Source organism: Nonomuraea sp. SBT364 (assembly GCF_001083785.1).
Classification (GTDB): domain Bacteria; phylum Actinomycetota; class Actinomycetes; order Streptosporangiales; family Streptosporangiaceae; genus Nonomuraea.
Map to the genome: position 1 here is coordinate 1 of NZ_LAVL01000024.1, position 85,092 is coordinate 85,092.

Genomic DNA, 85,092 nt, shown 5'->3' on the forward strand with positions numbered 1-85,092 from the left:
GCCCGATGGTGGCGGAGCCGAGCGATTGCCAGGCCCGCTCGCTCTCCCCCCGCAGCGCCGCCCCCGTGCCCTCCGGCAGCGTGTACGAGTCGAGGACCATCACGTCGATCCCCAGCTCCCGCGCCTGCGCCGCCAGCCGGGACGGCTCCCGGAGCGCCGGCACCATCGGCAGCCTCCGCTCGCTCAGCTGCGCGGCCGCCCACTCCGACCCGGTCACCTCCCCCAGGAACGTCACCGGGACGCCGCGCGAGCGCAGCTCCTCGGCCAGCGCCACGCATCGGACCAGGTGGCCGACGCCGATCGCGGCCCCGGCATCACAGCGAACGCCGACTCCCGTCATGCGTCCTGCAACTCCTTCTGCTCCACGTGGGCGTTGAGCCGGCACACCTCGGGCCGGTCGCGCAGCCAGCCGACCAGCTCCCGGAACGGCACGCACCGGTCGCCCAGCGCGGCCACGACGTGCGCGATGAGCCGCCAGTCGGCGTCGGTGTCGAGCGTGACCCGCAGGTCGCCCGCCCCCGGCGGGTAGGCCAGGCCGAGCAGCCGGAAGTCCCCCGGCCCGGCGTAGACGTAGGACGTCACGTGGGTGCGGTGGTAGGCCGTCGCCTCCCGGTCGGCGCGACGCAGCGCCGCCAGCCCGGCGATCTCCACGTCGAGGCCGCGCGGCAGCGTGCCGGACAGCCCGGTGCTGAGGTAGTCGAGCGTGCCGCCGAGCGCGCGGTAGACCAGCGCCGCCTCCCGGATCACCGCCGGGTCGAGCAGCGGGCAGTCGGCGGTGAACCGCATGACCGCCTCACCCGCCCGCCCCTCCAGCGCCTGCGCGAACCGGGTGAGCACGTCGTCCACCGGCCCCCGGTGGCAGGCCACGCCGAGGGCCGCGCACTCGGCCGCGACGGCGTCGTCCGCGGCCTCTGTCGTGGTCGCCACCACGAGCTCGTCGACCGCGCCCGACTCCCGTACGGCACGGACCACCCAGCCCAGCACCGTGCGGCCGCCGAGGTCGCGCAGGACCTTGCCGGGGAGCCGGGTGGACCCCATCCGCGCCTGAATGATTCCGACAATCCTCAACGATTCCCCCTGTTACCGTCGGTGAATTGATGGTCGCGCTATGCTACCGGCCGACGTAAGGGGGACCGCTTGAGCATTCTCGGTGGATCGTCAATGTTGATCACCGGAGGCACGGGTTCGTTCGGCAAGGCCTTCATCCGTCACGCGCTCGACGCCGTCGGCGTGCGCAGGCTGGTGGTGTTCTCGCGCGACGAGCTCAAACAGTACGAGCTGCGCCAGACGCTCGGCGAGGACGAGCGGCTGCGCTACTTCATCGGCGACGTGCGCGACCGCGAGCGGCTGGCCCGCGCCATGCACGGGGTCGACTACGTGGTGCACGCGGCGGCGCTCAAGCAGGTCGACACGGCCGAGTACAACCCGTTCGAGTATGTCCGCACCAATGTCGCCGGCTCGCAGAACGTCGTGGAGGCGGCCATCGACTGCGGCGTGCGCAAGGTCGTGGCGCTGTCCACCGACAAGGCATCCAGCCCGATCAACCTCTACGGCGCCACGAAGCTGGTCGCCGACAAGCTGTTCGTGTCGGCCAACCACTACGCGGCCGGGCACGAGACCCGCTTCGCCGTGGTGCGCTACGGCAACGTGGTCGGCAGCCGGGGGTCGGTGGTGCCGTTCTTCCTGAAGCTGGCCCGCGAGGGCGCCAGCCTGCCCATCACCGACAAGCGGATGACCCGCTTCTGGATCACGCTCGACCAGGCCGTCGAGTTCGTGGTCGACTCCTTCGACCTGATGCAGGGCGGCGAGCTCTACGTGCCGCGCATCCCCAGCATGCGCATCGTCGACCTGGCCGACGCGCTCGCGCCCGGCAGCCCCGTCTACGAGATCGGCATCAGGCCCGGCGAGAAGCTGCACGAGGAGATGATCGGCCCCGACGACGGCCGCCGCACGCTGCGCCTGGCCGACCGCTACGTGGTCCAGCCGACGATCGCGACCTGGGGTTACGTGCCGCCGCTGAGCGGCGAGGTGCTGCCGGAGGGGTTCGCCTACCGCTCCGACGCCAACGACCGCTGGCTGTCGGTCGACGACCTGCGCTCGATGGTGTCGGCCTGATGCTCCCCTACGGGAGGCAGTCGGTCGACGAGTCCGACATCCGGGCCGTGGCCGAGGTGCTGCGCGGCGACTGGCTGACCACCGGCCCCGCCGTGACCCGGTTCGAGTCGGAGCTGGCCAGGTGGACGGGCGGGGTGCCGTGCCTGGCCGTCACGTCCGGCACGGCGGCGCTGCACGTGGCCTACGCCGCCGCCGGGGTCGGGGCGGGCGACGAGGTGATCACCTCACCGCTGACGTTCGTGGCCACGGCCGCGACCGCCGCGCTGCGCGGCGCCCGGGTGCGCTTCGCCGACGTGCAGCCCGACACCGGCAACCTCGACCCGGACGCCGCCTCGGCCCTGGTGACGGGCCGGACGCGGGCGATCACCGCGGTCGACTACGCGGGCCATCCGGCCGACTACGACGAGCTGCGCGAGGTGGCGTCGGCGGCCGGGGCGGTGCTCATCGGCGACGCGGCGCACTCCATCGGCTCGGCCTACAAGGACCGGCCGGTGGGCTCGCTCGCCGACCTGACGACGTTCTCGTTCTTCCCGACGAAGACCGTGACCACGGCCGAGGGCGGGGCCGTCGTGGCGGCCGCCCCCGGGCTGCTCGCAGCCGCGTCCCGGTTCCGCAACCACGGCCTGGTCAGGGACCCGGCCGAGCAGCGCGACCCCGGCGAGGGCGGCTGGCACCAGGAGGTGCACGCGTTCGGGCTCAACTACCGGCTGCCCGACGTGCTGTGCGCTCTCGGCACCAGCCAGCTCGGGCGGCTGGCCGCGTTCCGGGCCAGGCGGGCCGAGCTGTTCGACCGCTACGACCGGCTGCTCGCCGGCCTGCCGGGGCTCACCCTGCCCGCGCGGCGCCCGTACGTGTCGCCGAGCTGGCACCTCTATCCGGTGCGGATCGGCGGCGGGCGCAGGCGGGAGACCTACGAGCGGATGCGCGCGGCCGGGATCGGCGTGCAGGTCAACTACCTGCCGGCCTACTGGCACCCGGTGTTCGCCGACCTCGGCTACCGGCGCGGCCTGTGCCCGGCCGCCGAGGCCTACTACGCCGAGGAGCTGTCGCTGCCGCTCTTCCCCGCCCTGACCGACGCCGACCAGGACCGGGTCGTGGAGGCCCTGGCGGACATCCTGTCCTAGTGCTCCAGCAGCAGCAGGCAGCCGTCGTCGCCCCGGTCCACCAGGAAGCTGCGGCCGGGCACGTCCGCCGGCGGGCGGCTGCGGGTGCGCACCAGGGTGCGCAGCGCCCGGCCCTGGTCGATGACGACCTCCCACCACGTCACGTCGCCGACGACCTCGTCGATGCCCGAGAGCGGCACCCGGGCGCGGAAGCCGCGCCCGGCCAGCGTCACCGGGAAGTACATCTCCTCGCCGTCGCTCCTGCGCACCAGCCTGATCACCGGCTCACCGTCGCCGACGTCGGCCAGCTCGCCGGAGAACACCAGGTCGCCGCCGTCCACGCGGCACTCCCCGATCAGCGCCTCGGCCTCGCGCAGCCGCAGCCCCCACGCCCCGCGGAAGCTGAGCACCGGCACCACCCACACGCCCGACCTGCGCCGGGGCGGCGGTGTCAGCGGCGCGAGCCTGCGATCGCCGCGCACCTTGCCCTCCAGGCGCAACCCCGCTCCCCTGAGCTGGACGTACAGATCCCAGTGCCCGTGCCTGCGCAGTTGCCGGGCGCTGAGCGCCGCCGGGTCGAAGGCGAACCGGAACGGGAACCCGTGCTCGGGCACCGGCCCGCCGTCCGGCTGGGGCGCGTCCTCCCAGACCGGTGAGGCGCTCTCCTCGCCGAGCGGCACCCGGTCGCCGGTGCGGCGTTCCTCCAGCCACGCCGACACCCGCACCCGGCCCAGCTCGCCGACGTCGAACCTGCCGACGCCCGCCCGGCCGGAGCCGTGCAGCACGCCGTCGCGCCACTCCAGCTCCACCAGCCTGGCGGTCGCCTCCAGCTCGCCGGAGACCTCCGACAGGCGGCTCGGCAGCGCCGGATGCCGGCCGTACCAGCGCTTGCGCAGCAGGCCGGCGGAGCTGACCCGCGGCTGCAGGCGGCCGTCACGTGCCTGCGCGAACACGCTCGCCAGCTCGTCCAGGCGGCGCTGGTGCAGCAGATGCACCTGGAGGCGGTGCGCGAACGGCAGCCCGAGCAGCGCGGCTCGCGACACCCCGTCGAGATACCGTACGGCCAGATCCACCAGGGCCGGGTCGGCGGCGGAACCCAGCCGGGCGAGGGCCTCGACCGCGACGGTCATGTCGATGTCCAGCGTGTCGCGGTCGAACTCGGGCCGCAGCCGGGGCGCGCCCGCGTCCAGCAGCGCGGCGGTCTCCAGCACCGACAGCAGGCGGTCGCGCAGGTTGTCCGGCTCCAGGCGGCGCTGGGTGATGGAGGAGCCCGGCTCGTCCCGCTGCCGCCAGTGGTAGACGACCTTGTGCAGCACGTCCACCGACCGCGCGCCGACGTGGGCGGCCATGGCGACCGGCTGGTCCTCGTACATCCGCTCGGGGAAGCGCAGGCCGAGACGGTCCCAGGTGGCGCGGCGGTAGACCTTGTTCCACAGCATGCGGTCGCGGACCAGCAGCGGGCGGCGGGTGATGTGGGTGCGCTCGGCCGGCTCGGCGAACGGCTCCCTGTGCGCCCACGACGGGACGAGCAGGTTGCGGTGCAGCCGCATGACGTTGCCGCAGGCCAGGTCGGAGCCGGTGGACTCCAGGGAGGACACCAGGCGCTGGAACGCCGGGCGCGGCACCATGTCGTCGCCGTCGACGAAGGCCAGGTAGCGGCCGCTCGCCTCGCGCACCCCTGTGTTGCGGGCCCGGCCGACGCCCAGGTTGTCCTGCCGGATGAGCCGGATCCGGCCGTCCTGTTCCGCCCGGGCGGCCACGACGGCCGCGCCGCCGTCGCGGCTGCCGTCGTCCACGCAGATCACCTCGATGTCCCGCAGCGTCTGCGCGGCCAGCGAGTCGAGGCACGGCGTGAGGTACTTCTCGACGTCGTAGAACGGCACGATCACGGAAAGGACCGGCACGAATGCTCCTTCCTCAGCCGGACAGCAGCCGCATGACCCGGCGGGCCATCCGGCGGGGGCGGGACAGACGGCGCGACAGCCGGTAGCCCAGCGTCCTGCGGTAGGCGGTCGCCTTCCGCTGAGTCCTGCGCAGCTTGGAACGCGCCCTGACCAGCTCACGCTCGCGGTAGCTGAGCTTGGTCTCCAGCCTGGCGATCCTGGCCATGGCCGCCGTGATCTGCCCGGCCAGCCGGTCGCGGGAGCGCAGCAGGTCGCGGTAGGCGGGCGCGGCGCCGGTCCGCTCGGCGGGCTGCCCCAGTTCGGCGTCGAGCTTGCGGGCCAGGTCCAGCTCGCGCTGGTCGCAGGGCCTGCCGGCCATGCCGCAGAGCGTCAGCGTGAGCTGGTCGGCCTCCAGCGGCCACGGCCACGGGTGGTGATGCCCGGCGGCCAGCAGGCGGACCGCGAACCGCCACAGGATCCGGCAGAGCACGATCACGGGCGCGGGCTCCGGCTCCGGCGCGGGCCCGGGGCTGATGGCGGAGAACCGCTCCCCGTCCCACACCAGGCTGTCGGTCGCCGCCGTCGCGTCGCCGCTCGTCTCCACCCAGCGGGCCAGCGCGCCCAGCAGCTCGCGCACGGTGCGCACGTCCTCGCGGGCGCACGCCTCGACGAGGATCTCCTCGACGACCCGGCCCGCCGGGATCTCGCGCGACTCCCCGCCGGGCAGCCGCCGCAGCGCGACCTCGCCGCCCTCCTCACGCAGCTCGTCCACGGCGTGGCCGTCCTCCACCAGCCCCAGCGGCAGGTCCACCTCCTCGGGCCTGTCGCGGGAGGCCACGGTGAGCCAGAGCGGCGCCAGATGCTCGCCGAGGCCGTGCCGGAAGGCCAGCCGGGTCAGCCGCAGCGGATCGGCCACCAGCATGCGGTCGTCGGCGCGCGCGCTCAGCGGGAACGTGAGCGCCTCGGGCAGGTCACGCGCCAGCGCCTCCCGGGACAGGATCGCGCGCGGCGCCCGGCTGTCGGGGTAGGCCGCGTAGCAGCGCTCCACGGCCAGCCCGGTGGCCTCCAGGTCGAAGTCGAGCGCGGCGGGACCGCTCGGGTAGGTGGGGTCGAAGCCGTGCGGCTCCCACTGCCCGTCTCCCCCGTCCCGGTCGGCCGGGCGCGCTTCGAGGAACCGGTCCACGCCGAGGTCGTTGCGCACCCCGAGGACGAGCCGCCCGCCGGGCGCCACGAGCGCGGCCAGCGCCGCCATCGACTCGCGCCAGGCCGCCGCCGGCGCCTCGGCCGAGTGCGTGCGCTGCAGCCCGTCCAGCGCCAGGACCAGGTCGTACGGCCTGTCACAGCAGAACGCGGCAAGCCGCCCGCAGTGCACGTCGAGGCCGGGATGGCGGTCGCCGAGCGCGCACGCGTCCGGGTAGGACCGCACCAGCAGCGCGACCGCCGAGGCGCGCCCGGCCACCTCGTCGATCAGTTCCCGTGGGTGCGGCCCGACCAGCAGGACGGAGCCGGAGGCCGGAAGCAGCCGGCCGATCAGCTCCCCTGCCACGCCGCGCCAGTCCGTGATGCTCGACCCGTCGGACATGTCTGACCACAGCAGCATCTCGCCGCCGATCAACCGGACGTTCTCGGGCGCCTCGGTCATGCGCATCGCACCCGCTTCCAGCCGAACATTCGCCGTAGCTCCTCAGGTGTCGCCTGATACTCGAATCCCAGCTCGCACCGCGCGGCCTCGCCGGCCGCCTCCGGGTCGACGCGCACGTCGTGCAGCTCCGGCCACAGCCGCATGCGGCGCGCGGTGCCGCCGTACTCGGGCCGCTCGTCGTCCAGTTGCATCGGATCGCCGTACACGCCGACCTCGCAGCCGACGGACGCGCCGTAGAACAGGGCGCTGCCGAGCCGGTTGGAGGCCACCCGGCGGTGCCGTCTGAGTTCGGTGAGCTGTTTGCGCAGGAAGTCGCGGCCGCTCCCGTCCCAGCGCGACCCGCGCTCGCCGTGACAGATGACCCGGAACCCGCGCGACTCGTACGCCTGGCGGATGCCCGGGTTCGCGAATTCCAGCCAATAGAGACATATGGTCACCGGGCCGGTTTCCGTCTCCCGGATCTGGTCGGCCAGCCGCGCGTGGTCGCCCGTGACGGAGTGCTTCTCCCAGCCGTGAAAGGGATACCAGATCGTGCCCGCCCGTTTGGCCTTGACGCCGAGATCCGGTTCGAGGTCAAGCAGGTAGATCCAGGGTGCGCCGATGAGGTAATGCCCGCGCCGCCCCATCGACCAGCCTCTGCGACGTAGCACGTCAGACCATACAAAACGGGGATATCCGGGAGTGCACCAGTGATCGTTAGGCGGAAATCCATGCAAATAGTTCCATCCGTGCTGGAGGAATCCCTGGATACGCCTGGGCGCTTCGTCGCCCATTCCGCAATATCGTCCAAGTATGCGGGAGTGACCGTACCAGTGATTGGATTCGTCCATTGTTTCCCCTCGCGCAGTCGGCAGGCCCCATCCGACATTCCCAGCCCCAGGCGCAGGCCACTCGGAGTTATACGCTTCCATTACCCGCGACGGGTGCTTGGTTTCTGTTGAACGGGGATCACCGCTACACTCAGTTCTGGCTTGAAGACAGAGAGTGAGTGAAGCATGAGTCATCTCGACCGGCTGCGTGAGGTTTTCCGCAGCTCGCTTAACCTCCCGGCCGCCGCCGACGTCGACGGCCTCGAATACCGCGCCATCCCCCAGTGGGACTCCCTGGCCCACATGTCGCTGATCGCGGCGATGGAGGACGAGTTCGCCGTCATGATCGACACCGACGAGATGATCGACATGAGCTCGTTCGCCAAGGCGGCGGCGCTCCTGGAGAAGCATGGCATCGGCGCAGCGGCCCGCTGACCCCCGCGTCGTCCTGGTCACCGGCTCCACCTCGGGCATCGGCCGGGCCATCGCCATGCGGCTGGCCACCACCCACCGCGAGGTCGTCATCCACGGCCGCGACCAGGTCCGCACCGCGAAGGCGGCCGGCGAGCTGGCCGCGCAGACCGGCGGCCGGGTCGGCGGCGTCCACGGTGACGTGTCCGACCCCGCCGCGATCTCCGCGATGATGCGCGAGATCCACCAGCGGCACGGCCGCCTCGACGGCCTGGTGATCAACGCCGGCGTCCACGCGGCCGCCCTGCTCGGCATGCTGCCCAGCGCCGGGGTCCGCGACCTGTTCGAGGTCAACGCGATGGGCGCGGTCCACACCCTGCAGGGCGCCGTCCGGCTGCTGCGCCGGGGCATCAGCCCGTCGGTCGTGCTGGTCTCCTCGGTCATGGGCCGCGACGGCGGCGCCGGTCAGGCCGTCTACTCCGCCACCAAGGCGTCCCTGCTGGGGCTGGCCAAGGCCGCGGCCAAAGAGCTGGGCCCGGCGGGCATCCGGGTCAACGCGGTCACGCCCGGCTACATCCAGACCTCGATGCTGTCCACGCTCGACGCCGAGGCGGGCGCCGCCACCGTGGCCGCCACCCCGCTCGGCCGCCTGGGCACCGCCGACGACGTCGCCGCCCTGGCCGCCTTCCTGCTCTCCAGCGACGCCTGCTTCATCACCGGGCAGGTCATCGGGGTCGACGGCGGGCTGGTGCCGTGACCCATGGCTGATCTCCCGCACCCGGGCGCGCGGCTCGTCTCCGACGACGAGCCGGGCGGCCTCGGCGGCGACGCTCTCGCCGCCCGCACCGCGCGCGCCGCCGCCGCCCTGGCCGAGCTGCCGCCCGGCCCGGTCTTCTGCGGCATGCGCAACGACCTGCCCTCGGTAGTGCGCTACCTGGCCGCCTGGCAGGCCCGCAGGGCGGTGGCGCTGCTCGATCCCGACCTGCCCGCCGCCTCGCTGGCCGACCTCGCGAGCCGGTTCAGGCCCGCAGCCCTGCTCGGCTTCGCGCACGCGCCGCACGGCGCCACGGCGCGCACCGCCGGCAGCGCGACGCACCCCGACCTGGCCGTGCTGCTGGCGACCTCCGGCTCCACCGGCAGCCCCAAACTGGTCCGGCTGTCGCGCGCCGCCGTGCTGGCCAACGCGCGGGCCATCGCCGAGGCGCTGGCCATCGGGCCCGCCGAGATCGCGCCCACCAGCCTGCCGCTGCACTACAGCTACGGCCTGTCGGTGCTCAACAGCCACCTGGTGGCGGGCGCGAGCGTCCTGCTGACCGACGCCGGCCTGCTCGAACGCTCCTTCTGGACCTCGCTCGACGAGCACCGCTGCACCTCGCTCGCCGCGGTCCCCTACCAGTACGAGATGCTGCGCAGGCTCCGCTTCGACCCCGCCGACCACCCCGCCCTCACCACGCTCACCCAGGCCGGCGGGCGGCTCAGGGCCGAGCTGATCACCGAGTTCGCCGCCCTGTCCACCACCTTCTACGTCATGTACGGCCAGACCGAGGCGACCGCCCGCATCGCGGTGCTGCCCCCCGACCGGCTGGCCGGCAAGCCCGGCTCGGCGGGGCTCGCGGTGCCCGGCGGCCGGTTGGAGATCGTCGACGGCGAGGTCGTCTACCACGGCCCCAACGTGATGATGGGCTACGCGGAGGAGGCCGCCGACCTGGCCAAGGGCGACGAGCTGGGCGGCGTGCTGCGCACCGGCGACCTGGGCCACCTCGACGACGAGGGATTCCTGCACCTCACCGGCCGGGTCAAGCGGATCGCCAAGATCTTCGGCGTGCGGGTCAACCTCGACGACGTGGAGCGGCTGCTGCGCGACTGCGGGCCGATCGCGGCCACCGGGGGCGACGACCGGGTCACGGTGTGGGCCGAGGGCGTCGACGCCAAGGGCTGCTCGACGCTGGCCCGGCGGCTCGGCACCGAGCTTCGGCTGCACTGGAGCGGCTTCGACGTGCGTGGCGTCGACCGGCTGCCGCTGCTCACCACCGGCAAGATCGACTACCGCGCCCTGGAGGCCCGGACGTGACCGTTTTCACCCTGTCGGCCGCCGAGCGGGAAGCCGCGCTGCTGCCCGCGCTGACCGCGCTCACCGAGCGGCACCGCCTGGCCTGCGAGCCCTACCGGCGCATCCTCGACGCGATCGGCGCGGCCGGGCCCTACGACCGGGTGGCCGCGCTGCCGTGGCTGCCGGTGCGGCTGTTCAAGACGCACGAGCTGCGCAGCGTGCCGGAGGAGCAGGTGTTCCGGGTGCTCACCTCCAGCGGCACGACGGGGCAGCGGCCCAGCCGGATCTACCTCGACCGGGAGGCCGCGGCCGCCCAGCCGCGCATGCTCGCGGCGACGCTGCGGGCGGTGCTGGGCGAGCGGCGGATGCCCATGCTGATCGTCGACAGCCGCTCGGTGGTGCGCGACCCAGCGCTGAGCGCCCGCGGCGCGGGCGTGCTCGGCATGATGAACTTCGGCAGGGACCACACCTTCGCCCTCGACGAGCAGGGCGAGCTCGACGCCGAGGCGGTCAAGGGCTTCCTGGCCCGGCACGGCGCCGAGCCCTACCTGATCTTCGGCTTCACCTACATGGCCTGGCTCCATCTGCGTGAGCTGGGCATGGACCTGTCGCAGGGCGTGCTCGTGCACTCCGGCGGCTGGAAGAAGCTGGCCGAGCAGTCGGTCGACAACCCCGAATACCGCAGGCGGCTGGGCGAGGAGTGCGGGCTGCGCCGCATCCACAACTTCTACGGCATGGTCGAGCAGATCGGCACCGTCTTCCTCGAAGGCCCCGACGGCGGCGGCCTCTACTGCCCCGACTTCGCCGATGTGGTGATCCGCGACCCCGACACCTGGCAGGAGGCCCCGCCGGGCGTGCCGGGGCTGATCGAGGTGGTGAGCACGCTGCCGACGTCCTATCCCGGGCACGTGCTGCTCACCGAGGATCTCGGCGTGGTGCACGGCGTCGACGACGGCGTCTGGCCCGGCAAGCGCTTCTCGGTGCTGGGCCGGCTGCCCCGGGCCGAGGCGCGCGGCTGCAGCGACACCTACCGGCAGGCGGCCGCGTAATGCTCGACGTCAGGTTCCCCGACGGCCCGCCCGTCCCGGTCGACACGCTGCTCGACCAGGTCACCGCCGGTGGTGACCTGGCCGTCGGCGACGAACGGGTGCGCGACTTCCTCACCGGCTTCGGCCGCCGCCTGCTGCGGCCCACGCTGTCGCGCCGCCATCCCGAGCTCGGCTCGCTGGGGTTCTTCCTGCGCCGCAGCGAGCTGCAGCGCACCGTCCAGAGCCTGCGCGGTGATCACGTACGGGTGCCGCGCGGCCTGGTGTTCCACATCCCGCCGGCCAACGTCGACACCGTGTTCGTCTACTCGTGGGCGCTGGCGGCGCTGATGGGCAACCGCAACGTGGTGCGCCTGTCGCCCAGGGCCGGCGCGGTGGCCTCGACCATCGTCGACACACTGCTGGAGTCGCTCGACGGGGCCGACCCGGTGGTGGCCGCGACCCAGCGGATCGTCTGCTACGACCGCTCCGACTCCATCACCGCCGCGCTCTCCTCGGCCTGCGACCTGCGCGTCATCTGGGGCGGCGACCGGACCGTCGACGAGATCCGCAAGCATCCGCTGACGCCGCACGCGCGTGACCTGACCTTCCCCGACCGATCGTCGTTCGCGGTCGTGCGGTCCTCGGCCTGGCTGGCCGCGCCGCCGGCCACCCGGGTGGCGATGGCCGAGGGGTTCGTCAACGACTCCTACTGGTTCGACCAGGCCGCCTGCTCCTCGCCGCGCACCGTCTTCTGGGTGGGTCCGCGCGGCGAGTGCGACGCGGCCCGCGCCGACTTCACCGCCCACCTGTCGCAGGCCGTCACCCAGCGCGGCTGGGCGGTCGACGCGGCGATGGCCGTGGAGAAGCGGGTGGCCACCTACGGGATGGCCGCCGACGGGTCCGCCGGGGCGATCGACTTCCACGGCAACGCGCTGGCCAACGTCACGCTGTCGACCGCCGTGGCCGCTCCCCGCCGCTGGCTCGGCACCGGCACGTTCGCCCACGCCCGGCTCGGCTCGCTGGCCGAGCTGGTGCCGCTGGTGGGGCGGCGTGACCAGACGATGACGCACTTCGGGTTCTCCCGGGCCGAGCTGCTGGAGCTGGCCCAGGTGCTGGCCGGGCGTGGCGTCGACCGCATGGTCCCGTTCGGTGACGCGCTGAGCTTTCACCGGGTGTGGGACGGGGTCGACCTGGCCGCCGAGTTCACCCGGCTGGTCATGGTCTCGGCTGATCGGTGAAGGTTTCGCGCTGAGGGGGCGCCATGACGGTCGCACTGTCCAGGATGCCGGTGCTACCCGCCGCGAAGGCCCGGCGGGGGTTCGGCTGGGTGCCGGCGGGGCTGGTGACCGTGGCCGCGGTGGTGGTGCTGTGGCGGTTCGGAGTGCCGCTGCGGGACCTCGGCGCATTCGGCGGATACATCAGCCTCGGGGTGATGTTGCCCGGGGTGCTGCTCTGGCGGGCGCTGGGGCCGGGGGGCGGATCGCTCCCCGCCGACCTGGCGGCCGGGCTGGCGCTGGGCTACGCGATCGAGGTGCTGGTCTACCTGCCGGCGCGGGCGCTCGGGGCGCCGATGGCGGTGGTCGCCTGGCCGGTGGTGACCGTGGTGGCGTTCCTGGCCGTGCCCCGGCTGCGACGGCACTGGCGCGGCTCGGGCGTACGGGTGCCGCTGTGGTGGGCGTGGGCCATGTCGGGCATCGTCGGCTACCTGCTCGCCTGGAGCGCCCGGCAGTTCTACCCGACGCACGGGCTGACCTGGCCGGGCAACGCCGGACCCTACGTCGACATGCCCTACCACCTGGCCCTCGTGGGCGAGCTCCGGCACCACATGCCGCCGCAGTTCCCCGCGGTGCTGGGTGAGCCGCTGTCCTACCACTGGTTCGTCTATGCGGAGATGGCCGCGACGAGCTGGGTGACCGGGATCGAGCCGCAGACGCTGCTCTACCGGCTGGCGGTGCTGCCCATGCTGGCGGCCACCATGGTGCTGCTCGCGGTGACCGGGTGGCGGCTGGCGGGGCGGCCCTGGGTGGGCATCGAGTCCGTGGTGGCCACCTGCCTGGCCTGTTCGCCGGCCCTGCACGCGGGCGGGGAGCTGTTCCCGGCGGCGTCGCCGTTCGGCGCCTGGCTGAGCCCCACGCAGACGCTGGGCGCGCTGCTGTTCGCGCCGGTGGCCCTGGCGCTGGTCGGGCTCCTGCGGGGCGGGCGTGGGCGGTGGGTCGTGGTGGGGGTGCTGCTGCTCGCGCTCACCGGGGCCAAGGCGACGTACCTGCCGCTGCTCGTGGCCGGGCTGGGGCTGGTGCTGGTGGTGCGGCTGCTGACGGACCGGCGGGTGCACCGGCCCGCGCTGGCCGCCGGCGGGTTCGCCGTGGCGGGGCTGCTGATCGCGCAGTTCGTGCTGTTCGCGCACGGGTCCCAGGGCATGACGGTGACGCCGCTCGACACGATGCGGCGGCTGTGGCGGGCGGCGGCCGAGCTGAGCGACCCGGAGATGGCGGCGCTGCCGCTCGGGCTCGCCCTCGCGCTCGCCGCGCTGTACGTGGCCGTCCTGGCGGGCGTGTGGGCGGGCATCGCGGGGTTCTTCGTACGCCCGGTCCCGGGGGACGATCCGCCGCCCGGTGGCGCGGGTGCCGGTGGGCGGTGGGCGGCTCTGTGCGATCCGGGGGTTCTGCTGCTGGGCGGGATCGGGGTGGCCGGGGTCGGGGCGGTGCTGGTGCTCGGGCATCCGGCCGCTTCGCAGCTCTACTTCCTGACCAGCGCGAAGCCGTACCTGGCGATCGTGGCGGTGGCGGGGGCCGGGGTGCTGCTGCGGGCCTTTCCTGGGGCGTGGCGGGTGGCCGCGGGCGCGCTGGCCGCGGGGGCGGGGCTGGCGGTTCTGGTGGCGGCGGAGTTCGGCGTCGAGATGCCGGTGCGGGGACTGCGGCCGGCCGACGTCGCGCTGCCGTACCTGGTGCTGGGGGGTGTGCTGGTCGTCGTGGCGGCGGCGCTGGCGGTGTGGCGCAAGCCGGTCGCGGTGGTGCTGGTGGCGCTGGCGTGCGGCTTCACGGTGCCGGCGGCGGCGGACAGGGCGGTGCGGCAGGTGGGCCCGAGCGGTGGGTCCCAGCCGATGATCCCGGAAGGGGGCGTGGAGGCGGCGCGGTGGCTGCGGGAGCATTCCGGGCCCGGCGACGTGGTGGCCACCAACCTGCACTGCCGGCCGACGGTGCGGCGGCACTGCGACAGCAGGCACTACTGGGTGTCGGCCTACAGCGAGCGGCGGGTGCTGGTCGAGGGGTGGGCCTACGCGGGGAGCACGCTGGCGCGCACGCCGGAGACCACGGAGTCGTACCTGCGGATCGGGTTCGCCGACCCGTTGCGGCTGGCGGTGAACGACGCGGCCTTCCAGACGCCGTCGGAACAGACCATCGGGCGACTGGCCCAGAAATATGGGGTCAAGTGGTTGTTCGTGGAGGGAGTGCGGGAGACGCCGGACGTCGGGCGGTTCGCGCGGTTGAGGTTCCGGATGGGCGAGTGCGCCGTCTACGAGGTGATCGCCAGGTAAAGACCTGGCCTGGTCCGTGCCCGGTGCGCGGAAATCAACCGGCCATATCCGTCCCGCGCGAACACCATTTTCCCCAGGACCAGCGACGAGGGGAACCCATGGACACGCGCTTGCGCGCAGGCACCGTCGTCGACGCGCCGGCCAGGCTCGCGACCGTCGACATCGTCATTCCCGTCTACAACGAGGAACGCGCGCTGCCCGGCTGCGTGCGCACGCTCGCCGAGTTCCTGGACGGCTCCTTCCCGATGCCGTGGCGCATCACGATCGTGGACAACGGCAGCACCGATTCCACCTGGCAGATCGCCCAGGCGCTGGCCTCGCAGCACGGCCGGGTGCACGCCAGGCGGCTGGAGATCGCCGGTCGCGGCGCGGCGTTGAAGGCGGCCTGGCGTGACAGCCCGGCCGACATCGTCGCGTACATGGACGTGGACCTGTCCACCGGGCTCGGCGCGCTGTTCCCCATGGTGGCCTCGCTGGCCAGCGGCCACTCCGAGATCGCCATCGGCACCCGGCTCGCGCACACCGCCCGCACCCGCCGCTCGGTCAAGCGGGAGGTCATCTCGCGCGGCTACAACGCGCTGCTGAGGCTCGGCTTCGGGGCCCGGTTCAGCGACGCGCAGTGCGGGTTCAAGGCGGCGCGGGCGGACGTGGTCAGGCCGTTGATGGACCGGATCGAGGACGACGCCTGGTTCTTCGACACCGAGCTGCTGCTGCTGGCCGAGCACAACGGGCTGCGCGTGCACGAGGTGCCGGTCGACTGGGTGGAGGACCTGGACTCGCGGGTCCGGGTGGTCCGCACGGCCGTGGCCGACCTGAAGGGGCTGGCCCGGCTGACCTGGTCGATGTCCACCGGGCGGGCGGCGGTCGACGTGGCCCGGCCGGCCGAGCTCGCGCCCGTCCACCCGGACGCCGTGGTGGCCGAGCCGAAGGTGGCCAAACTGGTGAAGTTCGCCGCCGTCGGGGCGTTCACCACGGTCCTGTACGCGCTGCTCTACCTGCCGCTCAGGGAGGTGCTGGAGCCGGCGCTGTGCAACCTGGCCGCGCTCGTGCTCACCGGGGTGGTCAACACCGAGGCCAATCGCCGCTGGACGTTCGGGCGGCGGGGCGGCAAGCGTACCGGGATGCATCTGCGGGCGGCGGCGGTGTTCCTGTCGAACTACGCCGTCACCACCGCGGTGGTGGTGGGACTGGCGCCGGCGGCGGGGCGGCTGTTCGAGGTCGCCGCCGTCGTCGCCACCTACGGCGTGCTCACCCTGCTGCGCTTCATCGCCCTCGACCGCTGGGTTTTCGCCCGCACACGGAGTTGATGCATTGTGGACGTCACGGAGATCAGGCAGCTCGTCGCGCTGGAGCAGACCCACTGGTGGTATCGGGAGCGGCGCGCGATCCTGCGCGGCGAGCTGCGCAGGCTGGCCCGGTCCGGCCGTCCCGGCCGGGCGCTCGACCTGGGCGCGGCGGGCGGCGGCAACACGCGGGTGCTGGTGGAGGAGGGCTGGGACGCGACCGCGACCGACTGCTCGGAGGAGGCCGTGGAGGTCGCCAGGCAGCGCGGGCTGCGCGCCATGGTCGCCGACGCCCGCTGGCCGCCGGTGGAGTCGGCCAGCGTCGACCTGGTGACCGCGTTCGACGTGCTGGAGCACGTCGAGGAGGACTACCTGGTCACCGAGCAGATGGCGCGGGTGCTGCGGCCCGGCGGGCACGCGCTGATCGCGGTGCCGTGCGACATGTCGCTGTGGTCCGAGCACGACGACGCGGTCGGCCACCTGCGCCGCTACGACCGCGCCTCGCTGGTCACCGTGGTGGAGAAGGCGGGGCTGCGGGTGGAGCGACTGTGGAGCTGGAACGTTCTGCTGCGCCCGCTGGTCGCCCGGCATCGGCGCGGCTCGACGGGCAGTGACCTGCGCAAACTGCCGTTCGCCGTGAACGCGGGGCTGTCGGCCGTGGTGATGGCCGAACGGTACCTGCCGGTCAAATCATGCAAAGGCGTAACACTGTTCTTGCGGGCCCGGCTGGGCGGGTGATCGCGGCGATACAGTTGGGCATGTGCTGATTCAGGGCTTGCTCGCCGTCTCGCTGTCGGTCACCGGCGCCCCCGCTGCCGCCGCTCAGGCGAAGACCGACTGTGCCAAGGTCAAGTGCCTGGCGCTCACGTTCGACGACGGGCCGGGCAAGACCACCCCGGCCCTGCTCGACCTGCTGAAGAAGGAGCGGGTCAAGGCCACCTTCTTCCTGGTCGGCAAGGCTGTGGAGGAGCGTCCGGCGATCGCCAGGCGGGCCGCCCGCGAGGGGCACGCGATCGGCAACCACACCTATTCGCACCCGTCGCTGCCGACGCTGTTCGACGACGACATCCTCGACGAGCTCGCCGCCGCCCAGGAGGCCATCGAGAAGGCCGTCGGCCGGGCTCCGGCGATGTTCCGGCCGCCGTACGGGCACACCGACGACCGGGTGCGCTACCTGGCCGCCCAGGAGGACCTGGCGGAGGTGCTGTGGACGGGCACCACCCTCGACTGGGACCTGCGCGACGCCAAGAAGATCAAGGCCGCGGTGCTGCGGCTGGCCGAGCGCGACGGCGTCATCCTCATGCACGACACGGTCCCGGCGACGGTCAAGGCCATGCCCGGGATCGTCAAGGAGCTGAAGAAGCGCGGCTACCACCTGGTCACGGTGCCGACGCTGCTGCGGGGCAAGAAGCTGGAGGCCGGGGTCAGCTACCCGGAGTGATCTCACCGGCCGGCCGGAAGGCTCTGAGCGTGGCGTCGACGAGCGCGTCGGCGTAGCCGGCGGTCAGCGGCCCCGAGCGGTGCAGCCACCGATGGTGGAGGGGCGCGTAGAGCACTTCGAGCACCAGGTCGAGGTCGGCGTCGGCGTCGAGCTGGCCGGCCCGCTGGGCGCTGCGCAGCCGCTCCTTCTTGACCTCGTCCACGGGGTCCGCGAGCTTCTCGCGATACTGGGCGGCGAGGTCGGGGTCGTTGATGATCTCCAGGTTGAGCGCCCGGATCGGCGCCTCGAAGGCCGGGTCGGCCAGCTCGGCCACCGTCGCCCGCATGACCAGCTTGAGGTCGGCCTCCAGGTCTCCCGTGTCGGGCAGCGCCATGCCCTCGCCCTCGGGGTCCTGGCTGAGGGCCAGGAAGGAGTCGAAGACCACGGCGCCCTTCGACGGCCACCAGCGGTAGATCGTCTGCTTCCCGACCCCGGCCCGTGCCGCGATGGCCTCGATGGAGACCTTCGCGTACCCCATCTCGGAGATCAGCTCGCGGGCGGCGTCGAGGATCGCCTGCCGTGACCGCTCGCTGCGGCGGGCGGGGTTCGGCTTCCTGGTCTCGGGCATGGGGCTCAGGCTACCACCGCTCCGAGACGGCACGTCTCGTCTTGACAGGATGAGTCCCCGCCCCCACACTGAAGCTCGTAGCGAGACGAGACGTCTCGTCCTAGATTGAGGAGTTGACGCGTCATGACGACCGCCAAAGTGTGGTTCATCACCGGTGGTTCCCGTGGGCTGGGCAGGGCGTTCACCGAGGCCGCGCTGGCCGCCGGCGACAAGGTCGTGGCCACCGCCCGCGATGTCGAGCCGCTCGCGGACCTCGCCGCCGCGTATCCGGACGACCTGCTGCCCATGTCGCTCGACGTCTCCGACCGCCAGGCCGTGCACGAGGGCGTGGACCGCGCCGTGGCGGCCTTCGGCGGGCTCGACATCGTGGTCAACAACGCGGGCGGGCTGCTGTACGGCATGGTGGAGGAGGCCACCGAGGAGCAGGTCCGGGCCCATCTCGACGTCAATTTCTTCGGCGCGGTGTGGGTGGCCCAGGCGGTGGTCCCGCACCTGCGGGCCCGCGGGTCCGGGCGCATCCTGCAGGTGACGTCGATGGGCACCGGCGGAGGCATGGCCTCGGTCGGCTACTACGGCGCGGGCAAGGCGGCGCTCGACTCGGTCAGCGAGGCGCTGGCGATGGAGGTCGAGCAGTTCGGCATCAAGGTCACCATCGTGCAGATGGGCGGCTACTCCACCGGGCTGTTCACGACGGGCACGACCGCGACCACTCCCCAGCCGGACTACGACGCCCTGCGGGCCCAGTTGGAGGAGATGTGGGGCGATGACGCCGGGCCCGAGCCGGACACGGCCGCCGCCGTCGTCATGGAGCTGGCCGCGCTGCACGACCCGCCCCAGCGGCTGATCGTCGGCAGCCGCTCCTACGACATCGTCCAGGAAATGGATCAGGCCCGCGCCGAGCTGTACCGGGCGTGGGAGCACCTCAGCCGGAAGGCTCTGGGGTGAGACAGCGGGCCGATGCGCCCGCCGCTGGCCGTCCGCTCAGGTGAGCGGATGGACCTCCGGGTGGGTGCGCCACCAGCGGGTGAAGGCCGGGTTGTCCCCGACGTGGTCCGCGAACGCGCGGGCGAGGCCGCGATAGACGGCGGCGGCCGCGGTGGTGCTGAGGCGGTCGCGGCGCCAGGCCAGGAGGAGGCGGGCGACCTGCGGTTCGCCGGCCAGGGGGCGGACGACGGTGCCTTCGGCGGCGGGCCAGGTGGGGTCGACGAGGCGGACGCCGTGCCCGGCGGCGACGAGAGGCCGGCCGGCGCCGCTGGGGGCGTCGTAGCGGACGTCGGGTTCGAACCCGGCGGCGCGGCAGGAGGCCCGCAGCGCGGCCAGGGAGCCGTCGTCGGCGCCTGGCGGGCTGATCCAGCGTTCGTCCCGCAGATCGGCGAGGTCGATCTCCGGGAGTGCGGCGAGCGGGTGACCGGCCGACAGGGCCACGAAGATGGGGTAACGCGGGACCAGCGTGCGCGTGACCACGGGAGCCGTCAGGGGCACGTCGAAGCCCTCGATCATGCCCATGAGCGCGGCGTCGAGCCGGCCGTGGGCCAGGGCGTCGGCGAGCAGGACGGCGGAGGGCTCGATCCGCAGCGAGATGGGCCGGCCGGGCAGGGCCTCGGCGACGCGGTCGACGACGCTGCCCACGCAGGCCAGGTGGACGCAGCCGAGCTGGAGCCCGGCGGTGGAGGCGCCGGTGTCGCGCAGGTCGCCGAAGAGCGCGTCGATTTCGGACAGCACGATCCTGGCCCGGGCGATGACCTGGCGGCCCAGCGGCGTTGGCTCGACGCCCGCGTGGCTGCGCACGAAGAGCTCTCCCCCGACGATCTCCTCGACCTTCCTGAGCTGGTTCGTCATGGCGGGCTGCGACAGACCGAGGCGCGCGGCGGCTCTGGTCACGCTGCCCGTCTCGGCTATCGCACAGACCATCCGGAGGTGCCTGAGGTCGAGGTCCATGACCAGAAATTAGGGCATACGCAACACTTATGCCCGGCTGTATGACCCACGCTCACGGATGACTTTCACACTCGGACCGACCTCGCATCCAAGTGGATACCCCCCTCCGGAGGTTCGTGTGCGAAAGCTTCTCCTGTTAGCCGCCCTGCTCCTGCCCTTCGCGGTCGCGGCTCCGGCCATGGCCATGGCCTCGGCCGAGCCGCCGCCCGTCGCGGCGGCGACGGCCGACGATCACGTACGGAAGGAGCCCCTGGCCGTAGAGGACCGGGCGCCGCTGCCCGCCTCCAAGGACGCGCTCCGGCGCGACTACGACGAACCCGGCGAACCCACCGCGATGGCCGCCCAGGCCGCCTGCAGCGTGAGCGACTTCACCAGCCGCACGGGCAGCGCACTCGTCCAGCAGATCAAGGCGTCCACCGTCGAGTGCGTCGGCACGCTGTTCAGCCTGACGGGCCAGGACGCGTACGGCGCCTTCCGCGAGGCGCAGATGGCCGCTGTCGCGTACGCGCTCCGCGACAACGGCGCGAGCTACCCGGGCGACAACAGCACCCATACCGCCCAGCTCGTTCTCTACCTGCGGGCCGGCTACTACGTCCAGTGGTACAACCCCGCCGACGTCGGGGCGTACGGCCAGGCGCTGAAGAGCGCCATCAGGGCCGGCCTGGACGCCTTCTTCGCCCACCCGCGATCTTCGACGGTCAGCGACGCCAACGGCGAGGTGCTGGCCGAGGCGGTCACGCTGATCGACAGCGCCGGCGAGAACGACCGCTACCTGTATGTCGTCGAGCGCCTGCTCAACGACTACGACAGCATGTACGACGCGTCCTGGTCGATGCTGAACGCGGTGAACAGCGTGTACACGGTGCTGTTCAGGGGGCATCAGCTGCCGGCGTTCGTCGCGGCCGTGCGGGCCGATCACGGGGTGCTCGACACACTGGGCTCGTTCGCGGCACGCCACCTGTCGCTGCTCGGCACCGAGCGGGCGTACCTGACCTCGAACGCGGGCCGCGAGCTGGCCCGCTTCCTGCAGTACGCGGACCTGCGGGCGGCGGTCCGGCCGCTGGCGCGCGACCTGCTCGGGCGCAGCTCCATCACCGGCGCCACGTCGGCCCTGTGGGTCGGGGTCGCGGAGATGGCCGACTACTACGACGGGGCGAACTGCTCGTACTACGACATCTGCGATCTGCAGGAGCGGCTGGCGGCCGAGGTGCTGCCGGTCACCCACACCTGTAGTCCCAGCATCAGGATCCGCGCCCAGCAGATGACGTCCGCGCAGCTGAGCGGCAGTTGCTCCAGCCTGGCGGGGCAGGACGCGTTCTTCCACGGCCTGGCGCGTGACAGCGGCCCGGTGTCCGGCGACGGGAACACCACGCTGGAGGTGGTGGTGTTCGACTCCAGCACCGACTACCAGACCTACGCCGGCGCGATGTTCGGCATCGATACGAACAACGGCGGCATGTACCTGGAGGGCGACCCGGCGGCGGCGGGCAACCAGCCGAGGTTCATCGCGTACGAGGCCGAGTGGCTGCGCCCCGGCTTCCAGATCTGGAACCTCAACCACGAGTACACCCACTACCTGGACGGCCGTTTCAACATGCACGGCGACTTCACGGCCGGGGTCAGCACGCCGACGATCTGGTGGATCGAGGGCTTCGCCGAGTACGTGTCGTACTCGTACCGGAATCTGACGTACGACGCGGCGATCGCCGAGGCGGCCAAGCGGACGTACGGGCTGTCGACGCTGTGGGACACCACGTATGCGCACGATTCCACCCGGATCTACCGGTGGGGGTACCTGGCCGTCCGGTACATGTTCGAGCGGCATCCGGCTGACGTGGCGACCGTGCTCGGCTCGTACCGGACCGGGCGGTGGAGTGCCGCGCGCACGTTCCTGACCAGCACGATCGGCAGCCGGTACGACTCGGACTGGTCCACCTGGCTGGCCTCCTGCTGCTCGGGCGGCGGCAACCAGTCCCCGTCGGCGGCCTTCTCCTTCACCGTGGACGGCCTGGCCGCCGCCTTCACCGACACCTCGTCCGACGCCGACGGCACGATCGCCTCCCGCCGGTGGGACTTCGGCGACGGCGCCTCCTCCACGGCGGCGAACCCGGCTCACACCTTCCCGTCGCCCGGCACGTACACGGTCAGTCTGACCGTCACCGACGACGAGGGCGCGACCGCGACCACCAGCAAGCAGGTCACGGTCTCGACCGGCTCCGCCCCTGAGTGCACCGGCTCCGACACGCGACAGCTCGGGCAGGACTGCCGGCGGAGCGGTTTGTCGGCGTCCACCGGGAACTACGCCTACCTGTACCTGTACGTGCCGGCGGGGACGGCGAAGCTGACCATCACCTCGTCGGGCGGCACCGGTGACGCCGACCTGTACTACAGCGGAAGCTCCTGGGCCACCACGTCGTCCTACGCGCAGCGGGCGACGGGGACGGGCAACGCGCACACGCTGACGGTCGTCAACCCGGCGACCGGCTACCACTACGTCAGCCTGCACGGGGCGCGGGCCTTCACGGGGGCGGCGGTCACGACGGACTTCTGACAGCCCTGCCACTCCCGGGGCCGCGCGGCCCCGGGAGTCAGGCCGGGCGCGATGCCGTCCGCTCGATGATCACGACCGGGATCCGCCTTGACGTCTTCCGCTGATAGCCGAGGTAGTGCGGCCAGATACCGGTCATCGTCTCCCACAGGCGGGGCCGCTCGTCCTCGGCCGCCGGGCGGGCCTCGGCGTCGAACACCTCGGCCTCGACCTGCACCTTGACCTGCGGCTGAGCGAGCAGGTTGTGGAACCAGAGCGGATGGTCGGCGGCGCCGCCGTTGGAGGCGACCACGAGGTAGCGGTCGCCGTCGCGGCCGTAGATGAGTGCGGTGCGCCGGGGAAGCCCCGAGCGTCGGCCGATCGTCGTGATCAGCAGCGTGGGGGCGCCGTGGAAGAGGTGACCGCGAGCGCCGCCGGACTCGGCGTAACCCTTGACGTGCTTGGCCACCCAGCCGGTCGGGCTGTCGATCGGCTCCTGGCTCATCGCGCCGCTCCGCCCATCTGGCGGGTGCCGGCGCCCGGCACGCGCCGGCCGGTGGGGCCGCCCGAGGTCGTCGCCACAAGGACCGTTGTCGTGGTGCGCATAGGACTCCTTGGAGATACCCAAACTTGGGTAACCAAATTTGGGTATCGAACTATGGCTCATCCACCTCCCTGCCGTCAAACCGGTGCGCGGCCGATCAGGCCGGCTCCTCGCCGCGTTCCAGCCGCCCGATCAGGTCGCGGATCCACGCCGCCTCGGCCGCCGCCTGCGCCGCGCGCAGGGCGAACAACTCCGTCACGCTCCTGGGGCGCTTTCCCTCCCGGGCCGTGGCCACGATCCGCGCCCGCTCACCCTCCAGAGCGCGCACCCGCTCGTCGAGCAGCGCGATCACCTCCTCCTCGGGCAGCGCGGGCAGCAGCACCAGGGCGGCGTCGAGCAGTTCCGGACGCCGATCGGGAACCCTCAGGGCGCTTCTGAGCAGCCCGCGGAACTCCGCCTCGCCCTTCTCGTTGATGGCGTAGTCGACGCGACCCGGCCATTCGTGGACCTCGCTGGTGTCCAGGAGACCTTCCTTGGCCAGTTGCCGCAGCGCGTGGTAGATCGAGCCCGACCTGAGCCCCGCCCATTGCCCGGCCTCCCACGACTCCAGCTCGGAGCCCACCAGGTAGCCGTGCGCCTGACCGTGCAGCCGCACCACGCCGAGGACCAGCAGTCGCGTCGCCGACATCGTCTCCCCCACTCACCGGGGCCCGGTAACCGCCGCTGCCCTGCCGAACAGGCTAGCCGTCGTGCCCGTGGCGGCGAGCGCGGTGGAGGGCCCAGATCAGCTCGTGGTTGAGCGGGCCCGGCCGCGCCAGGATGTCGCCGAACTCGCTGGCCAGCGGGGCGAGCTGGGAGGCGTAGCAGAGGATGGCCCGCCGCTTGGCGCCCCAGGCTTCCGCGTCGAGCCGCTCCTCCCGGTGCGGGCTGATGGACTCCAGCGTCCGCAACGGCGCCCCCGCCCTCGGGTGCTCGGTGAGCGCCCGGGAGGCCGCCCCCGTCCCCCACTCGCGGACGACCGACGCGTACGGCAGGTCGGCGTAGAGCCACGGAGCCGGGCCGCCGGCGCGCTCCAGGGTCTCCAGCGCCTGGTCGCGGACCCGGAGGTGGGCGCGGTTGCCGATGCCCATGGGCAGCAGGACCTGGGTGTCCGGCCCGGCGTGGGTGGCCAGGCAGTCGTCCAGGCCGCTCAGCCGCGTCCCGCCGGCGGGCGCGTCGGGATGGTCGAGCACGATCTGCGCCACGCCGAGCGCCGTGCAGGCCCGGGCGTCCTCCGCGCGCCGCTCGCGTACGGCCTCGTCGGTGGAGGTGAACCCGCACAGCCGGTCCCACGCCGACGGGCCCGAGTCCGTGGCGGGCGGCCCGCCGTGGACGGTGACGATCGCGGCGGGACGCGGCAGCGCGGCCAGAACGCCCGCCGTCGACAGGACCGCGTCGTCGAAGTGCGGCGAGACCACCAGCGTGCGAAAGCTCACGCCCGGCCCCCGGTCCGCGTCAGAGCCAGTCCGCGGCTGCCGCGTTTGCGCAGGTAGGCACGCCCGTCGCAGACGAACTCCAGCGCGGGCGCGGCCAGCTCGCAGCGTTCGGCGACGGTCCAGGCCGACTGCTCGCGCACCCACGGCCACACCGTGTCGTTGAGCCGCTCGGCGGCCAGCGAGATCAGCAGGAGATTCGCCGGCAGCCGGTGCAGGAGGTCGAGGTCCTGGCCGTAGTAGAGCATCTCGCTCAGCAGGTACGCGCCGGCGGGTCCGCCCGCGGCCAGCTCCTCCAGCCCGTCGGCCGTGGCCTCGACTCCCGGCACGGTTCGCAGGCGGGCGTGGAAGGCGGGGTTGGGCTCGGCGGCGTACACGGTGTAGCCCTTGTCCACGAGCCGCCGGGCGAGCGCGCCCTCACAGGCTCCGACCTCGACGACCGGGCCGTCGTCGGGGACCCACCAGCGGGCCACCCAGGCGGCGGTCGCGTCCAGCCGGGCGCCCTCGTAGGCGGAGGACTCGAACTCCCACGGGTCGGCCACCTGGGCGGCGTCGTCGGTCAGGCTGGCGGTCAGCGCGTACAGCCGGTCGGCCGGCCCCGGCTCCAGGCGGACGAAGCGCTCGACGGCCGGCACCCGGTCCGTGGTGACGAGGCGGTCGGCCACCCGGCTGTTCAGCAGCGGCGCGGCGTGGATCGCGGCGAAGCCGAGCTTGGCCGCCGCCTGGGCGCCGTCCAGGGACACGGCGAGATCGGCGATGAGCTGCAGGTGAGGGTTGTCGCCCACCGCGCAGGCGGCGACGCCTGCGGCGTGGACGACGCTCCTGCCGAACCTGGCCCGGCGGGAGCGGTGGTCGGCGGGCGAGTGCGTCCACACCTCGGGCTCCGGCACGTCGCGCAGCCGGGCGGCGAGCGTTTCCGTCGCAGGGAGCGGGGCGGTGTTCCCGCCCGGGTCGACGTGCGGCGCGAGCAGATCCAGCCGCTCGGCGAGCGGCCTGCCGCCCGGCAGGACGACGGGCTCGGCCCGCGCCCCGGCCAGCACGTGAACGTCGTCGCCGGCATGGCGGGCCAGGACGGACAGGAATTCCAGGGCGATGTCTTCGGCATGCAGCACTGCGACGACCGGTGTCATGGTGTCCCCCGTGAGCCGGTGAGTTGACGCTACAGTAAAGAATCTTTCCAGTCGAGGATAAGGGGGCGCCAGGCCGTAGGGAAGATCCACTTCGGGATTTCCGGGTCAGCCTCCTCAAGCAGGCCGAGCCCCCGTGCCACGCGCCTCAATGGCGGTGGGACGGGGGCTCGCTCACGCTGACCCGGGGCCGCGATCGCCAATCTTCCGGGTTCCTTGATTTCTGCGATCGGTCAGCAGCCGCTGGTGATTCTGGTGAGTGTCGAAGCGGCCCCGATGTTGAACTTCTTCTTCCCCTTCGTGCCACCGTTGGTCACGAAGCACTCCCTGTAGTTGGCGACCGGATTGTTGATGTGCAACGTCGCATACACGCGGTGCGAACAATGGTTGTTGAAGTAGACCGTGACGCTGATGTCGCCGTCCGCCCACGAATAATTGGACCTTGCGCCCTTCGGGGCCTTGCATGCGATGCTCGTCCGGGAAGCCGATTGAGCTGAGAGTTCGCCGGAGCTCGCCGCCTGGGCACCGCCCCCGGACAGCGCCGTGAGCGCACCTGCGGCGGCCACCGTCGCCACCAGAATCCCGAGAGTCTTCTTCACCGAGTTTTCCTCCCTATCAAGCAGATCATCGAGCAGTCTGCCAAGGGAACCATCGCGAAGTCGTTGGCCAGGAATCCACAATTTCTTGACGCTCGGTCCACAGTTCAAGCCGGGGTGCTCTCACGAAAACGCCGGAGGGAGGCGGTGCTCCAGCCAAGGCCCGCCGAAATCAACGAGTTGACCGCCAAAGGGCTCCTCCGACACCGGGAGGAGATAGCCGATGAGACGGTGGAGGAGAATGGCGGGTGAGCGCTTTCGCATTACCGCGCGCACCCGGTTGACGGCCCGCCGTCCCAGGGAGCGTGGCTATGCCCAGCGGGAGATCGGTGCGTTGTTCGGTGTGAGCCACGCACCGGCGAAAGGCCGGGGTCGAAGGGGCCGGGAGGTCCCTGGGGAGACAGCCCCGAGCCGTAGGCGAGGGACCACGCCCTTCAGGCGACGGCGCCTACTCCCACTCGATGGTGCCCGGGGGCTTGCTGGTCACGTCGACCACGACGCGGTTGACCTCGCGCACCTCGTTGGTGATCCGCGTGGAGATGCGCGACAGCACGTCGTAGGGCACCCGCGCCCAGTCGGCCGTCATCGCGTCCTCGGACGTGACCGGCCGCAGCACGACCGGATGCCCGTACGTACGGCCGTCGCCCTGGACGCCGACCGAGCGGACGTCGGCGAGCAGGACGACCGGGCACTGCCAGATCTCCCGGTCGAGGCCGGCCCGGGACAGTTCCTCGCGGGCGATGGCATCGGCGTCGCGCAGCAGGTCGAGGCGGTCGCGGGTGACCTCGCCGACGATGCGGATGGCGAGGCCGGGGCCGGGGAACGGCTGGCGCCAGACCATCGCGGCCGGCAGGCCGAGCTCCTCGCCGGCGCGGCGGACCTCGTCCTTGAACAGCGTGCGCAGCGGCTCGACCAGCTTGAACTGCAGGTCTTCCGGCAGGCCGCCGACGTTGTGGTGGGACTTGATGTTGGCGGTGCCGGTGCCGCCGCCGGACTCGACCACGTCGGGGTAGAGGGTGCCCTGGACGAGGAAGTCGACGGGGCCGTCGGCCATGATGGCGCGCTGCTCGTCCTCGAAGACGCGGATGAACTCGCGACCGATGATCTTGCGCTTCTCCTCCGGGTCGCTGACGCCCTCCAGCGCCTTCAGGAAGCGGTCGGCGGCGTCGACGACGCGCAGGTTGACGCCGGTGGCGGCGACGAAGTCACGTTCGACCTGCTCGGCCTCGCCCTTGCGCAGCAGGCCGTGGTCGACGAACACGCAGGTCAGGCGGCTGCCGATGGCGCGCTGGACGATGGCGGCGGCCACCGCGGAGTCGACGCCGCCCGACAGGGCGCAGATGGCGCGGCCGTCGCCGACCTGCTGCCGCACGGCCTCGACGGAGTCTTCGACGATGTTGAGCATCGTCCAGGTGGGGCGGCAGCCGGCCGCGTCGAGGAAGTGCTTGAGCACGGCCTGGCCGTGCTCGGAGTGCAGCACCTCGGGGTGGAACTGGACGCCGTAGAGGCCGCGCTCCGGGTGCTCGAACGCGGCGACCGGGGTCTCGCTGGTCGACGCGGTCACCGCGAAACCGGCGGGGGCCGCCGCGACGCTGTCGCCGTGGGACATCCAGACCTGCTGGCTGCCCGGCAGCCCGGCGAAGATCACGCCCTCGCGCAGGACCTCCAGCGAGGTGCCGCCGTATTCGGCCACGCCGGTGCGGGCCACCTCGCCGCCGAGCGCCTGGGCCATGGCCTGAAACCCGTAGCAGATGCCGAACGTGGGCACCCCGGTGTCGAACAGGCCGTGCGGCACGGCGGGGGCGTTGTCCGCGTAGACGGACGACGGGCCGCCCGAGAGGATGATCGCCTTGGGCTTTTTGGCCAGCATCTCCTCGACCGGCATCGTCGACGGGACGATCTCGGAGTAGACGTGGCACTCGCGCACCCGCCTCGCGATGAGCTGCGCGTACTGCGCGCCGAAGTCGACGACCAGTACCGTGTCGAATTCAGACACCGAAGAGAACCCCCCAAAGGCGAATGCGGTAATCCCAGTGTATCGGCCCCCGCCTCAGAGGATGGCGTCGAGGAGGCCCAGCGGCGGCGAGCCCAGATCGAACATCGCCTTGTGGAAACGCCGCAGCGTGAACGCCGCGCCCCACTCGCGCCGCGCCCGCTCCCGAAGGTCCAGGATGACCAGCTTGCCCCAGGTGTAGCGGCCGTACGTCGGGTCGAACGAGGCCCGCCTGGCCTCCGCCAGCGCGGCCGGCCCCGCCAGGTGCGTGTCCGACTCGAACCGCGCCGCCGCGTCCTCCACCGTCATGACGCCGGTGTGCACGCCGATCGCGCAGGCCAGCCGGGTGACGCGGATCAGCGCCTCCACCCAGACGCCGATCTCGAACCGCGGGTCGTCGGCCTCGAAGCCCTCCTCGACGCACAGTTCCTCGGCGTAGTGGGCCCAGCCTTCGATGAACGACATCGACTGCAGCAGCCGCCGGACGTCGGACCCGGCGGCGCGCAGGGCCAGGCCGTGGGAGAAGTGGCCGGGCGCCACCTCGTGCACGTTGATGGCGGGCAGCGTGGTGTCGCTGAAGACCTCCAGCCACTCCTCCGCGTCCTGGGCCGGCCACGACGGGTCGGGCGGGGTGATGTGGTACCAGGAGGGGCCGGCCGGCTCGCCGGGGGCGTTCCACGACATCATCGCCATCGCCCACCGGCGCGACTCGGGCGCGAGGCCGACCAGGCACTCGCCGTCGTGGTAGGGCACCAGGTCCTTCTCGCGGGTGAACGCGATCGCCTTCTCGGTGCCGGCCCTGGCCGCCTCGATCACGCCGTCGGCGTCCGGGTGCTGCTTGACGAGCTCGCGTACGACGTCCAGCGGCGGACGGCCGGGTTCGCCGAGACGCGCGCACGCGTCGGTGAGCCGGGCGAGCAGCCTGTCGCGTTCGGCGTCGGCGCGCTCGGCGAGCTTGCCCAGATCCACGTCCAGGCCCTCGGCGGCGCCCATCAGGCGGGCCAGGGCGGGGCCGCCGAGCGCGGCGTCCGGGTCGCCCGTCTCGGCGGCGCGCTCGACGTGCGCGACCAGCGCCGCGTGCGCCTTCAGGGCCGCCTCGTCGGTGACGCCGGCGGCCAGGCCCTTCACGGCGCCGAGCAGGGAGCGCGCCACCGGGGCGCTGAGCTGGTCGAGGGAGGCGATCGCGTGGGCCACGGCGTCGGGCCAGAGCGCCAGGTGGGCGGCCTTGGCCGCGGCGCGCGCGGCCCCGGGGCCGTAGTCGCGGTCGTAGCAGGCCAGGTCGAGGTTGGACAGGTGGATCAGCGGGTTCTTGCGGTGCAGCTCCAGCTCGCCGAGCTGGAAGCGCAGGCTTTCCTCGAACACGCCCAGGTGCCGCGCATCGTACGGGTCGGCGGGGACGTCGCCCTCACCCAGGCGGGCCAGCCCGGCTCTGACGCCCTCGGGCGACAGGTCCTGGATGGCGCCGTCGTACTCGTGCCTGCCGCCGCCCTCGCGAGCTTCGGCCATGGTCAGGTCGGTGATGGCGCGGAGTCTGGGCTGGAGTTCGGTCATGCCTCGGGAGGATAAGGGAGGATGCCTGGCATGAACATCCGCTTCACCCGGCGCGGGGACACGCCGGTGCGGGAGTTCGAGGGGCTCGCCGCGGCTCCGAGCGGTTTCCTCTCGGCGGACAGGGCAGGTGGAAGACGTGAGCTGGGATGTCCGGGCGCTCGACCTGTTGCAGGCGGGGCCGCCCACACCGCTGATCGAGTTCCCCGTCGGGGCGCCGGGGATCCGGCTGCTGCTCAAGGACGAGTCCGCGCATCCGACCGGGAGCCTGCGGCACCGGCATGCCAGGGCGCTGTTCCGGCAGGCGGTGCTCGACGGGGTGATCTCCAGCGGGACGACCGTGGTCGAGGCCACGGGGGGCAACGCCGCCGTGGCTCAGGCGTGGTTCGCCCGGCGGCTCGCCCTGCCGTACGTGGCGATCATGCCTGGGAAGCGGTCGGCGGAGCGGGCGCGCGCGGTGGAGGAGCTCGGCGGTGAGTGCCGGTTCGTGACGCCGCCGCTGGCGATCTACGACGCGGCGCGGGAGGTGCCGGGGCACTTCCTCGACCAGTTCGGGCGGGCCGTCGAGCACGACCTCGCCACCGAGCTGTTCGCCCAGGTACGTCCCGACTGGGTGGTGGTGGGAGCCGGGACCGGCGCCACGTCGGCGACCCTGGGCCGCTGGCGTCGTGACCACGCCGAGGAGGGGCCCGGGGTGGCCGTGGCGGATCCGGAGAACTCCGCCTATTTCCCCGGCTGGACGCTGGACGTGCCCGACTACGCCACCGGGATGCCGTCGCGGATCGAGGGGATCGGGCGGCCTCGGATCGAGCCCGGGTTCCGGCCCGACCTCGTCGACCTGGTCATCCCGGTGCCCGACGCGGCGAGCGTGGCCGCGGCGCGGCTCATCCGGGAGGTGACCGGGCTGCCGGTCGGCGGCTCGTCGGGGACCGCGCTCTGGGCGGCCCTTGAGCTGGTGGAGCGGATGCGCGGCCGGGGCGAGAGCGGGACGGTGGTGTCGGTGCTCGGCGACGCCCAGGATCGGCATCTGGCGACCTTCCATGACGACGGATGGGCCGCCGCCAAGGGCCTGGACGTCCACGGGTTCCAGGAACGGCTGCGGGACCGTACGGGATTCAGCTCAACGGGTGGCTGACCCAGACGTTGGGCTCGACGTAGACGGCGTAGTCCTGCTCCACCACGCAGTGGACCGGGCTGAGCGCGCCGGGGACCTCGATCGTGCCCGTGCGGTCGAACGGCTCGCCGGTCCAGCCGCGCCACTCGGCGAGCGTGCCCGAGACGACCATCGAGCGCGGCGCCACCTTGACGATCTTCCCGCCCGCGCGTACGTGGACGCGTAGCCAGGCGTCGTGCGGGAGGCCGTCGGGGCGGGTGCGGAAGGCGTACTCGGCCATGGGGGTGTGCGGTTCGAGGTGCTTCTGGTTGGGCCGCACCGGGGCGACGAGCTCGTCGAAGCCCTGCTTGGCGGCATGTTCGCGCATGGCGGCGACCATGAGCGGGGAGAGGCCGGTGCCCAGCAGGTCGCGCCGGACGGTGATCTCCAGGGCCGAGATCCTGTCGGGCGTGGTGCCGCCCTCGCGGCCCAGCCAGGCGCGCCGGATCGCGCCGTCCCAGCCGTCGTCGGGCAGCCCGTCGGCGGCGAACGGCACCATGCAGGCCCTCGCCGCCAGCCGGCCCGGCTCGTCCTCGCTGTCGGCCACCAGCACGTAGTCCGCGTAGGTGCGGGCGCAGATCCCGTAGTAGAAGTCCGCGATGGGGTCGTTCAGCATGAACTCCTGCCAGGAGCTCTCCATGTTCCACAGGGTCGCGGCGAACTCGGGGCGCTCGGCAAGCGTCGTGATCCGGAGGGTCATGGGGATAAGTGTTACATTTCGGACGGCCGCTGGATGGGCTGGTGCTCGGTCTTGAAGATCAGCGTCGTGTGCAGGTGCACGATCTCCGGCCGGATCAGGAACTTCTCCAGGCAGAGCCGGTGCAGGTGGTCGGCGTCGGCCACGGCGACGTGCACCAGGAAGTCCTCCGCGCCGGCCACGTGGAAGAGCGTGATCGTCTCCGGCAGGCCCAGCACGAACGAGCGCAGCGGGTCCACGAGCTGACTGGTGTGCGGCCGCACCCGCAGCGCGAACAGCGCCTGAAGAGGGCGGCCCAGCCGGGCGGGGTCGACGGAGGCGCGGAACCCGGTGATGATCCCCCGGCGGCGCAGTGACCGGACCCGTTCGAGCGCGGTGGAAGGCGCCACGCCGAGCCGCCCGGCGAGGTCCTTGTTGGGCAGCCGCGCGTCCTTCTGCAACTCGGCGAGGATCGCGAGGTCGATCGCATCCAGTTCGGCGTTATACATGTTTATCGCCCTTCGATTCGGCCAGGCTAGCCTTTCGCCGACGAAGTCATCAATATCCCGAGATATGTGGAACATTGAGGAGTTCACCGAAGCCGCCGGGATCACCGTCGGCGAGCTGGCCGCGTACGTGGCCGGCAGCCAGCGAGGTGAGGCCCCCGTGCTGCGCCGCACGCCGCCGCGGGAGCTGGCCGAGCGGCTCGGCCTGCGGGACCTGATCGCGAAGGGCGGCCTGACGCCGGGCACCTACCGCGACTTCCTGCGGACGTTCCTGGAGGAGGGCACCAGGCTGCACCATCCCGGCTTTCTCGCCCACCAGACCGCCTCGCCGGACTTCCCGGCCGCGCTCGCCGATTTCGTGCACGGCGCCACGAACAACCCGATGGCCGTCTACGAGATGGGGGCGGCGGCTGCCACGGTCGAGTTCGAGGTCTTGCGGTGGATGCTGGGCAAGGTGGGCTTCGCGGCGGGCGGCGGGGTGCTGACGCACGGCGGTTCGCTGGCGAACCTGACCGCCCTGCTGGCGGCCCGGGCGCGGGCGGTGCCGGACGCCTGGGACGACGGCGTGCCGGGCGACCTGGTGATCCTGGCCCCGCCGGCGGCGCACTACTCGATCGCGCGGGCGGTCTCCATCCTCGGGCTCGGGCAGCGGTCGCTGATCCCGCTGGAGACGGACGGACTCGGCCGGATCGATCCCGCCAGACTGCCCGACATTTCAGGGAAAAGGGTGATGGCGCTGGTCGCGTCCGCCTGTGCCACCGGCACCGGGCTCCACGACGACCTGCGGGCCATCGGCGCGTGGTGCAGCGAACGCGGCGTCTGGTTCCACGTGGACGCCGCGCACGGCGCCTCGGCCCTGCTGTCGGACCGGCACGCGCACCTGCTCGACGGCGTCGAGCTGGCCGACTCGGTCATCTGGGACGCGCACAAGATGCTGCGCACCTCGTCACTGGCCGCCGCCGTGCTGGTGCGGCGCGAGGCCGACCTGGACGCCGCCTTCAAGCAGGAGGCCAGCTACCTCTTCTACGGCGACCAGGGCTTCGACCTCATCAACCGCACGGTCGAGTGCACCAAGGCGGAGCTCGGGCTGAAGATCTTCCTGAACCTCGCCTGGCGCGGCGAGCGCGGCCTCGGCGAGTACGTGGCCGGGCGGTACGACACGGCGCGCCGGTTCTGGGAACTGGCCCGCGACCGGCCCGGCTTCACGGTGCCGTACGAGCCGGAGAGCAACATCGTCTGCTTCCGTCACGGCGACGGCGACCAGGCGGCCATCCGGGAACGGCTCATGCGCGACGGCTCCTTCCACCTCAGCTCCACCGAGCTGGGCGGCGTACGCCACCTGAGGATCACCGTGATGTCCCCGGCGACGGACGACCGCACGCTGACCTCGCTCCTGGACGAGATCGAGGCCCTGTGAGCTAGCGGCAGGCGACGCCGGTCAGGTCGAGCCTGCCGTTGTAGTCGTCGCCCGGACCGGTGTGGTCGCCGTGCCGGGCGCGGATGCTCACGCAGATGTCCTTGCCGTAGACCTTGACGGGGCCCGCGTAATACTTGAAACGGCCCTGGTCCTCGTCGTAGTTGTTCTTCCAGTTGTCCTCGGCCCAGCGAGAGTTGTACATCTCCAGCCACATGGGCGTCTTCTCGCCGTAGCGGGCGCCCTTGCGCTTGACCAGGGCGGCACAGTTCCACCCGGTGCGGGCGTTGTAGTAGAGCTTGACGTCACTGCGGTAGTAGGTGGAGCCGTCGAGCGCGTCCTTCATCGGCACCTTCCAGCTCCCGACCAGCGTGCCGCTGCAACCGTACGCCGCCGCGCCGGCCGCCGTGGGCGTGGCCAGGTGCAGCGCCAGGACGGCCGCCCCCGCGAGCGAAGCGGTCATCGTTCTTTTGAACACCATGAAACCCCCAAGAAGAGTCAAAAGACCCTTCCAGGGTTAACAAAGCCCGGCGTCCGCAGTCAAACTCACTTCAGCCGCAGCCGCTTCATCGTCTTGAGCGTCGTCGCCAGCACGTCGGCCCACTTCTCGTACGTCAGGTCGAACGGCGGCTCGAACCCCAGCCAGCTCGCCTGCGAGGCCACGGTCTGCGCCTCGGTGTAGCGCAGCAGCCCCTCGGCCCCGTGCCTGCGCCCCAGGCCGGACGCCTTCATCCCGCCCATCGGCGCGTCGTAGGAGGCGTACGCGGAACCGTACCCCTCGTTGATGTTGACCGTGCCCGCGTCGAGCCGGGCGGCGAACGCGCGGCCGCGCGCCGGGTCGGTGGTCCAGACGGCGGCGTTCAGCCCGTAGATGGTGTCGTTGGCCAGCTCGGCCGCCTCGTCGTCGGTGCCGTACGGGTAGAGCGCGACCACCGGGCCGAACGTCTCGTTGCGGCACAGCTCCATGTCCTCGGTGACGCCGGTGAGCACGGTGGGCTCGTAGAACAGCGGCCCGAGGTCGGGCCTGGCCCGGCCGCCGGCCAGCACGGTCGCGCCGCGCGCCACGGCGTCGTCCACGTGCGCGGTGACCGCGTCGAGCTGCCGCCGGAAGGTGAGCGATCCCATCTGGACCGACCAGTCGCGCCCCGGCCCCACCTTGAGGTTGCCGACCTGCCTGGCGAACCGGGAGGCGAACGCCTCGAACATGGACGCGGGCACGTAGATCCGCTCGATCGACATGCAGAACTGCCCCGCGTTGGCGAAGGACGCCCGCACCGCGCCGAGCACGGCCTGGTCCAGGTCGGCGTCGTCGAGCACCACCATCGGGTTCTTGCCGCCGAGCTCCAGCGAGCAGCCGATGAGCCGCTTGGCCGCCTCCTCGGCGACCTTCCTGCCGCCGCGCGTGGAGCCGGTGAAGGCGACGTAGTCGGCGCCGTCGAACAGCGCGTCGCCGACGTCGGCGGGCTCGCCGAGCACGATCTGCCAGATCTCGCGCGGCATGCCCAGCTCCACCAGCAGGTCCACGGCCCACCGGGTGGACAGCGCGGTCTGTGTGTCGGGCTTGTGCACCAGCGCGTTGCCGGCCAGCAGCGCGGGCACCGCGTCGGTGACGCCGAGGGCGAGCGGATAGTTCCACGGGGTGATCAGGGCGACCACGCCCTTGGGCCGGCGCAGCTCGGTGACCCGGGTGGCGATGGGGAAGATGCCCTTGCGGCGGCTCGGCGCGAGCAGCCCGGCGGCGCGGCGCGCGTAGTAGAGCGTGCAGCCGGCGACGTCGAGCACCTCCTCGAAGGCGTGCTTGCGGGCCTTGCCGGTCTCGTCCTGGAGCAGGTCGAGGATCTCGTCGCGCCGGTCCAGCAGGGCGTCGTGCAGCAGCAGGAACGGCCGCGCCCGCTCCGCGACCGGCCGCGCGGCCCACTCGGCCTGCGCCTCCCTGGCACGCCGGTACGCCTCCCGCACGTCGTCGGCGCCGGACAGGGACAGCTCGGCGAGTGGCTCACCGGTGAAGGGGGCAGTGATCCGCTGGGTGCCGCCGCTGGTCGTCAGGTGCATGGCAGAAGGATATTCCGGGACCCTACCGACGGGTAGTTTTTGCCCGTTCCTTACGTGGGACAGAATTTGGTCATGCCAGACATCGCGCCGCTCAGACCGGGAGACCCGCGCAGGCTCGGCGGGCTGGAGCTGCTAGGCCGTCTGGGCGAAGGTGGGCAGGGCGAGGTCTTCCTGGCCAGAGAGCCTTCCGGCACCCAGGTCGCGGTCAAGTGGCTGCGCCCCGAGTCGGCCGGCGACGAGGTGAGCGTCGGGCGGTTCCTGCGCGAGGTCCAGGTGGCGCAGCAGGTCGCGCCGTTCTGCACGGCGGCCGTGCTGGGCACCGGTGTCGAGCACGACCGGCCCTACATCGTCAGCGAGTTCATCGAGGGCCCGTCGCTGCAGCGGATCGTCCAGCAGGAGGGGCCGCGCGCCGGGTCGACGCTGCACCGGCTGGCCATCGGCACCGCCACCGCGCTGGCCGCGATCCACCAGGCCGGGATCGTGCACCGCGACTTCAAGCCGGCCAACGTCATCCTCGGCGCCGACGGGCCTCGGGTGATCGACTTCGGCATCGCGCGGGCGCTCGACGCGACCTCCACGATCAGCAGCATGCCGGTCGGCACGCCGGCGTACATGCCGCCCGAGCAGATCCTGGGGCACCAGGTGGGGCCGGCGGCCGACATGTTCTCGTGGGCCGGCACGATGGTCTACGCGGCCTCCGGGCGGGCCCCGTTCGGCAGCGACACCATGCCGGCGGTGATCAACCGGGTGCTCAACCAGCCGCCCGACGTCATCGAGCTCGACGGGTCGCTGCGCGAGGTCGTGATGGCCTGCCTGAGCAAGGACCCGGCGCAGCGGCCCAGCGCCGAGCAGGTGATCATGCGGCTGCTGCAGCGGCCGATGGCGCCGGGCTCCGGCATCCTCGCGCAGGGCTCGGCGGCCGCTGTACCTGCCGCTGCGCCTTCCTCTGCGCCTGCCGCTGTACCGGCTCCGCCGTGGGCCTCGCCGGCCCAGTATCAGCCGCCGACCGCTCCCAGCGGGTATCCGCAGCAGCCCTACGTGCCGGCGCGGCCGCCCAAGCGCTCGCCCAGGACGTCGCTGATCATGGGCGTGACGGTGGGCTGCGCGTTGCTGCTGCTGGCCGGGGTGGTGACGATCATCCGGCTCGACAAGACCCCGGCCGTCGCGACGCAGTCGCACTCGCCATCGCCCACCCGGTCCAGCTCCACACCGACCGCGAGGCCGACGCCCACCACCACCGAGGTCCCGCCCAAGGGCACGGCCAGGGCGCTCCCCGGCGCCTCGGCGACACTCTACGAGCACCCGTCCGACGCGATCACGCTCACCTCGTACGAGGTCTACAACGAGTCGGGCAAGGAGTGGACGGACTACGCCAGGAAGTCGCTGCGCGGGAAGTTCACCAAGTATCCGCGCAACAAGGAGTCGATGGTCTCGCCCGACGGCCGTTTCCTGGCCGCCCGCGGCAAGGAGTTCGACTCCGACGACTACGACTTCATCGACATCATCGACCAGCGGACGGGCGAGAAGAACACGGTCACGACGGTGAAGGCGCCGCTGGAGAGCACGATCCGGTCGTGGTCGCAGGACGGCACCAAGCTCCTGCTCAACATCGAGGAGGAGAAGGACGACGAGTGGTACTACATCGGATTCGCCGTCATCGACGTTAAATACCGCGTTCCCAAGATCTCGCTGGTGCGTGACAAGCAGGTACAGGAGACCGGCTTCGGCTGGGACGCCGAGGAGCAGGGCGCGGTCAACGTCTACGGCGGCAAGAACAAGGGCCTGCGCTTCTACGACGCCGCCGGTGAGAAGGTCCGCGACGCGCCCGGCATCGGTGCGCCGGCGTCGGGCACGTCGGCGATGTTCTCCCCGTCGGGCGCGGCGTTCGTCACCAACTGTCCCAACGGCGGCGACGGCGACCACTGCGTCTGGGACTCCCGGACCGGCAAGCGCCTGCGCACCTTCACCTCCGACTGCGACAAGGTGCTCGGCTGGTACGACGAGACCCACCTCTACTGCTGGGAGCAGGACAACGAGACCAAGGACACGGTCCAGGTGGTCGACTTCCGCGGCAAGCTGGTGCGCAAACTGCTCGACATCACCGACGACGTGGACTTCAGCCCGATCTACACCTTCAATCCGCGTTGACCCGTGAACCGGCCGGGCGCGCGATCCGTGAAGTAGGACATGAAGACGCCGATCCGCCCGGCCGTCGCCGTCGCGGCCCTCGCGACGGCCCTGGCCGCCTGCACGACCCCCGCCCCGGCCGACCCGCCCGCCGTCCAGAAGACGCAGCTGGGCGCCGTCCGCCTGGTCGCCTACAGCGACTGCGACGACCTGCTCGCCGGCCTGCGCGAGAAGGCGGCCGCCAACGTCGGCCCGTGGGGCTTCGGCGGGGGCTACGCGCTGTTCAAGGCGGACGACCAGGCGGCGACCGCCCGGGAGAGCAAGGTCGCCCAGACCCCCGACCACTCCACCACGAACGTGCACGAAGCCGGTGTGGACGAGCCGGACCTGGTCAAGACCGACGGAAACCGTGTCTTCACCGTCAACGGCGGCACCCTGCGCGTCATCGACACCGCCACCAAGAAGGTCACCGGCTCGGTCGACCTGACCGCCGACGGCGAACGCGGCTACGCGCCCAGCAGCCTGCTCGTCTCCGGTGACCGGGCGCTGGTGATGTTCCAGGGCGGCAGCCCGGTCATGGACCGCGGCTTCGCCCCCGTCGGCGACACCCGCTACGTGCTCGTGGACGTGTCCGGACAGCCGAAGGTCCTCGGCTCGGTCACGCCGGAGGGCTCCCACGTCGACGCCCGCATGGTCGGCTCGACCGTCCGGCTGATCACCCGCAACCAGCCCCGCATCACCTTCCCACAGCCCAAGGACACCACCCCGGAGGCCGAACGGACCAGGGTCAACCAGCAGGCGATCCGTCAGGCCCCCGCCGACGCCTGGCTGCCCGAGATCGAGATCACCGACGCCTCGGGCGCCACGACCAAGAAGCAGGTCCCCTGCGAGCGGGTCAGCCACCCCGCCGACTACACCGGCACCTCGCTGCTGACCGTGCACACGCTCGACCTCGCACGGGGGCTCACCGCCGAGGGCACCGACCCGATCAGCCTGGCCGCCGACGGCGACATCGTGTACGGCACCGGCCAGAGCCTGTACGTGGCCAGCAACCCGCGCTGGTGGATGCCCGTCGGGATCGCCATCAGCGACACCCCGGTGCCGCCGGCCAAGGAGCCGACGCCCCGGGAGCCGAAGCTCCCGCCGGAGGAGACGGAGGTGCACCGGTTCGACATCGGCGGCTCCGGCGCCCCCGCGTACGTGGCCTCGGGCAAGGTGCCCGGCCGGCTGCTCAACCAGTATTCGCTCTCCGAGCACGAGGGCCACCTGCGCGTGGCCACCACGCTCAACTCCGTCGACGCCAAGACCAGCTCCAGCAGCGTGCACGTGCTCGACGCCGCCACCTTGGCCGAGGTCGGCAAGGTCGGCGGGCTGGGCGAGGGCGAGCGCATCTACTCGGTCAGGTTCATCGGCCCGGTCGGCTACGTCGTCACCTTCCGCCAGGTGGACCCGCTCTACACGCTGGACCTGCGCGACCCGGCCGCCCCCAGGGTCACCGGCGAACTGAAGATCACCGGCTACTCGGCGTACCTGCACCCGGCGGGCGACGGGCGGCTGATCGGCATCGGCCAGGAGGCCAGCGAGGAGGGCCGCACCCGGGGCACCCAGGTCTCCCTCTTCGACGTCAGCGACCCGGCGAAGCCCGGCAGGCTGTCGCAGTTCTTCCAGGAGAACTCCGGCTCCGAGGCCGAGTGGGACCCGCACGCGTTCCTCTACTGGCCCAAGACCGGCACCGCGGTCATCCCGCTCAACAGCTACACCGAGCGCAGCCAGCGGACGGGCGCGATGGTTCTGCGGATCACCGATGCCGAGATCGCCAAGGTCGGCTTGATCGAGCACCCGGCGCCGCGCGGCGAGTCCTACCAGCCGGGCATCCAGCGCTCGATGATCATCGGTGACGCCGTCTGGACGTTCTCCTACACGGGAGTCCAGGTCAACGACGCCGCCACGCTGGCCGAGCAGGCCTGGATCCCGCTGGAGTCATGACCGCTCGGGCGCGGCCACCGGCACGATCTCGGGCGCGCCCAGCCTGATGGCGTCGGCCGCGTGGTCGGTGTCCTGCTCCTGCGACAGCCGCTCGGCCTCGACCCGCTTGGTGAAGTACTCGACCTCCCGCTTGACCTGCTCGCCGTCCCAGCCCAGCGGCCCGGCGAGCAGCTCGGCGGCCTCCTGCGCGACGGCCTGGCCGCGGTGGAAGGTCTCGATCGAGATGTGCGTACGGCGTGTCAGCACGTCGTTGAGATGCCGGGCGCCCTCGTGGGTGGCGGCGTACACCACCTCGGCGCGCAGGTAGTCGTCGGCCCCCGCCAGCGGCCGGGCCAGCGACGGGTCGTCGTCGATCAGCTCCAGCACCTCGTCGATGAGCGAGCCGTAGCGCTGCAGCAGGTGCTCGATCCTGGCCACGTGCAGCCCGGACTGGTGCGCCAGCCGATGCCTGGCGTTCCACAGCGCCTGGTAGCCCTCGGCCCCGGCCAGCGGGATCCGGTCCGTGCACGAGCGCGGCACCCGCTGGTCGAGCCCGTGCGCCACGGCGTCGACGGCGTCCTTGGCCATGACGCGGTAGGTCGTGTACTTGCCTCCGGCGATCATCACCAGCCCCGGCACCGGGTGCGCCACCACGTGCTCGCGCGACAGCTTGGACGTCTCGTCCGACTCGCCGGACAGCAGCGGCCGCAGCCCCGCGTAGACGCCCTCCACGTCGTCCCTGGTCAGCGGTACGGACAAGACCTCGTTGACGTGGTCGAGCAGGTAGTCGATGTCGGCCCGGGAGGCCGCCGGGTGCGCCTTGTCCAGGGTCCACTCGGTGTCGGTGGTGCCGATGATCCAGTGCCGGCCCCACGGGATCACGAAGAGCACGGACTTCTCCGTACGCAGGATGAGCCCCGTCAGGGAGTGGATGCGGTCACGCGGCACCACCAGATGGATGCCCTTGGACGCGCGCACGTGAATCTGCCCGCGCCCGCCCACCAGCTCCTGGATGTCGTCGGTCCACACGCCGGTGGCGTTGACCACCTGCTGCGCCCGCACGTCGAGCTCGTCGCCGCTCTCCAGGTCGCGCACCCGCACCCCGGTGACCCGCTCGCCCTCGCGCAGGAAGCCGACGGCCTGGGCCCGCGGCGCCACCTGGGCGCCGTAGGTGGCGGCGGTGCGGAGCATGGTCATCACGTAACGGGCGTCGTCGACCTGCGCGTCCCAGTACTGCACGGCGCCGGTGAACGCGGTGCGCTTGAGCGCCGGTGCCAGCCGCAGCGCCCGGCTCCTGGACAGGTGCCGGTGCCCCGGCACGCCCCTGGTCAGCCCGGAGGCGAACCCCAGCGTGTCGTAGAGCGCCACCCCCGCGCCCACGTACGGGCGCTCCCAGCCCAGATGGGTCATCGGGAACAGGAACGGCACCGGCCGCACCAGGTGCGGGGCGATCCGCTGGAGCAGCAGCGCGCGCTCCTGCAGCGCCTCCCTGACCAGCTCGAAGTTGAGCTGTTCGAGATAGCGCAGACCGCCGTGGATCAGCTTGGACGAACGTGAGGAGGTGCCGGAGGCGAAGTCGCGGGCCTCGACCAGCCCCACCTCCAGCCCGCGTGTGGCGGCGTCGAGCGCGATGCCCGCACCGACCACGCCGCCGCCGACCACGACCACGTCCAGCTCGCGCCCGGCCATCGTCTCCAGCGCCGCGCTCCGCTCGGCGGGCCCGAGCCGGGCCACACCCCTTCCGGCCGCCATGACTCCCCCTGGGTATGGGCTTGCATTGATCCCATACTTACCCCTTAACACACGGATCACCTTCGCAGGGCGGGAGCACCTCACACACCGATCACCTTCGCAGGGCGGGAGTGCTCAGGCGCGGATCACTTTCACGCCGGCTTCGGTGAGCGTGGTGGTGACGGCGTCGGGCAGCTGGGCGTCGGTGACGAGCGTGTCGATCTGCCCGATGGGGCAAATACGGGAAAATGCCCTCTTACCGATTTTCGAGGAATCCGCCACCACCACGACCTGCGCGGCCCGGCTGATGAGCTGGTGGTTGACCGCGGCCTCCCCCTCGTGATGCGCCGAGGCGCCCAGCGCCACGTCCAGGCCGTCGACGCCGAGGAATGCCACGTCCATCGTCACCTGGTCGAGCACCCCGGAGGCGAGCGGGCCGATCAGCTCATAGGACTGCTGCCTGGCCACCCCGCCCGTGACCACGATCTTGACGTGCCGGCGCACGGTCAGCTCGGCGGCGATGTTGAGCGCGTTGGTGACGATCGTGAAGCCGGACTCCAGCGCGGCCTGCGTGGCCAGGGTGCGGGCCAGCTCGGAGGTCGTGGTGCCGCCGTTCATGCCGACCACCGCGCCCGGCTGCACCAGTTCGGCGGCGGCGGCCGCGATGCGCTGCTTCTCGTCGGCGTGCCTGGCCGTCTTGTAGCGCAGCGGCAGGTCGTAGCTGACGCTCTGGGCGACCGCCCCGCCGCGCGTGCGCATGAGCATCTGCTGCTGGGCGAGCTGGTCGAAGTCGCGGCGGATCGTCGCGGTGGAGACGTCGAGCTGCTGGGCCGCCTCCTCGACGGTCAGGCGGCCTTCCTGGCTGAGCAGCTCAAGAATCGCGTTCCACCGATCGTAACGGGACACGATCAGCCTCCCTTCGCCGGATCCGTCAGGGGGCAAGCGTGGCACAGCGACGAGGTCCGAGCCACCAGTGTCCATTAGTGCTCTATTCTGCTATAAACAACGCAGAAACGAACATTCGGAGGTAGCGTTGCCCACCCACACCGAGGCCGAGATCGCGTCCCAGCCCGAGTGCTGGCGCCGTGCCGTCGCCGACGTCCCGGCAGGCGCGCTGCCCCGGCCGGGCGAGCGGGTCGCCGTCGTCGGCTGCGGCACCTCGTGGTTCATCGCCATGGCCTACGCGACCCTGCGCGAGCGCGCCGGGCAGGGCGAGACCGACGCGTTCGCCGCCTCCGAGGCCCCCGCCGGCCGGAGCTACGACCGCGTGCTCGCGCTCACCCGCTCCGGCACCACCACCGAGGTGCTCGACCTGCTCGGCCGGACCGGCACCCCGTCCACGGCCATCACCGCCGACCCGAACACGCCGATCAGGACCGCCGCTGACGAGCTCGTCGTGCTCGACTACGCCGACGAGCGGTCCGTCGTGCAGACCCGCTTCGCCACCACCCAGCTCGCCCTGCTCCGCGCCAGCCTCGGCGAGGACCTCGGCCAGGCCATCGCCGACGCCGAGCCGGCCGTCGCCGAGCCGCTGCCGGACGAGCTGGTCGCCGCCGAGCAGTTCAGCTTCCTGGGCTCCGGCTGGTCGGTCGGCCTGGCGCAGGAGGCCGCGCTGAAGATGCGCGAGGCGTCCCGCTCGTGGACCGAGGCGTACCCGGCGATGGAATACCGTCACGGCCCGATCAGCATCGCCGGGCCCGGCCGCGTCACCTGGATGCTCGGCACCGCCCCCGAGGGCCTGCTCGAACAGGTCGAGGCCACCGGCGGCACGTTCGTGGAGAGCGGGCTGGACCCGATGGCCGAGCTGATCCGGGCCCAGCGGGTCGCGGTCGCCCGCGCGTTCGCCCGAGGACTGAACCCCGACGAGCCCATGCACCTCACGCGATCTGTGATCCTTTCTTCATGAGCCTTACTCTCGCCGACGCCCGCATCGTGACCCCCGAGGGAGTGCACGAGGGGTGGCTGACCATCGAAGACGGCCGCATCACGCACGTGGGCCACGGCAGCGCCCCCCGCCCGGGTCACAGCCTGGGCGGGCGGCACGTGGTGCCCGGCTTCGTCGACATGCACAACCACGGCGGCGCGGGCGGGTCGTTCCCGTCCGGCGAGCAGGACAAGGCGCGTGACGCCGTGGCGCTGCACGAGCGTCACGGCACCACGACCCTGGTGGCCAGCCTGGTCACCGACTCACTCGACCGGCTGACCCGGGCCGCCGCGTCGCTGGCCGAGCTGTGCGACGACGGCCTGCTGGCCGGCATCCACTTCGAAGGCCCGTACATCGCCAAGGCGCGCTGCGGCGCGCACAACCCCGCGCTGCTGCGCGAGCCGTCGCCGCAGGAGTTCGCCGGGCTGGTCAAGGCCGGGCGCGGGCACGTACGCATGCTGACGATCGCCGGCGAGCTGCCCGGCGCACTCGACACGATCAGGCTGGCCGTCTCCGAGGGCGTGATCGCCGCGCTGGGCCACACCAGCGCCGACTACGACCTGGCCCGCGAGACCATCGAGGCCGGCGTCACCGTCGCCACCCATCTCTACAACGCGATGCCGCAGCTCGGCCACCGCGACCCGGGCCCGATCGCGGCCCTGCTGGAGGACGAGCGGGTCACGGTCGAGCTGGTCAACGACGGCGTCCACGTGCATACGGCGATGCTCAGGCTGGCCTGCGAGGTGGCCGGGCCGGGACGCACGGCGCTGATCACCGACGCGATGATGGCCACCGGGCTGAGCGACGGCGAATACCCGCTCGGGTCGATGGCCGTGCGCGTCGTCGACGGCGTCGCCCGGCTGGTCGAGGGCGGCTCGATCGCGGGCTCCACGCTGACCATGGACGTGGCCTTCCGGCGGGCCGTGCGGGAGATGGGGCTGTCGCTGCCCGACGCGGCGCAGATCGCCTCGCTGACCCCGGCGCGGGTGCTCGGCCTGGCCGACCGCGTCGGCTCGATCGCCGTCGGCAAGTCGGCCGACCTGGTGGTGCTGACGGATGAGCTGGAGGTGGCCGGGGTGATGAAGCGCGGCGACTGGATCACGGAGCCCTGATGATCCTCACCGTGACGCTCAACGCCGCCCTCGACGTGACCTACCAGGTGCCCGCCGTCCAGTGGGACGGCGTCAACCGGGTGACCGCCGTGCACCGGCGGGCGGGCGGCAAGGGCGTCAACGTGGCCCGCGTCCTGTCCGCGCTCGGTCAGGACGTGCTGGTCACCGGCCTGGCCGGCGGCCCGACCGGCCGCGCGATCGAGGCCGACCTGCGCGCGGCCGGGCTGCCCGCCGCGCTGGCGCCGATCGCCGGCGAGTCCCGCACCACGCTGGTGGTGTCGCAGCCTTCCGGCGCCACCCTGTTCAACGAGCCGGGCCCGCCGGTCACCGAGGACGAGGTAGGAAATTTCCTGGCTCATTATGAGTCGCTGCTCGACGGCGCGCGGGCGGTGGTCATCTCGGGGAGCCTGCCGCGGGGCGTTCCCGCGGACATGTACGCCACGCTGGCCGCCGTCGCCGCGGCCCGGGACGTGCCGGCGATCGTCGACGCCGACGGGGAGCCGCTCAGGCACGCGCCCCTCGGCCGGCCCGCGGTCGTCAAGCCCAACGCCGAGGAACTGGCCAGGGCCGTCCCGCACGGCACCCCCGAGCAGGGCGCCGAGGCGCTGCGCGACCGGGGCGCCGAGGCCGTCGTCGTCTCCATGGGCGCCGACGGCCTGCTGGCGGTCACCGCCGAAGGAGTCCTGCGGGCGCGCATGCCGTACAAGGTCGACGGCAACCCCACCGGGGCCGGCGACGCGCTGGTGGCCGGGCTCGCGCTGGGCCTGGTGGAGCGGTCACCGTGGCACGACCGGCTCAGGCGGGCGGCGGCGCTGGGCGCCGCGGCCGTGGCCGCGCCACTCGCCGGCGACTTCGACCGCGACGTCTACACCGACGTCCACCCCCTCATCGAGATCCTGTAGAAGGAGCCCGTCATGCCGCTCGCCGGAATCGGCGACATCGTCCGCGAGTCACCCGCCGGGGTGGGCGCGTTCAACGTCATCCAGCTGGAGCACGCCACCGCCATCGTCGCGGGCGCGGAGGCCCTCGGCCTGCCGGTGGTGCTCCAGATCAGCGAGAACTGCGTCCGCTACCACGGCGCGCTGGAGCCCATCGCGCTCGCCTCGCTCGCGGTCGCCCGCCGCGCGGAGGTCCCGGTCGCGGTGCACCTCGACCACGCCACCGACCGCGCCCTCGTCGAGGAGGCCGTCACCCTCGGGATCGGCTCGGTGATGTACGACGCGTCCGCGCTGCCCGACGAGGCCAACGTGACCACCACCGCCGAGGTGACCGCCTGGTGCCACGAGCGCGGCGTCTGGGTGGAGGCCGAGCTGGGCGAGGTCGGCGGCAAGGACGGCGTGCACGCCCCCGGCGCCCGCACCAAGCCGCACGAGGCGGCCGACTACGTGACCAGGACCGGCGTCGACGCGCTCGCCGTGGCCGTCGGCACCTCCCACGCGATGACCACCAAGGACGCCGTGCTCGACCTGGGCCTCATCGCCGAACTGCGGGCCGCCCTGTCCGTGCCGCTGGTGCTGCACGGCTCCTCGGGCGTGCCCGACGAGACCCTCCGCGAGGCCGTGCGGCAGGGCATGAAGAAGGTCAACATCGCCACCCACCTGAACAAGGCGTTCACCGGCGCGATCCGCGACTACCTGGAACACGACGGCAAGGTCGTCGACCCGCGCAAGTACGTCAAGGCCGGCCGCGACGCGGTGTCCCGCGAGGTGAGTCACCTGCTCGGCGTGCTCACGGGCTGAGCTCTCAGGCCGGCGCCTCCAGCACGGCGAGGACCCGCTCGACCTGGCGGCCGAAGGTGCCGGGCGGGTTGCGCGGGCCCTCCCCCGACAGCAGGAACAGCCAGGTGAGCGCGTGCAGCCTGGTGCATTCGCGCAGCCTGGCCCGCTCGGCGGCGGTCAGCTCGACGTGGCTCAGCACGTCGATCTCGCCGTCCACCCACATCGAGACGTGCTGGGACAGCTCCGACAGCTCGTAGGCCCGGTCGCTGCGGCCGGAGTCCTCGAAGTCGACGATCCGCACCCGCTCGCCGTCCCACAGGAAGTTGGCCAGGTTGCCGTCACCGGCGCCGAGCACCGGCGGCAGGTCGCCCTCGCGTGGCCGCCACCGCTCCAGCCACCGGCCGCCCTCCCTGACCGCGCGGTCGGCCAGCGGGTCCCTGCCCGGCCATCGCGCACACCACTGACTGACCTGTTCGGCCAGCGCCGCCGGGCCCCAGTTGCGGACCGGGACCTCGGCGAGCACCTGCGGCGGGACGGCGGCGTGCAGCTCCGCGACCGCCCGGGCCAGCGCGGCGGCCAGCGCGGGGGCGTCGGCCAGGCCGCGCAGCGGCACCCCGTCGATGCGGGACATGATCACGCCGCCCTCGTTGGAGATCGGCCGGGGGGCGAGCCCCGGCGCGTAGCGGGCGAGCAGCGTCAGCGCCCGCCACTCGCGCTCGGCCGCGCCCGGCTTCTCCTCCTTGTAGCGCTTGCTGACGACGTCGCCCCGCACCTCGACCGCGTGCGTCCCCTGAAGATCGGCCATCTACGCATGCTAGGTGGTCAGGCGTAGTCGGGCACCATGGCGCCCGCCAGGCTCAGGTGGGGCGCGGCCTCGTCGTGACGCCCCTGCCGCTGGAGTGTCCGCCCCAGCAACTGGTGCGCGTACGCGTCGTCGGGCGACAGCTCCACCAGACGCTCCAGCGTGGCGCGGGCCCGCCCGAGCTGCGCCGAGGCGTAGTAGGCCCGCCCCGCCAGCATGAGCACGTTGCGGTCGCCGCCGTGCTCGCCGAACAGCGGCCCCAGCATCACCAGCGCGCCCAGCGGGTCACGCTGGTCCAGCAGCGACTCGGCGTGGCGGAAGCGCTCGACCTCCTCGGGCAGCCGCCGCTCCGGGCCGCCGCCGCCCAGCGCGAACTCCCTGATCACCTCCGGCGACTGCGCCCCGGCCAGCGCCCGGCCGCCGATCACCAGCGTGGGCGAGGTCTTGACGCCCATGGCCTTGCCCCTCAGCAGAAGGTCGCGTACGCGCTCCTCCCCGGCCCCGTCGTCGAGCAGCGCGGCCCCCTCGGGGAAGCCCGCCTCGGCGGCGATCCGGTGCAGGACCGGGCGGTCGCTGATGTCGAGGCCGTCGATGAAGTGCGCCTTCATCACCAGCTCGGCCACGGCGTCCTGGTCGGCACCGTGCTGCTCGGCGAGCGCGATCAGCCGGTGCGCGTCGTGGCTGCTGGCCCGCCACGCCGCGCCCCAGCGCCAGCCGAAGCCTTCCTCGGCGGCGATCAGCGACATCCGCACCCGGTTCTCCCCCGGGGTGAGGCCGGGGGCGCACCGCGCCAGCGCCTCGTCCACCATGGGGTCGGCCATGGCCTCCTCGTGCGGGATCGCCCGGGCGGGCGCCGTCGGGTCGATCCGGAACGGCCGCCAGACCACCTCGGCGTCCAGCCCTTCGACGGCCCTCTCCACACGCCGCTTGCCGATGTAGGCCCAGCCGCAGACCACGTCGGCCCAGATCTCGATTCGCATGACGCCGAGACTATGCGACAAGTGTCAATTAAGCAACATATGTCGTATAGTCGTGGCATGAACCCCGACGACCCGCGCGCCCAGCGCACCCGGGCCAGGCTGCACGCCGCCCTCCTCGACCTGGCGGCCGAGCGCGAACTGGGCTCGATCACGATCTCCGAGGTCGCCAAGCGCGCCGAGGTCAACCGGGCCACCGTCTACCTGCACTACCCCGACGTCGACACGCTGGCCGCCGACGCGCTGGAGGACGCGGTCGCCGAGGTCGCCCGCGCCGCCGCGCTCTGCCCCCTCGACGCGCCCCGCGACCGCGCCCCCGAGCCGCTCACCGCCCTGTTCGCGCACGTCTCCGCAGGCGCCGCCCGCTACGCCTGGCTGCTCGGCAGCCCCCGCTGCACCGCCCGGCTCCGCGAACGCCTCACCGGCGAGCTGTCGGCCCGCTTCGCGGGGGGCGCGCGTCCGCCCGGCTTCGACGACGTGCCGCCCGACGTGCACGCCGCCTACCTGTCGGGCGCGCTGGTCGGCGTGATCGCCCACTGGGTGACCGGCCCGCGCACCACCCCGGCCGCCGAGCTGGCCCTGTCGTTCTGGCGCCTGTTCCGCCCCTGACCTCCGTCCGCCCCGGAGAGAAGTCCTTCGGATCGGGCAGCAGGACGACATGGGCGGGCCCGGCGATCTGTTCGTTGACTCGTCCGCCCGGTGATCGCACCATTCAATACCGAACCTGTTGTTCCGTCACGAGAAAGGTCGCCATGGGATTGGGCAGGCTCCTGCACGACCACGCCGAGCACGCCGACGCGGGCGGCACCATCGACCACCCGCGCGCCTACGAGATCGTCGCCACACTCGGCTACCCCGGTGGCCGCCGCGCCGCCTTCACCCGCATCGCCACCCAGGTCAAGCCCCGGCCCGGCGACCGGATCCTCGACGTCGGATGCGGCACCGGCTATCTCAGCCGCATCCTGTCACCCGTCGCCGGCCCCACCGGCCGGATCACCGGCGTGGACCCCTCCCCTGCGATGATCGACTACGCCCGCGACCGGGCCCCGGCCAACTGTGAGTACGTCGTCGCCGAGGGACAGGACCTGCCCTTCCCCGACGGCTCCTTCGACGCGGTCGTCTCCACGCTGGCCGTCCACCACATCCCGTCCGAGGCCCGGCCGGCGGCGTTGCGCGAGATGTCCCGCGTGCTGCGCCCCGGCGGCCGGCTGCTCGTCGCCGAGTTCAGGCCGCCGGAGAACCCGCTGCTCAAGCGCCTCATGGGCTTGCTGTCCGGCCCCGCCATGGCGCACACCCCGCAGGAACTGCTGGGCACCCTGATCCCGGACGCGGGCTTCCGGGTGGAGTCGGAAGGACCTTTGCCGTCGCTGCTGTATTACGTCCGCGCCGTGCGACCCTGACTTTCCCCGCGGGGTGAGGATTTTCCACCGAGGCGCACGGTCCTCCACCCGGCCGCTTGGGCGATCTCAGGTGAATCCATTGCCGAGCCCTCTCCGCGTCCTTACGATCACGCCTCGTAAGCATCCGGACACAGGAGGTCCCCGTGGCCAAGCATGAAGACCCGAACAGCCCCGAACTCAAGCCGTTCGAGCCCGACCCCGGCAAGAAGTGACCGCCACGGCCGACGTCGCCTACCTGGACGACCTGGGCGACGTGCTGAGTTCCGTGCTGCGGGCGATCGAGGCGGTGCCGCGGCACCGGTTCGTGCCCGACGTGGCCCTGCTGGTCCCCGAATTCGAGGGCCCGCCCCGGGTGATCGACCGGGAGGCCGACCCGGACGCGTGGTGGCGGGCCGTCCACTCCCGGTTCGCCATCGTCACGCAGTTCGACGACGGACGCGGCGACATCCGGACGGCGAAGGGCGACTACACCTCGTCGTGCTCGGCGCCCGTCACGGTCGCGCACCTGCTGAACCTGCTGGACACCGCTCCCGGCAACCGGGTGCTGGAGGTCGGCACCGGCACCGGATGGACTGCGGCTCTGCTGTCACATCTGGTCGGCGCGTCGAACGTGACGAGCATCGAGATCGACCCGGCAGTGGCCGCGCGCGCCGCCGAACGGCTGGGCGACGGCCCGCACCTGATCGTCGGCGACGGGGCGGACGGCTGCCCGGAGCGAGCCCCGTACGATCGCGTCCACGTCACCTGCGGGATCCAGAAAGTTCCTTACACGTGGATCGAGCAGACGCGGCCGGGCGGGCTGATCGTCGCGCCCTACTGCCCCGGCTTCGGCTCGGGACACGCGCTGCGCCTGACGGTCATGCCGGACGGCACGGCGGTCGGCCGCTTCTCGGGCGGCGCGCTGTACATGATGATGCGCTCCCAGCGCCCCGCCGACCCCGGACCCGTGCGGCCCGAGGACGCGCTTGAGTTCCGGACCGCGGTCGATCCGCGCACGTTGGCCTATGCCCCCCTCGGGGCGGATCTGGCCATCGCCGCGCTCACCGGACTGCGCACCAGCGTCTACCAGGAGGACGACTTCTACCGGATGTGGGTGATCGGCGGGCCGGACGAGTGGGCGGCCGCGAGCTGGCAGCCGGATCGGGACGACTTCGAAGTCTACCGGTTCGGCGACCGGGATGTCTGGGCGGAGGCGGTCAACGCCTATTTCACCTGGGTGAGCTGGGGAGAGCCCGGCCACGACCGGTTCGGCATGACGGTCACCCCCGAGGAGCAGCGGGTGTGGCTGGACGAATCGACGAGGGTGCTCGGCTGAACGCGCCGGGGCGGCCCTCGCCTGCTCCCACCAGGCAGGGACCGCCCCGAGTGCAAGCTTCGCGATCATGCACGACCGGCGCGGCCACACCGGGTGGAGAATCCTCCACCTTGTGGAAGATTCTTCCCACACGGTGGAGGTTTTCCCACTCTCAGGCTCAGCGCTGGATGGGCGCGACGACGACCTCGACGCGCTGGAACTCCTTGATGTCGGAGTAACCGGTGGACGCCATCGTCCGCTTGAGCGCGCCCATCAGGTTCATCGAGCCGTCGGCGACGCTGGACGGGCCGTGCAGAATCTGCTCCAGCGTGCCCACCGTGCCGAACTCGACCCGGCGGCCGCGCGGCAGGTCGGGGTGGTGCGCCTCGGAGCCCCAGTGGAAGCCGTGGCCGGGCGCCTCGGCGGCGCGGGCCAGCGGGGAGCCCACCATGACGGCGTCGGCGCCGCAGGCGATGGCCTTGGCGATGTCGCCGGAGGTGCCCATGCCGCCGTCGGCGATCACGTGCACGTAGCGGCCGCCGGACTCGTCCATGTAGTCGCGGCGGGCGGCGGCCACGTCGGAGATGGCGGTGGCCATCGGCACGGCGACGCCGAGCACGTTGCGGGTGGTGTGGGAGGCGCCGCCGCCGAAGCCGACCAGCACGCCGGCCGCGCCGGTGCGCATCAGGTGCAGCGCCGCCGTGTAGGTGGCGCAGCCGCCCACGATCACCGGGACGTCGAGCTCGTAGATGAACTGCTTGAGGTTGAGCGGCTCGGCCCGCCCGGACACGTGCTCGGCCGAGACGGTGGTGCCCCGGATGACGAACATGTCGACCCCGGCGTCGATGACCGCCTTGTGGTACTGCACGGTGCGCTGCGGCGACAGCCGGACGGCGGTGGTCACACCGGAGGCGCGGATCTCCTCGATGCGACGGCCGATCAGCTCTTCCTTGATCGGCGCCGTGTAGATCTCCTGGAGTCTGCGGGTGGCCGCCTCGGCGTCGAGGGAGGCGCACTCCTCCAGCAGCGGGGACGGGTCCTCGTAGCGGGTCCACAGCCCTTCGAGGTCGAGCGGCGCGAGCCCGCCGAGCCGGCCGATCTCGATCGCGGTGGCGGGTGAGACGACGCTGTCCATGGGCGCGACGACGACGGGCAGTTCGAACCGGTACGCGTCGATCTGCCAGGCGATCGAGACCTCTTCCGGGTCGCGGGTGCGCCGCGACGGGACGAGGCCGATCTCGTCGAGCGAGTAAGCCCGGCGGCCTGCCTTGCCCCGGCCGATCTCCACCTGCTGAGTCATGCGGTTTTACCTTCTGTGATAGTTCGGAGCTTCCACGGTCATCTGGATGTCGTGGGGATGGCTCTCCTTGAGGCCCGCTGCCGTGATCGGCATGAGCTCGCAGTCGGTGTGCATCTGGGGGATGGTGCGGCAGCCGGCGTACCACATGCCCTGACGCAGGCCGCCGACGAGCTGGTGGGCGACCGCCGCGACGGGGCCGCGGTAGGGGACCTGGCCCTCGATGCCCTCCGGGATGTACTTGTCCTCGCCGCCGACCTCGGCCTGGGCGTAGCGGTCCTTGCTGAAGGAGGTGCCGCCGCGCTCGCGGTTGCGCACCGCGCCGAGCGAGCCCATGCCCCGGTAGGACTTGAACTGCTTGCCGTTGATGAAGATCAGCTCGCCGGGCGACTCCTCGCAGCCGGCCAGCAGGGAGCCGAGCATGACGGTGTCGGCGCCGGCCGCGATGGCCTTGACGATGTCGCCGGAGTATTGCAGGCCGCCGTCGCCGATCACCGGCACGCCCGCGGGGGCGCAGGCCAGTGACGCCTCGTGGATGGCGGTGACCTGCGGCGCGCCCACCCCGGCGACGACCCGGGTGGTGCAGATCGAGCCGGGGCCGACGCCCACCTTGACCGCGTCGGCGCCCGCGTCGACGAGCATCTGGGCGCCGGCCCTGGTGGCGATGTTGCCGCCGATGACGTCGATCTTGCTGTTGGCCTTGACCTTGGCGATCATGTCGGCCAGGCCCTTGGAGTGGCCGTGCGCGACGTCGACCACGATGGTGTCGACGCCCGCCTCGATGAGCGCCTTGGCGCGCACCTCGGCGTCGCCGCCGACGCCCACGGCCGCGCCGACCACCAGGCGGCCGTCGGCGTCCTTGGTGGCCAGCGGGTATTGCTCGCTCTTGGTGAAGTCTTTGACCGTGATCAGGCCGCGCAGCCTGCCGTCGGGGTCGACCAGGGGCAGCTTCTCGATCTTGTTCTTGCGGAGCAGCGCGTAGGCGTCGTCACGCGAGACCCCCACCGGGGCGGTGACGAGCGGCATCTTGGTCATGACCTCGCGCACCGGCCGCGCCTGGTCGGTCTCGAAGCGCATGTCGCGGTTGGTGACGATGCCGACGAGGATGCCGGCGCCGTCGGTGACGGGCACCCCGGAGATCCGGTAGGTGGCGCACAGCCGCTCGACGTCGGCCAGGGTGTCGTCGGGGCTGCAGGTCACGGGGTTGGTCACCATGCCGGCCTCGGACCGTTTGACCAGGTCGACCTGCTGGGCCTGCTCCTCCACCGACAGGTTGCGGTGCAGGATGCCGATGCCGCCCTGCCTGGCCATCGCGACGGCCATGCGGGCCTCGGTCACGGTGTCCATGGCCGCGGAGACGAGCGGGATCGACAGCGTGATGCGGCGCGACAGCCGCGTGACGGTGTCGGCCTCACCTGGCTGCAGGTCGGAATAGGCCGGGACCAGCAGCACGTCGTCGAAGGTCAGACCCGTCTGCGTGAACTTGGACATGCTGCGGCCCCTCCTGCCGTTGCGCTGATGCAGCAAGTCTAGGGCCTGACTCCAAACCGCACGGAGGCCGGGAGGACGATGACCCCCACGGTCCGTCGTACTCCCGGCATCCAGCAAAAGAGCCGGGGGACGGAACGGTCGGTGAGCCGTCCCATCCCCCGGCCACCGGCATCCGGGCCAGACGTCGCGCACGCCACCGAACCCCCCTCCGCGTCCTGATGGCAGGCGACGCCGGGCCCCGTAACGGAATGCCGACGCTGAGTTAAGCCTGGGTTACGGAACGGCACAGCGCAATGTGAAAACGTGCAATTGCACGAAGTTGCACCCTGAGCCGGGGCAGTCGGTGCAACCAGCGGACAAGTAAGGAATGCCGGGTTATCCTCGCGGCACGCCGCGCGTTCCCCCCTACGGAGCCCGACACATGCGCAACGAGCACCAAACCATGCCAGACCCGCTCGAAACGCTGGGCCTCGATCCCACCCAAACGGCCCTCTACACCGCGGTGCTGCGCCTGCACCGCGCCACCCGCACCGAGCTCGCCGAGGCCACCGACGGACCCGTCGACCAGGTCAGCAGCCAGCTCGCCGACCTGGTCAGGCTCGGCGTGGTGGACGAGCAGTCCGGCGAGTACCTGGCCAGGCACCCGGCGGCGGCGCTCGGCCGGCTGGTGGCCGAGCGGCTGGACCGGCTCGCCGAGGAGAGCCGCAGGATCGACTCGGCGCTCGGCTCCATCCGCGGCCTGATCCGCGACTACGACGCCGGTCGCGACCACCGCAGCGGCCCGTTCCCCGTCGAGTCCGCCAGCGGGGCGGACGTGCTCTACGAGAGCGTCATGGGCATGGCCGTCCAGTCCCCGCCGATGACGCTGCTGACCGCCATCCCGGACGAGCGGACGATGACCGACTTCGCCAGCAAGTTCGCCGAGCCGTGGACCGACGCCCAGCGCCGGGGGCTGCTCGTGGTGCGCGCGGTGCTGCCCGTCGCCACCCTCCCGCTTCCCGGGGTACGCGACCAGCTCACCCGGCTGGTCGAGACCGGCGGCCAGGTGCGCACGCTGGACCGGGTGCCGAGCTGGTTCATGACCGCCGGCTCCGACATGGCGGGGCTGCCCGCGACCTGGGGCGGCAACCTGCCCGACCACGCCTACAACTTCTACCTGATGCGGACCCCCATCGTGACGGGCCTGCTCCGCTCGCTGTTCGAGGAGTGGTGGGGCCGGGCCGTACCGCTGCCCTGGCAGCACGGCGTCAGCGGCATGGCCCAGGTCCTGCGGCTGGCCGCGCAGGGCCTGTGCGACGACTCCATCGCCCGTCAGCTCGGCCTGTCGGTGCGCACCGTACGGGCGCGGTTCGCCGACGCGATGACCGAGCTCGGCGCCCAGTCGCGCTTCCACGCGGGCGTGGAGGCCGCACGGCGCGGCTGGCTCAGCTAATGCCCACCGCTCGCGCCGCATCGGTCATATGGTGGGAAGGTGCTGGAAGACGTCCCCCGCGACCCGTTCGCGGACGACCCCAACGACCCTTCCGCTGCGATGGGCGAGCTCGGTGACGCCGAGCCGCTGACCGCCGCCGAGCGCGACGAGGCCATCACCGACCTGGCCGACGTCGAGGTCTTCCGCTCCCTGCTGGAGCAGCAGGGGGTGCTGGGCCTGGTGCTCGACTGCCCGGAGTGCGGCGAGCAGCACTTCTTCGACTGGGACCTGCTGCGCGGCAACCTGCGCCAGATGATCGAGCTGGGCCAGCCCCAGATGCACGAGCCGGCCTTCCAGCCGGATCCGGCCGACTACGTCACCTGGGAGTATGCGCGAGGCTACGTCGACGGCGTCATCGACACCGAGGAACGGCGCTGATCGAGCACGTCGCCGACCAGGGCCGCGAGCACCCGGGCGGCCGGATCGCCGCTGTCGGGCAGCTCTCCGGCCGCGAGCGCGTCGAGCAGCGCGTCGCTCTCTTCCTCAGGGGTCAAGCCGACTCCAGCTCGGCCATCTGCCTCAACCTGGCCAGCGCCCGGTGCTGGGCGACGCGTACGGCACCTGGTGACATGCCGAGTACATTACCGGTCTCCTCGGCCGACAGCCCCGACACCACCCGCAACAGCAGCAACTCGCGCTGATTCGGCGGCAGCCGGGCGAGCAGCCTGCGGGCGTGCTCGACCTCGATGTAGCGGACGACGGTCTCCTCCGGCCCCGGCCCGTCGTCGGGCCCGTCGGGGAGATCCTGCGTCGGCACGGCCGAGCGCACGGAACTCCGCAGCGCGTCGGCCACCTTGTGCGAGGCGATCCCGAAGACGAACGACGCGAACGGCCGTCCCATGTCGCGGTATCGCGGCAGCGCGGACAGGACCGCGATGCACACCTCCTGGGCCACGTCATCGGCAATGTGATATTGCCCAGAAACCCTGCCCAGCCTGGCGCGGCAATAGCGCACCACCATCGGACGCAACTCGCCGAGCAAGGATTCGATCGCACTGCGATCTCCCTGCACGGCGAGGCTCGTCAGTTCTCTTAGGTCGGAGTCATCCGTCCGTGCCGGAAGTCTCGACGCGAGCCTTACCCCAATTTTGGCGTCGGCGACGCTTCCCTCGCTCACGTTAGGCATGATGCCCGGCCTGATCCGGCCTGTCGTCATGGCGAACGGCTACGGATTGGTCACATTGACGCGACGATAACCGTTAGTAATCGAGTGACAACACTAAGGCTTAATACCTGGCAGATTATTTCACCCATAAGCCAAATGGCACGACATTCGTCAGACTGCGGACGCTTAACCCCCACTTCGGGTTTACTGCGATAAACGATATTTCGCAGAAAAATGTGACATAGCGCTACAAACACAAAACGGCCCGCACCGGAAGCCGGTGCGGGCCGTCGTGCGGCGGAAACCTCAGTGACCGTGCCCGTGGCCGTGCCCCTGGCCGGCGGCCGGGGCCTCCTCCTCGGGCTTGTCGACCACGAGAGCCTCGGTGGTCAGCAGCATGCCCGCGATCGACGCCGCGTTCTGCACCGCCGAGCGGGTGACCTTGACCGGGTCGTTGACGCCCTGCGCGAGCAGGTCGCCGTACTCGCCGGTGGCCGCGTTGAGGCCGTGACGCGCGGGCAGCTCAGCCACCTTGTGCGTGACGACGTAGCCCTCCAGACCGGCGTTCTCGGCGATCCAGCGGGCCGGCTCGACCAGCGCGCGGCGCACGATGTTGACGCCGGTGGCCTCGTCGCCCGTCAGGCCGAGGTCGTCGAGCTCCTTGGCGACGTGGATCAGCGCGGAGCCGCCGCCGGAGACGATGCCCTCCTCGATCGCGGCGCGCGTCGCGGAGATCGCGTCCTCGAGGCGGTGCTTCTTCTCCTTGAGCTCCACCTCGGTGGCCGCGCCGACGCGCAGCACGCACACGCCGCCGGCGAGCTTGGCCAGGCGCTCCTGGAGCTTCTCGCGGTCCCAGTCGGAGTCGGACTGCTCGATCGCGAGCTTGATCTCCTTGACCCGGTCCTCGATGGCGGCCGCGTCGCCGGCGCCGTCGACGATGGTCGTGGCGTCCTTGGTGACGACGATGCGGCGAGCGGTGCCGAGCACCTCGAGGCCGACGTTCTCCAGCTTGAGACCGACCTCCTCGCTGACGACCTGGCCGCCGGTGAGGATGGCCATGTCCTGCAGCATCGCCTTGCGGCGGTCGCCGAAGCCGGGGGCCTTGACGGCGACGGAGGTGAAGGTGCCGCGGATCTTGTTGGTGACCAGGACGGCCAGGGCTTCGCCCTCGACGTCCTCGGCGACCACGAGCAGCGGCTTCTTCGTCTGGGCGATCTGCTCCAGCAGCGGCAGGAAGTCCGCGATCGAGGAGACCTTGCCCTGGGTGAGCAGGATGTAGGCGTCCTCCAGGACGGACTCCATCCGCTCGGAGTCGGTCACCATGTAGGCCGACAGGTAACCCTTGTCGAACTGCAGGCCCTCGGTGAACTCCAGCTCCATGCCCATGGCGTTGGACTCTTCGACGGTCAGCACGCCGTCCTTGCCGACCTTGTCGAACGCCTCGGCGATCAGGTCACCGATCTTGGCGTCCTGGGCGGAGATGGTCGCCACGTCGGCGATGGCCTTCTTGTCCTCGACCGCGATGGCCGAGGCGAGGAGCCGGTCGCTGACGTCCTTGGCGGCCTTGTCGATGCCGCGCTTGAGCGACAGCGGCGAGGCGCCGGCGGCCACGTTGCGCAGGCCCTCGCGGACCATGGCCTGGGCCAGGACGGTCGCGGTGGTGGTGCCGTCACCCGCGATGTCGTTGGTCTTGGTGGCAACTTCCTTGGCGAGCTGGGCGCCGAGGTTCTCGTAGCGGTCCTCCAGCTCGATCTCACGAGCGATGGTCACGCCGTCGTTCGTGATCGTCGGAGCACCGAACTTCTTGTCGATGACGACGTTGCGGCCACGCGGGCCGAGGGTAACCTTCACGGCGTCCGCGAGGGCGTTGACTCCGCGCTCAAGTGCGCGGCGGGCGTCCTCGTCGAACTCCAGGATCTTCGCCATTTTGCTGAGAGTCCTCTCCTAGCGTCGAAGGCCCCGGCCGCCTTTGGAGCGCCCGGGGCCCGACACGACCGGCTTACTTCTCGATGATCGCGAGAACGTCGCGGGCGGAGAGCACGAGGTACTCCTCGCCGCCGTACTTGACCTCGGTGCCGCCGTACTTGCTGTAGAGGACGATGTCGCCCTCGGAGACGTCGAGCGGAATCCGCTTGTCGCCGTCCTCGTCCCAGTTGCCGGGACCCACCGCGAGGACCTTGCCCTCCTGCGGCTTCTCCTTGGCGGTGTCAGGGATGACCAGGCCGGAAGCGGTGGTCTGCTCTGCCTCAAGCGGCTGAACCACGATTCGGTCGCCGAGCGGCTTAACGGGAACCTTGGTGGCGGTCGTCACGATCGGACCTCCCCTTCAGATTTGAATGATCAGAAGAGGCGACCAGCGGGGCCTGCCGTCGCGGGTGCCAGACCTGCCTCGTCGCACAGTTGGCACTCTCAAGGGGAGAGTGCCAACAGGAAACATATGCAAGAGGGGCTTGACAGTCAACACGAACGCGTCCGCTCTGGGCGATCAGGGGGACGAGCCTTCCGCCAGGTCGGCCAGGATCCCGGTCCGGGCGGGGTTCCGGCCCGGGGCCGCCCTGGCGCGCGACGCGCCGACACGCCGGCGATCGCGAGGGCCCGGCGCGACACCGGTCTCCGGCCTCCCGTACGACGTGCACTACCGTCGTACGTCGTGGACCTGGACGCCTTCGCCGAGCTGCTGACCCCGCGCGGCCTGCGGGCGCTGGCCGAGGCGGAGGAGCTCACCGGGACCGACCCGGTCGCGGCCGCCACCCGGCTGCGCCGCACCTACGACGCCGCGCTCACCTCGGCGGCGCTCACCCAGGCGGGGCTGCGCGAGCGGGCCCGCGCCAAGTTCGGCGCCGACGCGGCCCGCATGTTCTTCACCCCGCACGGCCTGGAGCAGTCCACCCGCGCCGAGGTCGCCGAGCACCGGGCCCGCCGCCTGACGGAGACCGGCGCCGGGCCTCGGGTCGCCGACGTCTGCTGCGGCATCGGGGGCGACTTCCTGGCGCTGGCCCGCGACGGCCGCACGGTCGACGCCGTCGACGCCGACCCGCTGACCGCCGCCGTCGCCCGCGCCAACGCCGAGGCGTTCGGCCTGGGCGACCGCGTCACGGTGCGGGTGGCCGACGCCGCGACGGTGCGGCCCGAGGACCACGACGTGCTGTTCGCCGACCCGGCGCGGCGCGGCTCCAGGGGCCGCACGTTCGACCCCATGGCCTACTCGCCGCCCTGGCCGGTGGTGCTCGACCTGCTCTCCCGGGCGCGCCGCGCCTGCCTCAAGGTCGCCCCCGGCATCCCGTACGAGTTCATCCCCGAGCAGGCGCAGGCCGAGTGGGTCTCGTACAAGGGCGAGGTGAAGGAGGCCGCGCTCTGGACGGGCGCCGGCGAGCCGGGCAGGCGGGCCACGCTCCTGCCGGGCGGGCACACGCTGACGGCCACCGGCGTCCAGGCCACCACCGGGCCGGTGGGGCGGTACGTGTACGAGCCGGACGGGGCCGCCGTGCGGGCGCACCTGGTGGGCGAGGTGGCCGAACTGGTCGGCGGCTGGCTGGCCGACCCGATGATCGCCTACATCTCGGGGGACGAGCCGGTCGACACGCCGTGGGCCGCGAGGTACGAGGTGGACGAGACGCTGCCGTTCTCACTCAAACGGCTCAGAGCGGCGCTGCGGGCTCGCCGAATCGGAAATGTCACCATTAAAAAGCGCGGATCGGCTGTGGATATCGAACGGCTGCGCGGCGACCTCCGGCTTTCCGGTGAAGAATCCGCCGTCGTCATTCTGACGAGGATTATGGATAAACCATCGGTCCTGATCTGCCACCCGCCGCGACCTGCGTGAATGACAAATCGGGACGATTCCATCATAAGCGCGATCTTCTCCTTCGCCGATGACGGACCTTGATCGAAAGGCTAAGGTTGGCGGGCGGGAGTTCTCCCCCCTATTGCGGTGAGCCGCGTTCTCCTTCTTACATCTGCACATCGGACCCATACCACCGCCACGCGGCAGACCGTCGACAGCGAAGGAGCCTTTCGGTGGACCACTCCAACCACACCACCACCCTTCTGCAGGCAGGCGGCCAGACCGCCATCTCCGACAGGATGCGGGAGCTGCTGGCGCGTGCCGCCCAGGATCATGTTTACGAGCAGCGCACGCAGGGAGCCGTCCTGGATGAGATCCGGCAGCGGCTGGAGGGCATGGAGTGGCTCCTGCGCGAGGTGCGCGAACGCGAGCTCGGCGGGCTGAGCGGCACTCTTGAGACCGTCTCTGGGCGACTCGACGACATCGCGGCCAAGCCGCCCATGTGGGCCGAAGGGCTGGCCCAGCACGTCGAGGCCGTGCGCGACCACGTCGACGCCGTCGGCGAGCAGGTGGGCGGCGTCGACACCCGGGTGGAGTCGGTCAGCCAGCGGGTGCACCCCGTCGCGGAGCTGCCGAAGCTGCGCGCCGACCTCGGCGCCGTGTCCGCGAACGTCGAGGAGGCGCTCAGCCGGCTGCAGTCGGTGCTGGAGGTCACCGACGGGGTGACCCAGCGGATGGGCGAGTTCACCACCAAGCTGGCGCAGGTCAGCGCGGGCATGGAGGTCGCCGCCGGGCGCTTCAGCCGCATCGACAAGTCGCTGGCCGAGCTTCACTCGCGCACCGACCGGGTCGAGGGCGTGATGCTGGACCTGTCCGACAGCCTCGACGAGCGCCTGGCCCTCACCACGCAGCAGTCGTCCGCCTCGGCCGAGCAGGTCAACGCCAAGGTCGACGCCCTGGAGGAGCGCCTGCTGGGCCGCGTCGACGACGCCGAGCAGCGTCTCGGCGGCCGCTTCGACGGCGTCGACAGCCGCGTCGACCGGGTCGACGGCCGGCTCGTCGCGATCGACTCGCGCCTGGAGAGCGTCGACGTCCGTTTCGAGAGCGCCGACGAGACGCTGGCCGGCGTCGACGGCCGCCTGCAGAGCCTCGACGGCCGGGCCGCCGCCGTCGACTCGCGCCTCGACGGCTTCGGCACCCGCCTGGCCGCCGTGGACGGCCGCCTCACCTCGATGAACGCCGCGCTCACCGGCCACGACGCCCGCTTCGACGCCCTCGCGGAGACCCTCGACGGCCACGACGAGCACTTCACCACCCTGGGCGACCGCCTCGGCCGCCACGACGGGCACTTCGCCACCCTGACCGAGCGCCTCAGCGGGCAGGACGAGCGCTTCGACGCGCTCGCCCAGCGGCTGGGCGGCCACGACGGCTACTTCGACGCCCTGGCCGAACGGCTCGGCGGGCACGAGGAGCACTTCGACTCGCTGGCCGAACGGCTCGGCGGGCACGAGGAGCGGTTCGACGCCCTGGCCGAGCGGCTCGGCGGGCACGACGGGCGCTTCGACCGGCTCGACGGCCGGCTCGGCGGCCAGGAGCAGCGCTTCGACGCGCTCGACGAGCGGCTGGCCGAGGCGGAGGAGCACCTGGTCACCCGGGTCGACGGCCTCGACGCCCACCTCAGCGGCCTCACCACCCGCTCCGAGCAGGCCAGCGAGGCCCTGGAGTCCGTCGGCGAGCACATCGGCAAGCTCCCGGCCGCGCTGGCCATCGACGAGCGCATCGGCGAGCTGCTCGACTCCCACCGCGACGAGCACGTCAAGCGGCTGGCCGAGGCGGCGGCGTCGCTCACGGAGATCGTCCGCTCCCGCCCCGACCGCGACGCGCTCGCCGAGACGGTCTCGGGCATCGTCGAGCCCGCCACGGCCGACCTCAACAAGCGCCTGGGCGCCCTTGAGGAGACCATGCTGGCCCTGGCCGAAGCCCTGCTGCGCCCGACCCGTACGAAGGACTGACGGGGCCGCTCAGCGCCGCGGCGTGATGACGGTCGACAGCCCGTCCAGCAGCCGTTCGAGGCCGAACGTGAACATCGCGTCCAGGTCGAGCGCCACCCTCGGGTCCGTCACCTGCGTGATGAGCGGCCCCTCGACGCTCACGCGCAGGGACATCCACTGTTTGCTGGTCATCCCGGTGTCGCGCTCGGCGTCGGTCTCGCTCTCGATGTTGACCGCGGTGCCGCGCACGTAGTTGACCAGGGTGGCGTAGACGAGCAGCCGCGTGTCCGGGGAGAGGCCGAGGCCGTCGAGCGCGCGCAGCGACCACTGGGCGTAGGCGACCATGCCGGGCAGCACGATCGGCCGGGTGACCGACACGACCCGGGGCAGCCAGGGATGGCGCTGGTAGGCCGCCCACTGCAGCCGGGCGGCCACCCGCAGATGGGATCGCCAGCCCGGCGGCGGCGCGGGATAGTCGATCTCGGCGAAGGCGGCGTCGGCCATCAGCCGGGCGAGCTCGGCCTTGGACTCGACGTGGCGGTAGAGCGACATCGTCGCCACGCCGAGCCGGGAGCCCACGGTCCGCATCGACAGCGCGGCCAGCCCTTCGTCGTCGGCGATCTCGATGGCGGCGCGCACGATCCGGTCACGTTCGAGCGTCTCGGCGGAGCGGCGGGGCGCGGCGGGGGCGGCGACCACGGAGCCCACCCTCGGCGCGGACTCGATGACGCCCGCCTGCCGCAGCGCGGTCAGCGCCTTGGTGGCGGTCGCCATCGCCACTCCCCACTCCCGGGTGATCGCCCTGGTCGTGGGGACCGGATCACCGGGCCGCAGCTCGCCTTCGGCGATGCGCCGCTCGATCTCGGCGACGATCCGCAGGTAGGGCGGACGGGGGTCGGTCACCGGTCAACTCTGTCACACGCGGTCGGGCAGCCAGCTGCCGTGCAGCCCGAGCGGCACCCGTACCGGAAGGTGGATCCTGGCGACGGGAGCGCCGGTGAAGTCCTGCGCCGAGAGGATCACCAGGTCGCTCGCGCCGCGTTCCGGGTCGGACACGTAGGCCAGCAGGTAGCCGTCGTCCTCGCCCGTCCCGGTGGCGGCGAAGACGGCCTCGCCCACGGACTCGTCGCGGCCGAACCCGTGCACCTCGGTGGTCCCGCGATCCAGGTCGTGCTTGACCAGGGCGTTGCTGAAGGCGTCGTCGGGGGGCGTGCCGTCGCCCGTGAACGGCATGCCGTACAGATCCGTGACGGCCGAGTAGCCGTAGCGGTGCCGGCGGGAGGTGCGGGCCTCGTTCAGGCGCGGGAAGTCCTGCGGCCGGTCGTCGAGACGCCGCTGGACCACCTTGTCCGCCTCGATCGTCCACCGGTCCAGGACGGGACGGATGCCGCCGGGGTCGGCCGGGTCGAACGGCCCGTCGGCGGTGATCAGGTCGACCACGATCGAGCCGCCGTCCTCGTAGGCGTTGAGCGTGTGGCTGACGTGCACCGGGTCGATCTCCAGCCAGCGCACCTCACCCCCGGCGCGCGGCATGACGCCCACGCGGGTGGGATGCCCGGGCAGCCAGCGGCACTCGAACCCGTCGAACCCGAGCGGCGTGTCCCACAGCACGACGTGGTTCTCGGTGAGCGCGAAGTCGTGCATGAACGGGGTCCGCGTCAGCGGGATCGCCGTACTCCGCACGACGGTGGCGTCGGGCTCGGTCACGATGTACTGCACGAAGCTCTGCCCCACGTGGTACGACAGCGAGTGCAGCGCGCCGGTGAGCGGGTCGTGCTTGGAGTGGGCACCGGCCGTGAAGCCCTCCGGGGTGCCGCCCAGCGCGCAGACGCCCACCGTGTTGAGCTCCTCGTCCAGCTCGGCCGGCGGCAGCCCGCCCTCCGCCAGGGCGAAGGTGCGGGTGGCGTGCTCGATCACGTGCACCATCGGCGCGGCGCCCGGAGTCCTGACCCAGCGGTTGCGATACCACTCGGCCCTGCCGTCGCGCAGGCGCACGCCGTGCACCATGCCCTGGCCCATGCCCCAGATGTGCACGACGGGGTCCTCGATGTTCAGCGCGTTCGGCCCGTTGCGCAAGTAGCGGCCGTTGAGCTCGGTGGGTACGCGCCCGGTGACCGGCAGGTCGTAGGCGGTGACTTCCTCGGTGGCGGGGGCGAACGGGCCCTCTGTGTACTTCATGCTGACAACGTACGCAGAACCGCTGGAAAGGCCCCCTCACCAGGTGAAATTACCCCGAGTTGCACTAGTGCAGGTCACACGTGGACCGTGGTGACCGGCATCGAGGAGTCGGCCGGGATCTCCAGCGTGGACGGCGTCACCCCGGCCGCCACCAGGTCGGAGCCGAGCGCGGCGACCATGGCGCCGTTGTCGGTGCACAGGCCGGGCCGGGGCACCCGCAGCCGGACGCCGGCCGCGTCGCACCGCTCCTGGGCCAGCGCGCGCAGCCGCGAGTTGGCCGCCACCCCGCCGCCGATGAGCAGGTCGTGCACCTCGTACTTCTTGCACGCCTGCAGCGCCTTGCGGGTGAGCACGTCGACGACGGCCTCCTGGAAGGAGGCGGCCACGTCGGGCACGTGGATGCGCCGGCCGGACGCCTCGCGGGCCTCCACCCAGCGGGCGACGGCGGTCTTGAGGCCGGAGAAGGAGAAGTCGAGCGTGCCGTCGTCCATCTTGCCGCGCGGGAAGGCGACGGCGGTGCCGGAGCCCTCGCGGGCGGCCCTGTCGATGTACGGCCCGCCGGGGAACGGCAGCCCGAGCACCCGCGCCACCTTGTCGAACGCCTCCCCGGCGGCGTCGTCGACGGTGGAGCCGAGCGAGATCACGTCCGCGGCCACGTCGGGCACCAGCAGCAGCGAGGAGTGACCGCCGGAGACCAGCATCGCGATGCACGGCTTGGGCAGCGGCCCGTGCTCCAGCTGGTCGACGGCGACGTGCGCGGCCAGGTGGTTGACCCCGTAGAGAGGCACCCCCAGGCCGAGCGCGTAGGACTTGGCCGCGGCGACGCCGACCAGCAGCGCCCCGGCGAGCCCCGGCCCGGCGGTGACGGCGATCGCGTCGATGTCGGAGAACTTCAGCCCGGCCTCGGCCAGCGCCGCCTCGACCGTCGGCGTCATGGCCTCCAGGTGGGCCCGCGAGGCCACCTCCGGCACCACGCCGCCGTAGCGGGCGTGCTCGTCCATGCTGGAGGCGATGGTGTTGGCCAGCAGCGTGTGACCTCTGACGATGCCGATGCCGGTCTCGTCGCAGGACGTCTCGATGCCCAGGACCAGGGGTGCGTCAGCCATCCAGCTTCCTTCTCATCATGATCGCGTCGGTGCCGTCGTCGTAGTAGCGGCGGCGGGTGCCGATCTCCTCGAACCCGAAGTGCGTGTAGACCCCGCGCGCCACCGGGTTGTCCTCGCGCACCTCCAGGAAGATCTCCCTGGCCCCCCTGCGGCCGGCCTCCTGCAGCAGCGCGGAGAGCATGGCGCCGCCGATGCCGGTGCCCCGGTGGGTGCCGAGCACCGCGATGGTCTGCACGTCGGCCTGGTCGGCCGCGACGGCGAGCCCCGCGTAGGCGACGATCTCCTCGCCCACCAGCGCCACCACGTAGTGCCGGGTGCGCGGCTGGTCGGCCAGCTCGCCGCGCATCATGCCCTCGCTCCACGCGTCGTGCGGGAACGTGGCCCGCTCGATCGCCATGACCGCCGGCAGGTCGGCCTCGGTCATCTGCCGCAGCTTCACGCCGTCACCCGCTTGGGCGCCCCGGGCACCACGGCGTCGGGACGGCGCAGGTAGATCGGGCGCGCCGGGTCGAGCGGCGTGCCCGCCGCGAGGCGCTCGGCCGCGAGCGCGGCCAGGAATCCGGCGTACGGGTAGGCGGGCGCGACGGCGGGCCCCAGGATGTCACGGTAGAGCTCGGCCCCGGCCACCGGCAGCCCTTCGACCGGCACGTCGGCGGGACGGTCGACGAACGGGCCGTCGATCCTGGTGCGCCGGTCGGCGTAGCGGGCCCAGAAGACCTCCTTGCGCCGCGCGTCGGTGGCGACCAGGAACGGCTCGTCCAGCCCCGAGCCGTAGGCGACGGCGTCGAGCGTGCAGATGCCGTGGGCGGGCACGCCGAGCGTGGTCGCCAGGCCCTGCGCGGTCATCAGGCCGACGCGCAGACCGGTGTAGGGGCCGGGGCCGCTGCCCGCGACCACGGCCGTGACGTCGCGCAGCGCGACGCCGGCCTCGGCGAGGACGCGCTCGACGGTGGGCACGAGCAGCTCGCCGTGACGGCGGGCGTCGATCGTGGTGGATTCGGCGAGCACCCGCTGCCCGTCGTGGAGGGCAGCGGTGACGGCGGGCGTCGCGGTGTCAAAGGCCAGGACCAGCACGACTGATTAGCCTACCGGCAGGCCGGCGCCATCAGGCCCAGCCCGTGCGTTCCCGGAGCCATTCGAGCGCCACCACGCCCTGGGCCCGCTGGAACGCCCGGAGCGTGGGCAGCCCCGGCGGCGCCGGCTGCCTGGCCTGCCGGACGAAGTAGCCGGCGAGGGCGACGACGCCCTTGGTGATGTCGGGGTCGGGGTCGGGCAGCAGCTCGTGCGGCGGCGGCCCGCCCTGCATGCCGACCGACGGCAGCAGGGCCATCCGGTCGAACCAGGTGGCGCCCCGGCACGCCCACGGCCAGTCGACGACGTGGACGCGGTCGCCGGAGATGAGCATGTTGTCGGCCCGCAGGTCACAGTGGACGAGCGTGTCGCCCATGGCCGCCCGGCCCCAGCCGGACTCCAGCTCGGCCAGCGCGCCCAGGTGGCGCAGCGCCCACCGGTCGAGGCCGGTGGTGTCCTCGCCGAGCAGCGTGCGCCAGCCCTGGAAGGACTCCCCCATGAGCTCCTCGATCGTCGGCACGTCGATCGGCGACGGGGTGAGCGCCGCGGACATCCGGTCGACGGCGGCGAGCACCAGGTCGAGCTCGTCGCGCTGCCACGGCATGGCCGGGTGGCGGCCGTCGACGTCCTCGAACGCCATCACCACCCACCCGTCGAGCTCGAACGTGTCGAGCAGCCGGGGCGCCGGCACCGAGGCGGGCAGCGCGGCGGCGACCCGGGCCTCGGCCCGGTAGATGCGCACCGCGTCGGCGTTCGGCTCGGGGCCGACGGCCTTGACGAAGGCCCGGCGGCCGTTGGCGGCGCGCAGCCGCACGGCCGCGGCCGGGGAGAAGCCGCCCTCCTGGGTGACCGCCTCGGCGACGGGGGCGCCGAGCAGCTTCTCGATCGCCTTCCGGACGCCCGGGTGCACCTGGTGCCAGGGCACCCGGGAACCGGACGCGGGCGGATTGGTGTCCACGCTCATGTCTTCCATGGTCACAGAGGGGCGCAACCGCTTTTCAGGCCTCGGTGGCGTACACGATGATGTTGTCCACGTACTCGCCCTTGGCGTAGTCGAACTTGCCGCCGCAGGTGACGAGCTTGAGCCCGTCGTCGACGTAGACCTTGCGCAGCGGGAAGTCGTCCTTGTGCACCTGCTCGATCGCGGTGACCTTGTACTCGACGACCTTGCCGTCGCTGCGCCGGACCTTGACGGCCTCGCCCTTGCGCACCTGGCGGAGCTTGTAGAAGACGGCGGGCGCGGTCTTGGTGTCGACGTGGCCGACGATGACGGAGGCGCCCTCATCGCCCGGCACGGCGCTGCCGGTGTACCAGCCGGCGATCTTGGGCTTCTCGTACGGGGGCAGCTCGACCTCGCCGTCCTTGAGCCCCAGCTTCATCAGCGGCGCCTCGACCTCGATCGACGGGATGTCGATGCTCTCCGGCACGACGCCGGCGGCGGCCTGCTCGGGAGTGGACTGCATGTTCTTGCCGAAGGCGACCAGCAGCAGACCCGTCACGGCGCCCGCGAGCACCACCCGTCCGGAACGTGCCATGCCTAGGACCGGCGGCGCTTGACCGCGACACCGATCCCGGCCGCGAACGCGACGCCGAGCGCCAGGCCCACGGGCACGAGCGGGATCGACGAGCCCTCGTCGACGTCCTTGCCGAAGGTGCCGCCGCCGCCCGCCCTGGGCGCCTTGGTGGGCACGTCGTCGGGCAGCGGCTCGGGCGCGGTGACCCGCAGCGTGGCCCGGCCGACGTGGTTGGTGCCGTCGCACTTGACGTCGACCCGGTAGGAGCCGCGGCGCACGGTGCCGGAGACCTGCGCCTGCCCGCGCACCCACGCGCCGCCGGCCCGGGTGCCCGTCGGCGCCGGCGAGGAGGTCGCGCCGCCGGCCGGATTGAGCGTGACGCCGCTGACGAACGCCCGGGACGTCGCGGTGCCGCTGTGGGCGGGGCCGCCGGTCGGCTCGGGACAGTTGGCCAGCACCCAGACGGTGGAGGTCTCACCGCCGGTGACGCGGTCGGGGTTGAGCTGGACCAGGATGGACGGCCGGGTCGCGGCCGGGCTCGCGGTGGGGTTGCCGGTGGGGTTGCCGGTGGGATTGGTCGTGGGGCTGCCGGTGGCGGTCGGGGCCGCCGTGGGGCTCCCGGTGGGTGTGGCCGTCGGTGTCGCCGATCCCGACGGCGGTGTTTGCGCCTCCGCTGAGCATCCGGCGAGGCCGATCATGAGGATGGCTCCCGCGTACGCGACCTGGCTGACCCTGAGCACCGCCGCACCCCACTCCGCCGTCTTTCACCAAGCATCCACCGAAATCGCGGATGCCGCCCCTCCTGATACCCAGAATTTCTGGGCCAACCCTTACCAATGATCATGTTTCATGTCATCGGCGTGATACGTCAAGGGTGACAGGATCACCGGGGCATGGCGGTGGTTTTACTCTTGTGCCCCTTCAGACGGCGTGTCGCCCGCCCAGCGGGCGCCGATGCCGCGCAGCGTCACCAGCCGCGCCTCGTCACCGGCCTCGCGGTCGATGTGGATCTCCAGGCGGTCTTCCGACAGCCCCTCGACGAGGCCCTCGCCCCACTCGACGACGGTCACCGAGTCTTCCAGCGAGGCGTCGAGGTCGAGGTCGTCCACCTCCAGGTCGCCGCCGAGCCGGTAGGCGTCGACGTGCACCAGCGGCGGCCCGCCGGCCAGCGACGGGTGCACCCGGGCGATGACGAACGTGGGCGAGGTGATCGGCCCGCGCACCTTCAGCCCCTCGCCGATGCCCTGCACGAGCGTGGTCTTGCCGGCGCCGAGCGGACCCGACAGGACCACCAGGTCGCCGGGCCGCAGCCGGGCGGCCAGCCGGGCGCCGTAGGCACGCATCTCCTCGGCGGTCGGGAGCCTCACAGCACCACCCTCTTGATCAGGTCGCGCAGCGCGTCGTTGACCACGCCGGGCCGCTCCAGCTGAAGCAGGTGGGAGGTGTCGGGCACCTCGGTGAGCTGGGCCTTGGGCAGCGCTTCGGCCATCGCCCTGCTGTGCTCGGGCGGGGTCAGCCAGTCTTTGTCACCCACCATGATCGCGGTCGGCACGGGGTCGAGCACGTGCAGCGCGGACAGCTTGTCGTGGTCCATCAGCGCCGGGTAGAAGTCGGCGACCACCTCGGTCGGCGTGGCCCTGATCATGGACTCGGCGAAGTCGACCACGGTCGGGCTGACGTTGCGGGAGTCGCCGAAGCCCATGTAGCGGGTCATCAGGAAGGCGATGTCGCTGCCCGCGTGGCGGGTGCGGTCGATCAGCGAGCCGCGGCGGCCCAGCATCGACACGGTCGTGGGGGCCAGCTTGTGCACGACCTTGGAGGCCAGCGCGGGCAGCCCAAGAGTCAGCTCGGCCAGCTTGCCCGCCGAGGTGGACAGCAGCGCCACGCCGCGCACCTTGTCGCCGAACAGCTCGGGGCGGCTGTCGGCCAGCGCCATGATCGTCATGCCGCCCATGGAGTGGCCGACGAGCACGCAGGGACCGGGCACGTACTGCTCGATGACCTCGGCCAGGTCTTCGCCGAGCCGGTCGATCGTGCTGTCGTCGGCGGCGCCGCGCTGCGAGCGGCCGTGCGAGCGCTGGTCCCACAGCACCATGCGGTGCTGCTCGCGCAGCTCTCTGCGCTGGTAGTGCCAGGACTCCAGGTTGAGGCAGTAGCCGTGGCAGAAGACGAGGGTGAGCGGCGCGTCGTCGGGGCCGTCGAGCTCGAGGTGCAGCGCCTTGCCGTCGGAGGTGATCAGCGTGCGCTCGCGGCCGCGCAGCTCGCCGAACGGCTCGCTGGCCTCGGTGTCGGGGCGCAACCGGATGCGGCCGACCGCGTAGCGCTTGGCCATGGCGGCCGCGGCGATCCCCGCGGAGGCGGCGCCGACGAGCGCGCCCGCGATCCCGACCCTGCGCCGTGTTGTCGTCGTCATGTCCCTCAGCCTTCGTACACCCTCGGCACCCGCGCGCCGATCCTCGTCACGATCTCATGCGTGATCGTGCCGAGGGTATCGGCCCACTCCTGAGCGGTCGGCTCACCCTGCCCGCCCGGCCCGAACAGGATGACCTCGTCGCCCGCCGCCAGCGGGTCGTCACCCATGTCGATCATGAACTGGTCCATGCAGACCCGGCCGGCCACCAGCCTGCGGCGGCCTCCCGCCAACACCTCGGCCCGCCCCGTCGCGTGCCTGAGGATGCCGTCGGCGTACCCGAGCGGCACCAGGCCAAGCGTCGTCTCCCGATCCGTGATGTAAAGGTGTCCATAGGACACTCCGGAGTCTTCCGGGACCCGTTTGGCCAGTGCGATCCGGGCCACCAGCGTCATCGCCGGCGTGAGCCCGAAGTCGCCCAGCTCCGGGATCGGGCTCAGCCCGTAGAGGGCGATGCCGGGCCTGACCAGGTCGTAGTGGGCCCGCGGCAGGGTCAGGATGGCGGCGGAGTTGGCCAGGTGCCTGATGACGTGCGAGCCGCCGGCCCCCGCCTGCTCCGCCAGCTTCAGCGCCGTGTCGAACAGGTCGAGCTGCGATTCGACCGAGGCGTGCCCCGGGATGTCGGAGCAGGCGAAGTGCGACCACAGCCCGGTGATCTCGACCACGCCCTCGGCCTGCAGCGCCACCGCGTCGGCCAGCAGGTCGGGCCAGGCGGCGAGCGGGGCGCCGCCGCGGCTCATGCCGGTGTCGGCCTCCAGGTGGACCCGGGCGGTGACGCCGGTGCGACGGGCGGCGGCGGCGATCTCGCCGAGCAGCCCCCGGTCGGCGGCCGACAGCTCGACGTCGGCCCGCAGCGCCTCCTCCAGCGGCTCGCCCGGGGTGAGGAGCCAGGCCAGCACGGGGGCGGTGATCCCGCCCTCGCGCAGCGCGAGCGCCTCCCTGACGAACGCGGTGCCGAGCCGGCTCGCGCCGCCGTCGAGCACGGCCCGCGAGGCGGGCACCAGGCCGTGCCCGTAGGCGTCGGCCTTGACGGCCCCCATGAGCTCCGCGCCGGAGGCGCGGGCCTTGAGCAGGGCCACGTTGTGCCTGATCGCGGCGAGGTCGACGCGCGCCTGCGCGGGGGTCGCCGTCCGGGAGTCCATAGTTCTAGTTTGGCAGCTCGCTCCGATGGTCGAGCGCGATTTCCCTGATGGCAGACGGCACCGCGGCCACCACGTCGGCGGCGGCCAGAGGCGCCCCGTCTGCCGCCCCGCGCCCGGCGAGCCCGTGCAGGTACGCGCCGCACGATCCGGCGTCGTGACAGCTCAGGCCCTGGGCCAGCAGCGCCCCGGCGATGCCGGACAGCACGTCGCCGGTGCCCCCGGTGGCGAGCCACGGGGTCCCCGTCGTGTTGACGCGGGCCGGGACGCCCTCGCCGGCCACCACCGTGGTGGAACCCTTGAGGAGCACCGTCACGCCCAGCTCGGCGGCGGCGCGGCGGGCGTGCGCCAGCCGGTCGGCCTCGATCTCGTCCCGTCCCGCCCCGGTCAGCCGCGCCAGCTCGCCGGCGTGCGGGGTGATGAGCACGGGCGCGCCGCGGCGCAGCAGCCCGGGCTCCTTGGCCACCAGGTTCAGCCCGTCGGCGTCGACCAGGACCGGCACGTCCGAGGCGAGCACCCGGCCGACCAGCTCGCGGGCCCGGTCACCGGTGCCGAGCCCCGGCCCGAGCACCCACGCCTGCACCCGCCCGACACCGGCGATCGACGGCTCGGCCAGCTCGGTGATGACCGCCTCCGGCCAGCGCGCCCGCACCTGCGCGGCAGGCCCGGGAGGACCGGCGTAACGCACCATGCCCGCCCCGGCCCGCAGCGCCCCGCCGACGGCGAGCACGGCCGCGCCGGTGTAGAGGTCGCTGCCTGCCGCGACGCCGACCACGCCCCTGCGGTACTTGTCGGACTCCGCGCCCGGCCTGGGCAGCAGCCGGCGCACGTCGTCACGGGTCAGGGCGGTCGCGTCCGGTGGCGGCAGGTGGGGGGCCAGCCCGATGTCGACCAGTTCGACCCGTCCGGCGTGCTCGGCCCCGGGGTCGACGAGCAGCCCCGTCTTGTACGCGCCCATGGTCACGGTCAGGTGCGCCCGCACGGCGGCGCCCTCCACCCTGCCGGTGCTCGCCTCCACCCCGCTGGGCACGTCGACGGCCACAACGAGCCCGGGCCCCGCGTTCGCCCGCTTGGCCAGGGCCGCGTACGGCTCGCGCAGCGCGCCCGTGGCGCCGATGCCGACCAGCCCGTCGACGACCAGGTCCGCGCGGTCCAGCGCGGCTGCCTCGCCGATCCGCCCGCCGGCCTCGCGGAACGCCGCCAGCCCCGCCTGATGGGTGCGCGATCCGGCCGGCACCGCCTCGACCGCGGCCCCGCGCCTGGCCAGCCGGGCCCCGGCGTACAGGGCGTCGCCGCCGTTGTCGCCGCTGCCCACGAGCAGCACGACGCGGCTGCCGTACACGCTGCCGAGGAGGCCCGCGCACGCGGTGGCGAGCCCGGCGGCGGCGCGCTGCATGAGCGTGCCGCCGGGCAGGCGCGCCATGAGCGCCTGCTCGGCGGCCCTGATCTGGTCGGCGGTGTAGGAGGTGAGCATCACGTCACCCTTCGGCGATCACGTAGGCGAGGGCGACGCCGCCGTCGTGGCTCAGGGAGACGTGCCAGCGCTTCACGCCGAGCCCGTAGGCGGCCTCGGCGACCTTGCCGCTGACGTGCAGCTCCGGTTTGCCGAGTGCGTCGCAGCGCACCTCGGCCTCCAGGTGGGCGAGCCCCGGTGGCGCGCCCAGCGCCTTGGCCACGGCCTCCTTGGCCGCGAACCTGGCCGCCAGCGAGTGGACGGGGAGCGGCCGCTCGACCTCGGTGAACAGCCGTTCGCGCAGCGCGGGGGTGCGCTTCAGCGTGGCCTCGAACCGCGCGATGTCGACGACGTCCACCCCGATGCCCAGGATCATGGTCCCAGGCTATCTAGAAGTCACCGCGCTGCCATGGACCCCAGATGGCGAACGAGCGGCCCTGCCTGGACTGCACGTTGACGTACAGCGTGTGGCCGCCGGGGCCGAAGGTGGAGCCGGCGAACTCCGCGCCCGCGTCGCCCGGCACCGGGACCAGGCGGCAGAAGTCGAAGATCTTTCCGGCCCTGGTGAGCCCGCGCAGGAAGTTGTCGCCGTCGCCGTCCTCGCACAGCACCAGCGTGCCGCGCCTGCTGACGGTCACGTTGTCCGGCAGGTCGAGGGCGGCCGCGCGGGGCGACTGGTAGACGAGCCTGAGCCGGCCGCTCCACGTCTCGTACGCCCACACCTGGCCCCGGCCCCCGCCGAAGCCGTCCGGCGGCGTCTCCCCCGGCGCGGGGTCGCCGCCCTGCGTGGAGACGAAGTAGACGGTGCCCTGGTGGCAGACGGCGCCTTCGAGCCTGGAGAAGATCGCCGCGCCCGCGGCCCGCCCCTGCCTGCCGACCGCCTGCACGGCCTCGTCGTTGGACGGCCTGCCGGTGAAATCGGGGTCGGGGTCGTCGATGTCCACCCATTCGGCGGCGAAGGACGCGCCGGGCTCCTGCCCGGTGGACAGGTCCGCGCGCGGCCTGCCGGCGACGGCGAGCATCTGCAGCTTGCCGCCGTCGAGCAGCCGCCCCTCCCGCATCGGATGCCGCGGTGGTACGTAGCGGTAGAAGCCGGACGGGAAGCCGAAGTTGTCCTCGGTCAGGTAGAGCGTGCCGGTGGCCGGGTCGAAGGCCGCCGACTCGTGCGCGAACCGCCCGGCGGCCCTGATCGGCCTGGCCCGGGAGACGCCCTTGGCCGGCACCTCGAAGAGATAGCCGTGCTTCTCGGTCAGCTTGGTGTTGTCGCCGCCGGAGAAGTCGTCGCCCACGTCGGGCCCGTTGACGGTCTCCTCGCAGCTCACCCAGGCGCCCCAGGGCATCGGGCCGCCGGAGCAGTTCATCATCGTGCCGGTCAGCGACGGCCTGCTCGCGGCCACCTCACCGTAGCGGCTGACCCGCAGGGTCGCGGTGCCGCCGCCGGCCATCGGGTCGTAGGCCAGGCGCTCGTCGCCGAACGCGCCGACGGGGCCGTTGACCTCGTGGTTGCGTACGAGGATCGCGCTGCCGCGCGGCCCGGGGAACGCGGCCATCCCGTCGTGCCTGCCGGGCACCGGGCTGCCGTCGGAGAACTTCTCCCCGGCCGCGTTGAACGAGCGGTAGCGGAACCCCTCGGGCAGATGCAGCCGCACCTCGCCGTCGCGCAGGTCCTTGACCGGGACCAGCCGCCCGTATCCGGGCGCGGGGGTGGCGCCGCCGCGCCGTCCCGCGCAGGCGACACCCGCGAACGGCCCGGCGGCCAGCGCGGCCGTCTGAGTCAGGAAGTTGCGTCGGTCCATGCGAAAACCTCCCTCGCTCCCCGAACTGAGTATCGGTAATCCCCCGATTTTGTCCACAGGCTGTGGATACCCCGGCCGGAACCGCATTCTGACACCATCGCTACGCTGCCAGAGTGAACAACGGTTACGTTGAACTGAGCAGGGAGCAGTGGAGCGAGCTCCGCAAGAACACGCCCTTGACTCTCACGGCGGACGAGCTCGAAGAGCTGCGAGGCGTCGACGACCCCATCGACCTCGCCGAGGTCACCGACATCTACCTACCGCTGACGCGGCTGCTGAACCTGCACTTCACCGGTTCGCAGCAGCGCAGCAGCGTGCTGAACGCCTTCCTCGGGCGGCCGGGCGGGCGCATGCCGTACATCCTGGGCATCGCGGGCAGCGTCGCCGTCGGCAAGTCGACGACGGCGCGACTGCTGCACACGCTGCTGGCCCGCTGGCCCGAGCACCCGCACGTGGAGCTGCTCACCACCGACAGCTTCCTCTACCCCAACGCGGTGCTGGAGTCGAAGGGCATCATGCACCGCAAGGGTTTCCCGGAAAGCTACGACCGCAGGGCGCTGGTGCGGTTCGTGGCCGAGGTGAAGGCGGGCGCGGCCGAGGCGCGGGCCCCGGTCTACAGCCACCTGGAGTACGACATCGTCCCCGGCGCCAGCCAGATCGTGAAAAATCCCGATATTTTGATCATCGAGGGCCTCAACGTCCTCCAGCCCGCCCCGCCCACCTCACTGGCGGTCAACGACTACTTCGACTTCTCCATCTACGTCGACGCCAAGGTGGAGGACATCCGCACCTGGTACGTCGACCGCTTCCACAAGCTGCGCCGCACCGCGTTCGAGGACCCCAAGTCCTACTTCCGGCACATCGCCGAACTGTCCTACGAAGAGGCGACGGACTTCGCGGTCAACGTCTGGCGCGACATCAACGAACGCAACCTCGTCGAGAACATCGCGCCCACCCGCGGCCGCGCCGATCTCGTCCTGCACAAGGGCGCCGAACACTCCGTCAGGCGGGTACGGCTTCGCCGGACCTGAACATCTCGTCGAACAGATAGCTCGCGAACCTGCCCGAACAGCCCAGGTCGTCGATGTCCGCGAACCAGCAGTCCTCGCCGTGGTCATGACAGGTGAACGTGCGCATGAAGTCAGCCTGACGGATCACGCTCAATAGAAGGTCAACGTCCGATGGACGACAATGGCCGGGTGCTCCATCTGCGTCTGATCAGCCCGGCCGACCGCACCGGCGAGGTGCTGGCGGTGCTCGACGACTGCCGCGGCGTCACCAACGTCGCGGTCCTGCGCGGCGCGGCCCACCGGCCGCCCGGCGACCTGGTGCTGTGCGATCTGGCGCGCGAGTCGGCCAACGAGGTGATCGGCCGCCTCGAATGGCTCAAGGAAGAGGGCTCGATCGCGGCCGAACAGCTCGACATGGCCCTGTCCAGAGCCGCCGAGGAAGCCGTCGAGGAGGCGCCGGGCGACCCCGACGACGCGGTGGTCTGGGAGGACCTGGCGCAGAAGGTGCACGCCGACTCCCGCGTCACCTGGGCCTACCTGGCCTTCCTGGGGATCGCCACACAGCTCGCCGGCATCGCCGTGCTGCAGGACTCGGTCATCCTCATCGTCGGCGCGATGGTGCTCGGCCCGGAGTTCGGCGCGGTCGCCGCGATCTGCTTCGGGCTGCTGGGCGGCCGCGCGCACCTGATCGCCGGCGCGTTCCGGACCCTGGTCGTCGGCTTCACGTTCGCGATCGGGCTGACGTTCGTCTGCGCGCTGGTGTCGTACGGGCTGGACTGGATCAGCCCCGAGAGCCTGCGGACGAACGACGAGGTCGGCTTCATCGTCACGCCGGACCGCTGGTCGTTCATCGTGGCCGTGCTGGCCGGGGCCGCCGGAGTGCTGTCGATCACGGCCGGCAAGTCGTCGGCGCTGATCGGCGTGTTCATCTCGGTCACCACCGTGCCCGCCGCCGGCTACATGGCGGTGGCGCTGGCGCTCGGCGAGTGGCGCGCGGTCGCCGGGTCGGTCTCGCAGCTCGCGCTGAACGTGCTCGGGATGCTCGTCGCGGGCACCGCGACCCTGTGGGTGCAGCGGAAATTCTGGCCTCAGGTAGGACGCCGTTCATCCGCACGGACGAGGCCCCGCGAACACCTGGCCGGGTAGTGTCCCGGGCATGCACATCCTCGCCACCGAGGGGCTGACCAAACGCTTCCCCACCGTCACGGCGCTCGACCAGCTCACGGTCACCGTCGGAACCGGCGTCACCGGCCTCGTCGGCGCGAACGGCGCGGGCAAGTCGACACTGATCAAGATCCTGCTCGGCCTGCTGCCCGCCTCCTCGGGCACCGCCAAGGTGCTCGACCTCGACGTGGCCACCCGGGGCGCCGACATCCGCCGGCTCGTCGGCTACATGCCCGAGCACGAGTGCCTGCCGCCCGACGTCTCCGCCACCGAGTTCGTGGTGCACCTGGCGCGGATGTCCGGGCTGCCGCGCACGGCCGCCCGCGAGCGCGCCGCCGACGTGCTGCGCCACGTGGGCCTGGCCGAGGAGCGCTACCGCTCGATCGGCGGCTACTCCACCGGCATGAAGCAGCGGGTCAAGCTGGCCCAGGCACTCGTGCACGACCCCAAGCTGATCTTCCTGGACGAGCCGACCAACGGCCTCGACCCGCGCGGCCGCGACGAGATGCTCGCGCTGATCAGGCGCATCGGCACCGAGTTCGGCATCAGCGTGCTCGTCACCTCGCACCTGCTGGGTGAGCTGGAGCGGATCTGCGACCACGTGATCGTCATCGACGCCGGGCGGTTGCTGCGCTCCTCGGCGATCACCGAGTTCACCCAGGCCACCCGGACCGTCACGGTCGAGGTCGACGAGGGCACCGAGCCGCTGGCCGCGCGCCTGACCGAGCTCGGCCAGAAGGTCAGCCCGCACGGCCGCCTGCTGCTGGTCGAGGTGTCCGGCCCCGGCACCTACGACGCGATCCGCGACGCCGCCGTCGACCTCGACCTGTGCCTCATCCGGCTGGAGCAGGGCCGCCACCGCATCGAGGACGTCTTCCGGGAGGAGACGGCCCATGTCTGAGATCTACGACATCGGCTATCGCCACTACGACGGCCCCCGCCTCGGCGGCGGCCACGCCACGCGCGCGCTGGCCGTGCACAGCCTGCGCGCGATCTTCGGCCTCGGCCGCACCGCGCGCAGCAAGATCATGCCGTTCGCGCTGGCGACCATCATGCTGGTGCCCGCCGTCGTGTCGATCGCCGCGATGGCGCTGATCCAGCAGCGGGCCATGACCTACAGCGGCTACGCCGTCATCATGCAGGCCATCGTGGCGATCTTCCTGGCCTCGCAGGCGCCCACCGTCGTCGCCCCCGACCTGCGCTTCCGGGTGCTGCCGCTCTACCTGTCGCGCCCGATCACGGTCACCTCGTACGTCGCGGCCAAGGTCGCGGCCATGACCGCGGCCCTGTTCCTGCTGCTCGCGGTGCCGCTGGTGCTCATGTACGCGGGCGAGCTGCTCATCGACCTCGACGGGCCGCCGCAGACCAAGGAGTTCCTCGGCGCCCTGTCCATGTCGCTGGTCCTGGCGGTGCTGCTGGCCACGTTCGGCCTGGCGCTCGCCTCGCTGACGCCCCGGCGCGGTCTCGGCGTCGCCTCGGTCATCGCCGTCTACCTGCTGTCCACCGCGTCGGTGCCGATCATCTACAGCGCGCTGGAGATGTCCGGCTACCACTCCGCCGCTTCGTGGGCCTGGCTGATGAACCCGTTCTGGCTGGTCGACGCCGTGCAGGTGTGGCTGTTCGACACCCCCTCCCACGCCGAGGGCGCCTATCCCGGCGGCCCGCTCCCCGCCGTCATCGTGGTGGCGCTCATCGGCGTCGCCGTGGCGGTCCTGGCCGCCCGCTACCGGAAGGCGGCCTCGCGATGAAGATCGAGCTCGCGCAGGTGTCGCGCTGGTACGGCAACGTCGTGGCCGTCAACGACGTCACGATGACGATCGGGCCGGGGGTCACCGGGCTGCTCGGGCCCAACGGCGCCGGCAAGTCGACGCTCCTGCACCTGATGGCCGGCTTCCTGGCGCCCTCCGGCGGCACGGTCACGCTGGACGGCCAGAACGTCTGGAAGAACCACCACATCTACCGGAATATCGGCTTAGTGCCGGAGCGGGAGGGCGTCTACGGCTTCCTGACCGGCTGGCAGTTCGTCCTGTCGGCCGCCAAGCTGCACGGCCTGCCCGACCCCGCCGAAGCCGCCCGCAAGGCCCTGGCCACCGTCGAGATGGAGACGCCCAAGGACCGCCGCGTCGAGACCTACTCCAAGGGCATGCGCCAGCGCGTCAAGGTCGCCGCCGCGCTCGTCCACGACCCCGACGTGCTCCTGCTGGACGAGCCCTTCAACGGCATGGACCCGCGCCAGCGCATGCACCTGATGGACCTGATCCGCGCGATGGGCACGGCCGGCAAGACGATCCTGTTCAGCTCGCACATCCTCGAAGAGGTCGAACGGGTCGCCCAGCAGATCGAGGTCGTGGTCGCCGGCAGGCACGCCGCCTCCGGCAACTTCCGCGAGATCCGCCGCCTGATGACCGACAGGCCGCACCTGTTCAAGATCCGCTCCAGCGACGACCGCAAGCTGGCCGCGGCCCTCATCCTCGACGACTCGGCCGGCGGCGTCACGCTCGGCCCCGACGGGCTCGAGGTCCAGGCCACGGAGTTCCGGCGGTTCGCCCGCCTGCTCCCCCGCGTGGCCCGCGCCGAAGGCGTCCACCTGCACGAGGTGTCACCCGCCGACGAGGACCTGGAGAGCGTCTTCTCCTACCTGATCACCAGGAGCACCTGATGAACACCGTGGTCGCAGGCATCACCTACCGGGCCCTGCTCGGCAGGCGGCGCATCGTCCTGCTGCTCCTCCTGCCGCTCGCCCTCATCGGCCTGGCCGTGCTGCTCCGCATCGTCGGCAGCGCCGACCAGCGCACGGCCGTGCTCCTGATGGAGAAATTCGCCATCGGCACCATGCTGCCGCTGCTCGGCCTCATCGCGGGCACCGGCGTCATCGCCCCCGAGATCGACGACGGCACCGTCATCCACCTGCTGTCCAAGCCGATCTCCCGCCCGGCCATCACACGGACGAAGTTCCTGGTGGCGGCCTCGCTGCTGGCGCTGTTCGCCGCGGTCCCCACCTACGTCGCCGCCTGGCTCCTGGTCGGCAACGAGGACGGCCTCGCCCCCGGCTTCGCGCTCGGCGCCCTGGTGGGCGGCATCGCCTACGCCGCCGTCTTCCTGCTGCTGGGCGTCGTCACCCGCCACGCGGTCACGATCGGCATCATCTACGCCCTGGTCTGGGAGAGCGTCGTCGGCGGCTTCGTCCCCGGCGCGCAGAAGTTCTCGATCCAATACTGGGCCCAGACGGTCGCCGACCAGATCTCCGACTCGCCGTTCCTCACCACGCAGGTCACGTTCGGCTTCGCGGCCCCGGCCCTGGTCGTCGTCACCGTCGGCGCCGTCCTGTGGGCGGGCCACCGCCTGCGCGGCTTCTCACTCACCGGCGACGAGTGACCGCTCTCCGGGTACGGGATCCCCCGTACCCGGAGAGAACGTCAGGCGCAGGCCACGCGGACCACGTCGGCGAGGCGTTCGGCGACCTTGGTCGCCTGCTCCTCCGAGGCTGCCTCGACCATCACGCGGATCATCGGCTCGGTGCCGCTGGGCCGGATCAGCACCCGGCCCGTCTCGCCCAGCTCCGACTCCGCCTCGGCGACCGCGGAGGTGAGCTCGCCGGCCGTAGCCTTGCCCCGGTCGACGTCCTTGACGTTGATCAGGATCTGCGGCATGGCCGTCATGACGGACGCCAGGTCGCGCAGCGTGCTCCCGGACCGGGCCACCACCGAGAGCAGGTGGAGCGAGGTGAGCAGGCCGTCGCCCGTGGTGGCGTGGTCGAGCATGATGACGTGCCCCGACTGCTCGCCGCCCAGGTTGTAGCCCTCGCCCTTCATGCGCTCCAGCACGTAACGGTCGCCCACGGCGGTTTCCACCACCGTGATGCCCGCCTCGCGCATGGCCAGCTTGAAGCCCAGGTTGGACATGACGGTCGCGACCACCGTGTCCTTGGCCAAGGTGCCCGCGGCGTGCATGTCGGCGGCGAGGACGGCCATGATCTGGTCACCGTCGACGATCGCGCCGGTGTGGTCGACCGCCAGGCAGCGGTCGGCGTCGCCGTCGTAGGCGATGCCGAGGTCGGCGCCGCGCGAGACCACCACCTGCTGGAGCTTGTCCAGATGGGTGGAGCCGTAGCCGTTGTTGATGTTGAGGCCGTCGGGCCTGGCGCCGATCGCCTCGACCCTGGCACCCGCCCGCAGCAGCGCCTCGGGCGCGACCATGTGGGCCGCGCCGTGAGCGCAGTCGACCACGATGTCGAGCCCGTCGAGCCGCCCGGCCACCGTGTCCAGGACGTGCGTGATGTAGCGGTCGGCCTCACCGTAGGCGTCGCGCACCCGGCCGACGGCCGAGCCGACGGGACGGCTCCAGTCTTCGCCGAGGCGCCGCTCGATCTCGTCCTCGACCGCGTCGGACAGCTTGAAGCCGCCCCGGGCCAGGAACTTGATGCCGTTGTCGGGCGCTGCGTTGTGCGACGCCGACAGCATGACGCCGAGATCGGCGCCGAGCGCGGCGGTGAGGTGGGCGACGGCCGGGGTGGGCAGCACGCCGAGGCGCAGCACATCCACTCCGGACGACGCGAGGCCGGCGACCACTGCGGCCTCGAGAAACTCTCCCGAGGCACGCGGGTCCCGGCCTACGACCGCCACCGGCCGCTGTTTGCGGCCTGAGCCGCTGGAGCCGGTGGCGGTGAACACGCCTGCATCGCCGAGGACGTGAGCCGCCGCGACCGAAAGGTCCATGGCGAGCTCGGCCGTGAGGTCGCGTCCCGCGACCCCACGCACCCCGTCGGTGCCGAACAGCCGCGCCAATTTAGCGCTTGCTGTACTGCGGAGCCTTGCGGGCCTTCTTGAGGCCGTACTTCTTCCGCTCCGTGGCGCGGGCGTCACGGGTGAGGAAGCCGGCCTTCTTCAGCGGCGGGCGGTTGACCTCGACGTCCAGGATCGCCAGGGCGCGGGACAGACCCATGCGCAGCGCGCCGGCCTGACCGGTCACGCCGCCGCCGTCGATGCGCGCGATGACGTCGAACGCCTCCTCGGCTCCGAGCACCACGAAGGGCTCGTTGACGATCTGCTGGTGGACCTTGTTCGGGAAGTAGACGTCCAGCGAACGACCGTTGATCGTCCACTTGCCGGTGCCGGGGACGATGCGCACGCGGGCGATCGCCTCCTTACGGCGACCGGTGCCGTACGAGTTGCCCGTGGTGACGGGCTTGCGCACGGGGGCGTCAGCGCTGGCGGTGGATTCGGTGGTGTACTCGGACGGGAACTCCTCGCCGGAGAAGTCCTCCACCTCGGCCGTCTCGACGGCCGTCTCGACACCGGTGGGCTCAGCCACGGTTCTCCTCTAACTCTTTCGCGAACTACTACTGGGCGATCTGGGTGATCTCGAACGGCACCGGCTGCTGGGCCTGGTGCGGGTGCTCGGAACCCGCGTAGACCTTCAGCTTCTTGGCCATCTTCCGGCCGAGGGAGTTCTTCGGCAGCATGCCCTTCACGGCCTTCTCCACGGCCTTGTCCGGGCGCTTGTCCATGAGCTCGCCATAGCTGACGGAACGCAGACCGCCCGGGTAACCCGAGTGGCGGTAGGCCTTCTTCTGCTCACGCTTGTTGCCGCTGAGCGCGATCTTGTCCGCGTTGATGACGATGACGAAGTCACCGGTGTCGACGTGGTTGGCGAAGATCGGCTTGTGCTTGCCGCGGAGCAGGATCGCGACGTGGCTGGCCAGCCGGCCCAGCACGACATCGGTCGCGTCGATGACGTACCACTGACGCTGGACGTCGGCGGGCTTCGGTGAGTACGTGCGCACGGTCGTAGCCTTCTTTATGCTCGCGTCTTCGGCGCGCTGCCGGATGCGACAGCGCTGGGATCGGTCGGTGCGGGCACACGACGGCCCGGACCTTCCGTCTCCGCACAGATGGGAGATGACGCCGGACGCGCCGCGCATCGGTCACGCTGGACCTATGCACACAACGAACGATTAGGTTACCCGCCCGAACGGGGGCAGGTCAAAAGACCGGTAACCCTTGCCGAGTCTACCTGATCACAGAACGGTTCTATTTCAGTTCCCTGGGATCCCTTCTTCACCAGGACGAGACATCCCTATCGTTGGTGGCGGTATGTGGCAGAGTTCTCACACCCGGCACACCCAGCGGAGCGCACGGCGCCGGAACCACCTGGGTCTGCTGGCCTGCCTCATGGCCGCGCTGTTCACCGGCGTGCTCCTCGGCCGCATGTCGGGCGACCCGGTGCCGACCGGCCACATCTACCTCAACGAGGCCACCCCGGCCCCCACCCCCAAGGCCGCCGCGCCGGTGCGGAAGAAGGCCGCCCTGCCCATGGCCGAGGCGGTGCCGCGGCAGACGACCACGGCCACGCCGCGCACCCGGACCAGGGCCAGGCCCACCACCAGCCCCACCGACCAGGTCCCCGGCTACACCGCCGACGAGCCGGTCCAGGTGCTGCGTGACAGCGACCCGGTCCAGAGCGTGCCGGGGATGGCCTCCGAGGTCGTGCGCCTCACCAACACCGCCAGGGCCAGGCAGGGCTGCGGCCCGCTGCGCACCGACGCCAGGCTGACCAGGGCCGCCCGGACACACTCGCTGGAGATGGCCCGCTCCGGCCAGTTCACGCACGAGTCGCCCGACGGCTCCTCCCCCTGGGACCGCATGGAGCGCGCCGGCTACCCCGCCGGCGCCGCCGAGAACATCGGCCGCGGCTACACCTCCGCCGAGGAGGCCGTGCGCGGCTGGCTCGACAGCCCCGACCACCGCCGCAACATCCTCAGTTGCGACTTCAAGGCCATCGGCGTCGGCGTGGCGTCGAGCGCCGAGGGCATCTGGTGGACTCAGGACTTCGGACGCTCATGACCTTGGCACGGTAATGTCTCCGCATGGGTTTTCCCGACGAACGTGAAACCGGCACGGACCGCACCCCCCGCCGTTCCCGGAGGGACCGCAAGGCCGACGCCGACACCGGTTCCTTCGCCGGCGCCTTCACACCGGCCGGCGCACCCACGGCGGACCCCGGCACCGACGCGCCCCCGGCCGCACCCGAGACCGACCACCCTGAGGGCCGGCGCTCCAGGAAGACCTGGAGCCCCTACGACGAGGAGAGCCGATCGCGCGGCCCGCTCTGGGCGGCGATCGCCGGCGTCGTGGTGCTGGGCCTGCTCGGCGGCGGGCTCGCCATCATGTTCAACGCCGACGACCCCGCCGCGACCTCCGCCGACGCGGGCCGCCGCACCTCCGCCCCGCTCCCGTCGGCCCCTCCCGGCGAGTTCGGCTATGCCGCCAGCCGCAGTACGGACCCCGACCCGCTCACGGTCAAGGAGCTGTTCAGGGCCAAGAAGTTCACCGTCTCCGGCCGCGCCTACGAGATGACGGTCACCAGCAAGGACAAGAAGTGCGCCGACGGCGTGCTCGGCGACAAGATGGCCAAGGCCCTCAAGAGCGGCAAGTGCACCCAGATGATGCGGGCCAGCTTCCGCGACAAGTCCGGCAAGGTGATCGGCACCGTCGGCGTCGCCAACCTCAACACCTCCAAGAGCGCCGCCAAGGTGGCCAAGGCCGGCGGCACCGCCGACTACGTCAAGCCGCTGGCGGGCAAGGACGAGATCACCAAGTTCCTCGGCTCCGGCAGCGGCGGCGCCAAGATCTGGGCGCACGGGCACTACGCGGTGCTGGTGTGGTTCCAGAGCAAGGACGGGGTCAAGCCCGACAAGAAGTCATCGAAGCGCCTCTTCCAGGCAGCCGAGGACATCACCAAGGAAACGGTCTTTCAGGCCCTCGACAGGCGGGCGTTGACCGGGATGCGCGCGACCTGATATCGCCCATCGATCTAGTTAAGCCCGCAAACAGGACGATCGATCCGACCGGGAACGCTCATACCTAGGGAACGATCTAGCGACTCTCGCTAGGCTCCCCTTATGCGTGGCCAGGGACCCGGGTCTGAGCACGAGCGTGGCGAAGCCGACTCCGCGACCGCACCATCGACGCCACCGCCGAGCTTCGGCCATCAGCCACCCTCGGGCGATTCGCCGTACGGCACGCCGGGCGGCCATCGCGCCGACCCCTACGCCTCCTCGGGCGAGCACCCGGCGACGCCGTACGTCCCGCCCGGCGAGGCCCGGCCCCCGTCGGCCTACCCGGAGTCGTCTGCGGCCTACCCGGAGCCGTCCGTGGAGGAGGCGGAAGGGTGGCTGTCGGTCGAGGGCGAGCCCCACGCCCGCGAAGGGTGGCCGTCCCCCGAGGACGACGCGCCTCCCCCCGAGGCCTGGCTCTCCGTCGCCGACACCCCGCCGACCACGCCGTCGACGCCCTCTGTGCCGTCAGCGCCCCCCGCACCGCCGCTGCCCTCAACGCCTTCGGCGCATTCCGTGCCCTCAACGCCTTCGGCGTCCTCTGGGCCTTCGGAGCCCTCCATGCCGGTGGAGGGTGACACCCGCCCCGCCATGGCCTGGCCACCCGCCGGTCTTCCTCCGCACGCCGCCAACCCCTGGACGGCGCCCCAGCGGGGTCGGTGGTGGCCAGGTTCTTGCTGAAGGTCCTGGCGAACCTGCCCATGTCGGCGGCCCCCCGGAAGCCCAGCCGGTGACGGCGGACGAGGGCGGCGAACTCCACGTCGATCGCGTGCTG

The 85,092-nt window shown here is 72.0% G+C and carries 82 protein-coding genes; 36 read left to right on the forward strand and 46 right to left on the reverse strand.

Annotation, left to right across the window (positions count from 1 at the left end):
* A partial coding sequence (locus ADY59_RS14250; protein ID WP_049562329.1) for a hypothetical protein occupies positions 1-340 on the reverse strand: 340 nt, incomplete at its 3' end.
* Entirely contained in the window at positions 337-1,068 is a 732-nt protein-coding gene (locus ADY59_RS14255) for a cytidylyltransferase domain-containing protein (protein ID WP_082310099.1), read from the reverse strand. The genes ADY59_RS14250 and ADY59_RS14255, both read right to left, overlap by 4 nt.
* A gap of 93 nt (positions 1,069-1,161) precedes the next feature.
* Between ADY59_RS14255 and pseB the strand changes: the two genes are divergently transcribed.
* Together pseB and ADY59_RS14265 are read left to right on the forward strand one after the other, a co-directional pair.
* Positions 1,162-2,115 carry a UDP-N-acetylglucosamine 4,6-dehydratase (inverting) gene (pseB, locus tag ADY59_RS14260; protein WP_197093633.1) on the forward strand — a complete coding sequence of 318 codons (954 nt, stop codon included), beginning with the start codon at positions 1,162-1,164 and terminating at the stop codon, positions 2,113-2,115.
* Positions 2,115-3,239 carry an aminotransferase class V-fold PLP-dependent enzyme gene (locus tag ADY59_RS14265; protein WP_049562332.1) on the forward strand — a complete coding sequence of 375 codons (1,125 nt, stop codon included), beginning with the start codon at positions 2,115-2,117 and terminating at the stop codon, positions 3,237-3,239. The genes pseB and ADY59_RS14265 overlap by 1 nt, the downstream gene beginning before the upstream one ends.
* On the opposite strand, the gene ADY59_RS14270 is transcribed toward ADY59_RS14265, so the two are convergent.
* The 3 genes from ADY59_RS14270 to ADY59_RS14280 are packed head-to-tail and all read right to left on the reverse strand — an operon-like array spanning position 3,236 to position 7,393.
* Positions 3,236-5,122, reverse strand: a complete 1,887-nt coding sequence (locus tag ADY59_RS14270) for a glycosyltransferase family 2 protein (protein ID WP_049562333.1) — start codon at positions 5,120-5,122, stop codon at positions 3,236-3,238. The two genes, ADY59_RS14265 and ADY59_RS14270, sit on opposite strands and share 4 nt — an antisense overlap.
* Before the next feature lie 13 nt (positions 5,123-5,135).
* The gene (locus ADY59_RS51380) at positions 5,136-6,743 is read right to left on the reverse strand and encodes a hypothetical protein (RefSeq protein WP_197093634.1); all 1,608 of its coding nucleotides are present in this window, start codon (positions 6,741-6,743) and stop codon (positions 5,136-5,138) included.
* Positions 6,740-7,393, reverse strand: coding sequence for a hypothetical protein (locus ADY59_RS14280; RefSeq protein WP_231618712.1), 654 nt, complete (start codon positions 7,391-7,393; stop codon positions 6,740-6,742). Before ADY59_RS14280 ends, ADY59_RS51380 begins: the two co-directional genes overlap by 4 nt.
* Positions 7,394-7,738: 345 nt before the next feature.
* On the opposite strand from ADY59_RS14280, the gene ADY59_RS14285 reads away from it, so the two are divergent.
* From ADY59_RS14285 to ADY59_RS14325, 9 genes are all read left to right on the forward strand, one after another.
* Positions 7,739-7,987, forward strand: coding sequence for an acyl carrier protein (locus ADY59_RS14285; RefSeq protein ID WP_049562336.1), 249 nt, complete (start codon positions 7,739-7,741; stop codon positions 7,985-7,987).
* Entirely contained in the window at positions 7,962-8,720 is a 759-nt protein-coding gene (locus tag ADY59_RS14290) for an SDR family NAD(P)-dependent oxidoreductase (protein ID WP_049562337.1), read from the forward strand. Before ADY59_RS14285 ends, ADY59_RS14290 begins: the two co-directional genes overlap by 26 nt.
* Before the next feature lie 3 nt (positions 8,721-8,723).
* The gene (locus tag ADY59_RS14295; protein WP_049562338.1) at positions 8,724-10,034 is read left to right on the forward strand and encodes an AMP-binding protein; all 1,311 of its coding nucleotides are present in this window, start codon (positions 8,724-8,726) and stop codon (positions 10,032-10,034) included.
* A complete protein-coding gene (locus ADY59_RS14300) occupies positions 10,031-11,062 on the forward strand; it encodes a LuxE/PaaK family acyltransferase (protein ID WP_049562340.1) in 1,032 nt (343 codons plus the stop codon). The genes ADY59_RS14295 and ADY59_RS14300 overlap by 4 nt, the downstream gene beginning before the upstream one ends.
* The gene (locus tag ADY59_RS14305; RefSeq protein WP_049562341.1) at positions 11,062-12,279 is read left to right on the forward strand and encodes an acyl-CoA reductase; all 1,218 of its coding nucleotides are present in this window, start codon (positions 11,062-11,064) and stop codon (positions 12,277-12,279) included. Before ADY59_RS14300 ends, ADY59_RS14305 begins: the two co-directional genes overlap by 1 nt.
* Before the next feature lie 23 nt (positions 12,280-12,302).
* A complete protein-coding gene (locus ADY59_RS14310) occupies positions 12,303-14,576 on the forward strand; it encodes a hypothetical protein (RefSeq protein WP_049562343.1) in 2,274 nt (757 codons plus the stop codon).
* Between the two features lie 98 nt (positions 14,577-14,674).
* Positions 14,675-15,883, forward strand: coding sequence for a glycosyltransferase (locus tag ADY59_RS14315; protein ID WP_049562344.1), 1,209 nt, complete (start codon positions 14,675-14,677; stop codon positions 15,881-15,883).
* Between the two features lie 6 nt (positions 15,884-15,889).
* Positions 15,890-16,597, forward strand: a complete 708-nt coding sequence (locus ADY59_RS14320; RefSeq protein ID WP_049562345.1) for a class I SAM-dependent methyltransferase — start codon at positions 15,890-15,892, stop codon at positions 16,595-16,597.
* 22 nt (positions 16,598-16,619) lie between these two features.
* Positions 16,620-17,300: a polysaccharide deacetylase family protein gene (locus ADY59_RS14325; RefSeq protein WP_053174752.1), complete on the forward strand. Its 681-nt coding sequence runs from the start codon at positions 16,620-16,622 to the stop codon at positions 17,298-17,300.
* Here the strand turns inward: ADY59_RS14325 and ADY59_RS14330 are convergent.
* Positions 17,284-17,907 (reverse strand): TetR/AcrR family transcriptional regulator, encoded by a 624-nt coding sequence (locus ADY59_RS14330; RefSeq protein WP_049562347.1) that lies wholly within the window; start codon positions 17,905-17,907, stop codon positions 17,284-17,286. The two genes, ADY59_RS14325 and ADY59_RS14330, sit on opposite strands and share 17 nt — an antisense overlap.
* Positions 17,908-18,030: 123 nt before the next feature.
* Between ADY59_RS14330 and ADY59_RS14335 the strand changes: the two genes are divergently transcribed.
* Positions 18,031-18,852, forward strand: a complete 822-nt coding sequence (locus ADY59_RS14335) for an SDR family NAD(P)-dependent oxidoreductase (RefSeq protein ID WP_049562348.1) — start codon at positions 18,031-18,033, stop codon at positions 18,850-18,852.
* Between the two features lie 36 nt (positions 18,853-18,888).
* On the opposite strand, the gene ADY59_RS14340 is transcribed toward ADY59_RS14335, so the two are convergent.
* On the reverse strand, positions 18,889-19,845 hold the full coding sequence (locus tag ADY59_RS14340; protein WP_049562350.1) for a LysR family transcriptional regulator: 957 nt from the start codon (positions 19,843-19,845) through the stop codon (positions 18,889-18,891).
* 118 nt (positions 19,846-19,963) lie between these two features.
* Between ADY59_RS14340 and ADY59_RS14345 the strand changes: the two genes are divergently transcribed.
* Positions 19,964-22,396, forward strand: a complete 2,433-nt coding sequence (locus ADY59_RS14345) for a collagenase (protein ID WP_231618713.1) — start codon at positions 19,964-19,966, stop codon at positions 22,394-22,396.
* A gap of 37 nt (positions 22,397-22,433) precedes the next feature.
* Here ADY59_RS14345 and ADY59_RS14350 read toward each other — a convergent pair whose 3' ends face one another.
* The 7 genes from ADY59_RS14350 to ADY59_RS14380 all read right to left on the reverse strand — a co-directional run bounded on the left by ADY59_RS14350 (position 22,434) and on the right by ADY59_RS14380 (position 29,655).
* On the reverse strand, positions 22,434-22,877 hold the full coding sequence (locus ADY59_RS14350; RefSeq protein WP_049562353.1) for a nitroreductase family deazaflavin-dependent oxidoreductase: 444 nt from the start codon (positions 22,875-22,877) through the stop codon (positions 22,434-22,436).
* Between the two features lie 196 nt (positions 22,878-23,073).
* Positions 23,074-23,604, reverse strand: coding sequence for a PadR family transcriptional regulator (locus ADY59_RS14355; protein WP_049562355.1), 531 nt, complete (start codon positions 23,602-23,604; stop codon positions 23,074-23,076).
* A gap of 52 nt (positions 23,605-23,656) precedes the next feature.
* The gene (locus ADY59_RS14360; protein WP_053174755.1) at positions 23,657-24,391 is read right to left on the reverse strand and encodes a PIG-L deacetylase family protein; all 735 of its coding nucleotides are present in this window, start codon (positions 24,389-24,391) and stop codon (positions 23,657-23,659) included.
* Positions 24,388-25,518: a hypothetical protein gene (locus tag ADY59_RS14365; protein WP_049562356.1), complete on the reverse strand. Its 1,131-nt coding sequence runs from the start codon at positions 25,516-25,518 to the stop codon at positions 24,388-24,390. Before ADY59_RS14365 ends, ADY59_RS14360 begins: the two co-directional genes overlap by 4 nt.
* Before the next feature lie 230 nt (positions 25,519-25,748).
* A complete protein-coding gene (locus ADY59_RS14370; RefSeq protein WP_049562358.1) occupies positions 25,749-26,114 on the reverse strand; it encodes a hypothetical protein in 366 nt (121 codons plus the stop codon).
* A 445-nt stretch (positions 26,115-26,559) separates the two neighbouring features.
* The gene (guaA, locus tag ADY59_RS14375) at positions 26,560-28,107 is read right to left on the reverse strand and encodes a glutamine-hydrolyzing GMP synthase (RefSeq protein ID WP_156325500.1); all 1,548 of its coding nucleotides are present in this window, start codon (positions 28,105-28,107) and stop codon (positions 26,560-26,562) included.
* A gap of 54 nt (positions 28,108-28,161) precedes the next feature.
* Positions 28,162-29,655 carry a DUF885 family protein gene (locus ADY59_RS14380; protein ID WP_049562362.1) on the reverse strand — a complete coding sequence of 498 codons (1,494 nt, stop codon included), beginning with the start codon at positions 29,653-29,655 and terminating at the stop codon, positions 28,162-28,164.
* Between the two features lie 136 nt (positions 29,656-29,791).
* Between ADY59_RS14380 and ADY59_RS14385 the strand changes: the two genes are divergently transcribed.
* Positions 29,792-30,787 (forward strand): PLP-dependent cysteine synthase family protein, encoded by a 996-nt coding sequence (locus ADY59_RS14385; protein ID WP_049562363.1) that lies wholly within the window; start codon positions 29,792-29,794, stop codon positions 30,785-30,787.
* Here the strand turns inward: ADY59_RS14385 and ADY59_RS14390 are convergent.
* Positions 30,768-31,505, reverse strand: a complete 738-nt coding sequence (locus ADY59_RS14390) for a hypothetical protein (protein WP_049562364.1) — start codon at positions 31,503-31,505, stop codon at positions 30,768-30,770. The two genes, ADY59_RS14385 and ADY59_RS14390, sit on opposite strands and share 20 nt — an antisense overlap.
* Positions 31,506-31,516: 11 nt before the next feature.
* Positions 31,517-31,990: an Lrp/AsnC family transcriptional regulator gene (locus ADY59_RS14395; protein WP_049562365.1), complete on the reverse strand. Its 474-nt coding sequence runs from the start codon at positions 31,988-31,990 to the stop codon at positions 31,517-31,519.
* 64 nt (positions 31,991-32,054) lie between these two features.
* Between ADY59_RS14395 and ADY59_RS14400 the strand changes: the two genes are divergently transcribed.
* Complete coding sequence (locus ADY59_RS14400; RefSeq protein ID WP_049562366.1) at positions 32,055-33,404, forward strand: pyridoxal phosphate-dependent decarboxylase family protein; 1,350 nt, start codon at positions 32,055-32,057, stop codon at positions 33,402-33,404.
* A 1-nt stretch (position 33,405) separates the two neighbouring features.
* On the opposite strand, the gene ADY59_RS14405 is transcribed toward ADY59_RS14400, so the two are convergent.
* Both ADY59_RS14405 and ADY59_RS14410 read right to left on the reverse strand, forming a co-directional pair.
* The gene (locus ADY59_RS14405) at positions 33,406-33,864 is read right to left on the reverse strand and encodes a hypothetical protein (protein WP_156325502.1); all 459 of its coding nucleotides are present in this window, start codon (positions 33,862-33,864) and stop codon (positions 33,406-33,408) included.
* An 83-nt stretch (positions 33,865-33,947) separates the two neighbouring features.
* Positions 33,948-35,453, reverse strand: coding sequence for a succinic semialdehyde dehydrogenase (locus ADY59_RS14410; RefSeq protein ID WP_049562370.1), 1,506 nt, complete (start codon positions 35,451-35,453; stop codon positions 33,948-33,950).
* Between the two features lie 72 nt (positions 35,454-35,525).
* Between ADY59_RS14410 and ADY59_RS47525 the strand changes: the two genes are divergently transcribed.
* Together ADY59_RS47525 and ADY59_RS14420 are read left to right on the forward strand one after the other, a co-directional pair.
* Positions 35,526-37,601 (forward strand): WD40 repeat domain-containing serine/threonine protein kinase, encoded by a 2,076-nt coding sequence (locus ADY59_RS47525; protein WP_053174757.1) that lies wholly within the window; start codon positions 35,526-35,528, stop codon positions 37,599-37,601.
* 39 nt (positions 37,602-37,640) lie between these two features.
* Complete coding sequence (locus ADY59_RS14420) at positions 37,641-39,566, forward strand: beta-propeller domain-containing protein (protein WP_049562371.1); 1,926 nt, start codon at positions 37,641-37,643, stop codon at positions 39,564-39,566.
* Here the strand turns inward: ADY59_RS14420 and ADY59_RS14425 are convergent.
* Together ADY59_RS14425 and ADY59_RS14430 are read right to left on the reverse strand one after the other, a co-directional pair.
* Positions 39,561-41,297 carry a glycerol-3-phosphate dehydrogenase/oxidase gene (locus ADY59_RS14425; protein ID WP_049562373.1) on the reverse strand — a complete coding sequence of 579 codons (1,737 nt, stop codon included), beginning with the start codon at positions 41,295-41,297 and terminating at the stop codon, positions 39,561-39,563. The genes ADY59_RS14420 and ADY59_RS14425 overlap by 6 nt on opposite strands.
* A 114-nt stretch (positions 41,298-41,411) precedes the next feature.
* Positions 41,412-42,182 (reverse strand): DeoR/GlpR family DNA-binding transcription regulator, encoded by a 771-nt coding sequence (locus tag ADY59_RS14430; protein ID WP_049562374.1) that lies wholly within the window; start codon positions 42,180-42,182, stop codon positions 41,412-41,414.
* 127 nt (positions 42,183-42,309) lie between these two features.
* On the opposite strand from ADY59_RS14430, the gene ADY59_RS14435 reads away from it, so the two are divergent.
* The 4 genes from ADY59_RS14435 to ADY59_RS14450 are packed head-to-tail and all read left to right on the forward strand — an operon-like array spanning position 42,310 to position 46,051.
* Positions 42,310-43,182: an SIS domain-containing protein gene (locus ADY59_RS14435; RefSeq protein WP_049562376.1), complete on the forward strand. Its 873-nt coding sequence runs from the start codon at positions 42,310-42,312 to the stop codon at positions 43,180-43,182.
* Positions 43,179-44,312, forward strand: coding sequence for an N-acetylglucosamine-6-phosphate deacetylase (gene nagA / locus ADY59_RS14440; protein ID WP_049562378.1), 1,134 nt, complete (start codon positions 43,179-43,181; stop codon positions 44,310-44,312). Before ADY59_RS14435 ends, nagA begins: the two co-directional genes overlap by 4 nt.
* Positions 44,312-45,214 carry a 1-phosphofructokinase family hexose kinase gene (locus ADY59_RS14445; RefSeq protein WP_049562380.1) on the forward strand — a complete coding sequence of 301 codons (903 nt, stop codon included), beginning with the start codon at positions 44,312-44,314 and terminating at the stop codon, positions 45,212-45,214. The genes nagA and ADY59_RS14445 overlap by 1 nt, the downstream gene beginning before the upstream one ends.
* A 12-nt stretch (positions 45,215-45,226) precedes the next feature.
* A complete protein-coding gene (locus tag ADY59_RS14450) occupies positions 45,227-46,051 on the forward strand; it encodes a class II fructose-bisphosphate aldolase (RefSeq protein WP_049562381.1) in 825 nt (274 codons plus the stop codon).
* Between the two features lie 4 nt (positions 46,052-46,055).
* Here the strand turns inward: ADY59_RS14450 and ADY59_RS14455 are convergent, their stop codons facing one another.
* On the reverse strand, positions 46,056-46,835 hold the full coding sequence (locus ADY59_RS14455) for a phosphotransferase (RefSeq protein ID WP_049562383.1): 780 nt from the start codon (positions 46,833-46,835) through the stop codon (positions 46,056-46,058).
* Positions 46,836-46,852: 17 nt separating this feature from the next.
* On the reverse strand, positions 46,853-47,812 hold the full coding sequence (locus tag ADY59_RS14460; RefSeq protein ID WP_049562385.1) for a DsbA family oxidoreductase: 960 nt from the start codon (positions 47,810-47,812) through the stop codon (positions 46,853-46,855).
* Between the two features lie 57 nt (positions 47,813-47,869).
* Here ADY59_RS14460 and ADY59_RS14465 point away from each other — a divergent pair, with 57 nt between their 5' ends.
* The 3 genes from ADY59_RS14465 to ADY59_RS14475 all read left to right on the forward strand — a co-directional run bounded on the left by ADY59_RS14465 (position 47,870) and on the right by ADY59_RS14475 (position 50,524).
* Entirely contained in the window at positions 47,870-48,418 is a 549-nt protein-coding gene (locus tag ADY59_RS14465; RefSeq protein WP_049562387.1) for a TetR/AcrR family transcriptional regulator, read from the forward strand.
* 143 nt (positions 48,419-48,561) lie between these two features.
* The gene (locus ADY59_RS14470; protein WP_049562388.1) at positions 48,562-49,209 is read left to right on the forward strand and encodes a class I SAM-dependent methyltransferase; all 648 of its coding nucleotides are present in this window, start codon (positions 48,562-48,564) and stop codon (positions 49,207-49,209) included.
* A 208-nt stretch (positions 49,210-49,417) separates the two neighbouring features.
* The gene (locus ADY59_RS14475; protein ID WP_063780659.1) at positions 49,418-50,524 is read left to right on the forward strand and encodes a methyltransferase domain-containing protein; all 1,107 of its coding nucleotides are present in this window, start codon (positions 49,418-49,420) and stop codon (positions 50,522-50,524) included.
* 157 nt (positions 50,525-50,681) lie between these two features.
* Here ADY59_RS14475 and ADY59_RS14480 read toward each other — a convergent pair whose 3' ends face one another.
* Together ADY59_RS14480 and guaB are read right to left on the reverse strand one after the other, a co-directional pair.
* Positions 50,682-51,803, reverse strand: coding sequence for a GuaB3 family IMP dehydrogenase-related protein (locus ADY59_RS14480; RefSeq protein ID WP_231618714.1), 1,122 nt, complete (start codon positions 51,801-51,803; stop codon positions 50,682-50,684).
* Between the two features lie 6 nt (positions 51,804-51,809).
* Positions 51,810-53,291, reverse strand: a complete 1,482-nt coding sequence (gene guaB / locus ADY59_RS14485; RefSeq protein ID WP_049562390.1) for an IMP dehydrogenase — start codon at positions 53,289-53,291, stop codon at positions 51,810-51,812.
* A gap of 442 nt (positions 53,292-53,733) precedes the next feature.
* Here guaB and ADY59_RS14490 point away from each other — a divergent pair, with 442 nt between their 5' ends.
* Positions 53,734-54,723: a helix-turn-helix transcriptional regulator gene (locus tag ADY59_RS14490; protein ID WP_231618715.1), complete on the forward strand. Its 990-nt coding sequence runs from the start codon at positions 53,734-53,736 to the stop codon at positions 54,721-54,723.
* Between the two features lie 39 nt (positions 54,724-54,762).
* Positions 54,763-55,140, forward strand: a complete 378-nt coding sequence (locus ADY59_RS14495) for a DUF5319 domain-containing protein (RefSeq protein WP_049562393.1) — start codon at positions 54,763-54,765, stop codon at positions 55,138-55,140.
* Here ADY59_RS14495 and ADY59_RS49970 read toward each other — a convergent pair.
* From ADY59_RS49970 to groES, 4 genes are all read right to left on the reverse strand, one after another.
* Positions 55,101-55,256 carry a hypothetical protein gene (locus ADY59_RS49970; protein ID WP_156325503.1) on the reverse strand — a complete coding sequence of 52 codons (156 nt, stop codon included), beginning with the start codon at positions 55,254-55,256 and terminating at the stop codon, positions 55,101-55,103. The genes ADY59_RS14495 and ADY59_RS49970 overlap by 40 nt on opposite strands.
* Positions 55,253-55,888: a sigma-70 family RNA polymerase sigma factor gene (locus ADY59_RS14500; protein ID WP_156325505.1), complete on the reverse strand. Its 636-nt coding sequence runs from the start codon at positions 55,886-55,888 to the stop codon at positions 55,253-55,255. Before ADY59_RS14500 ends, ADY59_RS49970 begins: the two co-directional genes overlap by 4 nt.
* A gap of 285 nt (positions 55,889-56,173) precedes the next feature.
* Positions 56,174-57,793 carry a chaperonin GroEL gene (groL, locus tag ADY59_RS14505; protein ID WP_049562394.1) on the reverse strand — a complete coding sequence of 540 codons (1,620 nt, stop codon included), beginning with the start codon at positions 57,791-57,793 and terminating at the stop codon, positions 56,174-56,176.
* Between the two features lie 73 nt (positions 57,794-57,866).
* Positions 57,867-58,178 carry a co-chaperone GroES gene (gene groES, locus ADY59_RS14510; protein ID WP_043623565.1) on the reverse strand — a complete coding sequence of 104 codons (312 nt, stop codon included), beginning with the start codon at positions 58,176-58,178 and terminating at the stop codon, positions 57,867-57,869.
* Positions 58,179-58,517: 339 nt separating this feature from the next.
* Between groES and ADY59_RS14515 the strand changes: the two genes are divergently transcribed.
* Both ADY59_RS14515 and ADY59_RS14520 read left to right on the forward strand, forming a co-directional pair.
* Positions 58,518-59,690, forward strand: coding sequence for a class I SAM-dependent methyltransferase (locus ADY59_RS14515; protein ID WP_049562397.1), 1,173 nt, complete (start codon positions 58,518-58,520; stop codon positions 59,688-59,690).
* A 194-nt stretch (positions 59,691-59,884) separates the two neighbouring features.
* A complete protein-coding gene (locus ADY59_RS14520; RefSeq protein WP_049562399.1) occupies positions 59,885-61,663 on the forward strand; it encodes a hypothetical protein in 1,779 nt (592 codons plus the stop codon).
* A gap of 9 nt (positions 61,664-61,672) precedes the next feature.
* Here ADY59_RS14520 and ADY59_RS14525 read toward each other — a convergent pair whose 3' ends face one another.
* The 14 genes from ADY59_RS14525 to ADY59_RS14590 all read right to left on the reverse strand — a co-directional run bounded on the left by ADY59_RS14525 (position 61,673) and on the right by ADY59_RS14590 (position 74,309).
* A complete protein-coding gene (locus ADY59_RS14525; RefSeq protein ID WP_049562400.1) occupies positions 61,673-62,545 on the reverse strand; it encodes a TetR/AcrR family transcriptional regulator C-terminal domain-containing protein in 873 nt (290 codons plus the stop codon).
* 12 nt (positions 62,546-62,557) lie between these two features.
* Positions 62,558-63,820: a carotenoid oxygenase family protein gene (locus tag ADY59_RS14530; protein ID WP_049562402.1), complete on the reverse strand. Its 1,263-nt coding sequence runs from the start codon at positions 63,818-63,820 to the stop codon at positions 62,558-62,560.
* 74 nt (positions 63,821-63,894) lie between these two features.
* Positions 63,895-64,926, reverse strand: coding sequence for a tRNA (adenosine(37)-N6)-threonylcarbamoyltransferase complex transferase subunit TsaD (tsaD, locus tag ADY59_RS14535; protein ID WP_049562403.1), 1,032 nt, complete (start codon positions 64,924-64,926; stop codon positions 63,895-63,897).
* A complete protein-coding gene (gene rimI, locus ADY59_RS14540; RefSeq protein WP_442937700.1) occupies positions 64,919-65,365 on the reverse strand; it encodes a ribosomal protein S18-alanine N-acetyltransferase in 447 nt (148 codons plus the stop codon). The genes tsaD and rimI overlap by 8 nt, the downstream gene beginning before the upstream one ends.
* Complete coding sequence (tsaB, locus tag ADY59_RS14545; RefSeq protein ID WP_049562405.1) at positions 65,362-66,000, reverse strand: tRNA (adenosine(37)-N6)-threonylcarbamoyltransferase complex dimerization subunit type 1 TsaB; 639 nt, start codon at positions 65,998-66,000, stop codon at positions 65,362-65,364. Before tsaB ends, rimI begins: the two co-directional genes overlap by 4 nt.
* A 31-nt stretch (positions 66,001-66,031) precedes the next feature.
* A complete protein-coding gene (locus ADY59_RS14550) occupies positions 66,032-66,961 on the reverse strand; it encodes a phosphotransferase (RefSeq protein WP_049562407.1) in 930 nt (309 codons plus the stop codon).
* A gap of 34 nt (positions 66,962-66,995) precedes the next feature.
* A complete protein-coding gene (locus tag ADY59_RS14555; protein ID WP_049562408.1) occupies positions 66,996-67,532 on the reverse strand; it encodes a class F sortase in 537 nt (178 codons plus the stop codon).
* 2 nt (positions 67,533-67,534) lie between these two features.
* Positions 67,535-68,251, reverse strand: coding sequence for a hypothetical protein (locus ADY59_RS14560; RefSeq protein ID WP_049562409.1), 717 nt, complete (start codon positions 68,249-68,251; stop codon positions 67,535-67,537).
* Positions 68,252-68,416: 165 nt separating this feature from the next.
* On the reverse strand, positions 68,417-68,878 hold the full coding sequence (gene tsaE, locus ADY59_RS14565) for a tRNA (adenosine(37)-N6)-threonylcarbamoyltransferase complex ATPase subunit type 1 TsaE (protein ID WP_063780660.1): 462 nt from the start codon (positions 68,876-68,878) through the stop codon (positions 68,417-68,419).
* Complete coding sequence (locus tag ADY59_RS14570) at positions 68,875-69,924, reverse strand: alpha/beta fold hydrolase (RefSeq protein WP_049562411.1); 1,050 nt, start codon at positions 69,922-69,924, stop codon at positions 68,875-68,877. Before ADY59_RS14570 ends, tsaE begins: the two co-directional genes overlap by 4 nt.
* Before the next feature lie 5 nt (positions 69,925-69,929).
* On the reverse strand, positions 69,930-71,063 hold the full coding sequence (alr, locus tag ADY59_RS14575; protein WP_049562412.1) for an alanine racemase: 1,134 nt from the start codon (positions 71,061-71,063) through the stop codon (positions 69,930-69,932).
* Positions 71,064-71,067: 4 nt separating this feature from the next.
* Complete coding sequence (locus ADY59_RS14580) at positions 71,068-72,534, reverse strand: NAD(P)H-hydrate dehydratase (RefSeq protein ID WP_049562447.1); 1,467 nt, start codon at positions 72,532-72,534, stop codon at positions 71,068-71,070.
* A gap of 4 nt (positions 72,535-72,538) precedes the next feature.
* Positions 72,539-72,889, reverse strand: coding sequence for a holo-ACP synthase (locus tag ADY59_RS14585; protein WP_049562414.1), 351 nt, complete (start codon positions 72,887-72,889; stop codon positions 72,539-72,541).
* A gap of 13 nt (positions 72,890-72,902) precedes the next feature.
* Positions 72,903-74,309: a PhoX family protein gene (locus ADY59_RS14590; RefSeq protein WP_049562416.1), complete on the reverse strand. Its 1,407-nt coding sequence runs from the start codon at positions 74,307-74,309 to the stop codon at positions 72,903-72,905.
* 113 nt (positions 74,310-74,422) lie between these two features.
* On the opposite strand from ADY59_RS14590, the gene coaA reads away from it, so the two are divergent.
* Positions 74,423-75,340, forward strand: a complete 918-nt coding sequence (coaA, locus tag ADY59_RS14595; RefSeq protein WP_049562417.1) for a type I pantothenate kinase — start codon at positions 74,423-74,425, stop codon at positions 75,338-75,340.
* On the opposite strand, the gene ADY59_RS53365 is transcribed toward coaA, so the two are convergent.
* On the reverse strand, positions 75,312-75,446 hold the full coding sequence (locus ADY59_RS53365) for a hypothetical protein (RefSeq protein WP_269433599.1): 135 nt from the start codon (positions 75,444-75,446) through the stop codon (positions 75,312-75,314). The genes coaA and ADY59_RS53365 overlap by 29 nt on opposite strands.
* A 44-nt stretch (positions 75,447-75,490) precedes the next feature.
* Between ADY59_RS53365 and ADY59_RS14600 the strand changes: the two genes are divergently transcribed.
* From ADY59_RS14600 to ADY59_RS14620, 5 genes are read left to right on the forward strand one after another with little or no spacing between them, the layout of a single operon-like run.
* Positions 75,491-76,465: a DUF389 domain-containing protein gene (locus ADY59_RS14600; RefSeq protein ID WP_231618716.1), complete on the forward strand. Its 975-nt coding sequence runs from the start codon at positions 75,491-75,493 to the stop codon at positions 76,463-76,465.
* Between the two features lie 10 nt (positions 76,466-76,475).
* Entirely contained in the window at positions 76,476-77,384 is a 909-nt protein-coding gene (locus ADY59_RS14605; protein WP_049562419.1) for an ABC transporter ATP-binding protein, read from the forward strand.
* A complete protein-coding gene (locus tag ADY59_RS14610) occupies positions 77,377-78,231 on the forward strand; it encodes a hypothetical protein (RefSeq protein WP_049562421.1) in 855 nt (284 codons plus the stop codon). Before ADY59_RS14605 ends, ADY59_RS14610 begins: the two co-directional genes overlap by 8 nt.
* Positions 78,228-79,142: an ABC transporter ATP-binding protein gene (locus ADY59_RS14615; protein ID WP_049562422.1), complete on the forward strand. Its 915-nt coding sequence runs from the start codon at positions 78,228-78,230 to the stop codon at positions 79,140-79,142. The genes ADY59_RS14610 and ADY59_RS14615 overlap by 4 nt, the downstream gene beginning before the upstream one ends.
* Positions 79,142-79,858 (forward strand): ABC transporter permease subunit, encoded by a 717-nt coding sequence (locus ADY59_RS14620; RefSeq protein WP_197093636.1) that lies wholly within the window; start codon positions 79,142-79,144, stop codon positions 79,856-79,858. Before ADY59_RS14615 ends, ADY59_RS14620 begins: the two co-directional genes overlap by 1 nt.
* Before the next feature lie 41 nt (positions 79,859-79,899).
* Here the strand turns inward: ADY59_RS14620 and glmM are convergent, their stop codons facing one another.
* From glmM to rplM, 3 genes are read right to left on the reverse strand one after another with little or no spacing between them, the layout of a single operon-like run.
* Positions 79,900-81,267, reverse strand: coding sequence for a phosphoglucosamine mutase (gene glmM, locus ADY59_RS14625; RefSeq protein WP_049562425.1), 1,368 nt, complete (start codon positions 81,265-81,267; stop codon positions 79,900-79,902).
* Between the two features lies 1 nt (position 81,268).
* Positions 81,269-81,793: a 30S ribosomal protein S9 gene (gene rpsI / locus ADY59_RS14630; protein ID WP_049562426.1), complete on the reverse strand. Its 525-nt coding sequence runs from the start codon at positions 81,791-81,793 to the stop codon at positions 81,269-81,271.
* Positions 81,794-81,821: 28 nt separating this feature from the next.
* Positions 81,822-82,265: a 50S ribosomal protein L13 gene (gene rplM / locus ADY59_RS14635; protein ID WP_049562428.1), complete on the reverse strand. Its 444-nt coding sequence runs from the start codon at positions 82,263-82,265 to the stop codon at positions 81,822-81,824.
* A 310-nt stretch (positions 82,266-82,575) separates the two neighbouring features.
* Here rplM and ADY59_RS47530 point away from each other — a divergent pair, with 310 nt between their 5' ends.
* Together ADY59_RS47530 and ADY59_RS14645 are read left to right on the forward strand one after the other, a co-directional pair.
* The gene (locus ADY59_RS47530) at positions 82,576-83,325 is read left to right on the forward strand and encodes a CAP domain-containing protein (protein ID WP_082310102.1); all 750 of its coding nucleotides are present in this window, start codon (positions 82,576-82,578) and stop codon (positions 83,323-83,325) included.
* Between the two features lie 23 nt (positions 83,326-83,348).
* Positions 83,349-84,281, forward strand: coding sequence for a hypothetical protein (locus ADY59_RS14645; protein WP_049562430.1), 933 nt, complete (start codon positions 83,349-83,351; stop codon positions 84,279-84,281).
* The last annotated feature ends 811 nt before the right edge of the window (positions 84,282-85,092 follow it).

What these genes read in the sequence shown, in the direction of transcription:
- pseB (WP_197093633.1), top strand. Translation starts at nt 1,162, where the DNA reads ATGTTGATCACCGGAGGCACGGGTTCGTTCGGCAAGGCCTTCATCCGT.
- ADY59_RS14265 (WP_049562332.1), top strand. Translation starts at nt 2,115, where the DNA reads ATGCTCCCCTACGGGAGGCAGTCGGTCGACGAGTCCGACATCCGGGCC.
- ADY59_RS51380 (WP_197093634.1), bottom strand. Translation starts at nt 6,743, where the DNA reads ATGACCGAGGCGCCCGAGAACGTCCGGTTGATCGGCGGCGAGATGCTG.
- ADY59_RS14285 (WP_049562336.1), top strand. Translation starts at nt 7,739, where the DNA reads ATGAGTCATCTCGACCGGCTGCGTGAGGTTTTCCGCAGCTCGCTTAAC.
- ADY59_RS14290 (WP_049562337.1), top strand. Translation starts at nt 7,962, where the DNA reads ATGGCATCGGCGCAGCGGCCCGCTGACCCCCGCGTCGTCCTGGTCACC.
- ADY59_RS14295 (WP_049562338.1), top strand. Translation starts at nt 8,724, where the DNA reads ATGGCTGATCTCCCGCACCCGGGCGCGCGGCTCGTCTCCGACGACGAG.
- ADY59_RS14305 (WP_049562341.1), top strand. Translation starts at nt 11,062, where the DNA reads ATGCTCGACGTCAGGTTCCCCGACGGCCCGCCCGTCCCGGTCGACACG.
- ADY59_RS14310 (WP_049562343.1), top strand. Translation starts at nt 12,303, where the DNA reads ATGACGGTCGCACTGTCCAGGATGCCGGTGCTACCCGCCGCGAAGGCC.
- ADY59_RS14315 (WP_049562344.1), top strand. Translation starts at nt 14,675, where the DNA reads ATGGACACGCGCTTGCGCGCAGGCACCGTCGTCGACGCGCCGGCCAGG.
- ADY59_RS14330 (WP_049562347.1), bottom strand. Translation starts at nt 17,907, where the DNA reads ATGCCCGAGACCAGGAAGCCGAACCCCGCCCGCCGCAGCGAGCGGTCA.
- ADY59_RS14335 (WP_049562348.1), top strand. Translation starts at nt 18,031, where the DNA reads ATGACGACCGCCAAAGTGTGGTTCATCACCGGTGGTTCCCGTGGGCTG.
- ADY59_RS14340 (WP_049562350.1), bottom strand. Translation starts at nt 19,845, where the DNA reads ATGGACCTCGACCTCAGGCACCTCCGGATGGTCTGTGCGATAGCCGAG.
- ADY59_RS14350 (WP_049562353.1), bottom strand. Translation starts at nt 22,877, where the DNA reads ATGAGCCAGGAGCCGATCGACAGCCCGACCGGCTGGGTGGCCAAGCAC.
- ADY59_RS14355 (WP_049562355.1), bottom strand. Translation starts at nt 23,604, where the DNA reads ATGTCGGCGACGCGACTGCTGGTCCTCGGCGTGGTGCGGCTGCACGGT.
- ADY59_RS14365 (WP_049562356.1), bottom strand. Translation starts at nt 25,518, where the DNA reads ATGACACCGGTCGTCGCAGTGCTGCATGCCGAAGACATCGCCCTGGAA.
- ADY59_RS14380 (WP_049562362.1), bottom strand. Translation starts at nt 29,655, where the DNA reads ATGACCGAACTCCAGCCCAGACTCCGCGCCATCACCGACCTGACCATG.
- ADY59_RS14390 (WP_049562364.1), bottom strand. Translation starts at nt 31,505, where the DNA reads ATGACCCTCCGGATCACGACGCTTGCCGAGCGCCCCGAGTTCGCCGCG.
- ADY59_RS14395 (WP_049562365.1), bottom strand. Translation starts at nt 31,990, where the DNA reads ATGTATAACGCCGAACTGGATGCGATCGACCTCGCGATCCTCGCCGAG.
- ADY59_RS14400 (WP_049562366.1), top strand. Translation starts at nt 32,055, where the DNA reads ATGTGGAACATTGAGGAGTTCACCGAAGCCGCCGGGATCACCGTCGGC.
- ADY59_RS14405 (WP_156325502.1), bottom strand. Translation starts at nt 33,864, where the DNA reads ATGACCGCTTCGCTCGCGGGGGCGGCCGTCCTGGCGCTGCACCTGGCC.
- ADY59_RS14410 (WP_049562370.1), bottom strand. Translation starts at nt 35,453, where the DNA reads ATGCACCTGACGACCAGCGGCGGCACCCAGCGGATCACTGCCCCCTTC.
- ADY59_RS47525 (WP_053174757.1), top strand. Translation starts at nt 35,526, where the DNA reads ATGCCAGACATCGCGCCGCTCAGACCGGGAGACCCGCGCAGGCTCGGC.
- ADY59_RS14420 (WP_049562371.1), top strand. Translation starts at nt 37,641, where the DNA reads ATGAAGACGCCGATCCGCCCGGCCGTCGCCGTCGCGGCCCTCGCGACG.
- ADY59_RS14425 (WP_049562373.1), bottom strand. Translation starts at nt 41,297, where the DNA reads ATGGCGGCCGGAAGGGGTGTGGCCCGGCTCGGGCCCGCCGAGCGGAGC.
- nagA (WP_049562378.1), top strand. Translation starts at nt 43,179, where the DNA reads ATGAGCCTTACTCTCGCCGACGCCCGCATCGTGACCCCCGAGGGAGTG.
- ADY59_RS14445 (WP_049562380.1), top strand. Translation starts at nt 44,312, where the DNA reads ATGATCCTCACCGTGACGCTCAACGCCGCCCTCGACGTGACCTACCAG.
- ADY59_RS14450 (WP_049562381.1), top strand. Translation starts at nt 45,227, where the DNA reads ATGCCGCTCGCCGGAATCGGCGACATCGTCCGCGAGTCACCCGCCGGG.
- ADY59_RS14455 (WP_049562383.1), bottom strand. Translation starts at nt 46,835, where the DNA reads ATGGCCGATCTTCAGGGGACGCACGCGGTCGAGGTGCGGGGCGACGTC.
- ADY59_RS14460 (WP_049562385.1), bottom strand. Translation starts at nt 47,812, where the DNA reads ATGCGAATCGAGATCTGGGCCGACGTGGTCTGCGGCTGGGCCTACATC.
- ADY59_RS14465 (WP_049562387.1), top strand. Translation starts at nt 47,870, where the DNA reads ATGAACCCCGACGACCCGCGCGCCCAGCGCACCCGGGCCAGGCTGCAC.
- ADY59_RS14470 (WP_049562388.1), top strand. Translation starts at nt 48,562, where the DNA reads ATGGGATTGGGCAGGCTCCTGCACGACCACGCCGAGCACGCCGACGCG.
- ADY59_RS14480 (WP_231618714.1), bottom strand. Translation starts at nt 51,803, where the DNA reads ATGACTCAGCAGGTGGAGATCGGCCGGGGCAAGGCAGGCCGCCGGGCT.
- guaB (WP_049562390.1), bottom strand. Translation starts at nt 53,291, where the DNA reads ATGTCCAAGTTCACGCAGACGGGTCTGACCTTCGACGACGTGCTGCTG.
- ADY59_RS14490 (WP_231618715.1), top strand. Translation starts at nt 53,734, where the DNA reads ATGCCAGACCCGCTCGAAACGCTGGGCCTCGATCCCACCCAAACGGCC.
- ADY59_RS14500 (WP_156325505.1), bottom strand. Translation starts at nt 55,888, where the DNA reads ATGCCTAACGTGAGCGAGGGAAGCGTCGCCGACGCCAAAATTGGGGTA.
- groL (WP_049562394.1), bottom strand. Translation starts at nt 57,793, where the DNA reads ATGGCGAAGATCCTGGAGTTCGACGAGGACGCCCGCCGCGCACTTGAG.
- ADY59_RS14530 (WP_049562402.1), bottom strand. Translation starts at nt 63,820, where the DNA reads ATGAAGTACACAGAGGGCCCGTTCGCCCCCGCCACCGAGGAAGTCACC.
- tsaD (WP_049562403.1), bottom strand. Translation starts at nt 64,926, where the DNA reads ATGGCTGACGCACCCCTGGTCCTGGGCATCGAGACGTCCTGCGACGAG.
- ADY59_RS14550 (WP_049562407.1), bottom strand. Translation starts at nt 66,961, where the DNA reads ATGAGCGTGGACACCAATCCGCCCGCGTCCGGTTCCCGGGTGCCCTGG.
- ADY59_RS14555 (WP_049562408.1), bottom strand. Translation starts at nt 67,532, where the DNA reads ATGGCACGTTCCGGACGGGTGGTGCTCGCGGGCGCCGTGACGGGTCTG.
- ADY59_RS14570 (WP_049562411.1), bottom strand. Translation starts at nt 69,924, where the DNA reads ATGACGACGACAACACGGCGCAGGGTCGGGATCGCGGGCGCGCTCGTC.
- alr (WP_049562412.1), bottom strand. Translation starts at nt 71,063, where the DNA reads ATGGACTCCCGGACGGCGACCCCCGCGCAGGCGCGCGTCGACCTCGCC.
- ADY59_RS14580 (WP_049562447.1), bottom strand. Translation starts at nt 72,534, where the DNA reads ATGCTCACCTCCTACACCGCCGACCAGATCAGGGCCGCCGAGCAGGCG.
- ADY59_RS14585 (WP_049562414.1), bottom strand. Translation starts at nt 72,889, where the DNA reads ATGATCCTGGGCATCGGGGTGGACGTCGTCGACATCGCGCGGTTCGAG.
- ADY59_RS14590 (WP_049562416.1), bottom strand. Translation starts at nt 74,309, where the DNA reads ATGGACCGACGCAACTTCCTGACTCAGACGGCCGCGCTGGCCGCCGGG.
- ADY59_RS53365 (WP_269433599.1), bottom strand. Translation starts at nt 75,446, where the DNA reads ATGCGCACGTTCACCTGTCATGACCACGGCGAGGACTGCTGGTTCGCG.
- ADY59_RS14600 (WP_231618716.1), top strand. Translation starts at nt 75,491, where the DNA reads ATGGACGACAATGGCCGGGTGCTCCATCTGCGTCTGATCAGCCCGGCC.
- ADY59_RS14605 (WP_049562419.1), top strand. Translation starts at nt 76,476, where the DNA reads ATGCACATCCTCGCCACCGAGGGGCTGACCAAACGCTTCCCCACCGTC.
- ADY59_RS14610 (WP_049562421.1), top strand. Translation starts at nt 77,377, where the DNA reads ATGTCTGAGATCTACGACATCGGCTATCGCCACTACGACGGCCCCCGC.
- ADY59_RS14615 (WP_049562422.1), top strand. Translation starts at nt 78,228, where the DNA reads ATGAAGATCGAGCTCGCGCAGGTGTCGCGCTGGTACGGCAACGTCGTG.
- ADY59_RS14620 (WP_197093636.1), top strand. Translation starts at nt 79,142, where the DNA reads ATGAACACCGTGGTCGCAGGCATCACCTACCGGGCCCTGCTCGGCAGG.
- ADY59_RS47530 (WP_082310102.1), top strand. Translation starts at nt 82,576, where the DNA reads ATGTGGCAGAGTTCTCACACCCGGCACACCCAGCGGAGCGCACGGCGC.
- ADY59_RS14645 (WP_049562430.1), top strand. Translation starts at nt 83,349, where the DNA reads ATGGGTTTTCCCGACGAACGTGAAACCGGCACGGACCGCACCCCCCGC.